Annotated in this window: 93 protein-coding genes and 3 pseudogenes (1 of these 96 only partly in view); 50 read left to right on the top strand and 46 right to left on the bottom strand. The window is 47.7% G+C overall.

The features are described from left to right. Nucleotides 1-1,147: 1,147 nt before the first annotated feature. Nucleotides 1,148-1,906, bottom strand: a complete 759-nt coding sequence (locus GK108_RS08900; RefSeq protein WP_163946081.1) for an HpcH/HpaI aldolase family protein — start codon at nucleotides 1,904-1,906, stop codon at nucleotides 1,148-1,150. A gap of 225 nt (nucleotides 1,907-2,131) precedes the next feature. On the opposite strand from GK108_RS08900, the gene GK108_RS08895 reads away from it, so the two are divergent. Continuing rightward, a complete protein-coding gene (locus GK108_RS08895) occupies nucleotides 2,132-5,236 on the top strand; it encodes a ligand-binding sensor domain-containing protein (RefSeq protein ID WP_163946078.1) in 3,105 nt (1,034 codons plus the stop codon). Further along, a complete protein-coding gene (locus tag GK108_RS08890; protein ID WP_163946075.1) occupies nucleotides 5,193-5,840 on the top strand; it encodes a response regulator in 648 nt (215 codons plus the stop codon). The genes GK108_RS08895 and GK108_RS08890 overlap by 44 nt, the downstream gene beginning before the upstream one ends. 137 nt (nucleotides 5,841-5,977) lie before the next feature. Here the strand turns inward: GK108_RS08890 and GK108_RS08885 are convergent, their stop codons facing one another. Beyond that, nucleotides 5,978-6,880, bottom strand: coding sequence for a histone deacetylase family protein (locus GK108_RS08885; RefSeq protein WP_163946072.1), 903 nt, complete (start codon nucleotides 6,878-6,880; stop codon nucleotides 5,978-5,980). Between the two features lie 110 nt (nucleotides 6,881-6,990). Here GK108_RS08885 and GK108_RS08880 point away from each other — a divergent pair, with 110 nt between their 5' ends. The 3 genes from GK108_RS08880 (at nucleotide 6,991) to GK108_RS08870 (ending at nucleotide 8,638) form a co-directional block, all read left to right on the top strand. Beyond that, nucleotides 6,991-7,740: an SDR family oxidoreductase gene (locus tag GK108_RS08880; protein ID WP_163946069.1), complete on the top strand. Its 750-nt coding sequence runs from the start codon at nucleotides 6,991-6,993 to the stop codon at nucleotides 7,738-7,740. Nucleotides 7,741-7,805: 65 nt separating this feature from the next. Beyond that, complete coding sequence (locus tag GK108_RS08875) at nucleotides 7,806-8,240, top strand: hypothetical protein (protein WP_163946066.1); 435 nt, start codon at nucleotides 7,806-7,808, stop codon at nucleotides 8,238-8,240. Nucleotides 8,241-8,257: 17 nt separating this feature from the next. After that, complete coding sequence (locus tag GK108_RS08870) at nucleotides 8,258-8,638, top strand: hypothetical protein (protein ID WP_246224768.1); 381 nt, start codon at nucleotides 8,258-8,260, stop codon at nucleotides 8,636-8,638. 77 nt (nucleotides 8,639-8,715) lie between these two features. Here the strand turns inward: GK108_RS08870 and GK108_RS08865 are convergent, their stop codons facing one another. From GK108_RS08865 to GK108_RS08850, 4 genes are all read right to left on the bottom strand, one after another. After that, a complete protein-coding gene (locus tag GK108_RS08865; RefSeq protein ID WP_163946063.1) occupies nucleotides 8,716-9,390 on the bottom strand; it encodes a YciE/YciF ferroxidase family protein in 675 nt (224 codons plus the stop codon). 219 nt (nucleotides 9,391-9,609) lie between these two features. Then, nucleotides 9,610-10,779 carry an alpha/beta hydrolase gene (locus GK108_RS08860; protein WP_163946060.1) on the bottom strand — a complete coding sequence of 390 codons (1,170 nt, stop codon included), beginning with the start codon at nucleotides 10,777-10,779 and terminating at the stop codon, nucleotides 9,610-9,612. Nucleotides 10,780-10,929: 150 nt separating this feature from the next. Beyond that, nucleotides 10,930-13,641 carry an ABC transporter permease gene (locus tag GK108_RS08855; RefSeq protein WP_246224767.1) on the bottom strand — a complete coding sequence of 904 codons (2,712 nt, stop codon included), beginning with the start codon at nucleotides 13,639-13,641 and terminating at the stop codon, nucleotides 10,930-10,932. Continuing rightward, nucleotides 13,638-13,964 carry a PadR family transcriptional regulator gene (locus GK108_RS08850; protein WP_163946057.1) on the bottom strand — a complete coding sequence of 109 codons (327 nt, stop codon included), beginning with the start codon at nucleotides 13,962-13,964 and terminating at the stop codon, nucleotides 13,638-13,640. Before GK108_RS08850 ends, GK108_RS08855 begins: the two co-directional genes overlap by 4 nt. Before the next feature lie 321 nt (nucleotides 13,965-14,285). On the opposite strand from GK108_RS08850, the gene GK108_RS08845 reads away from it, so the two are divergent. The 7 genes from GK108_RS08845 (at nucleotide 14,286) to GK108_RS31070 (ending at nucleotide 25,613) form a co-directional block, all read left to right on the top strand. Continuing rightward, nucleotides 14,286-14,897: an RNA polymerase sigma factor gene (locus GK108_RS08845; protein WP_163946054.1), complete on the top strand. Its 612-nt coding sequence runs from the start codon at nucleotides 14,286-14,288 to the stop codon at nucleotides 14,895-14,897. Nucleotides 14,898-15,005: 108 nt separating this feature from the next. Then, entirely contained in the window at nucleotides 15,006-16,121 is a 1,116-nt protein-coding gene (locus GK108_RS08840) for a FecR family protein (RefSeq protein WP_163946052.1), read from the top strand. Between the two features lie 198 nt (nucleotides 16,122-16,319). Next, nucleotides 16,320-19,769, top strand: a complete 3,450-nt coding sequence (locus GK108_RS08835) for a TonB-dependent receptor (RefSeq protein ID WP_246224766.1) — start codon at nucleotides 16,320-16,322, stop codon at nucleotides 19,767-19,769. 19 nt (nucleotides 19,770-19,788) lie between these two features. Continuing rightward, nucleotides 19,789-21,525: a RagB/SusD family nutrient uptake outer membrane protein gene (locus tag GK108_RS08830; RefSeq protein WP_163946048.1), complete on the top strand. Its 1,737-nt coding sequence runs from the start codon at nucleotides 19,789-19,791 to the stop codon at nucleotides 21,523-21,525. 134 nt (nucleotides 21,526-21,659) lie between these two features. Continuing rightward, entirely contained in the window at nucleotides 21,660-23,465 is a 1,806-nt protein-coding gene (locus tag GK108_RS08825) for an SGNH/GDSL hydrolase family protein (RefSeq protein ID WP_163946044.1), read from the top strand. 21 nt (nucleotides 23,466-23,486) lie between these two features. Next, complete coding sequence (locus GK108_RS08820; protein WP_246224765.1) at nucleotides 23,487-25,445, top strand: hypothetical protein; 1,959 nt, start codon at nucleotides 23,487-23,489, stop codon at nucleotides 25,443-25,445. Between the two features lie 18 nt (nucleotides 25,446-25,463). Beyond that, nucleotides 25,464-25,613 carry a DUF5989 family protein gene (locus GK108_RS31070; protein ID WP_170305385.1) on the top strand — a complete coding sequence of 50 codons (150 nt, stop codon included), beginning with the start codon at nucleotides 25,464-25,466 and terminating at the stop codon, nucleotides 25,611-25,613. Nucleotides 25,614-25,636: 23 nt separating this feature from the next. Here GK108_RS31070 and GK108_RS08815 read toward each other — a convergent pair whose 3' ends face one another. Both GK108_RS08815 and GK108_RS31245 read right to left on the bottom strand, forming a co-directional pair. Then, the gene (locus tag GK108_RS08815; RefSeq protein WP_163946042.1) at nucleotides 25,637-26,389 is read right to left on the bottom strand and encodes a LytR/AlgR family response regulator transcription factor; all 753 of its coding nucleotides are present in this window, start codon (nucleotides 26,387-26,389) and stop codon (nucleotides 25,637-25,639) included. A gap of 13 nt (nucleotides 26,390-26,402) precedes the next feature. Further along, entirely contained in the window at nucleotides 26,403-27,959 is a 1,557-nt protein-coding gene (locus tag GK108_RS31245; RefSeq protein WP_246224764.1) for a histidine kinase, read from the bottom strand. Between the two features lie 292 nt (nucleotides 27,960-28,251). On the opposite strand from GK108_RS31245, the gene GK108_RS08805 reads away from it, so the two are divergent. From GK108_RS08805 to GK108_RS08795, 3 genes are all read left to right on the top strand, one after another. Next, on the top strand, nucleotides 28,252-29,592 hold the full coding sequence (locus GK108_RS08805) for an OmpA family protein (RefSeq protein WP_163946038.1): 1,341 nt from the start codon (nucleotides 28,252-28,254) through the stop codon (nucleotides 29,590-29,592). A 34-nt stretch (nucleotides 29,593-29,626) separates the two neighbouring features. Beyond that, complete coding sequence (locus GK108_RS08800) at nucleotides 29,627-30,301, top strand: hypothetical protein (RefSeq protein WP_163946035.1); 675 nt, start codon at nucleotides 29,627-29,629, stop codon at nucleotides 30,299-30,301. A 92-nt stretch (nucleotides 30,302-30,393) separates the two neighbouring features. Then, complete coding sequence (locus tag GK108_RS08795) at nucleotides 30,394-30,975, top strand: hypothetical protein (RefSeq protein WP_163946031.1); 582 nt, start codon at nucleotides 30,394-30,396, stop codon at nucleotides 30,973-30,975. 39 nt (nucleotides 30,976-31,014) lie between these two features. Here the strand turns inward: GK108_RS08795 and fabF are convergent, their stop codons facing one another. Continuing rightward, nucleotides 31,015-32,259, bottom strand: a complete 1,245-nt coding sequence (gene fabF / locus GK108_RS08790) for a beta-ketoacyl-ACP synthase II (protein WP_163946028.1) — start codon at nucleotides 32,257-32,259, stop codon at nucleotides 31,015-31,017. Between the two features lie 253 nt (nucleotides 32,260-32,512). Here fabF and lpdA point away from each other — a divergent pair, with 253 nt between their 5' ends. Together lpdA and GK108_RS08780 are read left to right on the top strand one after the other, a co-directional pair. Then, nucleotides 32,513-33,916 (top strand): dihydrolipoyl dehydrogenase, encoded by a 1,404-nt coding sequence (lpdA, locus tag GK108_RS08785; RefSeq protein WP_163946025.1) that lies wholly within the window; start codon nucleotides 32,513-32,515, stop codon nucleotides 33,914-33,916. Nucleotides 33,917-33,925: 9 nt separating this feature from the next. Next, the gene (locus tag GK108_RS08780; RefSeq protein ID WP_246224763.1) at nucleotides 33,926-34,606 is read left to right on the top strand and encodes a TetR/AcrR family transcriptional regulator; all 681 of its coding nucleotides are present in this window, start codon (nucleotides 33,926-33,928) and stop codon (nucleotides 34,604-34,606) included. Nucleotides 34,607-34,608: 2 nt separating this feature from the next. Here GK108_RS08780 and GK108_RS08775 read toward each other — a convergent pair whose 3' ends face one another. Then, the gene (locus GK108_RS08775; protein ID WP_163946022.1) at nucleotides 34,609-35,298 is read right to left on the bottom strand and encodes a hypothetical protein; all 690 of its coding nucleotides are present in this window, start codon (nucleotides 35,296-35,298) and stop codon (nucleotides 34,609-34,611) included. A 235-nt stretch (nucleotides 35,299-35,533) separates the two neighbouring features. On the opposite strand from GK108_RS08775, the gene GK108_RS08770 reads away from it, so the two are divergent. The 3 genes from GK108_RS08770 (at nucleotide 35,534) to bla (ending at nucleotide 38,051) form a co-directional block, all read left to right on the top strand. After that, entirely contained in the window at nucleotides 35,534-36,676 is a 1,143-nt protein-coding gene (locus GK108_RS08770; RefSeq protein WP_163946019.1) for an aldose epimerase family protein, read from the top strand. Nucleotides 36,677-36,788: 112 nt separating this feature from the next. Further along, nucleotides 36,789-37,145, top strand: coding sequence for a VOC family protein (locus tag GK108_RS08765; RefSeq protein WP_163946017.1), 357 nt, complete (start codon nucleotides 36,789-36,791; stop codon nucleotides 37,143-37,145). A 153-nt stretch (nucleotides 37,146-37,298) separates the two neighbouring features. Then, a complete protein-coding gene (gene bla / locus GK108_RS08760; protein WP_163946015.1) occupies nucleotides 37,299-38,051 on the top strand; it encodes a subclass B1 metallo-beta-lactamase in 753 nt (250 codons plus the stop codon). Nucleotides 38,052-38,091: 40 nt separating this feature from the next. Here the strand turns inward: bla and GK108_RS08755 are convergent, their stop codons facing one another. Further along, nucleotides 38,092-38,745: a hypothetical protein gene (locus GK108_RS08755; protein WP_163946013.1), complete on the bottom strand. Its 654-nt coding sequence runs from the start codon at nucleotides 38,743-38,745 to the stop codon at nucleotides 38,092-38,094. 5 nt (nucleotides 38,746-38,750) lie between these two features. Beyond that, nucleotides 38,751-39,257 (bottom strand): RNA polymerase sigma factor, encoded by a 507-nt coding sequence (locus GK108_RS08750; RefSeq protein ID WP_163946011.1) that lies wholly within the window; start codon nucleotides 39,255-39,257, stop codon nucleotides 38,751-38,753. Between the two features lie 357 nt (nucleotides 39,258-39,614). On the opposite strand from GK108_RS08750, the gene GK108_RS08745 reads away from it, so the two are divergent. The 4 genes from GK108_RS08745 (at nucleotide 39,615) to treF (ending at nucleotide 47,681) form a co-directional block, all read left to right on the top strand. Beyond that, nucleotides 39,615-39,863, top strand: coding sequence for a hypothetical protein (locus GK108_RS08745; protein WP_163946009.1), 249 nt, complete (start codon nucleotides 39,615-39,617; stop codon nucleotides 39,861-39,863). Nucleotides 39,864-40,094: 231 nt separating this feature from the next. Next, nucleotides 40,095-42,440 (top strand): mechanosensitive ion channel family protein, encoded by a 2,346-nt coding sequence (locus GK108_RS08740; RefSeq protein ID WP_163946007.1) that lies wholly within the window; start codon nucleotides 40,095-40,097, stop codon nucleotides 42,438-42,440. Between the two features lie 171 nt (nucleotides 42,441-42,611). Continuing rightward, nucleotides 42,612-45,980 (top strand): maltose alpha-D-glucosyltransferase, encoded by a 3,369-nt coding sequence (gene treS, locus GK108_RS08735; RefSeq protein ID WP_163946004.1) that lies wholly within the window; start codon nucleotides 42,612-42,614, stop codon nucleotides 45,978-45,980. 84 nt (nucleotides 45,981-46,064) lie between these two features. Continuing rightward, complete coding sequence (gene treF / locus GK108_RS08730) at nucleotides 46,065-47,681, top strand: alpha,alpha-trehalase TreF (protein ID WP_163946001.1); 1,617 nt, start codon at nucleotides 46,065-46,067, stop codon at nucleotides 47,679-47,681. A gap of 70 nt (nucleotides 47,682-47,751) precedes the next feature. Here the strand turns inward: treF and GK108_RS08725 are convergent, their stop codons facing one another. The 3 genes from GK108_RS08725 to GK108_RS08715 form a co-directional block, all read right to left on the bottom strand. Then, on the bottom strand, nucleotides 47,752-49,500 hold the full coding sequence (locus GK108_RS08725; RefSeq protein WP_163945997.1) for an alpha-amylase family glycosyl hydrolase: 1,749 nt from the start codon (nucleotides 49,498-49,500) through the stop codon (nucleotides 47,752-47,754). Nucleotides 49,501-49,586: 86 nt separating this feature from the next. Next, nucleotides 49,587-49,724: a hypothetical protein gene (locus tag GK108_RS08720; RefSeq protein WP_163945994.1), complete on the bottom strand. Its 138-nt coding sequence runs from the start codon at nucleotides 49,722-49,724 to the stop codon at nucleotides 49,587-49,589. A 197-nt stretch (nucleotides 49,725-49,921) separates the two neighbouring features. Continuing rightward, entirely contained in the window at nucleotides 49,922-51,391 is a 1,470-nt protein-coding gene (locus GK108_RS08715; RefSeq protein ID WP_163945992.1) for a M48 family metalloprotease, read from the bottom strand. 491 nt (nucleotides 51,392-51,882) lie between these two features. Here GK108_RS08715 and GK108_RS08710 point away from each other — a divergent pair, with 491 nt between their 5' ends. The 3 genes from GK108_RS08710 (at nucleotide 51,883) to GK108_RS08700 (ending at nucleotide 54,480) form a co-directional block, all read left to right on the top strand. Next, nucleotides 51,883-52,572, top strand: coding sequence for a response regulator transcription factor (locus tag GK108_RS08710; RefSeq protein ID WP_163945989.1), 690 nt, complete (start codon nucleotides 51,883-51,885; stop codon nucleotides 52,570-52,572). Next, nucleotides 52,569-53,930: a sensor histidine kinase gene (locus tag GK108_RS08705; RefSeq protein WP_163945986.1), complete on the top strand. Its 1,362-nt coding sequence runs from the start codon at nucleotides 52,569-52,571 to the stop codon at nucleotides 53,928-53,930. Before GK108_RS08710 ends, GK108_RS08705 begins: the two co-directional genes overlap by 4 nt. Before the next feature lie 166 nt (nucleotides 53,931-54,096). Next, the gene (locus GK108_RS08700; protein WP_163945983.1) at nucleotides 54,097-54,480 is read left to right on the top strand and encodes a hypothetical protein; all 384 of its coding nucleotides are present in this window, start codon (nucleotides 54,097-54,099) and stop codon (nucleotides 54,478-54,480) included. A gap of 97 nt (nucleotides 54,481-54,577) precedes the next feature. Here GK108_RS08700 and GK108_RS08695 read toward each other — a convergent pair whose 3' ends face one another. Further along, nucleotides 54,578-55,285 (bottom strand): TerC family protein, encoded by a 708-nt coding sequence (locus tag GK108_RS08695; protein ID WP_163945980.1) that lies wholly within the window; start codon nucleotides 55,283-55,285, stop codon nucleotides 54,578-54,580. Nucleotides 55,286-55,383: 98 nt separating this feature from the next. Between GK108_RS08695 and GK108_RS08690 the strand changes: the two genes are divergently transcribed. Beyond that, nucleotides 55,384-56,244, top strand: a complete 861-nt coding sequence (locus GK108_RS08690) for an alpha/beta fold hydrolase (RefSeq protein WP_163945977.1) — start codon at nucleotides 55,384-55,386, stop codon at nucleotides 56,242-56,244. 81 nt (nucleotides 56,245-56,325) lie between these two features. Here GK108_RS08690 and GK108_RS08685 read toward each other — a convergent pair whose 3' ends face one another. From GK108_RS08685 to GK108_RS08675, 3 genes are all read right to left on the bottom strand, one after another. After that, a complete protein-coding gene (locus GK108_RS08685; RefSeq protein ID WP_163945974.1) occupies nucleotides 56,326-57,606 on the bottom strand; it encodes a metal-dependent hydrolase family protein in 1,281 nt (426 codons plus the stop codon). Nucleotides 57,607-57,687: 81 nt separating this feature from the next. After that, nucleotides 57,688-58,125, bottom strand: a complete 438-nt coding sequence (locus GK108_RS08680) for a hypothetical protein (protein WP_163945970.1) — start codon at nucleotides 58,123-58,125, stop codon at nucleotides 57,688-57,690. A gap of 57 nt (nucleotides 58,126-58,182) precedes the next feature. Further along, nucleotides 58,183-58,638, bottom strand: coding sequence for a DUF4920 domain-containing protein (locus tag GK108_RS08675; protein WP_163945966.1), 456 nt, complete (start codon nucleotides 58,636-58,638; stop codon nucleotides 58,183-58,185). A 257-nt stretch (nucleotides 58,639-58,895) separates the two neighbouring features. Here GK108_RS08675 and GK108_RS08670 point away from each other — a divergent pair, with 257 nt between their 5' ends. Beyond that, nucleotides 58,896-60,941 carry a M13 family metallopeptidase gene (locus GK108_RS08670; protein WP_163945961.1) on the top strand — a complete coding sequence of 682 codons (2,046 nt, stop codon included), beginning with the start codon at nucleotides 58,896-58,898 and terminating at the stop codon, nucleotides 60,939-60,941. A 74-nt stretch (nucleotides 60,942-61,015) separates the two neighbouring features. Here GK108_RS08670 and GK108_RS08665 read toward each other — a convergent pair. Next, nucleotides 61,016-61,570 (bottom strand): annotated as a pseudogene (locus GK108_RS08665) (Tn3 family transposase); the annotation flags it as partial. Nucleotides 61,571-61,965: 395 nt separating this feature from the next. On the opposite strand from GK108_RS08665, the gene GK108_RS08660 reads away from it, so the two are divergent. The 6 genes and pseudogenes from GK108_RS08660 (at nucleotide 61,966) to GK108_RS08635 (ending at nucleotide 67,644) form a co-directional block, all read left to right on the top strand. After that, nucleotides 61,966-62,868 carry a sensor histidine kinase gene (locus GK108_RS08660; protein ID WP_163945958.1) on the top strand — a complete coding sequence of 301 codons (903 nt, stop codon included), beginning with the start codon at nucleotides 61,966-61,968 and terminating at the stop codon, nucleotides 62,866-62,868. 5 nt (nucleotides 62,869-62,873) lie between these two features. Beyond that, nucleotides 62,874-63,965 carry a response regulator gene (locus GK108_RS08655; RefSeq protein WP_163945955.1) on the top strand — a complete coding sequence of 364 codons (1,092 nt, stop codon included), beginning with the start codon at nucleotides 62,874-62,876 and terminating at the stop codon, nucleotides 63,963-63,965. A 168-nt stretch (nucleotides 63,966-64,133) separates the two neighbouring features. After that, a complete protein-coding gene (locus tag GK108_RS08650) occupies nucleotides 64,134-64,964 on the top strand; it encodes a lysophospholipid acyltransferase family protein (RefSeq protein WP_246224761.1) in 831 nt (276 codons plus the stop codon). Between the two features lie 255 nt (nucleotides 64,965-65,219). Beyond that, nucleotides 65,220-66,124, top strand: a pseudogene (locus GK108_RS31530) (fatty acid desaturase family protein). A gap of 425 nt (nucleotides 66,125-66,549) precedes the next feature. After that, complete coding sequence (locus tag GK108_RS08640; RefSeq protein ID WP_163945948.1) at nucleotides 66,550-66,894, top strand: hypothetical protein; 345 nt, start codon at nucleotides 66,550-66,552, stop codon at nucleotides 66,892-66,894. Between the two features lie 276 nt (nucleotides 66,895-67,170). Beyond that, nucleotides 67,171-67,644 (top strand): response regulator, encoded by a 474-nt coding sequence (locus tag GK108_RS08635; protein ID WP_163945945.1) that lies wholly within the window; start codon nucleotides 67,171-67,173, stop codon nucleotides 67,642-67,644. 73 nt (nucleotides 67,645-67,717) lie between these two features. Here the strand turns inward: GK108_RS08635 and GK108_RS08630 are convergent, their stop codons facing one another. Genes GK108_RS08630 through GK108_RS08620 form a run of 3 tightly spaced genes read right to left on the bottom strand, consistent with a single transcriptional unit; the run spans nucleotide 67,718 to nucleotide 74,021 of the window. Then, nucleotides 67,718-68,437, bottom strand: a complete 720-nt coding sequence (locus GK108_RS08630; RefSeq protein WP_163945942.1) for a histidine kinase — start codon at nucleotides 68,435-68,437, stop codon at nucleotides 67,718-67,720. Nucleotides 68,438-68,471: 34 nt separating this feature from the next. Then, a complete protein-coding gene (locus GK108_RS08625; protein WP_163945939.1) occupies nucleotides 68,472-72,920 on the bottom strand; it encodes a CheR family methyltransferase in 4,449 nt (1,482 codons plus the stop codon). 48 nt (nucleotides 72,921-72,968) lie between these two features. Continuing rightward, the gene (locus GK108_RS08620) at nucleotides 72,969-74,021 is read right to left on the bottom strand and encodes a chemotaxis protein CheB (RefSeq protein ID WP_163945935.1); all 1,053 of its coding nucleotides are present in this window, start codon (nucleotides 74,019-74,021) and stop codon (nucleotides 72,969-72,971) included. Between the two features lie 838 nt (nucleotides 74,022-74,859). Between GK108_RS08620 and GK108_RS08615 the strand changes: the two genes are divergently transcribed. Together GK108_RS08615 and tal are read left to right on the top strand one after the other, a co-directional pair. Further along, the gene (locus GK108_RS08615) at nucleotides 74,860-75,903 is read left to right on the top strand and encodes a TIGR04086 family membrane protein (protein ID WP_163945932.1); all 1,044 of its coding nucleotides are present in this window, start codon (nucleotides 74,860-74,862) and stop codon (nucleotides 75,901-75,903) included. A 157-nt stretch (nucleotides 75,904-76,060) separates the two neighbouring features. Beyond that, nucleotides 76,061-77,167 carry a transaldolase gene (gene tal, locus GK108_RS08610; RefSeq protein ID WP_163945928.1) on the top strand — a complete coding sequence of 369 codons (1,107 nt, stop codon included), beginning with the start codon at nucleotides 76,061-76,063 and terminating at the stop codon, nucleotides 77,165-77,167. Nucleotides 77,168-77,695: 528 nt separating this feature from the next. Here the strand turns inward: tal and GK108_RS08605 are convergent. The 8 genes and pseudogenes from GK108_RS08605 to GK108_RS08570 all read right to left on the bottom strand — a co-directional run bounded on the left by GK108_RS08605 (nucleotide 77,696) and on the right by GK108_RS08570 (nucleotide 87,017). Next, nucleotides 77,696-78,811 (bottom strand): ISL3 family transposase, encoded by a 1,116-nt coding sequence (locus tag GK108_RS08605; RefSeq protein WP_262887404.1) that lies wholly within the window; start codon nucleotides 78,809-78,811, stop codon nucleotides 77,696-77,698. 1 nt (nucleotide 78,812) lies between these two features. Further along, a pseudogene (locus GK108_RS31525) lies at nucleotides 78,813-79,232 on the bottom strand (ISL3 family transposase); the annotation flags it as partial. A gap of 223 nt (nucleotides 79,233-79,455) precedes the next feature. Further along, complete coding sequence (locus GK108_RS08595; protein WP_163945919.1) at nucleotides 79,456-80,151, bottom strand: hypothetical protein; 696 nt, start codon at nucleotides 80,149-80,151, stop codon at nucleotides 79,456-79,458. A 162-nt stretch (nucleotides 80,152-80,313) separates the two neighbouring features. Continuing rightward, nucleotides 80,314-81,390, bottom strand: coding sequence for an aminotransferase class V-fold PLP-dependent enzyme (locus GK108_RS08590; RefSeq protein WP_163945915.1), 1,077 nt, complete (start codon nucleotides 81,388-81,390; stop codon nucleotides 80,314-80,316). Nucleotides 81,391-81,393: 3 nt separating this feature from the next. Next, nucleotides 81,394-81,834, bottom strand: a complete 441-nt coding sequence (locus tag GK108_RS08585; RefSeq protein ID WP_163945911.1) for a hypothetical protein — start codon at nucleotides 81,832-81,834, stop codon at nucleotides 81,394-81,396. Between the two features lie 8 nt (nucleotides 81,835-81,842). Beyond that, entirely contained in the window at nucleotides 81,843-83,747 is a 1,905-nt protein-coding gene (gene serA, locus GK108_RS08580; RefSeq protein WP_163945908.1) for a phosphoglycerate dehydrogenase, read from the bottom strand. Between the two features lie 39 nt (nucleotides 83,748-83,786). Further along, the gene (locus GK108_RS08575; protein WP_163945903.1) at nucleotides 83,787-84,833 is read right to left on the bottom strand and encodes a YheT family hydrolase; all 1,047 of its coding nucleotides are present in this window, start codon (nucleotides 84,831-84,833) and stop codon (nucleotides 83,787-83,789) included. Nucleotides 84,834-84,893: 60 nt separating this feature from the next. Further along, complete coding sequence (locus tag GK108_RS08570; RefSeq protein ID WP_163945900.1) at nucleotides 84,894-87,017, bottom strand: T9SS type A sorting domain-containing protein; 2,124 nt, start codon at nucleotides 87,015-87,017, stop codon at nucleotides 84,894-84,896. 351 nt (nucleotides 87,018-87,368) lie between these two features. Here GK108_RS08570 and GK108_RS08565 point away from each other — a divergent pair, with 351 nt between their 5' ends. The 7 genes from GK108_RS08565 (at nucleotide 87,369) to GK108_RS08535 (ending at nucleotide 94,578) form a co-directional block, all read left to right on the top strand. After that, the gene (locus GK108_RS08565) at nucleotides 87,369-87,896 is read left to right on the top strand and encodes a DUF2911 domain-containing protein (protein WP_163945895.1); all 528 of its coding nucleotides are present in this window, start codon (nucleotides 87,369-87,371) and stop codon (nucleotides 87,894-87,896) included. 208 nt (nucleotides 87,897-88,104) lie between these two features. Next, nucleotides 88,105-88,980: a hypothetical protein gene (locus tag GK108_RS08560; protein ID WP_163945891.1), complete on the top strand. Its 876-nt coding sequence runs from the start codon at nucleotides 88,105-88,107 to the stop codon at nucleotides 88,978-88,980. A gap of 461 nt (nucleotides 88,981-89,441) precedes the next feature. Then, nucleotides 89,442-90,167: a redoxin domain-containing protein gene (locus GK108_RS08555; RefSeq protein ID WP_163945887.1), complete on the top strand. Its 726-nt coding sequence runs from the start codon at nucleotides 89,442-89,444 to the stop codon at nucleotides 90,165-90,167. A gap of 35 nt (nucleotides 90,168-90,202) precedes the next feature. Beyond that, nucleotides 90,203-90,505 (top strand): hypothetical protein, encoded by a 303-nt coding sequence (locus tag GK108_RS08550; protein WP_163945882.1) that lies wholly within the window; start codon nucleotides 90,203-90,205, stop codon nucleotides 90,503-90,505. A gap of 137 nt (nucleotides 90,506-90,642) precedes the next feature. Next, nucleotides 90,643-91,545 carry a cyanophycinase gene (locus GK108_RS08545; protein ID WP_163945877.1) on the top strand — a complete coding sequence of 301 codons (903 nt, stop codon included), beginning with the start codon at nucleotides 90,643-90,645 and terminating at the stop codon, nucleotides 91,543-91,545. Nucleotides 91,546-91,710: 165 nt separating this feature from the next. Beyond that, nucleotides 91,711-92,997: an O-acetylhomoserine aminocarboxypropyltransferase/cysteine synthase family protein gene (locus tag GK108_RS08540; protein ID WP_163945874.1), complete on the top strand. Its 1,287-nt coding sequence runs from the start codon at nucleotides 91,711-91,713 to the stop codon at nucleotides 92,995-92,997. A gap of 108 nt (nucleotides 92,998-93,105) precedes the next feature. Then, entirely contained in the window at nucleotides 93,106-94,578 is a 1,473-nt protein-coding gene (locus tag GK108_RS08535) for a phytoene desaturase family protein (RefSeq protein ID WP_163945870.1), read from the top strand. 4 nt (nucleotides 94,579-94,582) lie between these two features. Here the strand turns inward: GK108_RS08535 and GK108_RS08530 are convergent, their stop codons facing one another. Continuing rightward, nucleotides 94,583-95,467, bottom strand: a complete 885-nt coding sequence (locus tag GK108_RS08530; RefSeq protein WP_163945868.1) for an SDR family oxidoreductase — start codon at nucleotides 95,465-95,467, stop codon at nucleotides 94,583-94,585. 148 nt (nucleotides 95,468-95,615) lie between these two features. On the opposite strand from GK108_RS08530, the gene GK108_RS08525 reads away from it, so the two are divergent. Next, complete coding sequence (locus GK108_RS08525; protein WP_163945866.1) at nucleotides 95,616-97,592, top strand: sialate O-acetylesterase; 1,977 nt, start codon at nucleotides 95,616-95,618, stop codon at nucleotides 97,590-97,592. Nucleotides 97,593-97,724: 132 nt separating this feature from the next. Here the strand turns inward: GK108_RS08525 and GK108_RS08520 are convergent, their stop codons facing one another. Together GK108_RS08520 and GK108_RS08515 are read right to left on the bottom strand one after the other, a co-directional pair. Further along, nucleotides 97,725-98,072 (bottom strand): DUF4174 domain-containing protein, encoded by a 348-nt coding sequence (locus GK108_RS08520; RefSeq protein WP_163945862.1) that lies wholly within the window; start codon nucleotides 98,070-98,072, stop codon nucleotides 97,725-97,727. Nucleotides 98,073-98,165: 93 nt separating this feature from the next. Beyond that, nucleotides 98,166-98,543: a co-chaperone GroES gene (locus GK108_RS08515; RefSeq protein WP_163945858.1), complete on the bottom strand. Its 378-nt coding sequence runs from the start codon at nucleotides 98,541-98,543 to the stop codon at nucleotides 98,166-98,168. A gap of 368 nt (nucleotides 98,544-98,911) precedes the next feature. Between GK108_RS08515 and GK108_RS08510 the strand changes: the two genes are divergently transcribed. From GK108_RS08510 to GK108_RS08500, 3 genes are read left to right on the top strand one after another with little or no spacing between them, the layout of a single operon-like run. Next, nucleotides 98,912-99,364 carry a hypothetical protein gene (locus GK108_RS08510; RefSeq protein ID WP_163945853.1) on the top strand — a complete coding sequence of 151 codons (453 nt, stop codon included), beginning with the start codon at nucleotides 98,912-98,914 and terminating at the stop codon, nucleotides 99,362-99,364. Between the two features lie 25 nt (nucleotides 99,365-99,389). After that, nucleotides 99,390-100,214: a hypothetical protein gene (locus GK108_RS08505; protein ID WP_163945849.1), complete on the top strand. Its 825-nt coding sequence runs from the start codon at nucleotides 99,390-99,392 to the stop codon at nucleotides 100,212-100,214. 32 nt (nucleotides 100,215-100,246) lie between these two features. Next, on the top strand, nucleotides 100,247-102,442 hold the full coding sequence (locus GK108_RS08500) for a M4 family metallopeptidase (RefSeq protein ID WP_163945846.1): 2,196 nt from the start codon (nucleotides 100,247-100,249) through the stop codon (nucleotides 102,440-102,442). A 76-nt stretch (nucleotides 102,443-102,518) separates the two neighbouring features. On the opposite strand, the gene yidD is transcribed toward GK108_RS08500, so the two are convergent. Further along, nucleotides 102,519-102,728, bottom strand: coding sequence for a membrane protein insertion efficiency factor YidD (gene yidD, locus GK108_RS08495; RefSeq protein WP_163946918.1), 210 nt, complete (start codon nucleotides 102,726-102,728; stop codon nucleotides 102,519-102,521). 97 nt (nucleotides 102,729-102,825) lie between these two features. Between yidD and lgt the strand changes: the two genes are divergently transcribed. Beyond that, on the top strand, nucleotides 102,826-103,674 hold the full coding sequence (gene lgt / locus GK108_RS08490) for a prolipoprotein diacylglyceryl transferase (RefSeq protein WP_163945827.1): 849 nt from the start codon (nucleotides 102,826-102,828) through the stop codon (nucleotides 103,672-103,674). A 243-nt stretch (nucleotides 103,675-103,917) separates the two neighbouring features. Then, nucleotides 103,918-104,538, top strand: a complete 621-nt coding sequence (locus GK108_RS08485) for a transposase (RefSeq protein ID WP_163945820.1) — start codon at nucleotides 103,918-103,920, stop codon at nucleotides 104,536-104,538. A gap of 103 nt (nucleotides 104,539-104,641) precedes the next feature. On the opposite strand, the gene GK108_RS08480 is transcribed toward GK108_RS08485, so the two are convergent. The 11 genes from GK108_RS08480 to GK108_RS08430 form a co-directional block, all read right to left on the bottom strand. Continuing rightward, nucleotides 104,642-104,974 (bottom strand): MGMT family protein, encoded by a 333-nt coding sequence (locus tag GK108_RS08480; RefSeq protein ID WP_163945816.1) that lies wholly within the window; start codon nucleotides 104,972-104,974, stop codon nucleotides 104,642-104,644. Between the two features lie 41 nt (nucleotides 104,975-105,015). Continuing rightward, nucleotides 105,016-105,582 (bottom strand): DUF3109 family protein, encoded by a 567-nt coding sequence (locus tag GK108_RS08475; protein WP_163945812.1) that lies wholly within the window; start codon nucleotides 105,580-105,582, stop codon nucleotides 105,016-105,018. 283 nt (nucleotides 105,583-105,865) lie between these two features. Beyond that, nucleotides 105,866-108,235, bottom strand: a complete 2,370-nt coding sequence (locus tag GK108_RS08470; protein WP_163945809.1) for a LysM peptidoglycan-binding domain-containing protein — start codon at nucleotides 108,233-108,235, stop codon at nucleotides 105,866-105,868. Between the two features lie 40 nt (nucleotides 108,236-108,275). Then, a complete protein-coding gene (locus tag GK108_RS08465) occupies nucleotides 108,276-108,917 on the bottom strand; it encodes an O-methyltransferase (protein WP_163945807.1) in 642 nt (213 codons plus the stop codon). A gap of 139 nt (nucleotides 108,918-109,056) precedes the next feature. Continuing rightward, nucleotides 109,057-109,509, bottom strand: coding sequence for a D-aminoacyl-tRNA deacylase (gene dtd / locus GK108_RS08460; protein WP_163945802.1), 453 nt, complete (start codon nucleotides 109,507-109,509; stop codon nucleotides 109,057-109,059). A 193-nt stretch (nucleotides 109,510-109,702) separates the two neighbouring features. Further along, complete coding sequence (locus tag GK108_RS08455; RefSeq protein ID WP_163945799.1) at nucleotides 109,703-110,443, bottom strand: hypothetical protein; 741 nt, start codon at nucleotides 110,441-110,443, stop codon at nucleotides 109,703-109,705. Nucleotides 110,444-110,582: 139 nt separating this feature from the next. Further along, complete coding sequence (locus tag GK108_RS08450) at nucleotides 110,583-111,791, bottom strand: endonuclease/exonuclease/phosphatase family protein (protein ID WP_246224758.1); 1,209 nt, start codon at nucleotides 111,789-111,791, stop codon at nucleotides 110,583-110,585. Nucleotides 111,792-111,812: 21 nt separating this feature from the next. Next, nucleotides 111,813-112,763 carry a hypothetical protein gene (locus GK108_RS08445; protein WP_163945796.1) on the bottom strand — a complete coding sequence of 317 codons (951 nt, stop codon included), beginning with the start codon at nucleotides 112,761-112,763 and terminating at the stop codon, nucleotides 111,813-111,815. Nucleotides 112,764-112,838: 75 nt separating this feature from the next. Next, nucleotides 112,839-114,230 (bottom strand): sensor histidine kinase, encoded by a 1,392-nt coding sequence (locus GK108_RS08440; RefSeq protein WP_163945793.1) that lies wholly within the window; start codon nucleotides 114,228-114,230, stop codon nucleotides 112,839-112,841. A 2-nt stretch (nucleotides 114,231-114,232) separates the two neighbouring features. Then, nucleotides 114,233-114,913, bottom strand: a complete 681-nt coding sequence (locus GK108_RS08435) for a response regulator transcription factor (protein WP_163945790.1) — start codon at nucleotides 114,911-114,913, stop codon at nucleotides 114,233-114,235. A 169-nt stretch (nucleotides 114,914-115,082) separates the two neighbouring features. After that, nucleotides 115,083-115,343, bottom strand: partial view of an IclR family transcriptional regulator gene (locus tag GK108_RS08430; RefSeq protein ID WP_163945787.1) — the final stretch only. The gene runs 480 nt beyond the window's last position; only the last 261 of its 741 coding nucleotides appear in the window; its start codon lies beyond the right edge, outside the window — the gene reads right to left on this strand; the stop codon is at nucleotides 115,083-115,085.

Genomic DNA, 115,343 nt, shown 5'->3' with positions numbered 1-115,343 from the left:
GTACGTAATTAATTTTGACGCAATGTTTCAAACTAAACTTCAATTCTACCAAAAGCCCTTAAAGAAAATTATGCAACGGTCTAATATCGTCTGAATCGCTTTTCTGGGTAACGATATCTGATTTGTTATATAATTTGTCAGAGCACTATTTGTTAAAAAATTTTGTAAATGGCTTTAAGACGTATCCACGTTCGGTTTGCCACACAAAATTATTATAACTTTTAGTTCTAAATTGTTTAATTCTACCCTAAAAAATCGTTTTTTTCTTAAAAGAGGTCGTTCCATTGATGACTTACTCTGTTCAAAAGTCTTTTATTCAGCTAGTTGCTTTAAGACTCCCTAGAGTGGTTATCCGTTGGAAAATTTATTATAAAGTGTGGATCACCTTATGAAAAGGCATAATTGACACTAAGTTTTAAGGCAACTTACTCAATTATGTTTTTGCGTGACGCCTTTCCGTTGTAACCTATAATGACAGGTCATATTTGAACAGTCAATAATAGGTATTAACTGTTAATTCGCCAACAAAAGATTTCACTTACTTTCAATTTCCTAACTTCATCCCAATTCTTCTAGGATTTCTCTCATATTTAGGTCTTTCCCGATCGATTGTTGGATAGGTTACAGTTCCTGTTGCACGATACGAAGGATTTGGCCTTATATGTTCTACCTATCATCAGACAGATGTTTTTCCATCTTTTCTAAAATAAAACCGACCTGCTTACTTTTAATTCTGGTTACCATTCTTATTTATCAATTGTTAAGAGGTAACAGTGAATTATGAATTCTAACTACTTGCTGATCTATTTTGATCAGCTAATTAAACCAGATTGCTGGAAGCTATGGCACAAAAACCCACTGATTCCATTCTGGTTTGAATACCCATTTTTTGCATAACTTCCCTAAAGAGCCAGTTGTTATGAAATACTTTTCAATTCTGTCAAATTATGCAAAAAATGGTCTATAAGTTGCACACAGGGGCATATACAACTGAAGACTTACCCCAGTCATAGCAAATACGTAGTAGATTGCCTGACGATAAGCCTACAAAGCTATAGATGACATTGGGATACCAATAACCAATCTTATTTGTTTGGGCCAAGCAGGGGTCCGTATCATTATATACGTAGTGCAAATCAGCACTGTCTCATCGGCCCTTCATAAAGTCGCTGGCGGCAGACTTCAACAGACCAGCAAATGAATTTAGGCAGAACAAAACCCCTCGGTCGATTAACGCCTTGGCCTGATCGCCGGTAGCCGCTGTCGTGCCAGCAATCAATCCCGCCTGCCGAATTTTCTCGACAACACCGGCAATGGTTCGTTTTACTTCATCGTGAGCCGGGCCATCATAATAACCCATCGACATAGCTAAATCCCGCGGCCCAATAACAAATCCGTCAATCCCTTCAACGGTTAACAACGAATCCAGGTTGTCAATAGCCTCTTTATCTTCTAGTTGCGGTAAAACCAATGTCTGTTCATTGGCGTATTGAACGTATTCACCCTGGTTCATAGCCCCCAGCAAGTAATCGGAAGATCGAGCGGGTCCAAATCCTCGTTTGCCTAGTGGCGGATATTTTACAGCCCGAACCAGGGCCTCAGCCTCGGCCACTGTTTTAACACCCGGCATCATAATCCCCACTACGCCAGCATCCAGAAACTGCAAAATCAATTTAGGATCATTACTACGTACCCGAGCTAATGGTGTTATGCCACTCACTTCACAAGCCCGTACAACCTCCTGAACCTGAGCCGTTGTTATCGGGCTATGCTCTCCGTCAATCATATAAAAATCTAGGCCGGAGAAGCCACAAATTTCGGCAACTGTAGGGTCGGTACTGTTCGAAAGAATGCCTAAAACAGGCTGGTTATTTTTTAGACGGGTTTTGACAATATTCTGTTTCATATGGGCTCAACAACGTAACAAACTTATACCTATGGCCTGCTACGTTATTTTCCTGATGAATAAAACGGGCGGGACATGCTGATCGGCTACTTAGTTAACGGAGCAAGATACGACCGAATTCTGTCAAACAAGCAGCCAGAAACAAACCGATACCGTTTTCCGGGTATTTCACAAACCAGCTTTCTACCTTAGTTTTATGGTCGTTCCTGTTATCATTATACGCTCATGCGCTGGTTATTTTTTGCATTATTCCTTTTAACGTATACTAGCCAGGCACAATCTCCTTTTTCTATCCGTCATCTGACAACTAGTCATGGCCTAACGCAAGGATCCTGCTATTACATTAAGAAAGACTCGCGTGGATTTGTCTGGATTAGTAGTCAAAATGGTTTGAACCGATTTGATGGAGCCCGCTTTACCAATTACCTGTTTGATGAGCAGGATTCTACAACGATTGGAAAAGGTGAAGTCCGTGGTATTGTCGAAGCTCCCTCCGGCGATCTGTGGGTCGGTACCGAAGAATGTCTCAATCAATACGTCCGACGTACTGATACGTTCCGTCGTATTTACGCCACTGATGCTCAGGGGAAACGCCTGCCAGCCCTCCAGGAACCTTTTTTTGCGGATGACTCAACGGTTTGGTACGCCAGCAATCAGGAAGGTATTATGCGACTCAACTACCTGACAGGCCAAAAAAAACGTATCAATCCATCCATAAAACCCAAATTCAGCATTACTACTGAATGGATTGACCTTCACCCCAACGAAACGTTTTTGGTTTACCTGTTACCTGCCGGTTTTGCTACGTACAACTACCAAACCCATCAGCTTAAAACCTTCCTGACGGGTCAGTCAACCGATCAGTCTTTTAGCAATCAGGCCATTGCTCCGGCCCGGAAGTCGCTCTTATTTCAATCACTGCATCGTTGCCAGAAACCGGGTCCGCATTATGGCAATTACTGTCTGGCAGGGCCAGATGGCATTCTTGAATTCGACGCTACGTTAACCCAATTGATTCGACACCATCCTATACGACCGAACATCACCAACTTTCGGCTTGTCAGTATGGATGAAGATAAGAACGGGAACTGGTGGATTGGGGCAGAAGGGCTAGGTATCTGGCTATATGATCCCAATAAAACGAGGTTGCTGCGGGAAATAACACCCGGCTCTACCAGCGCCAATTCATTATTGACCAATCAGGTTGCTGCCGTATACGTCGACAATCTGGGACTGGTCTGGACCAATAGTGATCCATTCGGGGTAGACGTTATTTATCCCAATGCGTATATGATTGAAACAATCCCGGATAATCCGATCGATATTACCGACCTTAATAATCACCCGATCAGAGGGCTATGCGAAGACAATGATGGCAAAATCTGGATCGGTACTGTAGATGGTGGCATCCGTTTATATAATCCTAAAAACGGAACCATACGCGCCTATACATTGGATCATGGCGTTACAACCGAAGATAATGTCCGCCATATTATCCGAACAAAAGACGACCGAATTCTGGTAGCCAGTTTGCGTGGCCTTCTTCAATACGATCGAAAGAGCGATCGTTTTATCTCCATTCAGAATTCGCTTTGTAACGATCCTGATTGCCATTTCTCCCGTGGCCTCTATGAGCTACTCGATAAACGATTCATTAATGCTACGTATGGGGGGCTATTCTTACTCAATCCTGATTTGAAGCCTATCAGCCGGACCGATCCGAACGGTACTTATTTTGGCTGTCTATATTTCGACCCATCCACGAAACTACTTTATGCAAGCCGTCGGGATCAGGACCTGGTTGTCTATATGTATGAACAAGGGCGCCTTATTTATCAATACACTACGTTGCCGGGCTACAACATCATGGCTATTCATCCTGATCCTGCTCGTGGTTGTTTATGGCTATGCACAGATCGGGGGCTGGTCCGTTTTGACCCGGCTTCGAAGCGGGCGGCTCGGACCTACACCATTCGGGATGGATTACCCGACGATGTCATTTATGAGCTACTTCCAGATCGAAAAGGGCGTTTTTGGCTTAGTACCAATAACGGTCTGGTTAAATTTTCGCCGGACAACCATTCATTCAGTCCCTTAATTTCGACGAAAGGTCGGGAATATAATAGCCATGCTGCCCTGATCGGTTCAGATGGAACATTCTATTTTGGGGGCGTTCATGGACTGGATCACTTTATACCAGATCAGCTGGAAGCATTCCGGGCAAATGTTCCTGTCCGAATTGTCAATTTTCAGGTTAACAATCAGCCCTACAAATCGCAGGGATTTATTGGCGAAACCCGAGAGGTACAGCTTTCTTACCGAGAGAATACCATTACAATTGGCCTGGCCGCTCTCGACTATTTCAGCAATGGTAAAAATCAGTTTTTTTATCGGTTGTTGGATATAGATCAGGATTGGATTCCGCTGACGGATGCCAATCAGGTGCGCTATACCGATCTCTCGCCCGGCAACTACGTCTTTCAGGCTAAAGCTATTGACGCCGGAGGCCGGTTTACCCCCATCACAGAACTACATATTCATATTCAACCCCCGTTCTGGAAACGCTGGTGGTTCTGGCTGGCCGGTTTACTCATCGGCCTTGGCATCATTTCCTTCGCAATCATATCCTACAATCAACGGAAACTTGCCCAGCAACGTCGACTGCTACGTAATACGCTGGCCACGCAGGAAGAAGAACGTCGACGTATTGCCCGCGATCTGCACGACGATCTGGGCAATACCTTAGCCACCATTAAAGGGTCGCTGGAATTAGCGAAAGAACGTATTGAGAACGTAGCCAGTATTCCGGAAGTGATACGTGCCTATGACCTGATTGATAAAGCCAGCAATGATCTCAGAACGATTACCCACGATCTGATGCCCATTGAATTTGAAAAGTACCCGTTGCCAGACGTAGTGGCTCAACTCGTTAAACGGGTCAACAGCTCATCCCGAATAAATTTCGAGTTTATCCTGTTCGGTACCGTTTGTCGTCTGAAACCCGAACGCGAGCTGGTTGTTTATCGAATCATTGCTGAGCTGGTACAGAACGCGCTTAAACACGGCGGAGAAGGTATGGCAATCGTTCAATTAGGCTACCATCCACAGCAGTTAAGTATACTAATCGAAACACCATTGGCTACTAATCCTGGAAGTACGTTTTTTTCTGATCAAATAAGGACAGGAATCGGGCAAAAAAACATAAATTATCGCGCCGAATACCTGCAGGCCGAGTTCATAACAGATAGTAACGAAGAGAGTTATATTGTTATGCTCGACGTTCCTTATGACTCAACCAGAATCCAATCGAACAACAATAGTAATCATTGATGATCATCGACTCTTCAGCGATGGTCTTGGTTTGATGCTGGCCGATGTACCTGACCTTTCGATTCTAAGCCATATTTATTACAGCCGTGAAGCCATTGATCAGGTCATTAAGCTGAAGCCCGACGTGCTGATCATTGACTTTAATATGCCCGAAATTGATGGTCTTGAATTAACCCGACAACTGACGACGCAGCTTGGCAAGCAACAGATTTTGATTCTGACTATGTATGGCGATAAACGCCACATCGATGACTTCCGAAAAGCCGGAGCTATGGGCTATATGCTCAAAACCTCTACCAAAGACGAACTTTTAACGGCCATCCGATCGGTTGCTACCGGAATCCCCTACTTCGACCCCAAGCTAGCCGACGAAAAGCAGTTTAGTAATCATTCCGGCGATATTTTTCTGAAGAAATACAAGCTGTCGCCCCGGGAGGTAGAGATCATTCGTTATATAAAGGAGGGTTTAAGCAGCCCGCAAATTGCCGACAGGATTCACCTAAGCCAGCATACAATAGAAACGCACCGCAAAAATATACATGCCAAACTCGGCGTAAGTACCGTTGTTGAGTTAGTTCGTTTCGCCGTCGATATGGGTTTGTAACCACAAAATACCCGGATTAGGGTATTGCCCACCAAACCGGAGCAAACTAGCTTTGTATAGCTTTTATCCACACCGTTACCAAGTGCCCATCTAACAAAACAGGTCGTTTTACTCAGGTAAGACGACCTGTTTTGTTATTAAAAGAATAAATCTGTTGCCACCCGATACGTATTGCAGTGCGCTTCGACAATATCCGTCAACCTGGGCGAATACCCCCCTCCCATTGACACTACAATCGGCAAACCAAACTGGAGAGCCTGTTCGAAAACAAACACATCACGCTCCCGGCACCCTGCCCGACTCACCTGTAATTTGCCTAACCGATCAGACTCCAGAATATCTACCCCTGAGATATAAAACAAAAAATCGGGGCGCTCCCGCTTGATTAGACCCGGTAACGTATCATACAGTGTCGTTAGATAAAGCTGGTCGTCGGTTCCTGTGGGCAGCTCAATATCCAGATCAGACTGCTCTTTCCGAAGCGGATAGTTGTCTTTTCCATGCATACTGAACGTAACAACGCGAGGCTCCTGCTGAAACATAACCGCTGTGCCATTGCCCTGATGCACATCTAAATCGATGACGAGTATTTTTTTTGCCTGCTTCGTCTCCAGCAGATAGTGAGCCGCAACCCCAACATCATTCAGAAGACAGAATCCCTCTCCCCGATCCGGAAAGGCATGGTGCGTTCCTCCCGCTACGTTCATAGCGATGCCGTCCCGATAAGCAATCTGCGTACAGTCAATTGTTCCCTGCGTAATAATCCATTCGCGTTCAATAAGCTCAGGCGTAAGCGGAAACCCAATCCGACGCATCATCGACGGTGATACGGTCTGTGTTTTTAGAGCCGTAACGTACTCCGCTGTATGTACGCCCAAGACCCAGCGATCGTCAACCGGAAGGGGCGCAAAAAAGTTAGCCTCCGTACAAGTACCCTCATACAGCAACTGCTCATGAATTAATTCATACTTAAGCATGGGAAAGCGATGGCCTTCAGGTAAACGGAGCCGATAAACCGGCGAAAAAGCAATTCGAAGCATGGAGCAAAAGTAGCCCGTTCGATAAGGATACGGCTTACTTAACCTAATATCATCAAATTGTGTTACCAATCTTATACGATTTGGACGTTTCTAGGGTTTATCCAACTTCTATGAAAACAGCTATCATCACCGGTGGCGGCCAGGGTATTGGTCGCGTAACCACACAGTATTTACTTACACATGGCTATCGAGTGGCAATCTGGGAATCGGATACCGAAGCGTTAGCCGAACTTAAAGAAGCGTTTAAAGCCTCATCGGCCCAGATTCTCTTCGTAAGCTGCGATGTTTCCAGCGAGGTAAATGTTCGTAAAGCAGCCGAGCAAACATTTTCGCATTTTGGCCAGATCGATGCGTTAATTAATAACGCGGCTATTATGATCGAAAAATCAATTGATCGATTAACACTTGATGAATGGAATCGGGTTATTGGTACCAACCTGACAGGGTCTTTTCTCTGTGCCAAGCATACGGCCCAATACCTGGCCTTGCAAAAAGGCAGTATCATCAATATGGGGTCAACACGGGCTTTTCAGTCTGAACCTGATACGTTACCCTACTCTGCCAGCAAAGGGGGCATTCTGGCTCTTACCCATTCACTCGCCGTTAGTCTTGGACCCGATATTCGGGTAAACGCTATTAGCCCCGGCTGGATCGACGTAACGGCCTTAAAGAAAAAATCCAAAGCCAAATCAGACGAACTTCGCCCCGAAGATCACGCCCAGCACCCAGCGGGACGAGTAGGTCTGGCCGACGATATTGCCCGGATGATTCTGTTTTTAATCGCGCCGGAAAATAATTTTATCACCGGTCAGAACTTCGTAGTGGACGGTGGCATGAGTCGGAAGATGATCTATGTGTAAAGAAGAGAAAACAAGCCATATCTTTGTTCGGTTTACTCTTCACACATTTTCCCTCATCTCTCCCTATGAATATTGAACTGGCTACTGCTTCCGAAACAGCCCCTCTGGAAATTCTCGACCTTCAGGTGCTGGCAGGAACATCGAGTGGCAAATCATCCTTATCCTTACGACTCCTCTTACGTAAGGACCGTAAAACAACGCAACTGCACGTACCAACGTTGTCGTGGTTCGATGCCAATCAACTACAACGCTTCGCTCAGGATTTGGCGCATTTCCCGGAGAATTGTCAGATCACGCTACTGGATGCGGGCGTGCGGTTAACAGCTTCCGTACGTGGCTTAGCCGAACGCTGGTCAGCCAGTCGCAGCATTCGGATTGAACCCCTTCCGTCGTCAACGAATCAGTTTGCTGCTTTTACAGTTCATACGTCCACCCAGGACATCAAAATGTCTATCGGCAAGCTGAACAACCGGCTTTGGGAAGTATTTACACGCGGTTAATACGTAACAATTAGCTCATGGCTCACCAATTATCGATCGCGTGGGCCATGAGCGCTACATTACTTCTTCTCAACTTTATGGAAAACACGAATCAGGATGCCATGCTCAATGGCCAGTCCCAAACCTACCGCCCTGATACAGATGGGCCGATGCAAACACCCGACGAAGCTGGCATGTTAAACGACGACTATAGTCCGACTGATCTGTCGGGCGATGCTCATTCGATGCCAACAACGCCAACCGACGAGCAGGATTCAGCCACGATCAACAAAGGAACAGGAGCCGCATCAGGTAGCCCTAACATGGAACCCGATGTCGATAATTATGGCAATGGCGACTCACTAGGTAATAACGACGGTACTGAAGACGATCCAGAAGATACTGATTATTCAAACTAAGGTTCTTTTCCAGAGTCAGTGACAAAAAAGTCCCTTCATTCACGAATGAAGGGACTTTTTTGTCACTGACTATCTGCTCAGATCGTAAATGAATCACCTCTTGTGGTTGAACTGCCCGTATCGTAGCGGGTACCATCTGGGTTAACAACACTACGCTGCTCCGTATAATCGGTCCGATCCCGATCATTCCGATACGTATCGTCGCTCTCAGAAGCGGCCCGATTGTTTATGAACGACTCCGCCAAGATGGTTAATTTTTTATCCGCATTTTTCTCTTCGTCCAGCGTTTGCTGTAGGAGTCGGGCAGCTTCCTGATAGCCAAGAACCTGCGCCAATGTAACAACTGACCCATAGGCCGCTATTTCGTGGTGCTCTATTTTCTGACCGGCAATGATCAGCCCGGCATCACGGGTTAGCGAGCCAGAATCCGTATTTGATACAATACGTTGTGCATCATCTACCAGTCCGTCGATGGCATCGCAGGAACCCTCTTCTACATCAATGCCAATACTGTTGAAAACCTGCTCAAGCCTCGATACCTGGTTGCGTGTCTCATTCTGATGCAGCAGGAAAGCGTTCCGTACTTCATCCGTTGTGGAGGCATCGGCCTGCTCGCCCAGTGCATCTATGGCCTGTTTCTCGGCATAATAAATGTCTTTCAGTTCATTAACAAACAAGCTTTGTAGCCCTTCCTGAGTTTCGGTATCTATGCCACCAAAAAAATTTGCGATTCGTTCTCCAAACGTTGCCATGATTTATTGTGGTTTTGCGTGTTAGTAATGTATTTGACTCCCTCCCACTGGGCCATTTTCATGCCATATACTGATAATCAACAAATTACACTTTTAACGCAATCAATCATGTCCACAATTTTCTACAAATTCCGTAGACTATCACTACAATTAATTTTGTGCCAGTTTACAGCTCACTAAATAGGATTACTGTCAACGTTCTGACCGTCACTACAAAACCTATTTTAGCAAAGCCATAACCGCATCGTCGCCCATGGCGGCACTGGCAGGCCGGGGATGGTCAGCGTTGAATACCTGTAACTCGTCTGGTTTTAACAACGTATTGATGGATTCATCAATTTTCCCATCTTTTAGAACGCGATTCAGATCTAGCTGCAGCTGCTTAGCCAGAAATGCATAGGCAGCAATGCGCTTGTTCGGGCCATAATCATGCCCTTCGGCCGGCAGATGTACGTTCTCCAACCGATATGTTGCATCGTAGTAGCCGTAAATGGTACGTATATAGGGGAACTCTACTTCAGGTGTATGCTTTGTCCAGTCTTTCCCATCCGACACCAACAACATAGGCCGTGGAGCGGCCAGTGCAGCTAGTTCTACATTGCTGGTCTGGTGCGTTGGTCGTTTATGGATCGGCATACCGCTCTCACAAACACAACCGCCGAAAAAGTACGACGACACCATAACCACTGGCACCGATACGTGGATACGCTGATCGAGTGCTGTCAGCAAAAACGTTTGCGTTCCCCCACCCGATTCACCCGACATACCAATTCGCTTCGTATCAACGTCTGGCAGACTAGTCAGAAAATCAAGGGCTCTCAGTCCATTCAGTGTTTGTAGCGTTAATGCCTTCGGAACTTTATGGGTACACTGTTTCGAATCGCCATAACCAAGCATGTCATAAACGAATACAACGGCTCCCATTCGTGCCATTGTTGCACATCGCTGCTGGGTTTGTTCAACAAAACGAGCATCCTGATTAGCCGTGTGCCCGTGTGGACAAAGGATAGCGGCCGACTTTCCAGTAGTCTTCAAGGGACGATACAGATTACCCGTAACCCAGAAGCCAGGAATGCTTTCAAACGCTACGTTCTCTACTGTATAGCCATTCAGTTTTCGTAGACTATGCCGAATGGGTTTGAGTGGCGCAAATGCGGGCTTTGCGGGCAGCTTCATTCCCTCGCGAATGCCTTGTCGAATCAGGCCAGCGCGTTTTTCCCAGGTCGCCTTATCGTGATACGTTCCGGCGAAGGTGCGCAAAGCCTCAGCTCCCTGTTCTTCGGTAAAATACGCCCCCTGGCAGAGATCTGGTCGCGCTGGATTTGGCTGGGCCTGTACGACCAGTGCGCCGAAAAAACAACTTAATGCAACGCCATAACGAATCAGCATAATAGGTAGAGATTGAGTTTTCGTTTGCTTGTAGTACTCCCGAGTGGAAAACAACTCGATGTAGTAAAAGAGCACACTACAAAACTCTTACTCCGATCTTACCAAATCAGGCTACGGCAGAAAGGCCATAGCCCTTTCTGCCGGCAAAAATTACTCAGAACGTAACGATTTCACAGGATTCATCAGAGCCGCTTTGATGCTGTGGAAACTTACGGTTGCCAGCGCTATAAGTATGGCAGAAGCGCCTACGCCCACAAAAACCCACAAACTTATCGTGATCCGATACGAATAACTATCCAGCCATTTCTGCATGAAAAACCAGGCCAACGGCGACGCAATAGCGAGTGCAATCAGAACCAGTTTAACAAAGTCCTGCGAGAGTAACAGAACAATACCGGGAATGCTGGCTCCCAGCACTTTCCGAACGCCAATTTCTTTGGTGCGTTGCTCAATCACCATTAAAGCTACAGCAAACAAACCCAGGCAGGACAACAAAATGGCAATCCCCGATGCGAAGCTGAAAACTCTGGAAATCGATTCTTCATTACGGTATAGCGCATCAATATTTTTATCCAGAAAGGACGCGATAAAATCGGCGCCGGGCGCAATCTCACTCCATATACCCTTCAGTTTATCCATGGAACTGTTCAGACTTTGTGGCGTTACCCGCACAAAGATGTAGCTAATCGATTCCGTGTTCGACAAGTGCATCGTGATGGGTGCTTTCTCGTTCTGCAACGAATAGAGATGATAATCTGGGATGAGGCCAATAATCTGGTATTTGGTTCCGGCTGAATCGGTCTGAAAAAACTGGCCAACCGGATCTTTTTCGCCAATCATTTTGGCCATACTTTCCGTGATAATGACGCGATCCAGTGAGTCAGATGGATAAGCAGGACTAAACTCCCGGCCAGCTAATAATTTGATATTGAGTGTTTTTAAGTAGTCGTAGTCGACGAGCAGCCAATCGGTCGAAATCTCTTTCTCTTTATATGTAAAGCCCATCGTGGAGCGCGATACGCTTCCGTCCTTACCTCGGCCCAGATTGACACCAGACCCCGAAATAGCCAGGATGGTAGGATCGTTGGCCAGCTTATTCCGCAGGCGTTGTAGTAACTGACGGCCATTGTATTTATTGCCAACCGGAATGCTGATGACCTGCTCTTTCTCAAAGCCCAATGGCATTGTTCGCAGGAAATTGACTTGCTGAATAGCAAAAATAGTACAGCACGTCAGCAAACAGGAAATCGTAAACTGTGTTACAATCAACGAGTTTCGCAGAAAACCTGGCCGTTTTATAGCTACCTTTCCCTTTAGAACCTCCACGGTATTGAACTTGGCCATCTGCCAGGAAGGATAACCACCAGCCACTAACGTAACGAGTATAAACATGGCTAGTATACCCACAATAACACCTGGCTTTAGCAGATAAATCAAATTGATTTTCGCATTGAACTGTGCATTGAAAACGGGAACCAGCAAATACGCCAGCAGCGAACCAACCAGAAAACCAACGAAGCAGATTAAGGTCGACTCGCCCCATATCTGCATAAATAATTGCTTTTTCAGGGCACCCAATGACTTACGAACGCCCACCTCACGAGCACGGGTAAACGAACGGGCTATGCTCAGATTTATGAAATTGATGCAGGCAATTAGGAGAATAAAAATACCAATCCCCGACAACGCATACACAATGGCCACGGGAGCGCCAGAACCTGCAATGTCGGTATCGAAGTGAACATTGGCTAGTTTTTGTAAACGAATCGCGTATAAATCGCCCCGCTCGTCTGGTTTGGCTCCTTTTTTCTTCAGACCATCAATATCAGACGTAAAATATTTCTGAGTAAATGTCTTTAGGCGATTTTCAAGCGATGTCTGGTCTACGCCAGGAGCCAGCTTCAAGAAAACGGGATGAGAAAAAGCGTCCCACTGATCCTTCGACTCCTTGTAGGTAGGTGAGTTTTCGATACGTATCAGCACATCAAAATCGATGGACGAATTATCGGGCGCATCGGCCATAATACCCGTTACGTTATACCGCTGCTGGTTGCCTTCGGTACCCAGTAACAATGTTTTACCGATTGGATTTTCAGTGCCGAATATGGCTTTAGCCGTGGTTTCGCTCAGCACAATACTGCTTAAGTCACGTAGCGCCACGGCCCGATCACCCCGAATCATGGGGAACGAAAATACGGTCAAAAAATCAGCGTCTGTATAACGTAGCGCCTTTTCGAATAACCGGCCTTTGTACTCTATCAAGCTTCCCGAGGATAATAATCTGGCTGCCGCTTCGATTTCGGGAAATTCTGTTTTTAAAGCCGGAGTAAAAGGCATCGGCATACCAGCTGTCCGTTTAGGCTTATCGGGATAATTCGAAAAACGGTAGGTCTGAAAAATACGCTCTCCATCCCGATGAAACGAGTCGAATGTTAATTGACGATAGACCATCAGGAACAGAAACGTACAGACACAAAAAGCAACGGAGAGTCCTACTACGTTGATGGCCGTGTAGCCTTTGCTTCTCCAGAGGGTTCGAAAGGCTATTTTTAGATAATTACGAAGCATATCAGGATGTAATAAAAAGAATGGCGGATATGATGTTGACTGATGATACGTGTCTTCGACTGGATGCGCAACCTGCCGGGTTAAGTCGGCAGCGCGCCGTTTCAAAAAATACGGTCGGCAGAATTTAAGTACTTCCAGAACGTAGCGTTGCCGGGCCTTTTGCTCACCTACGCGAACGACATCATCGGCAAATTGCTCGTGCAGATCACCGATCAATTCTTCCAGTAGCTGGGGTGGACATAACCAACCCAGCAAACGATCGGCCCAGGCAGGCGGTAGAGAATGATTGGTCATGTCAGCGAAGGGTTTGGTATTGACTCCCAGAGTTGATTACGTACCTCCCGCATTTCGCCTAACGTCTGCTTGCCTGCCGTTGTCATGGTGAATAATCGCTTTCGGCGTCCACCACGGGTTGTTGTAGCCCCACCCAGCTCAGATTGAACAAATCCTTTTTCTTCCAGTCGATACAAAGCAATGTGTACTCCGCTTAGGCTAATGGTACGGTTGGTCCGTTGCTTTAGTTCTGAGGCTATTGCCACACCATACGCGTCGCCCTCCAGTACCGCTACTGTTAACAAAACCAGTTCCTCAAACTCCCCCAGATAGGCTCTACCCATAGTTCGATTAGCATTAGATTATTATTTGCTAAACAAATGCCTTGCCAAACAGTAAGAATGGCTTTCTGGCTCGTAGAAGAGGTTATTTGAGAATAGATACGTAGCAGAAACTGTCCAGAAACGGACAGCCCCGTACGCTACTGGACAGCATTCCTACTAGCGACAATACGTCCGATTTGTGATAACCAGTTGAATACTCAACGTAGCTCCGTTTTCAACAAAACCGCCCTATTTGTTAAGATTTGCTCAATAAATTTTACATTCGATCAATATAAAATCATATTAGTAGCCTTTAGCGTCTGTAGACATAGACTATAGCACTTGGAACGTTTTACAACAGCTGGTTATCGAAATTTGCCGCCCGACGAATTATGGCGACGGTTCAAAGCCGGGGACGAACGGGCCTTGGGAGAACTGGCCAGGAAACATTATCCTGGGCTATATAACTATGGCTTACGGCTAACTACTGACTCAGAACTGGTTTGGGATACCATTCAGGATCTTTTTCTTGATTTATGGGATCATCGGGAAACAGTAGGCAATGCCGTTTTTGTAAAAACCTACCTGCTTAAAGCACTACGTTACAAGCTGTTAAAATGCCGGTCGCAGCACGCACCGATCCACCTCGACGACTCCGAAGAAAACGCCACCGAGCAAACCCTTTCCATTGAAGATCAGATTATTGATCAGGAAATTCATACAGAGCAGGAACAGCTACTACGTCGATTGATGGCCGGACTCAGCAAACGGCAGCAGGAAGTGCTTTACCTGCGATTTTATCAGAACCTCGACAACAGCGAAATCGCGCAGATTATGGGCATGGAGCGGCAGAGCGTGGCTAATCTGCTCCATCGTACGTTCAAAGAACTACGTAGCCATTGGTCGCCCGATTTGCTGCTTTCGCTCCTGTTGCTGTACTTCTCAAAGTCCTAGAAACAAGGAAATTAGATTCTAGGCAAAAAAAATTCTATTTTTTTGAGTATTGCCGGGTATAAAATAGCACTATAGAGTCAGAAGCAATCCTGTGCTATTGGCTCTCTTATGAAGTATAAGCTCTACAATGCCGAAGATTTTCTGTTCGACGAGTCATTTCGTCAATGGGTCAACGGTACCTCGCCCCAGGCCACTGCTTTTTGGGAACAGTGGCTACAGGAAAACCCCGACCGGGCCGACGTTGTCAGACAGGCCAAAGAACTTGCGCATACCTTAGAGAATTATTATCAGGACAACGCCACCGAAGCCCGCATTGACAGTGAGTTGCAGCGGTTGATGCACCAGGCGGCCGAACGGCGTGACGAAACAGCAGAAATACCCGTTATACCACTGCCTGCGTTTTCCAGATGGCGCTGGGCCATTGCCGCTTCTGTTCTTGTGATTCTCGGGTTAGGAATCGGGCTATTCATATATTCTTCCGACCAGATACAGGAAAAGTCATACGCTCATCTTACCCAAACCGCTGGCGATTCTTTACAGGAAAAAATCAATACGAGCGATCAGGCTATGACCGTTTTACTCTGCGATGGGAGTCTTGTAAAACTGCAGCCCAACAGCCGATTGAGTTATCCGAAACGGTTTTCGGCGACCAGCCGAACCGTTTATCTGGACGGTGAAGGCTTCTTTGACGTAACGAAGAACCCTGCCAGGCCTTTCCTCATTTACGCCAACCAGACTGTCACGAAAGTCCTGGGAACCAGCTTTCTGGTACGTGCTTTTGAGAAAGAAGAATCAGTTATGGTAATTGTGCAGACTGGGCGTGTATCGGTATACAAACAACAGGATTATGAACGGTCGACCAAAAACAAAGGGCAACAGGTTCAGGGAATTATTCTGACACCCAATCAGCAGATGACCTATAATCTGGCCGACAGGCAGTTGATGAAAGCGCTGGTAGAGAAGCCCAGGGCGATAGCCCCCGATAACGTTAATCGGGAACAGTTTTTTGAAGATACACCCGTCACCAAAATCTTTTCCCAAATCAGCAAAACCTATGGTATTAAAATCATCTTCGATGAAGAAAACCTGTCGGCTTGCCTGGTCAATCTGACGTTTTCCAACGAAAGTATGCACGAGCAGTTGGACGTAATCTGCCAGACCATTGGCGCCACGTATGAAATACTGGACGGCCAGGTTGTCATTCACAGCAAGGGCTGCCAGTAATTGCTCACCTATTCTAATTAACCACAACCGCTAACCGCTCCGCCTATGCACTAACCAGCCCACAATGTACAGAAAAAGCCAGTGATGATTCCGGCATCACTGGCTCCAGATTCCCCCTGTATGCACCTCATTTTTTGAATGAGTCAGGGTGTTTTTTGCCCATTCCTAAACGCAAAACAGCCAAAAACAAGTAAAAGTATGAAAGAACTTCGACAACCGCTTAGTCTGTTGTACCGCTTTATGAAATTTACGGTCTATCAGTTAATACTCGCTTCGCTCATCGCTGGACTGGCCATTGCCAGGCCCGTTGAAGCCCAGAAGATTTCGGAGCAGCGAGTTTCTTTGCAGGCAACCAATCAGACCGCCAGAACCATACTGAACCAGTTAGGGCGCCAGGCAAACGTACGCTTTGCCTATCGGTCGGCTCTGGTTCAGTTGAATACGCGTGTGTCGCTCAACGCCAGCAACCAATTGCTCACCGACGTACTGGCTCAACTGCTGGAGCCTCTCCAGCTAACGTATCAGATAAAAGGCCGCCATATTATTCTAAACCAGGAACTGATGTCCCGGATTAATACACTGGCCCTTGCCAGCACTGGTTCCTCGCTCGACCGTATCGTCACGGGTTCCGTTACCGACGACGCGGGCAAACCATTGCCGGGTGTTAGTATCGTCGTAAAGGGAACCAGCCGGGGCACTACGTCCGACTCCAACGGCCAGTTCCGCATGGCGCTCCTCACTGACGACAACGTACTGATTTTTAGCTTTATTGGTTACTCTAGCAAAGAAGTAACGGTTGGAAACCAATCGACAATTAACGTTAGCCTGGCAACTGACACTAAAAATCTGAGCGAAGTGGTAGTAGTAGGTTATGGTACGCAAAAGCGATCGGACCTGACCGGGTCTATCTCCTCCGTAAAGGCCGACGAAGTAAAAAACCTGCCCGTCCGAAGCATCAACGAAGCCCTACAGGGTCGCGCGGCCGGAGTGCAGGTAACCCGTAATGATGGCTCACCAGGGGCTAGCTCAGACATTGTTATCCGGGGGCTTGGCTCCATTGGCGGTATGTCGCCTTTATATATCGTAGATGGTATTCGGATGAGTTCGGGCAATAACTTTAACCTACAGGATGTTGAATCGATTGAAATTCTGAAAGATGCCAGTGCAGCTTCCATCTATGGGGCTCAGGCCGCCGGTGGGGTGGTGCTCGTCACCACCAAACGTGGTAAGGGTATCGACAAAATGAACATCAATTTCAATGCGTATTACGGCGTTCGGAAACCGCTCAATCTGTATAAGTTGCTGAATACTTCCGAATACTTTACGGCAAAAAAAGCATTTGGCGTAGCGACCAACAGTTGGGGCGATCCTAATAGCCTACCCGACGTCGACTGGGTCGACCAGATTTACACCAATGGCCTCGAACAAAGCTATTCGCTCTCTCTGTCAGGCGCGTCGGCCAAAACCAACTATTATCTATCGGCCAACTATCAGCGTGAAGGCGGTACGATGATCGATAACTGGTTCGATCGGATTGGTCTTCGTTCCAACGCCGATTTCCGGATCAATAAAAAGTTTCGGGTCGGCGAAACACTCTATGCCTGGACTACCCGCACCAACCCTACCGTCACAACCAGCTATCCGTTCAGATCAGCGCCCGTTGTTGGTGTCTACGACGATACCAATCCCTATGGCGGCTGGGCCAAAACAGGCAATTTTTTCGGCGGACCTAATCTGGTGGGGCAGGAATACCAGCAACACATCCTGAATCAGACTTTTGCGCTGGAAGGGAACCTGTATGCCGATTGGGAAATTATTCCCGGCTTAAACTTCCGATCAACCTTTGGCGCGTCTATCTATAATGCCGTCAATAAACGCTTCAATGAGGCCTACGATTATGGTATTGTAGCCAACCGTATTGCATCGCTCAGTCGTGAAAACAACAACACCAGAAACCTGACGGCCAACTTCGTACTGACCTACGGCAAAACGTTTGGTCAGCACGACATGAAAGCGATGGTAGGCTACGAATCGTATAAGTCGGACCTCAGTTCGCTGAATGCATCGGCGCAGGGCTTCCCATACGAAACCTATAATCTGGGCCTGACCACTACCCCCTCCAGCTACGTAGCAGCCGGAGGAGAATTTCCTCAGGTTCGGTTACTGTCGCAGTTTGGACGTATCAACTATACGTATGCCAACAAATACCTGTTTACGGCCAATATCCGGCGAGATGGTTCGGATCGGTTCGGCCCCAGCAATAAGTTCGGGGTTTTCCCCTCCGCATCCATCGGCTGGAAAATAAGCGAAGAGGCTTTCCTGCGCGACAATCTGATGGTGGTTTCGAACCTGAAACTGAGAGCTAGTTATGGTAAGCTGGGTAGTACGAGCAATATTCCTCAGTACACGTATCAAAACTCCTACGGCGGATCGGGCGGTACCAACGCAATGGGTCTGGCCGATGGCAGCACCCGGACCAAAGGCTATGCGCTCACCGCGCAGTTGGCGAATCAGAATATCCGATGGGAAGAAGTACTTCAGACCGACATTGGCCTGGACATAGGTTTGCTACGTAATGCCCTGAATATTACAGTCGATTGGTATAGCCGACAAACCCAGGGCATGATTTATCAGGTACCGGTAGCCAATTCCGCGGGTTTCGGCACCACCAACGTCTACACCAATATTGGTCAGATGAGCAATAAGGGGCTCGAACTGGCCATCGATTATCGGGGTAAAAAAGGAGCATTTACGTATGATATTTCAGCGAATGCGGCCTTCAACCGAAATCTGGTAAAACAACTGGATGGTACTAACAATAACCCCATTAACGACGGATCAGCAGGTGATTATCTGGAAAGCGTAGTGGCCCGTACGCAGGCGGGTCAAACCATGAGTCAGTTCTATGGCTATCAGGTGCTGGGTATTTTCCAGAACGATGCGGACGTAGCAGCACTCAACAAAAAAGCGCAGGAAATGGCCGCTGCTGCCGGAGGCTCTTCAAGCAATGTTTTTTATCAGGCAGCCGCTACCGGTGCTGGCGATTTGTATTTTAAAGACATCAACGGTGATGGCCGTATCACCACCGCCGACAAAACGTTCATTGGCAATCCATGGCCGAAAATGACGTATGGCCTGACGCTGAATCTGGGCTGGAAAGGGCTCGAATTATCGGCTCTATTTCAGGGAATTCAGGGCGTTGACGTGTACAATGGCAACAAGTATTATACGCAGTTTTTTGTTGGTGATTACAACACAACAGCCGATATTTTCAAAACCTCCTTTTTCAACGGCGGTGGCCTCACCGATCAGCCTCGGGTTGGCTACACCAATACAGACGGGACGTATTCCCGCGACCCAAACGGCAACTATACGCGTATCTCCAGCTTTTTCGTCGAAAGTGGATCGTTCCTGAAACTCAGGAATCTACAGCTTGGCTATAACCTGCCTACGTCAGTAACGAAAAAGCTGAAGATCAACAACGCCAAGATTTATGTTCAGGGCCAGAATCTGCTCACCATTACCGGCTATTCGGGTCTTGACCCGGAAGTGCTCGGACGTAACGCGACAACAGGAAGAGGAATCGATTCTTTCTACTCCTACCCGCGCACATCGCTTCTATCCGTTGGTGTTGACCTGAATCTTTAATCGAAAAGCGCTTATAATCATGAAGATATTCATCAAATTTTTACCCTTCGTACTGCTCATAAGCCTAACCGCCTGTAAAGAGAGCTTTGTGGATGTCAGTAACCCCACCGCTATCTCTACCGCCAATTACCCCAACACGGTAGCCGATCTGGAGCAACTACTCGCTGGCGTTTATGCCTCACAACACTCCGATGGCATCTACGGCCGCGCCATGGGTGGCTACAATACGTATCTGTGGGATCACACCAGTGACCTGAGCTGGCAGGGACTGCAAAACTGGATTCTGATGGGCCAGAACAATACGTTGCCCAGCGATAGCTATCTGGCTGTAACCTGGCCTCATTTGTGGCGGGGCGTTCAGCGCTGCAATACGTTACTGGCGGGTATTGATCGGGTTGGCAAAAATGCCTCGACGACCGATGCCGCCAACCTCAACCTGATTAAAGGACAAACTCTTTTTCTGAGGGCCTGGTATTATTTTTATCTGACTACGTTCTGGGGAGAGTCGTTTATCGTAAACGGCCAGGGTGGCGATAAACAGGGTATTCCTATTCTCACCACGGTAGCTAACTCGTTAAGTGATACACAGGTGAAGCGAGCCAGCGTTAAAGAAAGCTGGGATTTTATTGTCAGTGATCTGAAGAATGCCGAATCGCTGTTAGGGAAACAAACCTGGACCGCCAATGCCGATAAACACAAAGTGACGGGTTGGGGTGTCAAAGGTTTTCTGGGTAAGGTATATGTTTATACGCAGGACTGGAACAATGCCAAAACGTACCTGAGCGACGTAATCAACAACAGTGGTAAATCGCTGGTGTCGTTCGATGTCTACAAAACCATGTTCAATGGGCAGAACGAGTTCAACTCCGAATCACTTTTCGAGCTGAATCTCAACGTAGATATGTCGTACTCGGGTTCCAGCGATCTGTCGATGGGATCGATGATCGGCACGATCATTGCCCCCACCTACGTAAGCCCGACCAACGGATTACCGATCGCGTCTGCCTGGACAAACCTGTTCCCTCACGCCAAAAATCTGAGCCGATTCGGGTTCAATCTGGGACACTATTTCAAATCAGGCACTACGTCGGCCAATGTTGCCAACGTAGACCCTACCTACGTAACGAAATCGCAGCAGGCAAAAGCTAACAAAACCGTCGACCCTCGTTTGTGGGTAGCCTGCCTGCAACCGTATGTCGACTCGATGGTGGTTAGTGGCGTCAAACGGCCCATTGCTCATTATCTTGATATTACCGAGCTGGATATGGAGGCCTGGAGTTTTCGTAAATACATTAATCTGGCCGGAACGGAACTGGAAGTAAATCGTGCCAATGGCAATAATATCCTTTGGTTACGACTAGCTGATATTTATCTGCTTTACGCCGAAACACTCTCCAAAACCGGCGACAACGCCACAGCCCTCGAATATATCAACAAAGTCAAACGACGAGCTTACGGGTATGCGGTCAATACCCCGTCGCCCGTCGACTACAAGAGCCTGACCGACAAGACAATGGCATCTGATAACGTGCTGGGCAACGACCCGCTGAAATATGAACGCTGGGCCGAACTATTTGGCGAGTTTAACTGGTGGTTCGATGTATGTCGATGGAAAATCGGGGCCCAGGAAGCGGCCTATTACCAGAAAGTTCGGGGAGGAGCCATTGAATGGAACGATGCCAGCGATTATGCCCAGCCCATCCCGATCAATGAGCTGAATGCGAACGTCAACATGAAGCAAAACGTAGGCTACTAAACGTTCTATAATGATGCCAGCCGTTAGCTGGCATCATTATTAGCTTTATATGGCTCTCATTCTAGTATTGATTGCTATCTTCAGTTGGCTTATTGTATCGCTTAGCTTTCTCTTGCTTCGCCTTTTTTCCATTTATGCTACGAAATCTACTCCTCTTCTTCCTGTTTGCTGGGTATCAATCCCTCACCGTTTCTGCTCAGGACACGACCCAATACGCCTGGTGGAATCCCGTTCAGAACTCCTTTCCGGTTATTGAAGGCCAGGGGTGGTCCAAAGAGTTACAAAGCCCGTACGATCGACTGCCCGCCCGATCGGAAAAAGAGGTTCGAAAGCCCGTCTGGGATTTATCACATAATAGTGCCGGTTTGCTCATCCGATTTAAAGCCAGCACCGACCAAATAACGATTCGTTATGCCGTAACGAGTCGTCATGCGATGCCACATATGCCAGCAACGGGCGTTAGTGGAGTGGACTTATACGCCCTCGACAGCGATGGTAACTGGCGTTGGTGTACCGGAAAATATTCCTTTGGCGATACCATCCAGTATCGTTTCACAAACCTCGAACCGAACGACCAATACCATAAAAAAGGTCGTGAATATCGCTTGTATCTGCCCCTCTACAATTCAGTCAAATGGCTGGAGGTTGGCGTTCCTCAAGGCGCATCGTTCACACCCTTACCCACCCGTATTGAAAAACCCATTGTCGTTTACGGTACGTCTATTGCGCAGGGAGCCTGTGCGTCCCGTCCGGGCATGGCCTGGACAGCCATTCTGGGCCGCAAACTGGATCGCCCGTTGATTAATCTGGCCTTTTCGGGCAATGGGCGACTGGAGAAGGAAATTGTTCAGTTACTCCCCGACATTGATGCTAAACTATACGTACTGGATTGCCTGCCCAATCTGGTGGCTTCGGTTGGTCTTACGCCCGAAGAAATCAAAAATCGGATTCTTGAATCGGTCCGAACACTACGTCAAAAACGGCCCAGCACACCAATCCTGCTTGTCGAACACGCGGGCTATAGCGATGGTGCACTTAATCTTACCCGCCGTCGCTATTACACCGACGCCAATGAGCTGATGCGGCAGGCGTTTGCCCAACTCAAAACGGAAGGAGTCAATCAGCTTTATCTGCTACCCTACTCATCCATTAATCTGGGGATGGACGACATGGTGGACGGTACCCACCCGACCGATCTGGGTATGCAACATTACGCCGATGCCTACGAAACCATGATACGTAGCATTCTGAATGAACCTGTTGGCCCGTATACAACTACCAAACCCTGCACCCAATTCCGCGATGCAGCTATCTACGACTGGGAAACCCGTCATCGGGATATGATTGCGTTAGCGAAGACCAAAGCTCCTCGAATCGTGTTTTTAGGCAACTCCATCACTCACTATTGGGGTGGCCAGCCGCAGGCCCCCATCAGCCGGGGAAGCGATTCGTGGAATTCGGTTTTAGCACCTTTGGGCACCCAAAATTTTGGGTATGGCTGGGACCGAATCGAGAACGTATTGTGGCGCGTTTATCACGACGAACTGGATGGCTACGCAGCAGCTCAGGTCGTTATCATGATCGGCACCAATAATCTGCAATGGAACTCCGATACAGAGATTATTGAAGGCTTAAAATTTTTGGTTAATGCGATTAAAACCCGTCAACCTTCGGCCAGCATCTTGCTGTTGGGGATTCTTCCCCGTCGTCAGGGAGAACCGCGTATTCAGGAGCTTAATAAAGGAATTGCCCAAGCATCGGGGCAGCTGAACGTAACGTTTGCGAATCCGGGATCTGTTTTTCTGAAGGGAGATGGCAAGATTGACGAATCGTTTTTTACGGACGGTCTACACCCAAATGCAGAAGGGTATCAGAAACTGGCTAACCAGCTGGCACCTTTTCTGAAGCCCACCGAACAAACCAATAAAGCCAGACGATAGACCCAACGTAGCCGTAATCGTATGAAGAAAACAGCCGCCCCTCCTCCACCGCCGGTCGACCGGAAGCCAAGAAGCCAGAAGCAGTTGCGGCTTTTTAAGGGTATTGCCCTGCTGTTGCCTTTTCTTTTTCTGGCCCTGCTGGAAGGAGCATTACGTCTGTTTGGGTATGGGCATGACCTGCGCCTGTTCGTTGAGGATTCGCAGCATCCGGGCTTTCTGGTAATGAATCAATTTGCCTCACAGAAATACTTCACCGAAACGGCGAACGCTACGTTTGGCAATTTTGAACCGTTCCGTAAGCACAAAGCCGATGGAACGCTACGTATTTTCGTTCTGGGCGAATCAACTACGATTGGCTATCCGTATATGCACAATGGCTCGTTTCATCGCTGGCTTCAGTATCGACTCACGCGAACGTTTCCAGAGAAGGAATTCGAGATAATCAATCTGGCCTTAACGGCTGTCAATTCCTATACGGTGTTTGGTTTTGCGCAGGAATTAGCGGCCTATCAACCCGACGCGGTGCTTGTCTACACGGGTCACAACGAATATTACGGCGCACTGGGCGTAGGCTCGACAAGTTCGATTGCCCGCAGTCCAAAACTAGTCCGATTCGTGCTCAGACTTCGTGAGTATCGGGTAATGCAATTGATTGGAAACGTAGTGGCCAGCCTCAAACGAACAGTATCGGGTCAATCGCCCGATCTGCGGGAAAACCTGATGAAGCGGATGGCCGCCGACCAGCAGATTCCCTACCAGTCGGCGGTTTATCAGCAGGGAATCGATCAGTTCGCCACTAATATGAATGACTTTTTTCAGGTGTTGTCGGAGCAGAACATTCCGGTTTTTATCAGTAATCTGGTCAGCAACGAAAAAGATTTAAAACCATTTGTCAGTGCTTCGGGCAATCCAGCCCGTTCTGCTCAGGCACACTATCAACTGGCAAAAACCAACTATGCGAGCGGGCGGTTCAAGGAAGCCAAACAGGCTTACGTTCAGGCAAAAGAGCTGGATTTACTACGTTTCCGGGCTCCCGAAGCCATGAATCAGACCATTCAGGCACTGGCCAACCGCTACCCGCACGTTACGTTGGTTGATACGAAAGCCTATTTCGCGCAACATTCCCCGCATGGTATTCTGGGCCAGGAAACGTTGCTGGAACACGTACATCCGAATCTGTTCGGCTACGCCTTACTATCCGATGCTTTTTATGAATCGCTCAAGAAACGACGGATCATTACGACAGACGGGCGGCCGGAGTTGAGCTTTGCTCAGTTACGTCAGCAGATGCCTATTACCGACGTCGATTCACTTCAGGGCGCTTATGAAATGATGATTCTGAGGGAAGGGTGGCCTTTTAATGAACCGATGCCGCCCGAAGAAAAACGGCCTAAAACTATTGAGGAGCAACTTGCTGGCGGATTGGTAGTCAAACAGATAAGCTGGCACGATGCAATGAACCAGCTGGCAGCTCATTACGCCAACGCAAACAATCCAGCTAAAACGCTACAGGTAACCGAAGCGTTGTTACTGGAATACCCGCACGATGCAGGCTTGTACACCCAGGCCGGAAAACTGGCCGTTACGTTAGACCGTAACGATCAGGCCGTTACGTATCTAAAAAAAGCCTTTCAGTTAGAAAACTCGTTTGAGCGAGCGCAGCAGCTCTTTATTACGTTACTGAAGCAAGATCGGCCCGACGAAGCATTGCCTTATTTGCAGTATGCATCGAGCCATAATCCATCTGGGTTTAATTTAAACGAACTACAATCGTTTGTCAAGCAACTGGTACGTATCAAACAGCAGTACAGTAAAGACACCACCAACGTTGACCTTAGTAATCAGTTGGCGGCTGGCTATCTGAAGTTTGCCAATGCCAGGGCGGCTACCAAATACGTTCAAAAAACGTTACGTCAGGATCGTCAGAACCCTATTGCTCTGAAATTGAACCAGCAAATCCAGTCCCTCAAAAATCAGTGATCGATAAATCCTTTATCTATGGAATTTCTGAAAGATTTCTGGCTATTTGTGCGGGAACGCAAGCGGTATTGGCTTCTACCACTTTTTGTTGTTTTACTCCTACTGGGTTTACTTACCGTATTCACCACCGGGTCAGCGCTGGCTCCATTTATCTACTCGCTTTTCTGAAAATAAGCAATCCAGGAACAGTTTTATAATCGCTCAATAGTAGTAAACTGTTCGATCAGCCAGTCTCGTTTGGGTTTACCAACAGGCACCTGCGCTTGATCGGCCATCACCAGATACCCTCCCTCCTGCCGAACAATCTTGTGAATATAAGTGGGGTTCACCAAATGCGACTGATGAACCCGAACAAATCCATGTCCGGCCAGTGAGGCTTCCACCTCTTTGAGCGTACGACAGATCAGACTCATTTGCCCATCGTTCAAATAAAACCGCGTATAGCTGGCATCAGCCATGCAACGCACAATGGCTGTTACGTCCAGCAACTCGTATCCTTCCTGAACCGGGAGGGCTATTCGGGTTTTTTGGACGCCTACTCCAGCCTGCGATTTTTCTGTTGTCTGAGTTTGCTGCAAACGCTGCCTGTATTTGGCCTGCTGCTGTTGCCACGTCCAGAGAGCCTGCCGCAATTCATCTTCCTGAATCGGCTTCAATAAATAATTCAGCGCACTCACCTGAAAAGCCTGAATCGCAAATTGATCGTATGCTGTTGTAAAGATCACGTCGAACTGAAAGCCAGGAAATTGCTCCAAAAGTTGAAAACCATTCATCCGTGGCATCTCGATATCCAGAAAGAGAATGTCGAACGTAACTAGCCGTATATAGTCAATCGCCATTTCAGGCTGGTTAAACTTTGCCAACACCTCAACGCCCAGATTCTGTAGTTTTAATTCCAGTAGTTCAGTTGCATAGATTTCGTCGTCAACAAGAATGGCTTTCATAGACAGAAAAGGTTTAAGAAACAACGGTTGTCGTCAACTCATCAGGCTGGTAGGTGATTCGGACAAGTGTGCCCGTACGCGAATCGGCTTTAATATCGACAATCTGAATGGAAATACGGGAAGGATAATGCTGGTTGAATAATGTAACACGCTGCTGGGTAATATCCAGGCCCAGCGATTTTTGCCGGTTTATAGACCGGTTTTGCTGAGCTTTCTCCCGCCCAATTCCATTGTCTTCAATATCAAACTGTATCTGCCCTTGTGTATTGGGCAAAATCCGAATAAACAACCATTTATCGATTTGGTAGCTAGGCATCAATCCGTGCCAAATAGCATTTTCGGCAAATGGCTGAAGTAGCATCGGCGGTATCACCAGATTGGCCGTATCAACGCGGGTATCCACCTCGATTACGTAACGAAATTTTCCATCAAACCGCGTCGATTCAATATCCAGATACAATTGTAGCGCTTTCAGTTCATCGGCCAACGTTATCGTTTCTTCTCGTGAATGGTTCAGGATAAGACGTAGCAATCGTGAAAAGCGCGACAGATAGAGCGAGGCTTCTTTCTCCTTGCCTTTCATAACGAGGTATTCGATCGCGTTCAGGCTGTTGAAGAGAAAATGAGGGTTCATCTGACTACGTAACGCTAACATCTCCAGCTCTGCAATACGTTTTTCAAAACTAATTCGCAACTGGCTTTCCCGCTGCATTTCCAGAAGGCGCTGGTTTTCAATCACCTCCTCAGTCTTCTCGGCAACTTTTCTCTCCAACTCAATATTAGCCCGCCGAATAAGCTGGCGGTTTTCTTCGAGTTGCGCAATATAAGCCAGCTGGCTGGTTTCGCGCTCACGATCCAGTAAGTGAATCCGATAGGCGAGTGCCAGTGCAAAGACCAGAATTTCAAGCAAAACCCCGAATGATATCCGCATCAGATCGTCGACAGACCCCGGTAATTTCACTCCCTTTAGAATCACCTCACCAGCCCGTAGCCAGGCCAAAATACTCACTACCAGCAGAATACCATTCCCCACCAGCACAAAAGATTTGAGTGACGATTGCACCCGAAAACCAATCCAGACCAACAGACCAATATGCAGTGGTATCAAAATCAAACGCGATACCCAGAAAGAGAGTGTCCTGAGCGGAGAAACGTCTACCCATACAGATATACCAACATATACAACACCATACCCAATACAAACCCACGCTACACGTCTTAACTGCCGGGCCACTCCTGAATGGGTTTGCGATAGGTCGAGCAATTCGTGCAGAAACAACAGATAGACACCCATACCACACCAGATAACAGCTTCTGACAGTTGATACTGCCAAAAAGGATACTGACCCAGCCAACTCCCCAATGGCGTATAGGCCCTCATTTTCAGCACCGTATAGATGGTAGCGGCCAATACGTACAAAAAATAATAGCGATAAATAAGGGCGCGGTACCGGCTATACAGAAGTCCGACAAAAATGGTAAAGAAAAACAGCCCACCCTGTATCCAGGTACGGTACTGGAATTCAACCAGATCGATTGACGTAATGGCCATCTCGTCTGGCTTAAACATACCTGACCAGTGATCCGTACTACCCCTCAGAGCTAGCAGCCGTAAGCACCATCCCATCATAGAAAACTGATTTCCATCAATGCTACACAAATTGAGCAAGTATTGAAAACAACGTTACGTGAAACACCCATTTGAGTCGTTCAGACCGACATCTGAGTCAATAAGTTAACCTGTCAATTCACTCAAACAGCCTTCTGACAAATTCATACTGCCCATTGGTTAACAAATCAGAAATCATACGTATGGCGCTACGCATATTTATCGTCGACAATCTTTTCGTTTCGTACAAATCATGAAAAACCAAGCTATCGGATTAGTTGGCTTTATGCTGATTGCCACCTCAGCTCTAGCTCAGGTTCGGGTCGAAAATCCTCAGCGAACGGTCGAACGTAACGTCGAATGGCGTACCAATCAGAAAATTGATCAGGGCATTAATCGAGGACTCGATAAAATAGAAGAAGGGGTCGGTAATATTTTCAAAAAGAAGCCGAAAAAAGATCCGGCTCAAACCACCAAAGAATCGGGTTCTGATACGTCTACTCCCGACAATACAGCGTCTAACGATGATACTGCTGAAAAGAAGAAAACGGGAACCACTACCGATGGAACAACCGGTACTCCTAAATCGCTGAAAACCTACAGCAAATTCGATTTCATACCGGGCGAAAAGGTTATTGCCATTGAGGACTTCAGCCAGGATGCAGTCGGCGACTTTCCGGCTAAGTGGAATACAAACGCCAGCGGTGAGATCGTAACCATTGATGGACGGCCAGGTAAATGGCTGCAATTTGCCAACAACGGCATTTTTTATCCGGAGTTCGTCAAGCAACTACCGGAAAACTTCACCCTGGAGTTTGATATGATCACATCGGATAATTTTAGTGAGATGCAATCTGGCTTAAAAGTTTTCTTTCCAATCATCACCGAACGGACACTCAAATTTGATCAGCACTTTGCTTCGCACCCCCTGGCAGCTATAGACATCCACCCAACAAACGGCAACAGTACAACCGATGTGTGGGTAATCGATAAAAGCAATGAGCGCATTCTGGAGAACAGCCTGGCCTTACCCTGGCAAACCGGCCTGATCAATCATATTTCGATCTGGAAGCAGAAGACCCGGCTCCGTGTGTATGTCAACGAAAGTAAAGTATGGGATATTCCGAAAGCGTTTCTACCCGACCTAACCTACTCGTTATTGTTTGCTACGCACATTTTTGACGGAACTGCCTACGCGGGCAACCTACGCGTAGCGGTTGGCACGCCCGACACACGTTCCAAGCTTATCACTGACGGTAAATTCAGTACCAACGGGATTCTGTTCGACGTTAATTCGGATAAAATAAAGCCCGAATCATATGGTGTTCTAAAAGACATTAGCAACGTACTTAAAGACAATCCAACTGTCAATGTTAAAATAGTTGGCCATACCGACTCCGATGGTGATGAAGTCAGTAATCTGTCCCTATCGAAACGCCGGGCGGCCTCTGTTAAGATAGCATTAAATAAAGAATTTGGTATTGCCGAAAGCCGTATGGATACGACTGGCAAAGGAGAATCAGAACCTACCTCTCCCAATACAACTCAGGAAGGCAAGGCCAACAACCGTCGGGTTGAATTTATCAAACTCTAAAGCCACCGATACGTTCTGTATCAGCACTTTTGCCATGCAAAAACGATCCCTTTTGTGTAGCCTGATTGGCTGTTTGTCTACACTGTCGGCATATAGCCAAACCTGTCTGCTAAGCTACCAAACCCGGCTGGATGAACTTCTTCCCAAAGCTATCCTGGAGAAACATTATACGGCAAACCTCTCTACCGCTCAGCTACGTTATCGTAAATCGGCATCCAACTATGCCAAATACGATACCTATGAATATGTGTGGCCTAGCGGACGAACGATGCCACAAAAAATTGGAAAACAAACCCTCGATATCCCTGATAATAACCGTATTGGCATAGGCTGGATCAACGAAATCAACCCAAAGTATCACCCAGACCCACTGAACTACTTCAAAAATTTCTATCGCACTGCCACTGATGCAGAAAAGAAGAAAGCGGCCGAACTGATCGACAAAAAACTAGCTGAAAAAGGTGGTACGCCTATTGACAAAGCAGCCGGAAAGGCCGTATCGGGTATTGTTGTGAACCATGCAGGCTACGAACCCATAGCAGGTATTGGCGATGCCGCTACGTGGGATTTTACCAGCAATCAACTTATTGTGCTGAAAGGCCGAGTAACCTTTCAGGTAATTTCCCGAATCGGAACCGACGTAAAGGCCAATCAGGCATTAGCCAAAAAACTAGCGGCTGAGGTGCTGGCCAAATGCCCAAAATCCTGACTTAGCAGGCTACTACTGTTCAGCACCGGCATTAGCCGATACAGTAACTTGTCTACAAGACGTATCTTTACCTCGATACCGATACGTACCCGATGAAAACGCTCCTCTCTTTTTTCGTTCTGCTGATTTTACTCAATTGCTCAACCCGGGAAGAACGCAAGCATACTACCATAAAAGAAGCAACAAAGCCCCAAAGCACATCGCCTGCTCCAAACCAACCGATTCGTGCTGAGTCGAAGAAAGGTCTGCCAGCGAATGCCGGGAAGTGGACGTATGAGAAGAAAGTGCAGGCAGACGGTAGTACCGTTTCGAAAGCAACCATCACGGCTTCCAACATCCTTGAGTTTACGTTTCCTTATAATGGTGGATCAACGGCAACCCTGACCCTGCGAAAACGGGAAAGCGGTACCACCGTTTATCTGGAAGTTTCGAAAGGGCACTTCAATCGGAGTTTTCAGAACGGAACTGCCAAGGTTCGTTTTGACCGCCAATCGCCAGTAACGTACGCATTAGTAGCGGCCGAAAACGGACGAGCCAACATCGTATTTTTTGATGATGAACAAAAGCTGATTCGCCAGATAAAAGCCGCCCAAACCATGACCATCGACGTTGGTTTTGCTGGTCAGGGAACACAGCAAATCCGGTTCAGCATAGCAGGTCTACGCTGGAACTGAATCGATCCACAGATTCAGTTCCAGCGCCTGGTACGTTGCTTATACTTTCCGGAAAACAACAGTTGCATTATGCCCACCGAAGCCAAACGCGTTGCTCATCGCAACATCTACGGTTGCCGAAATGGCGTCTTTTGTCACAATGGTCAGATTGTCGGGGATAGCCGGGTCCAGCGTGGTCGTATTGATCGTCGGCGCAATAACGTTATCGCGCATGGATAACAGACAGATAATGGCCTCTACCGCACCAGCAGCCCCCATCAAATGGCCCGTAATGGACTTAGTTGCGCTGATTTTCAGCTTCGTTTCTTTACCACCCGTAATGCTACGTACCGCCTTCAGTTCCGACAGATCCCCGACGGGTGTTGACGTAGCGTGTGCATTCAGGTAATCGACATCGTCAATGGTCAGATTAGCCTCTGCCAACGCGAGTTGCATCGCTTTCGCTGCGCCGATTCCTTCGGGATGCGTAGCCGTCATATGGTAGGCATCGGCAGTCATGGCAGCGCCAACCAGTTCGCCATAAATAGTCGCTCCCCGCTTAACGGCATGTTCGTATTCTTCCAGCACCAATGCCCCGGCACCTTCGCCCATAACAAAACCATCGCGCTCTACGTCGAAAGGCCGGGAAGCGGATTTAGGATCGTGGTTCTGCGTCGACATGGCCTTTATGGCACTAAAGCCGCCAAAGGAAGCCGGTGTGATAGGCGCTTCGGAACCACCGCTAACGATGATTTTTGCTTTCCCCAACCGGATATAATTGAACGCATCCATCAGAGCCGTATTGGACGTAGCGCAGGCTGAAATGGTCGTGTAATTGATTCCCATATACCCGTTACGTATCGAAATCATCCCGGAGGCCATGTTAGGAATCAGCTTCGGAATGAAAAACGGACTAAAGCGTGGCTGACCGTTGCCAAGCGTATACTCTTTAACCTGTTCCTCAAATGTATCCATACCACCCTGACCTGTTCCCCAAATAACGCCCACATCAAATGGGTCCATTTTATCCAGCTCAAAACCCGAGTCTTTTATGGCCTGATCTGAGGCAATCAGCGCATATTGAGTAAATAAATCGGTCCGTTTGATATCCGAATGACTCAGATAAGCAGACGGATTATAGTCTTTAAGCTCGGCAGCAAACTGGGTGCGAAACAAAGAAGCATCGAAACCCCTAATGGTTGCGGCTCCACTTTGCCCCTGTAAAACACTATGCCAGAACGTCGGAACGTCATGACCAACCGGGGTTAAGGCCCCAACACCTGTAATTACAACTCGGCGTAACATTGTCTATGTCTAATTTATGATACGCTCGTCTGGCTTTACAGACGAGCAGCTTCTCGACGAAGCAAAAATGGCAAAAACTTTGTTTTTATACCATTCAGTATTTAGCAAACATTATTATACAGCTATTAAGTTCTTCAATTGACGGCGATAAACTTTTGATTTTATTTACAATTAACGAGACAAAATCGATTCGCGCTACGTTATACCAATAACCACGCATTCACCATTAAATACCAATCGTTATTTTATCACAATGAAATCAACCTACGATATCGTCGTTATAGGCTCCGGCCCTGGGGGTTACACAGCTGCTATTCGTGCCGCTCAACTCGGCTACCAGGTGGCCATTATCGAAAAATATGCGACATTAGGCGGCACCTGCACCAACGTAGGCTGCATACCCGCTAAAGCCTTACTGGACAGTTCTGAACACTACCACCAGGCTCAGCAACAATTCAGTACGCATGGTATTCAGGTAAACGGGCTCAGTCTGGATTTTACGCAGTTTATAAAACGGAAAACTCAGGTAGTCGGCCAGAACACCTCCGGCCTGAATTTCCTGATGAAGAAAAACAAGATTGATGTTTATCAGGGAGTTGGCAGCTTCATCAACGCAACGAGCCTTCGCGTCAAAACGGCGGATAGCGAAACTGTTCTCGAATCGACGTACTACATTATTGCTACCGGTTCAAAACCCTCCTCCATACCAGGCGTTGTGATCGACAAACAACGTATCATTACGTCGACCGAAGCCCTCTCGCTCAGTCAACTACCTAAATCGCTGGTCATCATCGGCGGTGGTGTTATCGGCGTTGAACTCGCTTCTGTATACGCCCGTCTGGGAACCGAAGTCACCATCATTGAATACACCAACTCGCTGATTCCAACAATGGATAGAGAGCTGGGCAAAACGCTGGCCCGATCGCTGGCCAAATTAGGGATCAACATACTGGTCAGCAGCCGTGTTCAGTCAGCCGTCAATCAGGGCGATCAGGCTTTGATAACGTATCAGGATCAGGCCGGTGTCCAACAGGAAATCAAATCCGATTATTGCATGGTTGCCGTTGGACGTAGCGCCTATACCAAAGATCTGAATCTGGAAGCGGTCGGTATCGAAACAGAACGCAATGGAAAAATCAAGGTCAATGATCACTTGCAGACGGCTGTTCCAACGATCTATGCCATTGGCGACGTAATTGCCGGACCGATGCTGGCGCATAAAGCCGAAGATGAAGGTACATTTGTAGCTGAAGTCATTAACGGACAGAAGCCCCATATCAAATACGGTTTAATTCCGGGCGTGGTCTACACCTGGCCCGAAGTAGCTTCTGTCGGTCGCACCGAAGAAGAACTAAAACAGGAAGGCACTACGTACCGGGTTGGTAAATTTCCGTATTCGGCCAGTGCCCGCGCTCGGGCTTCGATGGATACCGAAGGTTTCGTAAAAGTTCTTTCTGATCCGAAATACGGCGAAATACTGGGTGTTCATGTGATTGGCCCTCGTGCAGCAGACGTCATTGCTCAGGCAGTGGTCGCTATGGAGTATGAAGTAACCGACCTGGAGATGGGAAAGATCAGTTATGCGCATCCTACCTATGCCGAAGCGCTAAAAGATGCTTATTTGCAGGCTTCTGGACAGGGAGCTATCAATATCTAACTTTACAGAATGAATCGAAAAACGAATCATGACTTTGTTGTGTTGGCTACCCACAGAGTCATGATTCGCGGTTTAACAGACAACAAGATGACAACCAAACTCTCAAAAGCCGAGCGCACTCGTCAGTTTATTATTGAGACGACCGCTGGCATCTTCAATACAAAGGGCTACGCAGGTACGTCGCTTAACGACCTGACCGATGCCACGGGCTTAACGAAAGGTAGCATTTACGGCAATTTCGAGAACAAAGAGGAAGTGGCCCTGGCCGCTTTTGACTATAATCTGTCGAAAGTTAAAGGTCGGATTCAGCAGCATCTGGATCAGGCAAACACCTACAGCCAGAAGCTGCTCGTGTATTCGGATGTGTATCGTACTTTTTTCCGGATACCCTTCATACAGGGCGGCTGTCCTATTCTGAACACCGCCGTTGAGGCCGACGACACCAATAACTTATTGAAAGACCGAGCAGCGAAAGCGCTCCAGCAGTGGAAAAAGGGGATTATTGACCTGATCAAAGCAGGAGTCGCCAGCGGTGAATTTAAGGAGGATGTCGAGCCCGAACGTATTGCCCTATCAATGATTGCTCTGATTGAAGGCGGCATCATGATTGCGCAGGCGACCAATATGCCTACGAGTCTGGATAAGGTCCTGAAAACGGTGGAGCTATTGATCGAGCAATTAAAAAAATAGCCTCAATTCAGGTTCAGGCCAAACAATACCCCAAACCAGGGTCTGTGCTGGTAGACCCAGAGCTGGCGGTTCTTATCAATCAGATGATCAACGCCCAGTGCCAGGCCAACGTTAAAGATTCGCGCATCGTAAATAACAGCGGCACCGCCGTTGAGCACAACCCCCTCGTATTCAAACCCTAATTGATTACGCGTAACAACATCATTGATAGTTGCTGAGCCCAATCCCGCAAAAATACCGTAGCCAAAACCCCGGCTATAGAGTTGCCGAACCTCCATCGTTGGCGTTACCTGCTGCCAGCGATACCGATGAAAATCCAGCCGCTTGCCCAGATACACGGCGGCATTGAAATTAGAATTCAGCTGGGGAGGCAAATTACCCTGCGCTGGTCTTACTTTGAAAGGCAACGTAAACACATCAACATCTACTTCAGCACTGTAAAAGCTCCAGGGGCGGTACGTTTCGGAGGCAACATTCTCCCGGCTATCTGTTTCAGGATTAATCAGTTGCAACGTATCCCCTTTGTCGACAACATACACACGTTTGCGTTGAAGATCCGGGCGACCAGAATAGAGAGCCCGATAAAAATCAGGTTCCAGATTTGTCGATTGTTGATTGATCCGGCATCCAGCACAAAGCCAGGCCAGGCCGATCAGGCAACAAACAAGAGAAGCAAATCGATAGCAAGTCATTTAATCAATCCATTAATCATCCGCTGCGGAACCGTTCGCAATCGTACCATTGTCCGTAATGATCAGTCGTCAAATATAGGCTTGCAATTCGTAGGTTACCTATATTTCGCGTTAGTGGTTAATAGATCAAGGAACGTAGCACATGGGCTGACCAATGGGGTAAATTTGTGCAGGAAGGTGCTTATTGCAGGGCGCAGGGCCTGCCCAATCGTCTGACAAAACATTCTCATCCCATATGAAACTCGTTGCTCTTCTTGTAGCCAGCACCTTTCTAGTACGTAGCATGACACACGAACTTCCCCAATCGAGTCAGGCCCCCAAAGCAGGCATTGAAAAAACCGTATTTGGCAAACTCCCCGACGGCCGCGAAGCCGATCTGTTTACGATGACCAATGCAGCCGGAATGGTCGTAAAAATCACCAACTATGGCGGTTATATCGTTTCGATAACGACTCCAGATAAAGCAGGCAAACAGGAAGACGTTACGTTAGGCGTACCGACTTTTGCTGATTACGCCAAGGGAACACCCAGCCTGGGGCCCATTATTGGCCGCTATGGCAACCGTATCGCTAACGGAAGATTTACCCTCGATGGCCAGGAATATACGCTCGCTCAGAACAATAATGGAAATCATATTCACGGCGGCCCAACCGGCTTCGACAAACGAATCTGGACGGCGAAGGCCATTGACGGAAAGGAACCAGCGGTCCAGCTCAGCTACCTCTCGAAAGATGGCGAAGAAGGGTATCCGGGCAATTTGTCAGTAACCGTTACGTATACGCTCCAGAAAGACAATGCGCTACGTATCGATTATAAGGCAACGACCGATAAAGCCACGGTGTTTAACCCCACGAACCATGCTTATTTCAATTTAAGTGGTTTAAAACAAGATGTGATGAATCACGAACTGATGGTTGCAGCCGACAAGGTTCTGGCTACTGACCCTAAACAGATTCCAACGGGCGAACTTCTGTCGGTTGCCGGAACTCCTTTTGATTTTAGAAAACCAACCACCATTGGCACACGTATCAACGACACCACGAATACCCAGATCCGCTACGGCAAAGGGTATGACCATTGCTGGGTCTTTACGGATCAGTCGAAAAAATTAAAATTGGGTGCTACGGTCTACGAACCGACTAGTGGCCGACTGATGGAAGTGTTTACGACCGAGCCAGCGGTACAGGTCTATACGGCTAATAACCTGAACGGCAACCTGAAAAACAAAGAGGGTATTCCCCTCAGTCGCCGGTTTGGTGTTTGTCTGGAAACGCAGCATTTCCCCGACTCACCCAACCACGCCAATTTTCCCAGCACCGTGCTACGTCCCAACGAAACCTTTCAAAGCACAACGATTTACAAGTTTTCGGTTAAGTAAATCAATTCCGGCTCGTTTTGACTAGCTAACCGTTCTATCGTAGTTTGCACGTTTATTCGCTGCCTGCCAGATTTCAACGAAAACTTGACAGGCAGCGCCTTTTTATAGCCAGATGATCCAATTTAAGCGACTAGACCATATTTTGGTTTGTATACCAGAAGGCACCACTGCTCAGGCAAGACATTTTTACGGCTCTCAATTAGAGCTGGAAGAAATTCCCGGTAATCATCCGGCTGGTGCCATCTGGTTTCAGATGGGTGATATTCAGCTGCATCTTCGCGAAGAAGCGGGCGGCAACTATTCGAAACGCCACCCCGCCTTCGAAGTCGTTGACCTCCAATCAGCCAAACAGGAGCTGGAATCAAAAGGCATAACGCTTGAGTATTCCTCAGAAATTGATGGTCGCGACCGTTTTTTCTTTCGTGATCCATTCGACAACCGGATCGAATTGCTGGAATTCTGCCCATAATAACCTCTGAATAAAAGGTCAATGGTAAGATTAGCGTAGTGAATTCAGTCTGTTCTTTCGTTCATATCTTTACGCACGATAACCGTAGCCTGACGTACTACTGCTCTCACGCCAATCTGCTCTAGTAGTCAACTCAATACCATTGACTTCACCATGCGTTTTTTTTCGCTGCTTATAATTGCTCAGCTGTTGTCTGGTCTGGCTTATGCCCAGACGATACAAAAACCCAAACTGTCGGTTACTCAACTTACCGATCAGGTTTACGTCCACGTTACGTACGGCATTTACCAGAATAGCGCCGTCCAGTCTAATGGACTGATCATCAAAACAAATGATGGCATTGTCCTGGTTGACACGGGTTGGGATACCGAAAAAGATACCGACAACACACGGCAGATCCTCCAATGGGTTACCGACAATCTGCACCAGCCAGTCCGACTCTGCATTGTTACGCATTTCCACGACGATCGGGTTGGCGGAATCAGTGAACTCCATAAAGCCAATGTTCGGGTAATCAGTACACCGTTAACGGCCCAAAAATCCGTAAAAGAAGGCTATGAATCGCCCGACGCTATTCTGCCTAATGATACTACGTTCACAATTGGCGATGTTCCTATTCGCTGTTATTTTCCCGGAGAAGGCCACACCAGCGACAACATTGTGGTCTGGCTACCCAATCAGAAAATTCTGCACGGTGGCTGTTTCGTTAAAAGTGTGGGCGCTTTCGGTATGGGAAACGTTGCTGATGCCAACTTAAACGAATGGAGTAACTCGATGCGACGCGTGCTTGATCGATTTGGAAGCGCTACCGTTGTTGTTCCCGGTCATGACGAATGGGGAGACACAACTGCCTTACACCATACGTTACGTTTGCTGGAAAAACACGCTGCTTCTAAGAAGCGATAAAGACAGCCAGCCCCGTAACCAGCAATCGATAGAACGGCAATTAATGGTATTCCTCTATCTGCCTCAACATCTCCATCGATTTGATCACCGGCGTCCATTCCCTGCCATCAAAGAGTAGGCGAAACCATTTTTTATCGCTGTTGCCGTAATTGATATTGACAAAGAGCCAGAATGCCGCGTATGTGAACGACAACGTAACAAATCCCTGAAGCAGATAAAAAGCCAGATTGGCATTTTTAAACAAGCTCTCACTTAGGTAGAACGTAGTCCAGAGGGGGAGTTGCAGAAAAAGAATACGCGTTACCCAAAGCGTCGACGACTGCAACTGAGCTACTTTTTTCTGTGTTTCCAGAATAGGTTCGCTGCTATCAACCTGCTGAATAAGCACAAACTGGTACAGGTAAACTATAATTGCCAGCAACGTAATAAACAATTGAGCAGTTGCCGAAAACAGGAAGAATTTGCTAACTTCCTCAAACGAAAACCGCAGCAGATTAACGACCAGTACGCTGCCAGCACTCACCCAGGCAATTCCAACCAACAGAATAACTAGTTTGACTGGTTTCATTGAACCTATACTGTTCTGCACGTTTATTCGAGTTATCTCTTCCGTGTTTTTCCGGTTTAGTATCAGGCTCTCTTCCAGGCGTTTGTCGTATGATTTCCAGAGATTGATCATGTCTTTGTCGTCCATAGGTACTACGTAGTTAGGGTTGAAAATTTTCGTTTCAGTTGTTCTTTAATTCGGCCAATTTTAGTGGATACGTTTGTGGTTGATATACCCAGAATTTCGGCGATCTGCTGATGGCTCTTTTCTTCCAGATAAAGGAACATTAAGGCTCGGTCCAGCTCTTTCAGCTCCGCCAGAAATTGATGAAGCTGATTAATATTATTTTCTGTTTCGGTGGGTTCATCGTTACCGATTGTCAACAGTCGGTCATCCGTTATCGGGAGCGATATGGACTTCCGGCGGGTATCCTTCCGATAGAAAGAAATCGCTACGTTCAGCGCTATCCGATAAATCCAGGTCGATTGTTTAAACTGGTCGTTGTACTGATCAAACGATTGCCACAGCTGTATGATGACTTCCTGGATTAAGTCCTGACGGTTTTCCGCATCGCTACAATAAGCTCTGGCCACCTTATAGATAAGGCCTTTGTTGGCATTGATTAGGAGTAGGAACTGCTCCTGCCTGGTCGAAGTCATTGGCTTTGCATTTCGTTTCGGAATCGATAGGCCGACTCCCGTCAACCTTTGTAACAATTATTCGCACAGAGGTCCCGAATATCACAACCTAAACAATTATTTTTTCAGCAAACGACCTTCTCTCCTATTATCTGTTACTACCTGCGTCAGTCTTTTCGACTAAGTGCTACGTTAGACCAAAAACTAAGTAACCAGTCAGTCAAGAATCTGTAGCACGCTTCTTGCATTATCGCTTTATCCAGGATTTTGAACAACTTATGTATGGTTTACAGCCGCTGATCCATAAGTTGTTTACAAAAAAGACGATCAGCACTTACTTTCGACTTAGTAAACAACGATCACCCTTACTGAAAAGCTATGAGCGTTCGCATCAAACCAACCGTTAACAACATCATCAATCTGTGGTTCAGCGTTGATACGCCTATTCGCCAATACAAAATCAAGCTAAATCCAGAAATATGGGGCGCCTGCCAGACCATTAATCAGACGTTTTATCCTCCTTCTAAACGGCCCTCTGTTGAGCGCTATCGAAAAATGGATAAAGTAGCGTTTGCGAGGGCTGTTCAGGAACAATTAGCGCAAAACTCACCTGGCAGGTCGAACTGAAAATATCTTTATTGCTGATTAAACGATATCAATCGCTCCACTACGTATTGACTCTACGTAGTGGAGCGATTTTCTATATAAAAAGGTACTAATTTACCCTTTCCTTCGGCGAGCCTTTCGTTTATTAAGCGGCACATAAATCGTATTTATTACAACAGGCATCCACATTGGCGAGTTAACTAATAATATGTTTTCTTGCTTTATCTGTGAATCTAGTCCTGTCTTTAGTGCATGCTTAGTATAAGATCTTTCTTCAATCTACTGATACTCATTTTATTAACAACGGCTTCCTGGTCATTATCGGCGCAGGATACGGCTAGAGTTACGACTACGCCATCTGGTCAGTCGATTCCTGATACGTTATTATTTAAAATCCAGAAAGCTCAGTCGATCATTACGGAGATTAAAGCAACCGAAAAAAAAAGTTACGGTATTACTCGTATTCGATCAGGACTAAACAGCATAAAATCGAAGGTAGCACCTGTTATTGCGGATGTTCAAACCCATCGAAAAACAACCAGCGCTCAAAATCTTTCCAACTATAGCCTGATTCTGAACGACGCGCTGGAAAAACTGGCTGGCTGGCGAACCTCCCTGGCCAAAGCCAATAATGAGCTACAAACTCAGCTTAATCAGGTATTGGCGTTGAGCAATGATACGTTGCTTAACGTAGTCAGTACGGACACGACGGGCAAAAAGCTGTATGCCGAACAGTTAGTTGATCTAAAATTTCAGCTACAGAATGCCGGAACGCGTACGAGCGTCCGGCTCGACACCGTAAGCCGATTGCTGGCCGACGTATCTGGTACGTTCCTGACAATCAGCAATCTGCAAACAACGATTAATGAACAGGTCAGCCAGTCGAAAGCGAACGTACTACGACGCGAATCGCCTTATTTATGGGATGCCCCCGCTACGTTCAAGCCCGATAACGTACAGACGATTCTGCAATCGAGCTATCAGGGTCAGGATAAGATACTTAAATACTTTTTCAGCTCTACCTGGGACAATCGCTTTCTGCTGATCATCATGGCCGGGCTGTTCTTTTTCTGGGTGTTCTCTAACTTCAAAAAAGCCAGCCAGCCACCACTGAAGGAAAAAATCGGCCCTCTCGATTTTAAGCACATACGGCCCATGCCGATTGTTGCTTCGCTGATCTTTTTATTCAACGTGGCCCCGCTCTTCGAGCCGCAATCGCCTTCGGTATACATAGAAATTACCCAGTTTCTGCTGCTGGTAGTCCTGACCGTACATTTGTGGAAACGCTTCTCCAAGCAGGAATTGCGGCTATGGCTTCTGAATGCGGTGCTGTATATTGTATTGATTATCACCAATGCCGTTGTCGGCGATTCCGTATTTATTCGCATCTGGCTGATTGTCCTGAATGTTTGTTTCATCTACATTGGTTTTTCCTTCGCCAAACAATTACATCGGAAATACACCAGCGACCGCATTATCAGGCCCGTTATTCGCATCTATCTGATTCTGCAATTACTGGCTATTCTGCTCAATGTGTTCGGGCGAATCAGTCTGGCAAAAACCTTCGGCATTACGGCAACTGTTGGTCTGGTACAGATTACGGGTCTGGGCCTATTTATCGACATATTTCTGGAAGCCCTGGAGTTGCAGATTAAAGTCAGTGCCAGCTCAAACGGTATCTTTTCCCGCATCAATAGCAATCAAACCCGGCAATCGTTCAAAAAGGGCTTGGTCTTTATTGCCATCGCGCTCTGGCTACTTGTGTTCTTTATCAACCTGGGCATTGCCGATACTATCTATTCCTTTATTTATCAGATTCTGACCCGGCCACGCTCCTTTGGCAGCATTACGTTTACGCTCAGTAATATTCTGTCGTTCTCGGCGATTGTCTACTTATCGAGTCTGCTGCAAAAAAATATCGGCCTCCTGTTTGGTGAAAGTCATTTGCCGACAACCACCGGCAACGAGGTTGTAAAAGTAAGTTCGGTATTGGCGCTGGTGCGGTTAGCCATTATTGTGCTGGGTGTTTTGCTGGCCGTTGCCGCATCGGGTATTTCGGTCGATAAGTTTACGGTTGTGCTGGGCGCCCTTAGCGTTGGGATTGGCTTAGGGATGCAAAACATCGTCAATAATTTTATTTCCGGTATTATCCTGCTTTTTGAAAAACCCTTCCGAATCGGTGATTACATCGAGTTGGCCGACCGGAAAGGACGTATTCGGGATATTGGTATTCGCTCCAGCAAGATGATTACGGGACAAGGTTCCGAAGTGATTATTCCGAATGCCGATCTGCTATCGAACCGATTGGTAAACTGGTCGTCGAGCGATACGTATCTAAAAACAGAATTGCTACTAAAAGTCGGTGCCGACACCGATCTGGAAGCTCTCCAGGACATCATCCGTCAGGAAGTCCAGGAAGTAGACGGCACGCAGCAAACCATGCCGCCCGACATCATTATCAACGCGATCGGGGCCGATAGTGTGGAGTTAAAAGTAGTGATCTGGATCAACAGCATTTATAGCGAACCGACCATTAAAAGTCAGCTATTCCGAAAGCTGTTACCGCGCATTAAGGAGGCATCCATACGACTGGTGTAACGCATTTCTAAGAAAATTCTAAGCCCATTGTAAGCACTTTCTTAAGTAGAAAGTCCAGGTTTATCGAATGGATCAAACCCTTCCCGGTCCAGCTGGTTGGTTATAGACGAAAGAGGTCTGAAAAACAGATCCTTCAATCGACAGTAGTGCGTGCGATTAACTCATACGATTATGACAACGATAAAAGGAAATCAGGACAATCTGTATTGGTATAAAGATGCAGTCATTTATGAACTTCACATCAAAGCCTTCTGCGATGGTAACGGCGATGGCATTGGCGATTTTCAGGGACTGTTGAGCAAATTGGATTACCTTCAGGAACTGGGCGTTACAGCTATCTGGCTACTGCCTTTCTACCCATCTCCCCTACGTGACGATGGTTACGACATTGCCGATTATTATGCCATAAACCCGTCCTACGGCACCATCGAACAATTCAAGGCTTTTCTGGAGGAAGCCCATCGCCGAAATCTGAAGGTGATTACGGAGCTCGTCATTAACCATACCTCCGATCAGCATCCGTGGTTTCAGCGGGCCAGAAAAGCGCCGAAAGGATCGCCCGAACGCGACTACTACGTCTGGACCGACGATCCCACGCAATACAAAGACGTACGTATCATTTTCCAGGATTTCGAAACCTCCAACTGGACCTGGGATTCGGAGGCTCAACAATACTACTGGCACCGTTTTTTTCATCACCAGCCCGATCTCAACTACGATAGCCCACTGGTTCAGAGCGAAATTTTTAAGATGATCGACTATTGGTGCGAGCTCGGCGTCGACGGGTTCCGGCTCGACGCGGTCCCCTATCTCTTTGAACGGGAAGGTACCAATGGCGAGAATCTGCCCGAAACGCATGCATTCCTGAAAAAGCTGCGCAAACATATCGATGATCATTTTCCGGGCGTAGCGTTTCTGGCCGAAGCCAACATGTGGCCCGAAGATTCAGCGTCTTATTTTGGCGACGGCGACGAATGCCACATGAATTATCATTTTCCCGTAATGCCGCGCCTGTTCATGGCCATGCAGATGGAAGACCGATATCCGATCACGGATATTTTCGACCAGACACCAGCCATACCCGAAACCTGCCAGTGGGCCATTTTCTTACGTAACCACGATGAGTTAACGCTCGAAATGGTCACTGACGAAGAACGGGACTACATGTATAAGACCTACGCGCAAAACCCCAGAGCACGTATCAATCTGGGTATCAGGCATCGGCTGGCACCGCTCATGGGTAATAATCGCAAAAAGATTGAACTCCTGAACAGCCTGCTGTTTTCCTTACCCGGTACGCCCGTTATTTATTACGGCGACGAAATCGGTATGGGCGACAACGTTTACCTGGGCGATCGCGATGGAGTTCGTACGCCAATGCAATGGTCGCCGGACCGGAACGCTGGCTTTTCGAACGCCAATCCACATAGCCTCTACTTACCGATCATTCTTGATCCGGAATATCATTATGAGTCAATTAATGTGGAAACGCAACGGCGCAATACGTCCTCGTTATTCTGGTTCACGAAACGTATGACGCATCTGCGTCGAAAACATAAAGCGCTGGGCTGGGGAACCATGACTTTTTTATCGGTCGAAAACCCGAAGGTGCTGGCCTTTACGCGTACGTACGAAGACGAAACGTTATTGATCATCATCAATCTGTCGAAGTTCGCTCAGCCCGCCGAAATTAGTCTTCCCGGCTTCAAAGGCTACGTGCCTGTTGAAGCGTTCAGTCAGGGCCGTTTCCCGGCGGTGCCAGACAATGAGTCCTACTTTTTTACACTGGCACCGCACGACTACCAGTGGTTCGTGCTAGAAAAAACAGCCACCGCCGGAGCGTCGTCACCGCAGTTACCAACACTTCAGCTCAATTCGCTGGATCAATTACTGGACGATGCTGCGCTGGAAGAACTGGAAACCACGATACTGCCCGATTATTTCCTACGGGCCCCCTGGTTCGGTAAGCCGAAAGAAACGATACAAAGCATCAGCGTTCTGAATCACACAACGCTGACACTGCCAGATAATGAAGCCTATGTGCTCCTGATCGATGTGTCTTATGAGCGTGGATTACCCGAAATCTATCAGTTGGTGCTCGCCTTTACGCCCGATAGCCAGGCCGGAACGATGGCGCAGACTTGCCCACAGGCTATTTTAGCTAATCTGGAAGTCGATCAACAATCGGGGCTGCTTTGCGATGGCCTCTATCTAGCGGAGGTTCAGCAGGCGTTGCTTCAGAAAATAGCGCAGGACACCGGACGAGCAGACGATAAACTGATTTTCCACAGCAATCCGAAACTGCGTCAATACGTTCAGGAACACAGCGACGTAAAAGCAAAGCTCACAACGTCGACCCGCGACTACGTAGCTATCAGTTACGACCAATGCTTCGACCTGAAACTGTATCGAAAAGTAGATTTAGCCATCAATCCCGATACGGAACTAACCCGCTTTCTGTCCGAAAAAGCCGGATACGATTACGTCCCTCCGCTCTCAGGGTCTATTGAGATGATTGTTACGTCGGGCGAGCCCGTCCTGCTGGCTGTGATGCAGGAACAGATTGCCCGTCATGGCGATGGCAAAAGCTACGTACTGGAACGGATCAACAATTACATCGAGCGGATTCTGGCCCGTAACACAACGGAGCTTACGCTGGCAACAAACGCAGTACGTGGTACGCTGGGCAAGCCGGTAGCCTTCACCGATCTGCCCCTCGAAACGCAAATACTGCTGGGCGAACGAGCCGCTGAACAAACGCGGCTCCTGGGAACCCGAATCGGTGAAATGCACCTGGCGCTGGCCGCCGACCAATCGAATAAAGACTTTGCGCCAGAAGCGTTTTCGCTTCATTATCAGCGTTCTTTATTTTCAGGTCTGCAATCGCTGGTTCGGGAAAGTTACCAAACCCAACGCCGAAATCTACAGCGCCTTCCCGACGATATACGGAACGATGTTGAGCAACTGCTTAGTCGGCAGGAAGAGGTGCTGACGGTACTGAAGCGTATCTACAGCAAAAAGCTGGAAACGTCTAAGACCCGCATTCACGGCAATTTGCAGCTCGATAAAATTCTGCTTACCGGCAAAGACATTGCCATTCAGGATTTTGGGGGCGACTCGACCAAAAGTTATAGCGAACGACGATTGAAACGGTCACCTTTGCGCGACGTAGCGGCCATGATCCGGTCTTTTTACTACGTTGGTTACGAAGGTTTTTTGCGTACGAATCAGGTTACCAGCCAGGAAGCCATTCAGTTACTGCCTTATGCCAACATGTGGGCACACTACATGAGCGGCTTTTTCCTGGTGGCGTACCTGGAGACGGTACAGGGTGCGTCGTTTATTCCTCCGCATCCCGAGGATCATCAAATGATGCTGGAAACGTATCTGCTGGAACGAGCCATTGCTGACTTAAACGACGAACTGAATCACCGACCCGATTGGGTCCGCGTTCCCCTGCAGATCATTACGTCCATTATTGATCCGTATGCCGGACGGCTTCAGGAGGCTGGCCAGGAAAAAGAGTTGATCAGTCAGTAGATAAACAGAATAATCAGGCCGTTTTAGTACTATCCATTCCTGCCCAGACGATCGCCTGGGCAGGAATGCAGACGATCGTTCGCTATGTTGCAACCAATCAAACTTCTTTTATTACTTACATTTCACCTTTTTACGGCAAATCTGGCTCTAAGCCAGCGCGCCGTAAAAAAAACCACACCAGTAGCCGAAAAGAAACCGCTTCTAAGCCCCGACGAGCAATTTGGCAAGTTGTTTAAAGCCGTTCAGCTTAGCAACGTTTTTCCCGATTCGAAAACGTTTGCCGATTGTACACCTACCTTTCCACCAGCTACTATTTTAGCCAACTATGAAACAGCCCGGCAACGGCCTGGTTTTAACCTGAAAAATTTTGTTAGTCAGCACTTTACGTTGCCGCCTAAGCCAGCGTCAGGCTATACCAGCAAACCGGGCCAGTCAGCTCAACAGCATATTCAGAGTTTATGGCCGATTTTAACCCGGCCAGCCAGCCCACCGCTCAAAGAGGGCCAGCAGATCGGCTCCCTGATTGCGTTACCCAAGCCCTACGTAGTACCCGGCGGACGCTTCGTCGAGATTTACTATTGGGATAGTTATTTTACCATGCTAGGCTTAAGAGCCTCCGGTAAAACAGTCCAGATTCAGAACATGGTAGACAATTTTGCGTACCTGATCCGAACCTTTGGTTTCATTCCCAATGGCAACCGGACATACTTTCTGGGTCGGTCGCAACCGCCGTTTTTCTCTTACATGGTTAATCTGCTCAGCGAAATGCAGGGCCGTCGGGTCTTGCTACGTTACCTGCCTGAATTGCAACGGGAGTATGACTTCTGGATGGACGGGAAAGCGCAGTTAACGGCACAGCAACCCGCCTACCGACGTATCGTCCGGCTGGACGATGGTGTTTTCCTCAATCGCTATTACGATGACAAGACTACGCCACGCCCGGAATCGTATCGGGAAGACGTAAAGCTTGCCCGGAATGCGAAAGACCCGCAGGTGCTTTACCGGCACCTGCGCGCAGCGGCCGAATCGGGCTGGGATTTCAGTAGCCGCTGGTTTCGTAATGGCAAAAACCTACGTACTATTCATACGACAGATTTTATTCCGGTTGACCTCAACTCACTACTCGTTAATCTGGAACAGACACTAGCTGATACGTACCGGCTAAAAGGAGATCGTACCAAAGCGGAACAATACGCCAAACTGGCTCAACAGCGCCGGTCGGCTATTCAGCGATACTGCTGGAGCGCTAAAAACCAGTTTTATGTCGATTACGACTTCGTAGCCAGAAAACAGTCATCGATTTATTCATTGGCCGGGGTTTTTCCGCTTTTCGTAAAAATGGCAACGGGCCCACAAAGCGTTGCGGTGGCCCGCAAGCTGAAACAGTCGTTTCTGAAACCCGGCGGCCTGGTTACTACGTTGTCGTCGACAGGCGAACAGTGGGATGCGCCCAACGGCTGGGCTCCCCTACAATGGATCGCTATTCAGGGATTACGCAATTATCAGCAACTACCACTGGCCAATCGGATTAAAAAGAATTGGGTAACCGAAAATTTGCGGGTCTATAAATCGTCTGGTAAGATGGTGGAAAAATATGACGTTGTTCATACCGAAGCCGCCAAAGGAGGAGAATACCCAAATCAGGATGGTTTCGGCTGGACAAACGGCGTGTTGCTACGTTTACTGACCGAACCCAAGTAGTATAAGGCGTCAATACGTACCTCTTTTATCGATTGATACGTATTGACGCCCGTTACGTTTCAGGCAGCAACTAGACTGCTTTATAAATAACAATGGATTCGGGTTGCAGCGTGATGGTATCCGCATCAGCCAGTCGATCGGGGGATGCCTGAAGCCCCTGCCAGACGGGATCGCCCGAGTCGAGCAACTTCTGCCATTCTTTCGAGAGATCAGGCACTTTCATAGTCTGCTTCTCGGGCGAAAAATTCATCAGACACAGTACGTGGTTGTTTTTATACCAACGATGCAAAATCATGGTTTGCTGCTCTTCGTCGTGAATAGTCTCCGTTTGCCGACGATTCAGATGATAAAGTGCCGGTTGTTGTCGACGTAGGCGGGTAAGCGCCTGATAATAGCTAAACAATGTCTTATCGGCGCACTGACTTAGGTTCTCCCAGGGCAACGCGGCTACAGCGGCCGTTTTTTCCACCTGCGCAACTGTGCTTTCGGAGCAGCCGCTCCCTACAAGTGCACTTTCCATTACCTCCCGAAAGGGATTCGCCATGCCCCATTCTTCGCCCATAAATACGGTGGGGATACATGGACTCACCATAATGTAGCCCGCCATCAACTTTAGCGATTCACGATCGATATATTCATCTGAGTACGTTTGGAAGAGATAATTATTAGAGCGATTACAATTTTGCGAAATCGAAATCATCGGCTCGCCCTGACTCATGTCATCTTCCCGATCAAAAAACGACTTCAGAACCGACGAAAACTGCTGATCATAGATGTAATTCTCCTGAAACGCTCTGGACTGATGCCTGGCATTCTTGCAGTCATCATAATAGCCCAACGTATTAGATTCGTCGATGGACTTTACCGATACGCTACGTTCACTATCGTCGCAACCCGATACGATCTTACCAGGGGTTTCGTGCTCAATCAGTAGGTAATAATGGCGTCCTGTCTGGTTCGTCAGTGCGTTCGTGTGGCTACGGATCGACTGAAGTAGTTCTTCCCAATCGGCCTGCGCGTGAAAATCTTCCAGCCGGAGCGCATCGACATGAAAATCGCGAAACCACATGAGCGCGTTTTCAATCAGATACCGCTGATCGGCTTCGCGCTGAGTCTCCTGATCAAGAATAGCTCTGTGCTGTTGGGCACTCTGTTTACGGCCACTACGTCCTGTATCAATGACCATGTTTCTGCGCTGAGAGGGTCCGTTATAAGCCAGATCCAGTATAACGGCAATGCCTTCAAAATGGCAGGCATTGACTAACTGCTGCAGGTGAGCCGGAGTACCATACGAAGCCTGAACGGCGTATAAAAAACCACCACTACGTTCGCGCGATTCCGGGAAAGGCACAACAGGCCGGATCAACATTGCATTGACCCCCAGTTTTTTCAGATACGACAGCTTTTTGATAATGGCCTTAATGGTTCCTTCGGGGGTAAAGCCATTAATATCAAGTTCGTAAATGATGTATTCGTCAACGGGGGGATTGATCCAGTGTTCGTCCTCCCAGTAAAAACTACTTGTATCAAACGCCTGCGACGAACCAAATATGCCATGCGGCAACATAAGCGCTGCAGGATCAGCGTACTCGATCTCATTGTTAATTACGAACTTATACAGGTCGCCGGGTTTAATTTGCTCAGTATTGGTGTGCCAATACCCTTCTTCATCCTTCGCTAGCGGTATTGTTTGAGGATCGCTATTGACAGCAACGGCAATACTTTTGGCCAGAGGAGCCCATACAACCACATGAGCGGTTTGTTCGGCCGTAAACGTTACGCCCAGCGTCCGTCTGCCTGGATCTGGTTGACTCATCATAAGATACGGAATTAAGATGGCTACCAGTTAAACTGATTTATCAGCCATATAGATTACTAATTCTTGGTTATGAGGCAATCGTACTTCTAGTGCAACAAAAATTCTTTCAGATTCAGTCGATTTCGCAGGTCTTCGCCGAGCTTCCAAACCTGAATCATTGACATAGATAAGGCAAAAAATACGAGTGCGAAGACTGACCGGGTAAGTAGCGCTAGAATGTTCATGTGGAGACGTAGTTTGGGATTCTATCCAACAAATCTCGTTTCAACACCTTAGGATGAGCTTAAACAATGCTTAGAAAATTCTTAGAAATAAAGTCTGATGCTACGTATCAAGTGCTTAATACGTAGCATCAGACTTCACAGGTGGCTTTGCTGAAAAGCGAAGGATTATAACCGGATTTATTTACTGCAGGCGTTATCTATTGGCTGATAATCTTAATCAAAGTGCCTCTTGCTACGCGGTCATCAGCTTTAAGACCATTTAGTATACCGGCCTCATCTACCCGACTGGCTGGCATTCCCAACGCACTTACCACTTCGCGGAATGAACCATCGCGGGGAGACGTTTTTACGAGTACGCGCGATGGCTTTCGATTGAGTTTGTCTGGATCAGTCAGCGAGCGGAAATTTTCGGCTACCTGCTTAAACGTACCAAAACTAGCATTGAAATCAGCAGAAGCAGCTAGGCCATGTAGTGCATAAACGGCGTTGTTATACTGAATCAGCCAGGTTCCAATCTGGAGTGCCGTTTTAGGATCTTGTTGCTGCCCCTGTTGCTGCTGCTGTTGTTGCCGCGAAATCAGTACATAGGCGGGATTGCCATTGATTGTAGTTTTATTGCTCTCCAGTACATTCAGGCTCAGCTCTTTTACTAAATTTTGGGCGGCTTCGTCCAGCGAGCTTCCTTTGGCCAGCATGAGAATCATTGCGGATTTACCGTCTTTAGCGACCATCTGAAACTGGCTTGGTGAGTTTTGAGACTGCCAGCTATTGGGAACCGGAAATTGAAACCGCAGTTCAGGATGATAGAAATAACCATTTTCAACAAAGCCCTGCTTAGGGTCTTCTCCGTAGATAATGCCATTAATCAGTTGTAGATATCGATCGCGATTTACCTGATAAGAAGCGGGGTTTTTAGCTTGGTAGTCTTTTGCCAATTCATGTACGCGCGTGAAGCGATTTCCCGGATCGGGATGAGTCGACATGAACTGAGGTATGGCCTGCCCTGATTTGTCAGAGATGCGCTTAAGCGTGCCAAAAAAATCAGCCATCTGACTAGCGTCATAACCGATCTTACTGGAATATTCTACGCCGAGCTTGTCGGACTCTGACTCGTGATCACGGCTGTACTTTAGCGATAAAAGTCCCAGTCCCTGCTGAAGCGCTTCGATGTTCTGACCAACAACCTGAGGAGCCAGGACCGCCCCTCCCAGTAGAGCCAGAGTGCTGAGTAACTGACTCTTCTGGGAGCGGGCTGCGTGTTTGGCCGTGATATGGCCAATTTCGTGACCAAGCACGCCAGCAAACTCAGCTTCATTATTGAAATGAGCTAAAATACCACGCGTAAAATAAACGTAGCCCCCTGGTACCGCAAAAGCATTGACAATAGGCGAATCAACGATGTAAAACTGGTAGGGAAGATCAGGGCGATGCGAAATCTTAGCCATTGCTTTTCCTTTTTCGTCCATAAAGGCCTGCAGTGCCTTGTCTTCATAAAGGCCCATAGTAGCAATAACAGACGGATGTGATTCTTTCCCTATCGCAATTTCCTGCTCAGTAGACATCAGGTTTATTTCCCGTTTTCCGGTAACTGGATTACGGGCGCAGGCCCAAACCAGCAGTAGCGCTATGGTAACAGTGAGTAATTTGTGGTATGATAGTCTATACATGGTAGAATGTGCATAAAGCCCCATGTGACTTTCCGAAGTCAAAAGGCACATGGACTATTTTATATCCAGCATAAACTCGGAACCACCCAGTATTTGTTTGACAGGATTTCAATCGTGACGTTGTTAAGTATATACCCTTATCCACGTTAAGAAAAATTCCCGGTTTTAAATGAAATCGAACCCTAATTAGTGAGTTTTGACTAAACTTTCATACAATACATCCTATATAACAATCGCTAACCTCCTGAATTTCTGATCGATGAAAAGGCCTCTCTAACCGCTTTTCACCGATCAGAAAAACGCTCGTTGATTTCTGGATAAGACTTTAAGCCCATCAAGTAATATTTCTTTTACTAGTACCTTATTATACACTGATGAAACCAATGCTTCCTTTCCTGATGCATTGTTTATTAGCTAAATTTAGCAGTTAAACCTACTTTGTTGACAGTTGCAGTGGTTTTGAAAGCCGTTTATACACCTGATTGATCATTATGAACGTAAAACCTCGACTTTTACTAGTTGAAGACGAGCTTAAAGTGGCCACTTTTATTAAGAAAGGCCTGGAAACACAATCGTATGAGGCCGAAATAGCGCTCACTGGTCAGGCCGGAAAGCTTTTGTTAGCCCAGCAGTCGTTCGACCTGGCCATTCTGGACGTTAACCTGCCCGATATCAGTGGCTTAGAACTGGCGCAGTATATCCGAAGTCGGCACAAACAATTACCAATTCTGATGCTAACGGCTATGGATACGACGGCCGATAAATTGCTGGGTTTTGAGGCCGGTGCCGATGATTATCTGGTAAAACCTTTCGACTTTCTGGAACTACTGGCGCGCATCAAAGCGCTGCTACGTCGGTCCGAAAACAACACCGATTCGGATCGGATGCTACGTGTTGCGGATCTGGAACTCGATCTACACGAACGGGTAGCCCGCCGGATGGGAAAAACAATCGATCTGACGGCCAGGGAGTATACTTTGCTGGAATACCTGATGAAAAATGCCGGTCGGGTTGTTTCCCGCGTCGATATTGCCGAACAGGTCTGGGAAGTTGGCTTCGATACAGGAACGAACGTCATCGACGTCTATATCAGTTATTTACGCGCCAAAATCGATAAAGACTCGCCCGTAAAACTCATCCATACACTGGTTGGTATGGGATACGTACTGAAAGAAAAATGAGCATTCGCCATCGCCTGGCCTTTCTGTTCACGGGCATAGTGTCTGTGCTACTGGCTATTTTCTGCGTACTGATTTACTTGTTTGCGGAACAACATCGACAGACGATTTTTCGGAATCGGTTGCGATCTGAAGCCATGACGGCGGGGCATCTGCTATACGGACTGGATCGCGTAAGCCCGGCGTTGTATAAGCTGATGGACAAAAATCAGTTGACGGTCCTACCGCAGGAAGAAATTGTTATTTACGATAGTACCGACCAGCTTGTATACGAAAGCGGCACCGACCACCTGACCTTCTCCGCGGCCACGCTGAAACGCGTTCGGCAGAACAAAGAAGTGTATGAACAAAATGCGGAACGGGAGGTGGTCGGCGTTTTTTTTATCGAAAACCCAACGCACTACGTCATTTTCGCTTCAGCCGTCGATACGTTTGGCCGCGAATCGAATCATAACCTGGCTGTGCTTTTAGGCATGGGCTGGTTTGTGATGACCTTGCTGATGCTTCTGGCCGGAGGTTTTCTGGCTGGAAAGGTATTACAACCTATCAATCAGATCAATAAACGTATTGATGAGATCAATGCGCTTCATTTATCCGTCCGGCTGCCGGAAGGACCTAATATTGATGAATTTACGCAGCTAGCCCAGCGATTCAATCGGATGCTCAACCGCCTGGAAGAATCATTTCGGGTGCAACGGGCTTTTATCTCCCATGCCTCCCATGAGCTACGTACCCCCCTGACTGCCATTACGGGACAGCTGGAAGTGTCGCTGCTGGCCAACGACGATCCCGACGAAATGCGGGCAACTCACCGCTCGGTGCTCGACGATGTACGTGGCCTGAACCGATTGACAAACGGACTACTGGCGCTGGCAAAAGCCAGTATGGATGCCTCTGCCGTTCCGATGGGGGCCATTCAACTGGATGTATTGTTAAAGCAGGTCCATCTTGAAGTAGAGCGTTTAAATCCGCAATACACGATCTACGTAACGATAGAAAACGACAGTAATTCAGCGAATGGCTGGTGGATCAGAGGAAGCGAGGAGCTACTACGTATTGCTTTTCTAAATCTTATGGAAAACGGCGGTAAATTTTCCGATACTCATTCCGCTAACGTACGCTTAATGAAGCAGGGAAAGCAGATCGAGCTTACGGTCCACAATACAGGCCCCGCCATTCCAGCCGAACAACTGGCTGATATTTTTATTCCTTTTCAGCGAGGACGCAATTCAAGTGGCAAGCCCGGTCATGGCATTGGCCTATCGCTCACCGATCGTATCATTCAACTTCACCAGGGTACTATTCAGGTAGATTCCGGTTCGGAAAAAGGAACAACGTTTACCATAACCCTTCCTCAATAAGTCAATATGATTCTATTATTTCACCAATAATCACAAAAAATCTAATTTCTAATCTCGTTCTAATGTCACTCTAACACGAGGCTAACACCGGCTTCTGACCTTTGTAGTGTCAATCAGCGATAAACAAAATCAGCTGGCATTGACCAACTAAAATTCGTCATAAGTCATGAAACCATATTTGTTCACATTAGCCCTTATTGGCCTTGCAGGCTTAACCACATTTGCTCAGGATAACAACAAGTTACGTAAAGACGTAACGTATTCTGTTCACAACTACAAACATGGCAACAAAGCAGCCGTAGCGCGCACCTGGTCTGATCAGAAAGCAGTATCGGTACCCGCTCCGGGAACAGTAGCAGGTCCGCTGGCCAACTATAAACACCCAATGCCAGGTACGCAGCCCAGCGCCGGTGTTACGGTAGACCACACGCCCGATATGGACGTAGCGGTACGTAACTACAAAATGCAGGGAGCCAGCACGTCGGCACAGCCAAAATCAGAAATGGCCACCAAAGACAAGAAAACGACGGTGACCACTGGTAACGACTAATACTGTTTTTCTTATAGCTGTCTGGAATCAAATTAGCCTCCAATACTGGAGGCTAATTTTGTTTATACACCCGCTGATACGCTCACACCGAAACGGCTCATTTCCCGCTGGCCGGACGAACCGTTTTCATTTGAATGATATCGACTAAGAAAGCAAAAGCCATCGAGAAATAAATGTAGCCTTTCGGTATTTCAAAATGCAGCCCTTCGGCCACCAGCGACATGCCAATAATTAACAGAAAACACAACGCCAGTATTTTAAACGATGGATGTTTGCTGATAAAGGCACTGATCGGCTTGGAGGCTATCAGCATAATGGCGACTGTAACGACAACAGCCGTATACATGATCCAAAGTTCGCTGACCATGCCCACGGCCGTAATAATGGAATCGATAGAGAACACCATATCCAGAATCAATACCTGAATCAATAAATCGCGAAAAGTCGACTTGGTGGTGTTGGGCTCGTCGGCGGTTTCGTCCAGTTCAGCTTTGTGGTAGATTTCTTTCGTGCTTTTATAGATCAGAAATAAACCACCCGCCATCAGAATCAGCCCTTTTCCCGTCATGTCAATACCAGCGATGGTGAACAATGTTTTATCCAGTTGCATGATCCAGGCAATCAGCGCCAGCAATCCCAGACGCATAACCATAGCCAGACCGAGCCCCCAATAACGTAGTTTATCGCGTTGATCGACGGGTAGTTTATCTGCCAGAATGGAAATGAAAATAATGTTGTCGATTCCTAAAATAATTTCAAGAACAATCAGAGTAAGTAGCGGAACAATACTATCAAGAAATGTCATTGTATGTGTGAAGGAGATGAGAATGACTTGGTTCCTCTACTAACTCTAAACCCTACCTGCCGGTTTGTAAAGTTTCTGCTCATTAATTCATTAAAGCCATGCAAGATTCCTGGCAACGTGTTTATGTCGCCACAAATGGTATTCGGCTTCATGTTGTTCAGGCGGGTCCTGCCGATGGTCCGTTGCTGATTTTGCTTCATGGTTTCCCAGAGTTCTGGTATGGCTGGCGACACCAGATCGATGCGCTGGCCGAAGCGGGTTACTACGTTTGGGCACCCGATCAGCGGGGCTATAATCTCAGTGATAAACCTTCGGGAATCTCAGCCTATTCGCTGGATACGTTAGTAGCCGACATAATCGGCCTGATTGACGCAGCAGGCCGGCAAAATGCCGTAATTGTTGGGCATGACTGGGGAGCGGCCGTAGCCTGGTGGGCGGCCGTTACGTATCCTGACCGTATCGAACGGCTGACTGTTCTGAACGTACCGCATCCGGTTGTGATGAAGCAATTTGCCAGCAGGAATCTGGGCCAGATGCTACGTAGCTGGTATATTGGTTTCTTTCAATTACCTAAATTACCCGAATTCCTGGTACAGCTTAACAACTGGCGTTTCCTTAAACAGGCGCTACGTAGCAGCCGACGAGGAACGTTTTCGCGTGAGGACATTCAGCACTATCAGCAAGCCTGGGCACAGACGGGCGCTAGTACAGCTATGATTAACTGGTACCGGGCCGTACTTAGAAGCCCCATGAAACGCCAGCCTTCTGTTCGGGTTACGGTTCCAACATTGATCATCTGGGGCGCTAAAGACGCGTTTTTAAAGGTAGAAATGGCCCAGCTCAGTCTTACTCTGTGCGATAATGGCCGATTGGTTTATCTGGAAAATGCCACGCACTGGGTGCAACACGAAGAACCCGACCGCGTTACGGCGTTGATCATGGAAAGCGAGAGTAACTGATCTTTAACCCAATTGCTGCTTATTATAAAACCACTTCGGCGGTTCGAAGTGGTTTTATAAATTGAACTGATTATGGATTGGTTACGGCTTTTTATAGACTTTGCCGTCTTTCATTACAAACTGAACGGCTTGTAATGTTTTGATATTCTGAACAGGGTTCTCCCCCACCGCAATAATATCTGCCAGTTTACCGGTTTCTATAGAGCCAATCTGCGCATCCATACCCAGCAATTTGGCATTGGTCATCAACGCCGATTGAACGGCTTCAACGGCTGGCATACCGGCTTCCACCATATATTCAAACTCTTTGGCATTGTAGCCATGAATAAACACGCCCGCATCTGTTCCAAACGCAATTTTTACACCGGCTTTATAAGCCTTGCTAAACGTAGCCTGAATTTTAGGTCCGGTAGCCAGCGCCTTCGGAACAACCAAGGGCGGATAATACCCAAAATGCCTTGCTGAGTCGGCTACCGTTTTTCCGGCAATAATCGTAGGGACGTAGTACGTACCGTATTTTTTGAACAGTTCAATGGCTTCATCGTCCATATACGTACCGTGTTCAATCGTCTGTACACCCGCCCGAATGGCTCGTTTCATTCCTTCAGCTCCGTGCGCATGAGCCGCAACGGCAAAGCCATAATCTTTGGCGGCTTCCACAACGGCTTTTACTTCTTCTTCCGTAAACTGCGGACCTGATCCATCTTTCGCATTGCTCAACACGCCACCAGTGGCCGTAATTTTAATCAGGTCTGAGCCATCTTTGTAACGCTGACGTACGGCTTTTCGAGCATCTTCCGGCGAGTTGATTACCCCTTCGAATGGACCAGGATCGCCCATCAGGTCTTTCCGGTATCCATTCGTCGGATCAGCATGGCCGCCGGTGGTAGCAATGGCTTTTCCGACCGTTAAAATGCGGGGGCCTTCCACTAAACCGGCATTGATGGCGTTACGTAGCGATACATTGACACCCGAACCACCCAGATCGCGAACAGTCGTAAAACCAGCCAGCAAGGTTGCTTTGGCATATTGCGCCGACTGAAACGCTACGTCGGGCACGTTCTTGGTGAAGCCATCGATAGCCCCGCCCCGACGCGTCTGACTTTCCAAATGAACGTGCATATCGATCAAACCGGGTAGCACCGTCTTCGATTTTAAATCCACTACTACGTCCTTTCCGGCAGGGTTTGTATAGCCCTTTTGTACGGCGGTGATTTTATTCCCTTCTACCACAACGGTCATTTGTGGCTGAAGCGAATTTCCGACGCCATCAAACAGATTTCCGCAGTGAATAAGGGTGCGCTGGGCAAACAGAGGAGCCGCCAGCAGCGACAGCCCCGCCAGCAAGTATACTTTTCTCATAAATGATTGTTGGTTGGGTACAAAAAAGGCCGCAACAGTACGTTGCAGCCCTCAATCTACAAAAAAGACACCGAACAACTTTTATAATTTGGTAACCTGCACAACAGCCGTTTGCGGTTGGCCTTCAGTGGCTCGGCTTGGGTACGGAGTCACCTCGCGCAAAATCACTTTATAGGCCGATCCAGCTAACGTAACATTGGTCGAATCTTTGCGTTTAGCGGGATCTTTACTCGCACCAGGTTCCAGAATCAGCCCAACCGATGTTGAATCCGTATCTTTCGACAGATGTAATTTCACTTTTGCCTGACCCGCCCAAATGCAATTAGCATCCAGTGGGCACCGGCTATCCTGAATAGAATCAGCCCGAACCGCTACGTCTGCGCCGACCCGAGCCGACTGATGTAGCCCAAGCGACACCTGATCGGACGGCATTTTCCCTGAATCAGATGACCGGCAAGCAGCAAAAAGCACCGATCCAATAATACATACACCTGCAATCTGTTTTGTGAAACTCAGCATATCCTTTAGCATTTTTGATAAGGATTCGTCTGCTCGCAAAACGGTTGGATTATGTGCTTATCTTTTTACGATAACGCCGTCGGCAACAAACGTAACTGCCTTTTCCGGCTCCGTAATTTTTTCGATTTCTTCTTTCGATTTACCAGCGTCCTGGGCAAAGTGCTTCAGATCAGCTACGGGCGTAAGGGTACTTTCGGCAATCCCTTCAAAAACAACGGTTTTGCCAACGATATCTTTCGGTACAAAAAAACCATAGTCCTTGAACGTAACGCGCATAGTTTGGCCGTCTGTAGTTTTCACTTTCATCCAGCATCCTTTCACCTTACAGACCGACTCTACTGTCCCTTCAACTTTAGCGGGCATTTCTTTTTTATCGCCCATTTTAGTTGTTAGTTGCGTGGCATGGATAGCGTTATTATCCGTAATTTTTTTCCCGTGGTAACTAATTTCACCTTGTGCAAATGCCCCCATAGAGGCAGTCACGAGTAAACCGACAATGAACAGTTTTTTCATGGTAATAGATTGTTGTCAAACGTATAGACAAAGATAAAACAAAGATTCGGGCTTCTGCGCCAAGGCTTTCTATCCGGCTTTCGTTGTCAGCACCAGACGGGCCCAGTAGATTAGTAAGTTTTTTATGATTCAGCTTTATGCTAGGTAGATCAATAAAAAATATAGGCAGTTATTTTTGGCTTGCGTTCAAAAAAATACGCCAAACTAGTTGCTTTTCAACACATACCGACCAATACTTTCACTTACAACGAACACAGATGTTACGAATTAATCCGGTTTTTATTATTGGTATCTGCCTGCTAACCACTACTGCCTGCCAGAAGAAAGAAAGTGATGAAACGCCAGCCCACACCTCTTTCTTTGATAAATCTGGGATGGATACTACGGTAGCCCCCGGCAACGATTTCTTTACGTATGCGAATGGCAATTGGGTCCGCAAAACCAAAATACCCGACGATCAAACTGGTTGGGGATCGTTCTATCAGATTTATGAAGACAATCAGAAAAAGACACGCTCCATTCTGGAAGAAGCGGCCAAATCGGATGCTAAATCAGGTAGCGTAGAGCAGAAAGTCGGGGATTTCTATGCCAGCGGTATGGATACGGCTACCATTCAAAAGTTAGGCTACGAACCAGTCAAGACCGAGCTTGCCAAAATCGCGGCACTGACCAACTACAAACAATTCCTGCAGTATATCGCTGCCGACGAGTCGGGACCAGGCGGAGATTTTATTGGTTTCTATGTGGGAGCCGATGATCGTCAAAGCTCCATTAACCGCATCAATTTCAGCCAGGCTGGGTTGTCGCTTCCCGAAAAAGACTATTATACCCGCACCGACGAAGCGACAAAAAAAATTCGATCCGCTTTTGTTGCCTACGTAGCAAAGCTGTTTACGATGGTTGGCGTTGACTCTGTTTCTGCCCGTACCAAAGCCGATGCCATTCTGGAGTTTGAGACTCAGCTGGCTAAAGCACACAAAGCGCCAGTCGAACTACGCGACCCGGTTGCTAACTATAATAAGTTTGCCGTCGCCGATTTAACGAAGCAGATGCCCAATCTGAACTGGCGAACGCTGCTAAACATCATGCAGCTGGAACGTATCGATACGGTTCTGATTGGTCAGCCGGGCTACTATCGGGCACTGGACAAAATACTACCCACCGTTCCTATCAGCCTGTTAAAAGACAGACTGGTGTTCGATTTATTGGATCGTAACGCAAGTCTACTCAGCAAAGAGTTTGAACAAGCCAGCTTCGATTTCAACGCAAAAACGCTGTACGGACAGCCACAGCTTCCCGAACGCTGGAAACGTATTGCCGACCGGACGGACGGAGCGTTAGGAGAAGCGCTGGGGCAATTGTGGGTAAAGAAATATTTCCCGGCAGAAGCGAAAGAACGCATGTTAACCCTGGTCGATAACCTCCAGAAGGTGTACCGGGAACGTATCGAAAAGCTCGACTGGATGGCCCCTGAAACTAAAACAGTAGCCCTTACGAAGCTGGATAAGTTTGTTAAGAAGATCGGCTACCCCGATAAGTGGAAAGATTATTCTGACGTAGATATTAAGCGTGACGATTTTTACGGTAATGTTCAGCGCGCCCGCAAACACCATTACAAAGAGGATTTCGCAAAAATCAATCGCCCTGTTGACCGTACCGAGTGGGGCATGACTCCGCCCACTGTCAATGCGTATGCCAACCCCACCAATAATGAAGTGGTTTTCCCAGCCGGTATTCTGCAATTTCCCTTCTTCGATAAAGATGCCGATGATGCCATCAACTATGGCGGTATTGGCATGGTAATTGGCCACGAAATGACGCATTTATTCGATGATCAGGGCCGACAATACGATGCCAACGGCAATCTGCGAGACTGGTGGACCAAACAGGATGCGGAACGGTTTAAGACCAAAACACAGGCCGTTGTTAATCAGTACAATAACTACACAGTTCTGGACAATCTGCACCTGAACGGTCAACTGACACTGGGCGAAAACCTGGCCGACCTGGGCGGGATCACCCTTGCTTATCAGGCATTTAAGCTGACCAAAGAAGGCCAGAGCACCGAAAAAATCGATGGATTCACACCCGATCAGCGATTTTTTCTTGGTTTTGCGCAGGTATGGCGAATTAAGGTTCGTGACGAAACGGAGCGGGCAGGCATTTCAACGGACCCACACTCTCCTGCCAAATTCCGGGTCAATGGCCCGCTCACCAATTTCGAACCATTCTACCGGGCTTTTGACGTAAAACCAGGTCAGAAATTATACAAACCAGAAATCGATCAGGCAAAAATCTGGTAGTTTCCCCTCACCCCCAACCCCTCTCGGGTAAATCTAAAAAAAGGAAGCAAATTCGTCACGTTCATTTTACGGATCTATTTTACTGTTCTGGCACTGAGTATCTCATGCAATTTAAAGATAGTCGATAGGGGGCTATCGTCGCTGAAATCATACTCGCCTTGCAGATTGGCATGATGCCAGGTGTGGGTGTTGGTTTGCAGAATGGCTTCCAATAAAACCTTACGTTCCGCCGAATTCGCACAACGTTTAAGCTGTTCACTTAAGTACAAGAGATTCCAATAATTGATGGCGTTCATGATTAAACGCTTACAGCCCTCGGCAATTAATTGTTCCTGATACGTAGCACAGTCAAACTCGTCATTATTGCCCAGATTGACAGCTTTGGCAAACCGATTGGCATGTTCCACGCGGGTTAGAATTCCCTCAACGGTTTCCCTCAACTGGGGATCGTTGATATAACGCAGAATATACTCCGTCTTGAACAAACGCCCTAAATCCCGTAATGCCCGGTAAAGTGGATGCTGTCGGTCGTACGAATTAAGCCGCTTAAAAAGCAGTGATGCTTTAGCGTAGCCTAGTTTGATCGTGGCCACCAAACGCAAAATCTCATCCCATTGACTGGCAATATGCAGCCAGGACGAGCTGACGAGGTTGCTTGCAAAAACCTCTTTTTCAGCGAGATAGCTACTAGTTGTATAGAAATATTGACCCGAGAGGCTATTCGTGCAAAGCTCATCACGTTGATGAATGGGCAGACACAATAAGGATCAATCCTAAGCCAAATGTGTTAAGTGTATCACACTTGAGGTTAACTGATGCCAACTAGTGGCTACCGTTTATATAGCCTTTTTGTTTAACTTGTATACCATTAAATTTAGTTACGTTAATCGCTTTATGCTTACCTGCGCGGATTAAGTAATGTCGGTTTGCCTCAAACAAAAGTACCCCTTCTCTCCGTTTACCATTCGTGTCACAGTCGATTGGATTCGCTTCGCCTGAAAAGCCTCCTATATTAATAGCAACGATGAACGACCTAAACACAGAACAAATCGGGGGTGATAACGAAGAGAATCAGCACCTATCTCAACTCGAACAGACTTATCAGCAACTGCTTCAGCAGGTAGCCGACTGCAGGCAGGAACTGGATCTTGTCCAATCCGCCCTGCAGCAAGCGCAGGATGTGGTTGCAAGGCATCGTCATGTCGAAGCAGAACAAAGCAAGCTGCTCGTTCGGGAGCGCGAGCTGAATGAATTGAAATCAAACTTTATTACACTGGCCTCCCATGAGTTTCGCACCCCGATGATGACCATTTTGTCTTCAGCTTCGCTTATTAGCCAGTATAGCGCTCCTGAGGAGGGCGCTAATCGGGAGCGTCATATACAACGCATTAAAGCTGCAGTGAATAGTTTAACCAGTATGCTCAATGATTTTCTGAGCATCAGTCAGATCGATCAGAATGCCGTAGGGTCTAATGACCTGCCGTTGGAGATTACCGCTCTTTGTCAGAAAGCGATCACCAGTGTGGAGACCATGGCAAAACCCAGGCAGCGGTTTCATTACCTTCCGCAAACAGGGCCTTTATGGCTTAATCTGGATGGTCAGCTTCTCAAAAATATCCTGATTAATCTACTAATCAATGCGAGCAAGTATTCTTCTGAGGATACAGATATTCGGTTGGTTAGCGCTACTCAACACAACCACGCTATCTTTACGGTCTCCGATCAGGGTATTGGTATTCCTGATGCGGATAAAGACAAGCTATTTAGTCATTTTTTTCGTGCTCGTAACGCCGTGCCCATTCAGGGTACAGGCCTGGGACTATACTTGGCTAAACGCTATGCGGAATTGCTAGGGGGATCAATAACCTTTACGAGCCAGGTAGGCCAGGGAACTACCTTCACGGTTCAACTGCCTTTAACAAACTAGCTAGCATGAAAACCATTTTGGTCATCGAAGACAAACAGGAAGTCCGTGAAAACATTGCCGAGATGTTGCAAATGGCCCGGTACCATGTTGTTCAGGCTACTGATGGCAGGCAAGGCGTTGAGTTTGCCCGATCTGCCAGACCTGATTTGATTTTATGCGATATCCTGATGCCCGGGCTGGATGGTTATGGCGTCTTACATATTCTGACCAAAGATCCAGCTACCGCCCGGATACCTTTTATTTTTCTGACGGCAAAAGTTGACCCTGCCCACATCCGTAATGGCATGAACCTAGGTGCCGACGACTATCTGACCAAGCCAATCGACGACATTGACCTGCTAGCGGCTGTCGAACTTCGACTGAAAAAAGCTGAGCAAACAGGACAGGATGTCGATCAGCCAGGGCTAGCCGATTTTCTGGACGCGTTTCGGCATTCGGATGGAATTCCTTATTCTTCCCTTCGCTACACGAAGAAACAAGTTCTGTTCACAGAGGGGGATGCCCCGATAAATCTTTTTTATATTCGAAGTGGCCAGGTAAAGCATTTTAAAACCGATGTTTCCGGCAATGCCTTCATCACCGCTTTATCAGGTGAGGGCGATTTTGTCGGCTTGTCGGGTTTAATACTAAGCACCCCTCATGGCGAATCGGCCGAAGTGCTACTGGATGCGGAAATCTGTACCCTTCCCAAAGCCGAATTTCTGGCATTCGTAGCTAATCACCTCGATATAGGCGCTTACTTCATGCGTCTGCTAGCGACTGAATTGAATCAACGCGACGAACGCTTGCTTAAACTGGCTTACCAACCCGTTCGGAAACGGGTTGCGGAGGCCTTGCTACTAGTTCACCGTACCTTTTATTCCGTGGCCGATGAATCGAAGCGTATGCCCACAAAGCTGCCCCCCAACGAACCGTCGAGTGGTAAGCGCTCCTTATCCATGACGTTATCGCGGGAGAACTGGTCTCAATTAGTAGGGGCTTCTTCCGAAACCGTGATCCGGGTATTGAGTGATTTACGGGCCGAAGGGATGCTGGAGCTTTCAGGCAGTCAGATTACATTACTGGATATTGATCGGCTTACCCGGCTAAAACACTGACATCCTGATCCCTATCAGCTTATGAGCTGACATCGGTCAGTACGTTAGCTGATACCCATCATGGCTATCAGGTTTTCAATCATAGGTGAGGGAAGTTGAATGGTCGAACTTTGGAATATGATCAGCTCAACATCAACGGCCATTAAATCCCTTGTTATTACTTGGAATTTGCTTCTCTTCATCGCGAAAGGTCTGTCTTTTGTCTTATTTGTGATCCTGCGTTATGGGCTCCGGTATCGCTACAGGATGATCATTACGAACCTGACCAGGGCTTTTCCTGGCCGATCAACTCTGGAATACCAAGAACTGTTAAATGGCTATTACCGACACATTAGCGATTTATGCGTAGAGCCGTTCTTATTTTTCTGTGCTTCGGACGCGCATCGGGAGCAACTAGCTCGTTTTACGAACCTTGGTCTGCTGTCTACTTTACACCAGGCGCACCGCCCTGTTGTTTTACTCGCTTCGCATTACGGCAATTGGGAGTATTTGGCCAAACTTCCTCAACTTACCGACTACCCGGTTTATACCGCCTACAGCCCTATCAAAAACCACTGGCTCAATCGATTATTGATTTACCTACGGTCGCGTTTAGGCATGAGCCTGATTCCCAAGCAAAATTTCTACCGTCAGGCATTAATGGTTCTGCGAGACCCTCATAATCTTCCCTTGCTGTTACTGATTGCCGATCAGCGTCCCGGCCCTGGAAGCACCAAACATCATCTGCCGTTTTTGCATCAGGATACGGCGGTACAGATTGGAGCAGAACGCATGGCAATGCTATCTAATGCGACTGTTCTGAGTATTGAGGCTAGGCAAACGGATCGATTTCAATATCAATTCACCTTTCGATTACTGAGTGAACAGGCGGCTAAAACGGTACCCCTGGCTATCACACGACAGTACTATCAGGCTCTTGAGCGGGTTATAACCCATGCGCCTGTGTTCTGGTTATGGTCGCACAACCGCTGGAAAGGCATGGCTGCCGAACCCGCGTAATGCACCTGGCTATACACGATGTATACTTGGCCAAACATATTTGTTAGCAACGGCCGCTGGTGGCTGGTCTTCCCCAATTGATTTAGTTGAAATGAAGCAATTAGGCCTTATTCATGATCCGGTATTCACTGGAAAGAATTATACGCGGACCGATGAGTTTTTTCTGCGCTTTATTAGAATGAACGCGATCTGCCTTTTATTTATTTGATAATCTGCATCAGTGGTAGCCTGATCCCGTTGAGTATTTTGTTGTTTATGCCCTTTATAACGGGCTGGACCTGGTGGGGCCTGGCCGCTCTTCATTTCGGGGTAAGCAATTTTGGGATTAAAGGCCCTTTTGGGCTTATGCTTCACTGTACGAGCCATCGGCAATTATTTAAGTCGGAGTATGGCTGGATGAATTACTACCTTCCCTGGGTTCTGGCCCCTTTTTTTGGCCACACCCCCGAAACTTATTATAGTCACCACATCGGTATGCATCATGCTGAAAATAATCTAGAAGATGATGACAGCAGTACCATGGGCTTCCAGCGGGATAGCTGGCGAAGTTTCCGAGCTTATTTCGGTCGTTTTTTTGCTATTGGCGTCCGAAACCTGCTGTCGTATCTGCACCGAAAAAATCGATCTAAGCTGGCCAGACGGGCGTTAACAGGCGAAATTGCTTTCGGTGCCCTATGCTTGCTAATCTGTTTTGTAAACTGGCCAGCTACGGTGATGGTCTTTTGTTGCTTCTGGTTATTTATCGCCTAGTGGCCATGCTTGGCAACTGGACGCAACATGCATTTGTGGATGCTGACGATCCTGGTAATGCTTATAAAAACAGTATTACCTGCATTAATGTGGGGTATAATTATAATAAAGCGTGCTGGAATGATGGGTATCACATTAGTCACCACGTCAGACCTGCCATGCACTGGACTGAACACCCGACGTTTTTTCTTAAAACACTGGATCAGTATGCCAGTCACCAGGCTATTATTTTTGATGGACTGGACTTTGGCCAAGTTTTCTTTCTTCTGATGCATAAACGCTACAGCACGTTGGCCAGACATATGGTCAACCTGAATGGGGCTTTCTCCAGCGATACTGAAGCCATTGCATTGTTACGACGCCGAACGATACGAATTACAACGCCAAATACGGCTGAGCTGGTGTACTGAATCTTAGCTGGTCTAACTATTGGGCAATATTGAAGCGTTAGGCAATCCAGTCCACTTTTAAAGAATCTACACAGGTATTTGCTTTGAAAAATACTGATAACCATCATGTTACCTACCGATAATGGTCATAGATCAGTTTGTAAACAGCTTTTATTTTTGCTTACCAGGTAGGCATTCCCCCGGTTTACTCATTACCCACATCAGCTACTTATTCACCTTTATCAGGTTTACGATCGCTCCATCAACAAACAATTGTTCCGGCTGTAAATGATGGTAGAGCCAGATCAGGAGAGAAAATTGATTCTGATCTGGCTCATAGGCAATAAGGCGAATCCGTGGTTCTCAATGGCCTTCCTGACGTTACATTTAAAAATGCTACTTCCCTCACCTGACCTTAATCACCTTATAAAGGCAAATATTTACCGATGAATCCAACTATTGATGAATTAAATGCATTAGGTCGAATTATTCAGGCAATCAAATGCTTCAGGCAATTGTCCCCTAATGCGCAAACGGCTAGTAAGCGTTCTGAAAACGCTTACCTCAAAAAACATCTGTCAAGCCAGGACTGGCTATTCTGGAAATATCTACAGACAGAATCTAATGGCATGAAGACATTTATCAACACGCAGGTTTTATTGCCTGATCGAGTCTTTTCAGCCCAGCAATTCTCTCTCTTACTGCATCAATACAGACGGGCCGGTTTTGAATTATATCAAAGCTGGTATCAAACGGCAAAGCCAGCTAATTTTAATAAAGCGGACTTTTAGGCGTCTCCTATTAATTAGCCAATCAAATAGGCTGATTGACTAATTAATAGGAGAGCAACCCGTATTAGCCGTCATAATCATTGACTACCATACTTCACAGGAGTCTTGGTACCTGTTGGTTGACTACTTGATTTTCAAAAATTGCAGCAGACGTATAATTTGGTTTTACGTTTTTCTGCGCTTTCCGCTAGCATCTAGTCGCTGTTAGGTTTATTATTAAAAAACACTTCCTACTCGGCGAACCGTCAGCGAAACCAGTTACTAACCCCAAAAGCAATGCATAATTTGTATGGACCAGAAACTACCATCCGACGAAGTTTCCGGGGAGCCAGCATTCTTCTAATCGACGACAATCCAGATCAATGTGATCTAATTCGGACAGTACTGAAAGGATGTATACCTGAAATAGGGTTTCAAGTCGCTGTGTCGGGCGAGGAAGCCTTTCGACAGCTTCGCCACTGTCAGGCACTTAAACAGCAATTACCCAGTTTGATTTTGTTAGATCTGTATTTACCTTTCGCTGAGGATGGGTTACGTTTCGTTGAGCAGATAAAAAGAAAGGATTCGCCTTATCGCTTAATTCCCCTTACCCTACTTTCTTATTCTGCTAAGCATCAGGATGTTCTGCGGGGCTACGAACTTGGGGCCAATTCCTACATAGTGAAGCCTACCGATCATGCTCAGTGGCTGCAATCCATTCAGTCGTTGCGAGCCTACTGGTGGAATACAGTTACCCTACCCCTTGGCTAATCTAATTTCTGAGTATCCGTATACCACTCGCCCTTAATCGGACCGTTTACTCATTATCGGATGCCAATCGGGCTTACTCTTCCTCACCGTCTGCCAGCAATTTAGAAAATAGGAGATTGGCAGTTTTCGAGGTTCGCGTTACCATATCCCTGAATTTTGCCCGTTCATCGTCGGCAAGCGGCCCTTGTAGTAAAGTAGTAGCCGTGGAGATGATACCAAACTGACTTCGTAAATCATGTACGGTATGCTGTAGGAGGCCAACCCGTTGACGGGTTGATTGGTGAAGGCTATTAATCTCTGTCTGCAGTTTTTGTATCTGTTCGTTGGATGTTGCCTGCTGTAGTTGATCAAACTGTATCGTAATATCATTATTGACTGCCTTCGACAGCCGGAATAATTGCTTATAAAACTGGATACTTACCCCAGGCTCTGTTTGAGGATAGTGTTCAACAAACTGCTGAATTTCCAGATCAAGGCTATCGTAAAAGTAATCTAATTTAGTCAATACGTTTGCCAGCGGGTAGCTGTATTGCCAGCGCTTAACCCAGTATTGGCTGGCTATTTTAAGATGGCCACTTTCATAGGACTCACCGGTGACGCTCTGTGTAAACATAGACAGCAGGAGCGGGAATTGATCGGTAAAGTCTTCCTTTGAAATGCTGGAACATGCCTGAATATCTTCATTTTGTGAGCATCTGGCCCACCACTGGTTTATGATCGTCTCCTGACGGTACACTAAGTAGTCGGCTAACTGTCTAAGTTGTGCGTTGCGGTCATTGGTTGGTGTGGCCATGAGAGGATCGGATTAAGGAGAGTTATACTAAAGGTTAGGCCGGGTTTCCGGGAGGTGGTAGCGAAGCAAATAGTTGGATCAATGACTCCAGTTCAACTGGTTTGACCAGATGTCCATTGAAACCAGCTTCCTGGCTCCGCCGTTTGTCCTCAGCCTGTCCATACCCTGTCATGGCAATTAAGATCAGGCTACGGCCCCATTTCTGTTGCCGTATCTTACGGGCTGTTTCAAAGCCATCCAGCCCAGGCATACCGATGTCGAGCAATACTACCTCTGGTTTCACTTGCTGCACGGCCTCAATAGCCTGCTCACCACTGTAGCGTACATCAACCGGATAACCACTTAATTCCAATAGCATGGCGAACGAATCGGCTGCGTCCTGATTATCATCCACGATTAGAATTCGTTGTTTAACCGCAACTGCGGAAACAGAGTTAGAAGGCGCTTGAATAGGCTCGGGTAAGACAGATAGAACGGGTAAGTAAACCACGAATTCACTGCCTAACCCCAACCCACCACTCCGGGCTTGCACGCGCCCTCCATGCCGCTCAACCAGCCGTTTGACTAATGTCAGGCCCAGCCCCAATCCGCCCTGGGTGCGGGCCCGTGAATTGTCTACCTGAGCAAACAACTCAAAAATTCGCTCTAACTGGTCGGCTGCCAGGCCGATACCATTGTCCCTTACCCGTAGGCAGGCCATCGACTGGTTCGATTCCTGATTTACTAATTCCAGACTCACCCAAACCTGACCTCCCTCGGGGGTATAGCGAACGGCGTTTGTCAGCAGATTAGTCATTACCTGCGTCAGCCGGATGGCATCGCCCGACAGGTAGATGGGTTCGTTCGGCCCGGACACTGACAACTCAATCCGGCGCTCTTCGAAGTGGTGACGCATGACAGCGGAGGCCTCCTGCAACAGAGCGTTCAGATCGAGCGGTTCCAGGTGTAAGGTAATCTTCTCACGGTTGATCCGGCTTACATCCAGTAAATCATCTACCAGTCGAACTAAATGTGCCACCTGACGATTCATCAACGCCAGGGCGGCACTCATTGTCTCGGTCTGATTCGCACCTAATCCTAGCGTCTGCAGTGTAGTCCGAACGGGGGCCAGCGGATTGCGTAACTCGTGAGCCAGCATAGCCAGAAACTCGTCTTTCCGCTGGTCCGACTCGCGCAGGGTTTCTTCGGCTCGTTTGCGCGTATCAATGTCCAGCATTACACCACTCATGTGGGTTGCCTTTCCGTCAATTTCCTCTACTACGCGTCCATAACCGCTCATCCACCGCTGGGAACCGTCCTTCAGCACGGCGCGGAACTCGGCATCGAAAACGGTCCGGCGGTCAATAGCCTCTTGCAACTGGCGACTTATCCGCTCACGGTCACTAGCATGCACGTGGGCAAAATAATCGCTCGAACTGAGGGGGCCAGGTTGAGGATTCATACCAAACAGTCGGAAGTGCTGCTCGTTCCAAATCACCTGGCCTGTTACTAAATTCCAATCCCAGGTGCCCATACGGGCGGCTTCGATGGTGAGCCTGAACCTTTTTTCTGACTCGCGCAGGGCTTGCTCGGCCTTCTTACGCTGGGTAATATCGCGAGCCACGCTCGACACTCCGATGACCTGCCCAGCCGTATCCTTTACGGGTGAAAGTACAACTTCCAGTATGAGGGATTTGCCATCTTTGGTAACCCGGACGGTCTCGTAGGTTTCAACCCGTTGGAATTGCTTGATTTTTTCGGTTAGTCTCAGCACCTCGCTCAAATCCTGAGGCAGCGTCAGCATCCCTAGTGACTGACCGATGGCTTCTACAGCCGAGTACCCGTAGAGTGTTTCGGAAGCTTTATTCCAACTGGTGATGATCCCATCAAAATTGACCGTAATCACGGAATCCTGCGATGATTCGACAATCGAGGCCAGAAAATAGTTGGCTTCTTCGGCAACCTTGCGCTGGGTAATGTTGACGAACGTCACCACCAGGCCATTGATGCGGTCGTCGGCCGTTCGGTAAGGGAGCATCCGCATCATATATACGCGTCCGTCGGTAGTTCTTACTTCCTGCTCTACCGGCTGGAGCGTTGCCAATACCCGTTCGGCATCCTCCTGTAGGTGCGTATAGTCTAATCGGTTGGTGATATCAGTTACGGGCCGTCCGAAATCCGTTGGGATCAAATTGAAAATATCTCGTGCCGCTGGTGTAAACAGGTTAATCCGCAAACTACGATCCAGAAACAGAGTGGCAATGTCGGTCGAGTTAATCAGGTTTTGCAGGTTGTTTCCGACCAGTGAAATCTCTTCCACTTTTAGTTTCAACTCCTGATTGACTGTTGTCAGTTCTTCATTGATCGACTGAAGTTCTTCCTTACTGGTTTCAACTTCTTCGGCCGACGAGCGCAGTTCTTCGTTTATGGCCTGCAACTCTTCGTTAGTCGCTTTGAGTTCTTCGGCCTGTAGTTCGTGCTGCTCATTGGCCAGCCGTAACTGTGCCTTGGCTCGAATCAATTCTTCCTCCAGGTGGTGGGCGGCTGGTCCAACCGAAGTCAGCGCCCGTTCGGCATCACCTGCCTCCTCGGGCGTAGGCTCAAAAAGGACCAGCATAAAACCGCGCGCCGAATCGTATTCCCCTAGCACCGGACGTACGTGGAGGGTCAGGGTTTGGATTTGATCGTCTAAACGAAGTTTAAGCTGGCGCACCGCCACATTGGTCCGCTGCTGGCTGGCCTGGTAGAAGGCGGTGCGCAGGTCCAGGCGCAATTCAGGTCGGATAAGTTTCAGCAGGTTTTTGGAAGGTTCTCCCCCGGCAATTTGCAGGTAGCGCCCCGCCCGCTCCGATATGTGCAGGATATCGTATTCGTCATTAACGATAATGGATGGGGGCGCATACTGTTCCAGTAATCGTTGGTGCAACTCGCCGTAACTGGCCCGCTCGTTCGAGCGTTCGTCTCTCTTCGGCAATGGCTCATGCAAAGGCTTGATCTGGTAGGCCTGCCACTGGTTCATGTCGGGTACGGGAAAGGAGCGCATCGGCACAGAGCGACTTTGAAACAGGTGCCGTTCCCGATTCACGGTAGCAAACAAATCGCTAACTCCATCTATGCTTTCAGCCAAACCCAGCAACAGATAGCTGTCGGGATTCAGCGCGAAATGGAATGTCTCCAGTACCCGCTGCTGAGCCGTCTGATTCAGATAGATGAGCAGGTTGCGGCAGCTCACCAGGTTCAGCCGGGAAAAAGGGGGATCTTTGAGCACATTGTGGTAGGCAAACAGGACCATCTCCCGAATCTCCCGACGAATGCGGTACTGCTCACCTTCCTGCGTAAAAAATCGACGCAGACGCTCGGGCGATACGTCGGCGGCATCATTGATGGTATAAAGTCCTTCGCGGGCGATAGCAATGGCGGCCTGATCAATATCGGTGGCAAAGATCTGCACGCGGGGCGCATCAAGTACATCCAGTGTACGTTCAGCGCACAGTATGGCCAGCGAGTAAGCTTCTTCGCCCGTAGCACAACCGGCCACCCAGATCCGAATGATATCGTCTTCTCTTTTTTCGTGGGTCAATAGGGGGATAATCTGATTCTCCAGGGTAGCGAAGACAGGACTATCCCGGAAAAAATTGGTGACTGAGATCAACAGATCGTTGAGCAGCGATTGGGTTTCTTCGGGATGCTCGCGCAGAAAAGTTACGTACTCGGGCAGTCCCGACAGGTTGCGAACGTTTATCCGGCGCTCCAGCCGACGCAGTAGGGTTGGGCGCTTATAATTGGAAAAGTCATGACCAGTACGCTGGCGTAGTTGGGCAAATAACTCGCCCAAGGCCTGCTGCTGGCTTTCTGTCTCTGGTTTAGGGCCCAGGTCTATGACGACAGTAGCCCGGTTTTGTAGGTAAGCCAGTAACTTAGCGGGAATCTGGGTCACAGGCAGAATGTCATCGACCAGCCCCGTAGCAATGGAATGGCGCGGCATTTCATTGAATGCAGCCTCGCGGGGATTTTGTACAAAAACCGCCCCGCCCCCTTCCTTGATGCGCTTAATACCCATCGAACCATTGGCACCAGTTCCTGAGAGAATAACTGCTATGGCCTGGGAGCCCTGGGACTCGGCCAGGGTGCGAAAGAAAATATCTACTGGTGCCCGCCGATCTTCTATGCGCGCATTCGGCAATACAAGTATATCGCCATCGGCCATTTGCAGGTGCCTATCAGGCGGTACGACGTACACGTGATTAGCAACGACTCTTACCCGCTCTTCCACCTTTGTGACGGGGATGCTGGTCACACTCTGCAGTATCTGGGTAAGCTGACTATCATAATCGGGGGAGAGATGTAAAATAACGACGTAGGCTAAGCCTGAGTCAGGGGTTACCTGCTCAAAAAATTGGGTTAGCGCTTCCACTCCGCCTGCTGAGCAGCCAATGCCAACGATCAGGGTCTGGCCGGGGCTGGGCTTACCGGGTGTTGCCGGGGTTAATTTCTTTTTACTCACTGGTTATCGTGTGGCTGGTTAAGAATGGTTTTAGGAAGTTAATAACATCTAATGTAAGTTGTTGAGGATTATATCGGTATCTGGATGCGTCAGCTTTTCGAGACTTAATGGCTCGTGCGTACGAATAGCTTGTCGAATGTGTTCTCCTCGTAGGTGAGCCTCTTGTGCTTTCTGGAAATAAATAGCTGCCTGCCTGGGCTGATTTGCTTCGGCCAGCTGATCGCCCAATTGGTTAAGCAGAACAATACTTTCGTCCACTCCACGAAGGGCACCATAGAGGTTTTCCTCAATTTTTTCCGTTATAGTTGCCAGCAGTGTATCAGACGAGTAAGCGTGTCCGGTATGGCAACGAAAGCGGGATAGCGAACCTTCTCTGATTTGGGTTAGTACGCCATGACACTCCGGGCACGCATAGCGACTGGATTGACCGTGCTCCATTATGGTTAGGCCTTGTGCCGTCTCGTCAGCCGCAATACGAATCTCGGTTTTCGTTTTTTCATCTTCTTCCATAGAAATCTGTGGAAAATCGGAAACGTCCTGTCCAGCTAGTTGGACTAACTTGGCCGCTAATTCGGCTACGGGAAGAATGTAATCGACGGCTACCAGACGAATGGCATTTTCTGGCATTGCCGCTACGTGGGCTTCCTGGGGGTCTTGTACCAGGGCCAGGCCACCGTAATGTTTGATGGTCCAAAGGCCAGCACTACCGTCGTCGAGCGCGCCGGATAAGACTACGCCGATTACCCGATTGCCATACGCACAAGCGGCTGAGCGAAAGAGCGGGTCAATGGCAGGTCGGAAACGGTTTTCTTTGGGACCGTGTGTGATACGGATGTTTCCATTTTCAACCAGCATATGATGGTCGGGGGGCGCTACATAAATGCGGTTGGTCTGAAGTGGCTCATTGTTGTAGGCATGCGCAATGGGAATGGTTGTGAATTTACTGAGTAGCTGGGGTAACACCCCACGAAGCGTGGGAGCCATATGCCAGACGATAAAGATGGCTGCGTCCAGATGGTCGGGTAAGCGATCAATGAGCTGTTGAAATGCCTCAACGCCACCGGTCGATGCGCCAATGACAATAATGTTGCGTTTTGCCATGATGGAAAGGTTGTTAACCCGACTAGTGATAGCCGGGTATAGCGGATTACAATCCGTCCTTAATCCATGTGCCCGATCCGAAGGGATCTTCTATTCAGGAATATACCGAAACCGTATAGGACTGACAGCGTTCAACATCTATTAAACGGATAGATTTCTAAAAAAGTTAAATCTATAGTTTTCGGCTACTAGTTTACCGTTGTCTCCAGCTACCTGAGGAGGGTACAGTGGCTCCGGTACCATTTCCTTTTTATTCTATTTTTTATTTTGCCTAAATCTGGCTGGTCCTGAACTAACCACTCAGTTAGGAGGCTAGTTCGCTGCAAGGTTTTACGAAAGGGCAATCCATCCATAAATAATAATGACCAGCGAGAGCAGGACGCAGACCAGCCTGGCCACATAGGGCTTGGTGGCGGAAAAGGTTTGTTTAAGCATTTGTGCGAAGAAGAAAGCGAAGGCTAACGATCAGTCTGGACTCTTTCGAACGAGTGTAACGTAGTGTTTACAGGAATGTTCAAGGCTGATTTCTAAGCCTGGACCGTTCCCTGGAAACAAATACATAAAAAGGGTGGAGAATCCCTCAATTGAGATCACATTGGTGTAGTAAGGCTCCAAAGCGCCTGTTTAAATAAGTGTCATAAGGGTGTATGATAACCATCATAGATAGCCTTGCCCGAAAGAAATACCTTTGATATTAATGAAATTTACCTATAGGCTCAATAGGCTAATTATCTACCCATAGGGTTTAGATTATACGTTGCAGGCCGAGCCGAAATCATTAGGTCCAGTCAGGTTGATCGGAAAGCTTTATTTTACTCGACAACTTTAATAAAACGTTATGGAACACACAATCCCCTATGAGGATCGCCCCAGGTTGGGACGAATGGATTTTCTGAGTCGAATCTCCTGGAGTGCCGTATTCGCCGGTGTCCTGGTCGCTATTGTCACCCAAATGCTTCTGACCCTAATGGGATTAGGCATAGGATTGGGGACAATTGATCCGATGGAAGAACAAAATCCAATGGCAGGATTAGGTATAGGCAGCGCCATCTGGTACATCATCAGCAGTCTGATTTCTTTATTTCTGGGCGGCTGGGTAGCCGGTCGACTGGCCAGTGCCCCCCGGCTGTTTGATGGAATCATTCATGGCGTGCTAACCTGGTGCCTGGTAACCCTTTTGACCATCTATTTTCTGACAACGACATTAGGCAGCCTTATTGGCGGAGCAGGCCGATTGGTCGGCGGCATCGTGAAAACAGCCGGATCGGCAGCTAGTGCAGCGGGCCCAGGATTGGGCAACATCGTGCAGGATCAGCTCAAAGCCAATGGAGTCGATACGGATAAGCTGGATTTAGGCAATTTGAAGAATGAGGTCACTACCTTGCTTCGCCAGACGGGCGACCCGAATCTGAATCCAGATGACCTTGAACGGAAAACTGACCAGGCTGGTGATCAGACCCAAACGGCAGCGAGCCGAGCGGCTTCTAACCCACAGGAGTCCGATGCTATTGCTAGAAGTTTGTTTAGCCGGTTGTTTAAACAGGGGCAGTCAACCGTCAACGGCGTTGATCGGGAAGATGCCGTGAACGTCGTCATGAAGCGGACGGGTAAAAGCCGGGCTGAGTCGGAACAGACGGTTGATAACTGGATTAGCAGCTATAAACAGGCGGCCGTCAAACTTGAACAAACGAAGCAGGAAGCCAAAGTAAAGGCTCGTCAGGCAGGTGATGCCGCGGCTTCAGCCGGTTCGAAAGCGGCCATCTTCGGCTTCATCGGATTACTGATCGGTGTGGTAGCATCAGGATACGGAGCCAAAATGGGAACCGATTCTAAAGACGATTCCAACACGTACGACCGTCCCGTTCGGGAAGTAGTTCGCTAGATAACACAGTATGGGGTGTGTAAAGTGGTTTACTGGTAAGCCTGTGCGATTTTGTGCATAAGAAAAAAGGCTGAGCCATCGCCTGGCCTTTTTTCGGGCTTCCTGTCAGTATTGAAGAGCTTATAGAGTTTTCGAAGCGTTAGTACTCAACAACTATATGAACCGAGTTAAACAAATTCATGAACTGGGCCAGAGCATTTGGCTTGATTTTATTGACCGTCAATTAATGAACACGGGCGCACTGCAAAGTCTGATTGATGAAGATGGGGTTCGGGGTTTAACCTCTAATCCGGCCATTTTCGAGAAAGCGATCAGCAGTAGCCAGGACTATGATGAGGACATTAAACGCCTGGCCGGGACGGATCATTCGAACGAAGCTATTTTTTACGAAGTCGCCGTAACCGACATTCAGCGGGCTGCAGACTTGTTTGCCCCCGTTTACGAGGACAAAATAAGTGGTGCCGATGGCTTCGTGAGTCTGGAAGTATCGCCCCATTTTGCCCTTGATTCGGAAAAAACTATCCAGCAGGCGCGGTCTTTATGGAAAGCTGTGGACCGGCCCAACGTGATGATTAAAATACCGGGAACACAACCCTGCTTACCCGCCATTCGGCAGGCGATAAGCGAAGGGATCAATATCAATGTAACGCTGCTGTTTGGCCTGGACCGCTATATGGCCGTTGCGGAAGCCTACATCGCTGGTTTGGAAGATCGCTTACAGGCGGGTCAACCCATTGATCAGTTAGCCTCTGTAGCCAGTTTCTTCATCAGCCGCATTGACACCCTGGTTGATCCCATGCTGAAGGAACGGAATTTGTCTGAATTGAAGGGGGAAGTCGCCATCGCACTAGCCAAACAAGCCTATACCAGTTACGTTCAGGTATTCGCCAGCGAACGGTTCAAAAAATTAGCCGATGCCGGGGCGGTACCGCAGCGGTTGCTCTGGGCCAGTACAGGTACCAAAGATCCCGCCTTTTCCGATGTAAAATACGTAGAAACCCTGATTGGTCCTAAAACGGTCAATACCGTGCCCATGGATACCCTGAATGCGTTTCGGGATCATGGTCAGGCAACCCTCCGGTTGACAGATCATGACGAAGATGCCAAACGGGTGCTGGAGCAGGTTCAACAAGTAGGAATCGACTTGAGTGCGATAGCCCAGCAATTAGAAGAGGAGGGTATTCAGAAATTTAATGAGCCCTATAACAAGTTAATCCAAGCCATTGACCAGCAGCGAAGCGCAGTGACTACTGTCTTACACTAAAATCGCTCGATGGTGCTTGCACTATCGGATGATTTTAGGACGATACATTGCAAAGAATCTCCATTCCAAATGGGACGTTTTTCTGAACGGTGGGTATAAAGTTGGGCGATCGTCAACAGTGGTTTTTTGCGTCCAATAAATCCGTTCAATTTAGTAGTTCATAAATGTTTCTGAATTTTTGACTTATATGAACGATTGGAAGCCTATCCATATTTTTACCAATCAGTCATGCCTACTAAGGCAACTCGTAATTGAAATGACGAATTTGACGGTCGGCCGTTGCCGTACCTTTTTTTTAGATTTACCCCTATTGCTCAGATTCTCCGTTTATTTGATTATCTGCATTTAGCGACGAGTCCATTGAGGGGCCATCCCCTTTGGTTCGCTTATAAAAATCTTCCAGCTCCGCAAGCTTATTGAGCATAGCTATTGGCACTAAAGCTGCCACTTTCTTTTGTCCTTTGGTTAATACAAAGGCCTTACCTATGGCGCTCCCCCTAAACTTGGCTCTTACGCACTTTGTGTGGTTCAGCATCGGTAAATGACTCGTTGACGTAATAAGTCCAGTTTGGCTCGTCCATACATCTGCCGCTTGATCAGTTTAAGCCTAGTTACCTGCCCTTTGGTTTGGCCATTGCTCCATGGGGTAGCCAAGGCCGCTCGCACGGCCGCATAGTCCTGCTGAAGCCGAACCCCAAACTGCTGGAGTAACACGGCTGGACAAATTTGGCAACGCACCAGCCAATCGTCTAATAATTCTGCCTGACGAGTTCGTATCATAGCGCCAAAGTCCCTCACCAGTCCATAGACCTGATCAATAATCGAATCTTGACAAACATAACTCAAGATTTGTCGATCAGCCTCTTCCAATAAAGACACAGGACGTACCATCAGCCAGGCAAGCTGCTGAGTAGTGGGTAAATCAAAAGATGGTTGATGAGGGGCGGGCGAGTTGGTTACTGCCTGTTTTTGAGTCATTGGCGCATCCTCATTGCGACGTCTGCTCAGCCATTTGGCTATCTGATTATGAGCTCCCGGATAGCCCTGCTGGCCAAGCTCTCGCCACAATTGTTGGGCGTTACGACAACCCTGCTGATAGCGATTTTCTAAGTAGGCTAGATAAGGAGTCAGCATACTACGCCCAGTTGGACGCTGGACTCGTTCGGGAAATGATTCAGCGTAGGCATACCGACGAACCGTACTCCGATTCATGGCCAATTTTCGACTAATCGTAGAAATAGACATGCCTGCTTGGTGCAATTGCTGTACTGTATTAAAGTAGCCTACGCGTTTTTCCCGGCCAGCCAAACGGGCCTCAAGTTCATTTTTTGAGTAATCTCGCATGACATACGCAAGCCGTTCTGTGGTTGACTGAGTCGTTGGAACTGCCTGGGATACTGGCAGTTTTCGCAGTCGTTGGTAGCATACTGCTAGTATTCGCTCCAAGACTTGTTCCAGGTTCTGCAGCAAATGCCATCGGTCGGCAACTTGTTGAGCTTGTGGGGCTCCCTCACGAGCACCCCGTGAATATTCCCCAGAACGATCTCTGGTGATGACCTCCACACTCGGATGGACTTTTAGCCAATCTCGTAGACCTTCGGCAGTACGGCCTTCCAACAAATCAACGGGTTGATGTCGATCCAGATCAACGCCAGCAGGCGACCGTTAAAATCGTACCATAAGTCTTGGCTTTGCGTATCGCCCAGTCATCAACTCCTAAAACAGAAGGAGTCGGGGTGATAACCGACTGCCATTTTCGAATGAGCCGTAGCAAAGTATCATGGCTAGTTGGCATGCATAAATGATTTAGTAAGCGGCTACCCGCTTTGCCACCCAACATCATGGCTACGCTCTGTTGAGCGTGAGCTAACCGACTGGTCCGACGTGCGTAAGCAGGTAGCCAATCGGGGCAAGGCTGGCTGAAGGTCCGCTTAGGAAAAGCTGGGTTAAGGCAGTGAAATCGTCGCAGCCTAAGCTTGAGTTGGACTGCTTTGTTACTGATGGGCAAATCGGTAGGTTTACGATAATAGAATCCATTTGATGGGCTTGAAACATGTCGACAAAGTGGACAGTTAGCCTGTGTCGATTGAGTAGGCGGTTAGGATGTAGCCTTCTTGTTGAGGCTGACAGTGAATAATTTGGCAGTTGGGAAGATAAACAGGAACCGGGTCGCCGGAGCGATGGAAGCTCAGTGCTCATTTAGATAGAACAACAAAAGCTAAAAATCAGGTCACCTAGTCAACCACACAAAGTGCGTAAGAGCCAAACAATGGGGAGCACTATAGGGTTTATCGTTCTAGCCGCAGACCCCGCTGGCCAACCTGACCAAAGTAATAGTTGACTCCAAATTTTAACCGGCCCCCTTTTCCTCGGCCAACGGCCGGATCGAATTTGTTATAGTAGCTTCCTTCGTAGCTGACCTCAGCTCCCAAACGATGTAATATCCAGAACATGGCTCCCAACTCCAGCCCTACACTGGTGTAGGTGGCTTTGGCCCCCGCCGGAATATTTTCCGAAAACTCCCGGCCGCTGTTGAGACTGGCTCCAACAAAACTACTCACACGGGTGCGGAATGGGTAATAACGCGTAAAGATACCGGCTTGCCGGGCATGATACGCGTTACCCACCATACGGTCATAATCATAACGTAGACCAGCCGCGAAACCTGGCTGAAAAAAGTAGCCCAGGCGGGCGTTTATGTCCGTGTATACTTTCGAGTTCGTAACCCCAAAACCAACGCCCCCCCCTACAAATACGTTGCCCGGCTGAAACCAGCTTAGCTGATTATCCTGCATGTAGTTACGCGACCGTTCAATTTCATCAGTAAGCTTTCCCTCTACCTGCCGGGCTTTCTGACGAGCCTCCTGTCGGGTATCTTCGTCGATCAACGGTTTCGACCGACCCGTAGAATCTGCGTTGTTCTGAGCGTAAGAAGCTAACGACAAACTAGTCATTAGCATAATAGTAGTTAGTAAATGTTTCATTGCCGCTGAGTTAATGCATTGTGTTAAAGAAACGTTGATAAGTAAACTGTAAACAAGAAATAAGGTTTGTTTTATTTAAATGGCCTTCTTGGCTTTATATAAAAAGAAAGCCGCTCATCGTTAAGATGAGTGGCCTCTACTTGAAATAAGACTAAAGAACTTTTATTTCTGCAGTTGAGTAATCAACGCATCGATTTGCTCGGCCGACGTAGCGGGGAAGTTCGCAATCCGGATCTGTGAATCCTTAAATTTACCATATCCACTTCCGATAACCATTCCCTCACTTTTCGCAGCTGCGATTACTTCAGCCGATGGCTTTTTCGTGGACGTAACAACGACCGTCTGCGAGCGATGTCGCTCCTGCTGAACAAACGGCTCATAGGCATCGGACCCATCCAGAAACTTATAGAGCATCCGGGCTTTTTCTTCCGTCTGCTTCCGTACCGTATCGATCCCGATTTTATTGAAGTCTTCGGCTAGTTTACCCAGTATGTAGATAAACAGAACATTGGGGGTAGCTGGCGTCTCAAACTTCTTATAGTTTACCCAGAGCGTCGGTAAGGTATGATGAGCACCAATTGTCAGGTTTTCGTACTTTTTCAACCGCTCGGCTTTTTCGAGACAACCCTGACTGGCAATCCATACGCCTAAACCAGCGGGCATCCCAAACGCTTTCTGAACCGAAAAAAACGCTGAATCGACCAGGCTAAAGTCAAGGTCAGGATAAGGTGCCGACGATACCATATCCACCACAACCAGCTTCTTGGGGTACTTACGCTTCAGCTTATGAATATCGGCCGGACGTAGCTGCACCCCGGACGACGTTTCGTTATGCGTTACACAAATCATTTCGGCATATTCCGGTACGTCGATTTCCGTGTAGTCGAATCCTTCTCCGAACGGTTTTTCCAGAATATGGGCGAACTTATGCAATGAGTTGGCGTAGTCGTAAAACTTCCTGGAGAACGATCCATTAACCAGATGGAAGCTTTCGTGCTCAACACAGTTGAACAACAGCCGCTCCCAAACTTCCGACGCCGAGCCTGTGAAGAAAATTCCGTGTGTATCCGGAATGTTGAGTAATGTTCTCAGTTGGGCGTCAGTGAATTTATAGATATCCCGAAACTTCTGGCTACGGTGCGAAATTGAGCCAATCTGCTCATCCAGCGCCGTTTGCAGATGTTGATAAAAAGTCGGATATAACTCAGCCGGTCCGGGGGTGAAATAAATCTGTTTCATTACTTACTCTAAAAAATACGCCTTAGTCCAGGCTAAACTATCGGGAAAACTCAGATTGAATCGGTCAAACTGACGCTCACTAAATAATAATTCGCCATTCGCCGGATTTTCTTTTTCGTAAATAACGGGCAGTTGTGCGCCTAGTAACGTACTACGCTGGGGATGGGATAGTGTATATGATGCTCTGCCGGTACAGGTAAATGTAGCCTTGCCGACCTGATACGTTGCCAACGTTCGGTACCATGATTTAGCCTTGTTTCGCTGATAAGTCAACGCCGTAATGCGGGCCGTTGCAAAGGCCTGATTCTTCCGAATAGCTCTTCGTTCCTTATTGCGATATAATTGATACAGAAAAAACGGAGTCATGGCAATAAGAAAAGAAAAGGAAATCAGAAACATTTTCCAGGTGAATTTTACGTTTCTGATTTCCTTTCCCTCACTCATAGCTAGTGTTAATAAAGAAGTCTGAACTTGATAGTCTGATCAAGTTTTTTGAGTTCTTCAACTACTTCGTCGGCATATTCTTTAGCCACGTCCGTAATCACATACCCAATCTGCTCATTTGTTTTCAGAATCTGGTTATGAATATTGATGTGGTATTTAGCAAATATACTATTCATTTTGGCCAAAATACCCGGTACGTTCGCGTGAATATGTAACAGTCGGTGCGAATCCTTCAGCAAGGCCAGCTGTACTTCTGGGAAGTTAACGCTGCCATACGTACTACCATTGTTGATGTATTCCAGCAACTTGGCCGGTACGAAGTTGCCAATATTTTCCTGCGCTTCTTCCGTACTGCCACCAATATGCGGAGTCAGAATAACGTTCGGCTGATTCCGCAACGCATTGATAAACTCTTCGTTATTGGTTTTTGGCTCATATGGGAATACGTCGATGCCTACTCCGGCCACTTTACCCCGTTCGATAGCATCCACCAACGCCGGTATGTCAACGATATGACCACGCGAGAGATTGAGGAAAATAACGCCGTTTTTCATCAGTCCAAACTCCCGGTAACTGATCAGATCTTTGTTTTCCTTCCGACCATCGGTATGCAAACTGATAATATCAGCAATGGCCAGCAACTCGTCCAGCGATTTGCATTTGCGCGCATTACCGAGTGCGAGTTTATCCACCACATCGTAGAAGTAAACTTCCATGCCCAGGGCTTCTGCTACCACCGACAACTGCGTACCGATATTTCCGTATCCAACCAGACCGAGTTTTTTACCCCGTACTTCGAAACTGTTCTTCGCCGATTTGTCCCACACGCCCTGGTGCATTGAATTACTCTTGGGCACTACGTTCCGGATCAGCATAATTATCTCGCCAATAGCCAGTTCAACCACCGAACGTGTATTGCTGTATGGAGCATTGAAAACGGCAATCCCCCGCTCGGTACAGGCCGTCAGATCAATCTGGTTCGTACCAATACAAAAAGCGCCAACTGTCATCAGCTTGTTGGCATGTTCCAGTACCCGGCGCGTTACGTTGGTTTTTGACCGGATACCCAGAATAGATACGTCCCGGATTGCTTCAATCAGTTCCTCTTCGTCCAGCGCTCCTTTACGAATCTCAACGTTAAAGCCCTCCTGTTCGAAGAGTTTCACCGCAACCGGATGCACGTTCTCCAACAGCAGAACTTTGATCCGGCTTTTTGGATAAGACTGGCTCCGGCTTAAGTTATTATGGTACAAAAACTCGTCCAGTGAAGGCGCAATATGATCGGCTTTTTCGACGACACGCGGACGCATTACGTTCTCCGTAAAGGCGTAGAAACGATTTGCCAGACCAGCCGCCCGAATCTCATAATCGGTGTAGCCATCGCCAATGACGTACACTTCACCATCGAGTTTAAGATCGCGGATCACCTGCGATTTGCCACCGTTGGCCGACAGCGGATTTTCCCGGTCAAAGCCAATGATGCTACCCGATTCATCGAATACGAACGTATTGGCAAATACATTCTCAGCCAGCACACCCAACGACGTAACAATCGGCACAATGAACTCCTTGAAGCCATTGGAGACCACATAAATTGAGTCGGCGTTATCGGCCAGGAAGCGCTTGTTCCGCGTGAACGAATCCGAAATTTTGCCCATCAGGGTTTCAATCAGAGCAGGGAGCTGATCGCGATGGGCTTTCAGCAGATTCAGCCGCAGTTCGAGCGATTCGGTAAACGAAATCTCGCCGGACATACCCCGGTCTGTTATCGCCTTAATCTGGTTGAGTACATCATCGCGGTCGGGCCGGCCAATCAGCGAAATTTCACCTAGTACGTCCAACGCTTCAACTTTCGTGAACGTGCTGTCGAAATCAATGATGTAATACGTTTGTTCGAGTGGTTTGGTGAGCATGACTAAGAAAACCGCTATCGCAGCGATCTGTTGATCTACTTATGGTTGTATCGAATTAGATGCAGTTAAAAACGCTACGGCTCGCTTTTCCGACCAGTAGGTACCATTAATACCATTCGTCAGAGAAGGAAACCCGCAGTGGCCACCTTGCTCAGGAAACTCCATCCAGACGTTTGGTAGTTCCCGGGCCAGCTGTTCCGGATAACATTCGGGCGATAAAAAGGGATCATTTTTGGCGTTAACAATGAGCGTAGGAATAGCAATGCCGGGCAAAAATTGCAGCGCACTACTCTGCGTATAATAATCCGTTACGTCCCGAAAACCATTCTGCGGGGCCGTAAACAGGTTATCGAACTCGCGAACACTACGTGTTTTGAGCACCTGCTCAATTGGAAAAACACCCGGCATGACCGAAGCCTTCTGCTGGACTTTTCGTTTGAGTGTTCGGCTAAATCGATAATTATACACGAGACTATCCCATTGTTCGAGCCGACGGGCAGATCCCATCAGATCGAGTGGTACTGAAAACACAACAGCCCGACGAATGGCCGGAGCCAGCGCGTTCTTCTGTTCGCCTAAATACTTGAGGGTTACGCTGCCTCCCGCACTAAATCCCATCAGACAAATGTTCTGATAGCCTTTGGAGAGGGCGTATTGAGTGATGAAGTGAAGATCGCCCGTTTCACCAATGTGGTAAAAGCGTTGCTGACGATTCAGTTCGCCACTGCATGACCGGTAATGCCACGCCATACAGTCGAAACCGTTTTCCGTCAGGTGCCGCGCCATACCGACCAGATATGGACTCGTTGAGCTACCTTCCAGACCATGAGACAAAATAACGAGTGGCTTTGATGGCGAATAATTCGTGATGGCCGACTTATTCAAGTCTACTTCATCATTCGTTATTCTTGATTCATCATTCCCAAACGCCCAATCCACATCCAGAAAATCATCGTCATGCGTTTCGACTCGTTCGCGCACGTAGGAAACCGTGACCTTGCGAAAAAGCGAAGGGACGATGGTTTGCAGGTGGCCATTCCACAAACGGGCGGGTGGCCGGTAACTCGACTGAGCAATCAGCGGCATTACAACACGCGGGTGATTGAAGCCGCAAAGGTAAGGAAAACGTTGATGTAGAACTTGTTTTTATTTGGAAACGATCATTTTTCGGGAAAGCGTACCATAATCGGTCTCAAGTCGGTAGACATACAGCCCCGCCGGAAGGTCGTGCATCGTTGTCTTTATGGTGTGCTGACCGGCTGAAAAGAGCTTATCGGCCAACACTTTAACCATTGCGCCAGCCAAGTTAATCAGTCGTAACGTAGCAAACGACGATTTAGGTAGACTAAACGTAATGTCCGTTGATTCATGAACGGGGTTCGGCGCATGGCTCAGCGTAAACGTAGCCATCAGCGAGGGATCTTCGGCAGCCGTAATCACGAATGGATCAGACATACTGGAACAGCCATTGATAGTAACCCGAACCACATAAATACCCGCTCCCGGTGCTATAGTCTGACTGGTTGCATTGGTAATCAGACTCCCATTCAAAAACCACTGATTGCCCGATGGGCTACTGGAAACCAGCCCATTTGTACTTAACGTAATGGCCGGTTTGGGCGGATTAACACCGGCTATTACGGCTGTTCCAGCCGATTGATCACTACTACAGCCGCTGGCGTTACGTACCGCAACGGTATACGTGCCGCTCTGGGTTGTGGAAATGCTGGCCGTTGTTTGCGGCAATAACGTACCGTCTTTATACCAGGCGTATTGACTATTACCTGCCGGAGCGGTTAACGTCAAAGACGCACCTGGGCAAACTGTCAAACTGCCGCTTGCGGTGATGGTTGGCGTGGGCGGAAACGTAAAACAGTTCGTATTTAACGCGGCCTTTATGGAAGCCCGATTACCACTTGCTACGGCAAAAGGCTTGCCCATATAGGTGGCTAACCCTTCCCGTACCGCTACTGGCGCATCGCCTTCGGCTCGCTTGGCCATGTAATCGTAATAGGACATTTCTTCAGCGGACAATAGCGTTTCAGACAATACAATAGTCGCCGATTTGAACTGTTTCTGGCTTTGGGAAACCGTGGGTGTACGCGAACCGGCTGCCGCCACTAAATTGGTAATAGAATACGTATTAAACGACGTTTTCGGGAAAACAGTACCGCTGGCAATAGCCGTGTTTATAGTCTGATCCTTAAAGATGATGGCGGGCGTGGTTACGTCGGATGCCGGTATCAATCCCATCAGATACAACTCCCATTGATTATAAGCCGGTGCTTCTGCGGCTGAAGCCCGATCGAGCCGATAGCCCGTTGCGGTTTCGGTGAAATTGTACGGGAACTGTCCTCCAGCTCCTGAGCCCTGAATACTGAGCCCCATTACGCCTGCCGCCAGGTTCGACACGGGCCAGTGCGGAACCCCATCTTTCAGGAACGTAGCCGATAGCTGGTTAATCCATTGATGCCCAATTTCATGAATATAGCCATTACTGGCTCCATCAAACAAGCTGGGTACTGGAAACACATTGTAGCCCAACAGCCGTCCTTTGCTACCATATTGCGCTGTATTGTTGAACAATGTCAGACCTATTCCCTGCACCGAATTGGCAATGTTACCATGAAATCGGTTGCCTACGTAACCAGGAACCAGTACATAATTAATGAAGTCGAAATCGTCGGGATGATATTTATAGAACTGTTGATTTAACGTTAACTTCTGATTATCGGGTGGCGTCGTCAGCGTTGACGGCACTACGATGTTGAATACATAATCGGTGTACTGTGTCGAATTATCAATCTTTTTAGGCTGAAGCAACGGCATGGAGCCAGTCAGTAGATTGATAAACGTATTGATCTGAACCACTTGGGTATTATTTTCCAACACGCGCGTATACCCCACAAAAGGCTCCGTCCAGCTACCCTTTGGCGGAGCAACAACGGCGGAATAAATACCATCATTGGCCTGTTTGTCGCCGTTGGTTCCTTTGTCATTGAGGGGTTGGGTGGCCTGCGTGGCATCCAGATATAAATTAACAGCCGATGGCGTTCCACTGACGGTTACTTCCACAAGTACATTCTGCGTACTGTTCTGCGCCACTACCGATGGGGTAAATGCGTAGCGAAGTGCATCCGTGGCCGTTGGCTTACCATGCTTCTGAACCATCGTTCCCAGATCGTTAAAACAAGCTGGTGGCGTTGCCTGGCCGAAGCCAAGGTGAACAACCAAACTGAATCCGGTAAAAAAAAGTAGCGATTTTACCATAAGCGAGAAAACGATCTATTAATGATCAATTGAACAGTAGCGAAATAAAACGTAAACCTTTTTTTGAAACACTCTACTTTCCAACACCAGTTCACTCTAAATCAACTGACTACGTACCAACTCCATGCCAAAAATGAAGAAACTATGCTGGTTGTTTTATGATTTACGCAGACAAATTAATTCGTATTGAGAAAGCAAATGCAGATGCCAGCCAAACAATGCTACGTTTGGCTAGCTGGCCAATCAGTCAAAATACTGTTTTTACGGGTAATCTTTACATCAATCTCATAAAACTATCTTTTACTTTGTGGCGTATATGATACAGACAATCAACCAAACCAACTTTTAGTCATGAAAAATCTGATTGCCGTTTTCAGTCTCTTGTTTGCCATGGTTTCGCTAGTGCAGGCACAGGACAAAAAGCCCGCAAGTCCAAAAGTAACCGTAGAAAGTCCAGACAAAAATATTAAAGTTGTCTATGGTCAGCCTTCTAAAAAAGGTCGGGTAATATTTGGACCGGACGGTTCATCAAGCCTGGAAAAATATGGTAAAGTATGGCGCACAGGTGCCAATGAAGCCACTGAAGTTACGTTCAAAACAGACGTAATGTTCGGCGGAAAAATGGTAAAAGCCGGCACGTATACGCTCTTTACCATTCCAGGTGAAAAAGAGTGGAGCGTACTGCTGAACAGCACATTAGGCCAGTGGGGTGCTTACGAGTATGACAAAATCAAAGGTAGCGACGTAGCGATGGTGAAAGTGCCCGTTTCAATGAATAAAACGCCTATTGAAAAACTGACCATTACGCCAGCCAATAATAGCATTGCCATTGCCTGGGATAACATGACGGTATCCGTTCCTGTGATGAAACACGGCTGATAATTATCCCTTTTTAGTAAAAAAACAGACTTGGTAACTAACCCGGCCCCGAAAAGGTTGGGTTAGTTTTTGATAAATTATTCAGGCATTTGCATCTTTTTTAGCGATAAAAGGGTCTTTCCTGCAACGAACAAATTAAAATTTTCGTAAAAAGTTAACAGACAACCATTTAAGTGTGTTAACTTGAAAAAAAATCCAGCTGTATTGAATGATGAAACGCTACCTTTCTTTTTTATTGCTAGGGCTGGTCGCCTTACCTGTTCTTGGGCAGGAAATGGCTGATTATTACCGGCTCCCTGATAAGCAGCAGCAACATCATCAATACGAACGATTGCTCGCCCGATACGGTGGCGCTTACACGCGCGACCGCTGGTATTTTTCGGTCAGTGGTTTTCTACGTACCGATCGCGCCCAGCTCGATAATTCGTTCAATGGTCTCATAGGAAGCGAATCCGTAACAAAACCCGGCTGGAGCGCCATGATTGGCTGGGCTTATCGCGAGCGTTGGGCCGTAGAAGCAGGCTATACGCGCTCCCCGATCCATTCAGAAATACTCGTTAATAGTGGATATCCTTATACATTTCGTTACAGCAACGATAAACAAGCGCTTGTTCTTCGCGGGAAACACATGATTTTATCGACGAGCGGCCCCTGGCGCCGATCAGGTTTCTGGCTAACGGGTGGCGTTTGGCTGGTACCAAACAGCGGTCAGGATAAGGGCAACTTCTCGCTGGCAGGATATGGTTTTCGTGACTGGCGTCGTGAGAAAGTTGATACATTGCGTCTGTCTGGTCAGACTGTTACCAATCGCCAACCTACTGCCATACTGGAAGCAGGAGTTGAATATAATGTCCGCCTTACCGACCGAATCGATATGGGTTTCTCAGTTCGTAAACTGTGGGGACTCGGCAATTCACTGACCAGCAACGTATCATACGTGATTAACGGCCGCGAAGCTCAGCAGGCTCAATTCCAGGGAATGGGTAGTGGGGTGAGTTATGGTGTTACGTTCCGATACACCTACGCAGCCCGCCGAATAATGCCTAATGTGCTTGATATTCAGGGCAAACACCGAATCCGGTAGGACTTATTAATTCGATTATCTAGGGTTAAGACTATACTAGTCTATCGAGATTAGGGATTGATCTTCAGGTAGTTGCCAGAAATTTTTTCATCTTTTTTGCACAAAAAATTTGCTTCGTACAAAAATACTTTTCACCTTTGCCCATGAACTTAGTAGACTGATCAATTGATCAGCCATTTATCATCATGACTATCACAACATCTCAACCGGCTGTTTCTTCCGCAACGCTAGCTTTCCGGTTACGAATGTGTCCCATGTCAATGCGGATGCAGGGTTGTTGTTGATCTACTACGTTTCCTTCCTGAAAGTCTAATCGCTACGTAGCGTTAGCATAATCCTTACTAAGCTCAACAACAAACGGCTCTACTGATGCCGACTCTACTTATCGATTTTTCATTTACACATTTATCCTATTAAGTATATAGGTTAAATATAATTAAAAACTTTAAACATCAATACTCATGACACTCGAATTTCAGAACGAACTAGGCGATTACCGGACAATAGTTAGCAAGCCCCGTAAAGCGAACGCTGATATACAACCACTTAAAACGGGCGATAAAGCTCCTTTTTTCAGTTTATCGGGTGGAGCTGGCGACTGGAAAGCATCGATCTTCAACTATCCAAAATCAGGGCCGAGTCAATCGTTGTCCTTACTCGATCTGGTTGCTGAAAAACCTGTGGTGATCAGCTTCTACTGCCCTTGCTGGGGTCGGTATGCTTCGCCTTATCTGGACTCTCTCATCCGGCTCAATGATGCCCTACAGCAGGTTGGCGCTGAGTTAGTCGTTTTGTCTATCGAATCGCCGAAAGCACTCGCCAAACAGGGCCGTAATCTGGATTTTCTGTTTGCACACGATGCTAATAGGGAAGTATCGCGTCAGTTTGGCGTTTACAATGAAGATAGTCCGGTATGGGATCGGGTATCTGGTATTTCGGACGAGGCATTTATTCCTGCTGTCTATGTTGTTGGGCCGGATCGTCAGATTGAGTACCACTTTCTGGATGAAAATTTCGATACACCTATCAACATAGACGAGATTGTATCGCACGTTTGGTCGCTGAATGAAACCGACCCAGGCTATATCAGCAAACCGATCGGCCAACTAAATGTGTATGCTCAGAGCTTCGTTGCCCTCTGGATACTAGGATTCCTGGCATCGAGCCTGCCTTTTATCAATTTCTAATAGTTCCTGATTCGACGTAATGAATTTGATGCGTAATGATTAACAGTAGACCAACCCTCAAAGTAACCGAATTTGAAAAGCTGCCCTTTGCCGAACAAGCGGCAATTATCTGGAAGAAAGGACAGCCAGTAGCCACACGCTACTTACCTGAATTTCGAATTCACCTGTATGCAGTAGGCAGACAATATATAGAAATGTGGGTATGTCGGCGTCGATTTATTGTTACGTTATTCCGAATCGTTTCCGATACAGAAGATCTGCTCGATTATGTAAGGGCCGACATGGCCAACAAAATCCCGGCAGGCAAGTCAAAATCGCCATCGAATAGCTATCGATAAGGCTGTTTTTGGGCATTATAACTGGAAAATATCAGCCAGGAACGTAGTCTGCATGAAACTACAGAAGACGTAAACCTTATTTTTGAGGACTTTATCCTCGTTCTACTGACTTTCCAAAAATCAACGACCAAAAACACATGAAAAATCTTGTTTGGTTGGCTATCACAGGGGCATACCTTGTCTGCTTCTGTAGCCACGCCCTGGCTCAGTCTGCTACGTCTGCCAGAACTATTGGCCCAGAAAAAGGTGCCTTGATAATTGTTGGTGGCGGTGCTATGGCCCCCGAACTCTGGAGCCGTTTTATTGAACTGGCCGGTGGCCCATCGAACGCCAATATTGTGATTATTCCAACGGCCGGTGAAGATTCGGCTGCCAGCAAAGCCCCCCGCGAAACTGAACGCCTGCAAAGTTTAGGTGTAAAGACTATAACCGTTCTCCACACCCGCGACCCTAAAGTTGCCAACCAGGAATCGTTTGTGTCCCCATTGAAAAAAGCAACGGGAATCTGGTTTGTTGGCGGGCGCCACTGGCGTTTGGCCGATTCGTATCTGAATACACTGGCCCACAAGGAATTCAACGCCTTACTGGAACGTGGTGGTGTCATTGGCGGTACGTCGGCCGGGGCAACGATTCAGGGGTCATTTATGGTTCGGGGCGACACAAAGGGTAATTCCATTATGATTGGTGATCATACGCAAGGCCTCGATTTTATCCACAACGTAACCATCGATCAGCACGTGCTACGTCGAAATCGGCAGTTCGATATGATCGACGTTATTAAATCCCATCCAGACTTATTAGGACTCGGCATTGACGAAGGAACTGCGATTGTGGTTCAGAAAAATACATTTGACGTAATCGGCGCTTCTTACGTAGCTGTTTATACAGCCGACCAGATCAACAATAATACCAAATATCCATCGGGCCAGAATAGTACTGGAGGTCCTTTTTATTTCCTTGGGAAAGGGCAAAAATTTGACTTACAAACACGCACTGTCATCAATCAGCCAGCAGCCCGTTCCAACGAACCCGCCAAGTAGGTTAAAGGGTGTTTGGGGTTTAGGGTTTATAGTCTCTTGTTTTTGGTTTATGAGTCAACAACGGCCGGGTTTCGGATTTGTAAGCAAGTCAGCCTGTCCGCGACTGTAAACCAGATTCAATGAGACGTATAACTAATTCATTTACCTAACAAAACCAGTCACAACATGAAATTTGAAACGCTTCAATTGCACGGCGGTCAGCAGATTGATCCAACTACCAATTCGCGTGCAGTACCGATTTATCAGACAACGTCTTATGCGTTCAACAATACCGAGCATGGCGCTAATCTGTTTGCGCTGAAAGAGTTCGGCAATATCTATACACGAATCATGAACCCAACCAGCGATGTGTTTGAGAAGCGTATCGCAGCGTTGGAAGGGGGAGTTGCCGCGCTGGCCGTTGCTTCTGGACATGCCGCTCAGTTTATTGCGATCAATAACATTACGACCGTCGGCGATAACTTCGTAACCACTACGTATCTATATGGAGGGTCGTACAACCAATTTAAAAATTCATTCAAAAACATTGGCGTTGAAGCCCGTTTTGCAGATGGCGACGACGTCAGCAGCTTCGAACGTCTGATCGATGACCGTACCAAATTCCTGTATCTGGAAACGATTGGTAATCCAGGTTTCAACGTTCCCGATTTTGACGCGTTTGCCCGACTCGCCGAAAAATATGACCTGCCGCTCATCGTCGATAATACGTTCGGTGCGGCTGGTGCGATCTGCCGCCCTTTCGATTACGGTGCTCACATCATCGTTGAGTCAGCGACTAAATGGATCGGCGGTCATGGTACGAGTATTGGCGGTGTCATTGTTGATTCCGGGAAATTTAACTGGGGTAATGGCAAGTACCCTCAATTTACGGACCCATCGCCCAGCTATCACGGTCTGGTCCTGAACGACGTATTCGGGGTTGGTGGACCATTCGGCAATATTCAGTTTATTATCCGGGCCCGTGTAGAAGGCCTGCGCGACTGGGGTCCATCGGCTAGCCCTTTCAATTCGTTCCTGCTGCTGCAAGGTTTGGAAACCCTGACGCTACGTATCGAACGGACAGCCGAAAATTCGCTGGCCCTGGCCCAGTGGCTTCAACAGCATCCAGAAGTGGCGTCGGTCAACTATTTAGGTTTAGAAAGCAGCCCGCACCACGAACTAGCCAAGAAATACCTAAAACGCGGATTCGGTGGTGTTCTCTCGTTTGAACTGAAAGGCGACAAAGCCCGCGCCGAAAAATTTGTCAACAGCCTCAAACTGGTGAGCCATCTGGCGAACGTAGGGGATTCGAAAACCCTGATTATCCATCCAGCCTCAACGACACACTCACAACTCAATGAGGAAGAACAATCGGGTGCTGGCGTAGCGCCAACAGCGTTACGTGTCTCGCTCGGCATTGAACATATCGACGATATTAAAGAAGACTTTGAGCAGGCGTTTGCTCAGTTGTAATAGTAGGTTTTGGGTTTATAGTTTATGGTCTAAGGTTTATGGTTATCACTACGTCAAAACGTACAGCCACCAGCCATAAACTGTAAACCTAAAACTATAAACCATTTTATGTTGAGCCGAACAGAGTACGATGCAGTTGTAATTGGGTCAGGCCCAAACGGATTAAGTGCTGCCATTACGTTACGCAGAGCGGGTTTATCGGTTTTAGTAGTCGAAGCTAAATCAACGATTGGCGGAGGTTTACGGTCGGCGGAGTTGACGCTGCCGGGCTTTGTGCATGATGTTTGTTCGGCAGTTCATCCATTAGCAGCCGGTTCTCCTTTTTTCAATAGTCTACCGCTGGCCGATCACGGTCTTGACTTTATTTACCCGCCACTGTCGGCAGCTCACCCATTCGATGGAGGTACTGCAGCGGCTCTGCGACACTCAATTGATGAAACGGCCCGCTCGGTTGGCGCCGATGAACAGGTCTATCGTCAGATTATGGAACCGCTGGTTCGCCACTGGCCTGCCATGGCAACCGACGTATTGGGCCCACTACGTATCCCAAAACACCCGCTGGACCTTGCTCAGTTTGGGTTAAACGCACTTCCGTCGGCCCAGCAGTTAGCCAAACGATTTACCACAAAGGAGGCTCGGGGATTGTTTGCCGGCATGGCTGCTCATTCCATACAGCCCCTGTCGAATCTGACCACATCGGCCATTGCTCTGGTTTTGATGGCAACCGGTCATCTACGCGGCTGGCCTGTTCCTAAAGGCGGCTCTCAGTCTATTGCCAATGCGTTGGCCTCGTATTTCCGATCAATCGGCGGTATCATCGAAACCGACAGGCCGATACAATCCATGCAACAGTTACCTTCTGCGAAAGTGGCAATCTTCGACGTAACGCCAAGGCAACTACTGGACATAGCCGGTGATCAATTTTCTTCGGGTATCGCCAATCGTTTCTATCGCTGGCAGTTGGAAAAGTATCGGTACGGCATGGGCGTGTTCAAAATCGACTGGGCTTTAGACGGCCCTATTCCGTTTACAGCGCCTGAATGTCGCTCGGCGGGTACTATCCATATCGGTGGTACGTTTGAGGAAATCGCCGAAGCAGAACAACGAACCTCAGCCGGTCAGCATCCCGACCGGCCCTTTGTTCTGGTCGCGCAACAGAGTCTTTTCGATGCCAGCCGTGCACCGGCGGGGAAACATACGGCCTGGGCTTATTGTCATGTACCGAATGGCTCCACCGTCGACAGAACAGAGGCCATCGAACGCCAGATTGAGCGCTTTGCTCCTGGTTTCCGGGATCTGATTCTGGCCCGGCACACTATGAATACGCAGCAGATGGAGGCTTACAATCCCAATTACATTGGGGGCGATATTAACGGAGGGATCATTGATATTGGTCAACTCTACACCCGTCCCGTCGTTACGTTATCACCCTATCAAACGTCGGCCCCCGGTATCTACCTCTGCTCCTCTTCTACCCCACCCGGCGGTGGTGTTCATGGTATGTGTGGTTATCACGCGGCCCGTGTTGCGCTGCGGGAAGGATTCGGGCTACCAACACCAATTTCGCTGGCCGGCGGTTAACCCACTAATGCCACACCTCACAGTAGTCGGCTGCAAACTGCCTGAACGGAATAGGCGGTCGGGCGAGTAAATGCTCTATATCACTGCTGGTTTCGGCGGCTTTCCCTAGTCGGACAGAGGAATACAAGGCCGATATGATCAGTACGTAATTAAGCGGGCGATGCTCAACCCGCCATTTCTGCCAGATAAATCGCAGCACAGACGGATTACGGTACTGAATAGGACGGCCCAAAATTGTTGTTAGCGTTTTGGCTATGTCGGTATAGGTCAACGCTTCGCCACCCGTCAACTCATAGCCTCGGTTAAAATACTCCGCGTTCTGGCTCGTCAGCGCCTGCGCTGCTACGGCTGCTACGTCGCGCACGTCCACAAAATTGATACGTCCTTTACCAGCCGGAACGAACAGCTCGTTCCGGAGTCGGATTTCGTCACGATGAAAACTACACAGGTTCTGCATGTAAAAACTGGGCCGCAGAAACGTAAACTCTAAACCAGCTTCCACAATCAGCTTTTCAATTTTGTAGTGCGGTGTAGTGGGCAGGTGCTCTACGCCCTGCATCGACAAAAACACAACGCGTCGAACATTAGCCTTTTTCATGGCGCTAACAAACGGTTTCATAAATCGATCTGCATCCGACAAATTGGGCGGACGTACCAACAGCACCCGATTTACGCCGGCCAGCGCCCTGTCGAACGTAGCGCTATCGGTAAAATCCAGCGGTACAACCTGGTCGGCTGCCGTAACGGGTAGCTCGCCAGTATGGGAGAGGTTACGAACACCAGCCACAATCTCGAAATGAGACTTATCCGGGTGTTTCGTCAGCTCGAGTAACGTTGCCGAACCCACATTGCCCGTTGCACCGGTAATTAGAATTCGTTCGTCTGCCACGTTTGTTCAGTAGATTTGTTGGATAAATAAGGAAATTCAACCGTTTTTAGCTTTTAGAACTACCAGCCATATCGGTTTGGCATCCAGGTGTAGAGCTATTAGTTTCTGTCCGACTATCAACGTTTAATCAACTAAATCCTGAATTCGAATGAAAGGTTTTAAGAGAAGTGCTTTCCTGATCAGCTTGCTGGCTATACAAACAGCTTTTGCCGATGTTCGGGTGTCTCACGTTTTCGGATCGCACATGGTTCTACAACGCCGAAAGCCCGTTCCGGTTTGGGGTTGGGCCGATGCGGGCGAAAAAGTGACGGTTACATTTAACAACCAGACCAAAACCGCAAAGGCCGGCAAAGATGGTAAATGGAAAGTGGTTCTCGATCCAATGGAAGCCGGAGGGCCTTATCAGTTATCAGTGGCGGGCAAAAAGAATACGGTTGCCTTTAATGACGTACTACTGGGCGAAGTCTGGGTATGTTCCGGTCAGTCGAATATGGAATGGCAGCTTCAGTCTTCGACCAACGCCAAAGAAGAAATCAAAGCTGCCAATTACCCTCAAATCCGGCATTTGCTGGTGAAGAAGGCCATCAGCTTAACCCCACAGGATGACATCGAAGGGAACTGGACGGTCTGTAGTCCAGAAACAGCGCCCTACTTTACGGCTGTTGGCTATTTTTTTGCACGTCAGCTTCAGAAAGAGCTTAACGTACCCATTGGCCTGATTAATTCGAGCTGGGGCGGTACGCATTCGGAAACCTGGACAAGCCGCGACGCGTTCAACCAGAACGACGAGTTTAAGCCCGCCATTAGCAAAATACCCGCTACGTACGAGGAAGTCATTGAAAAAGGCAAAGAACGTACCCGACTTCTACTGGAAAAACAACAGGGTGGTTTACCGACCACCGCTACCGAAGAATGGACCTGGTCGGATCCGTCGATCAATACGGATCAATGGAAGTACATGAACCAACCCGGCGACTGGGAATGGGGTGGTTTACCGACCCTCGACGGTGTTGTCTGGTTTCGTCGCGACATAACTATTCCCGAAGGAACCAACCTCAAGAAAATGACGCTGAATTTCGGTTCCGTTGACGATAGAGATTCAACCTTTGTTAACGGGCAATTTGTCGGTTCAGCCAAAGGGATGGCTGTTCGCTCCTACCCGATTCCGGAAGGTCTCTTAAAACCAGGACGTAACGTGATTGCGGTACGTGTTGTCGACGATGCGGGAGCGGGCGGCATCGTTGGTAAGCCTGAGCAGTTTAACTTATCAAACGATGGTACTACGATTCCGCTGGCCGGAAAATGGCAGTATCGGGTAGCTTCCGTTTTTCCGGGCTCCTTTAAACCAGGCCCCAATACGTATGCTACGCAGTTGTTCAATGCCATGATCTATCCGCTGATTCCGTATGCGATTGAAGGTGTAATCTGGTACCAGGGCGAATCGAATGCGGGCCGGGCTTATCAGTACAGAAAAGCATTTCCCATTATGATTCAGGATTGGCGGCAACGCTGGGGCACCGCTTTTCCTTTCTTATTTGTTCAGTTGGCCAGCTACAATTCGGCCAATGGCGATAGTCGGCGCGGCAGCAGTTGGGCCGAATTACGAGAAGCACAGACCATGACGCTGCAGCTCCCCAATACGGGCATGGCTGTTACGTCCGACATTGGTGAATCGAACGATATCCACCCAAAAAATAAGCTGGACGTTGGAAAACGGCTGGCTGCTGAAGCTATGCGGGTGGCTTATTCTGAATCGGCGAAAGGCGACGCATCGCTTGGGAATGCCTCGCGCGGGCCAATGTTTGAGAAGATGACGATCGATGGAAATCGGGCTATTATCAGCTTCCAGAATGCGGGTAGCGGCCTGATGGCAAAAGATAAGTATGGCTATCTGAAAGGCTTCGAAATTGCCGGATCAGATCAGAAATTCTATTACGCGAAAGCCGAGATTCAGGGCAATTCGGTCGTTGTCCATGCCGATTCCGTAGCCACGCCCGTAGCTGTACGCTATGGATGGGCCGACGATAACGGCGAGGTGAATTTGTATAATAAAGAATCATTCCCAGCCGTCCCCTTCCGAACCGATACGTGGAAAGGAATCACTGAAGCCGCAAAGTTTGATTGATAATCAGAACCGGGATTAAACGGATTAGGGGATCAAACAGATTTTGTTTTTGCTTCGAAGAAGCGCTCATAATTGAAACAAAATCTGTTTGATCCCCTAATCCGTTTAATCATGCGGGGCCGCCCGGCGACTCTAGTGCAGTTGATTGAATAATTCCTCTGAAGAAACGGGCTTCTGATAGGTTTGCTTAACTTCTCCATCTTTGCCGATGAGCCAACCGCTAAACTCGTCTGAAGGAATCAATTTATAATCGTGCATCAGAAACTGACGGTCTGGTTCCTGTAACTCAGAAGCTACAATGACAATAACATCCAGATCATGTTTAGCCAGGTCATCTTTTACTTCGATGAGCGCTTCCTGCTGCTCGATCAGATAATGCTGCGCATCATCACGACCATACAGAAGCAATACGTTCCGATGATCTTTTTTGTCGGCTAATATCGCTTTCAGCGACTTTTGTTGATTCGCTACGCTTTCCATAAAACGGGTGATTCCAAATTATAAAACAATTCGAAGTATCAACTAATGGCAACCTAGAGTGTTTAGAGGATAGATAGCAAACCTCTACTTGACCTACAACAAATCCTCTGACCGTTCCAGCATGAGAATCGATGCCTGTGGTACAATGACGTACTGCTCACCTTCGTATTGCAGCTCGATGGCGTTACGTTGTAAGTACAACGCTACGTCGCCCTCCTGCGCCTGCAGCGGCATGTATTTCACTTTTTCTTCCGTTTCCTTCCAAGGTTCATCATCCATCGGCGACGGAATTGGATAACCCGGCCCCACTTTTATGACGTAGCCCGATTGAACCTGTTCTTTTTCCTGCACAGTAGGCGGCAGATATAACCCGCTAACCGTACGGTCGGTAGGATCTTTCGGCTTAATCAGTACGCGATCGCCCACGACGATCAGGCGTGTCAGTTTGTTATCGGCGGTAATATTAACCATATCAGTTCGTAGTCAAGAATCTTTACTCATAAGAACGTATTGGCAAAAATCGGGCAGGAACGACAAAGCACGTCAAAATGACAGAATGACTACGTATGCCAAACGAGCCATCTCATGGAAAGATATACAGAACAAAATTAACATTCATCAGCCATCGATAAACTATCAGCTTTACGATAACACTCGCCAGTTAATACCAGATTGACGTATTAGACCAATAATTACTATCATTTATAGAATTAATATACTCCACTAATAAATATGAATAATTATTTACATATAATCCAATAAAAAATATTTTTAGTTATATATTGACAAATTCATTTCCTGTTTTTTACTTTCGCCTAATTCACCAAACCTTTCATTGTATGTACTTAAGACAAGCAAAAAAACTGCTCGCCGTGAGCGTGCTTTGGCTAGCCGTGGGCGTCAGTTGTAAAAGAGACGAGCCCTATGCCTGCCCTGATGGAAACTGCTGTTGGCCAGGGCTGGACTTTGAATTTGTCAAACGAGTCGAGGGGGGGCTCGCTGGTATAAGTGGGGATGGCTTTCTGTTTAAGGAAATTATAAGTGATGAACCTCCAGGGTGGGGGCCTTTCAGGGCAGCCATGATGTGCCCTGTTCAGGCTAGTGAAATAAGCAGCAACTATAAACCCAATTTGATCTATGTTATAGACGGTGCAAAATCCCGTTTAGCGGACTCGACCAATATGTATTCGTACCGGGTTTGGGGGACGATTTATGAAATGGTAAATGTGGATAAACTCGCTCCCGGTCCTATTTATACATTTCGACTGGATAGAGCCCAAAAAGTAAACTAAGTACACAAAAAACACCATTTGCACCATGAAACCATCGTTAGTTCACCTACTAGTTTATTACTTTATATTGGGGGGGGGGGTAACTAATTTAGTTGCTCAGCCCTATCAACCTAAATACCTTCGCGAGCAGAACAAAACATTCTTAGCCCTCACCACCAACGCTACGTCAGACGGCTGGCTCGATTTCAGGCCCGACGGTGAGGTCATCGATGCGGCCTCTTTCGCCACTCGCTTTGCCAAGGCCATCGGCATGGGCGAAGGCTACTCGCTTCAATTAGTGCGGGACCGAACCGATGTCAAAGAGACCCGTCACCAACATTACCAGCTTTACTACAAAAGCCTGCTGGTTGAGGGAGGTCACCTTACGCTCCACTCATGTAACGGACGACTTAGAGCGGCACATAGTCGTATTATCGACGGTTTAGATTTAGCCGTCGACAAAGCCATACCCGAGCAGAAAGCTTTGGAAATAGCTTTGACTGATAGAAAATTAACGCTTTCTGATGTACGAGAGCACCTGCCTAAAGGTGTACTGGTATTGGCCAATGTTGCTGGCGACTATGCCAAAGAAAATTATCGTCTAACCTACTATTTCGATATTTACGCGAACGGGAAAGACGTTGATCTTAAACAAATTCAGGAGCCAAGTCGTGTTTATGTCGATGCAACCACGGGGCAACTGCTGGCAAAAGTTCCATTGTTACAAAAGTGCTTTAACCCTGCTCACCACCATGAAAGCACTGAAACTAACACAAAAATGTCTTCTACAAGGACGCAGCCCAATTGGTTCCAGCCCGCTACCTTCAATTTGTTATATCCACGCAGTAACCTGTACCTACATTCGAAGTAGAACCAGCGCCTACTGGTGGCTTCCGATTAACCATGAGTACAAACATTCCGCAGGGATTAGAAACCCGTTTTGATCAAAACAATAATGCTGCTTTCGTATTAGCAAACACAGACCCCAATAATCCAAATGTGAATCCGGCCTGGGATGATCCGGAAATAACTAACCCTACACTTAATTGGGGAAACACCGCACAGGCGGCTACTACTGCTCATTGGGCCACCTGGCGAGCCTATCTATACTTCAAGAATCGGTTTAACATGAATGGCGTTAACGGAGCAGGCACCGTAGCGCGCGTTTTAATAAGTAACTCAATAGAACGAAATGCTGTATGGGCTTACAATTCCTCCGCTGCCAATAACAACATTATGGTAATTGGCCAAAATAACGGCAACTTTCTCTCGTCTGTCGACATTGTTGCGCACGAATACGGGCATGGAGTTTCCAACTATTTAATAGCGGGCTGGACACCTTCAGCTACAAATCCTGAACCGAGAGCGCTAAACGAAGGCTTTTCGGATATAATCGGTACAACCATCGAGCGAGAACTGTATCCAACTGGAGGCCCCAATGATATCTGGAATTATCGTATTGGTGAAGATGTCATGCTGCTGAGAGATATGGCAAATCCGCACAGTATTACAAATTTTGGTATATTTCCCAATCGCCCCTATCCACAAATTTATCAAGAGCCAAGCTTTTGGGATTTTAATAATCAGCAACATCACAATAGCACTGTTCTTTCGAAATGGTTTCATACCCTTACAACAGGCAACGGTCCCAATGGCAATATCACACCCATAAGCTTTGAGGATGCGATGAGCGTGGTGTATTGGGGGCTTGAAAACTATATCTACGGTGATTACAATTATCCTAATGCTGCCAACGCCCTTCGTATGGCAGCGGGAGCCTTGTTCGGCGAGTGCTCCCCGCAACAACGGGCCGTTGCTGCAGCCTGGGGTGCCGTGGGCCTACCAACAACCTATGTATGTAGCCCTGACTGCAACTTTGCCGCTACGTCGTTCACGCCCACTAGCGTAGCCTGCAATCAGGCCATCACACTCAATACAGGCTGTACAGTCGGAAGCTCAGGTTATTCAAACGGCTGGACCTGTCAGGGTGTCACGTATTCCTATAGTGGTCCTAATGTTCCCTATAATTCGAGCTATAGCACGAGTTTGAACGTAACGGCTCCTTCTACCTCAGGAAATTATCAGTATTCGCTGGCAATGTCGAAACCCAGTTCAGGCTGTTATACCCCAACGTATACATTCAACGTAAACGTAAACTGTGGCTCTACAGCCAATTGCAATTTCAGCAGCGGTCCACGCTACGTTGGTACCTGGAATGGGTTAAACGTACAAATCCGTCAGATTTCGGGCAAAAATGTATTGGTGACGGCCATTATTGGTGCATCGAACGATAAATACTATCCACGGGGCGATAACTTCTGGGGTAGCTTCAACCTTGATCCGGGTGCGGCTGGCTTGCAAAGCTGCCTCAATGCGGGAAGCACCGGTTGGGGTGGACTGAGCGCTCCGGGTACGATTGCTCCACCGGCTGGCTATTATCAGGGCACTGAGCCCGATGGCGCTGTTTTCTACGCCCAGAATGGCTCCAATCCGCCTAATCCCTGCGATATGAGCACCCCTCGTCATGTAGGTACCTGGAACGGCCTGAATGTTCAGATTCGTCAATTCCCCAACAATAAGCGAGGCCTGGTAACGGCTATTCCTGGCGCGTCAAACGACAAGTTTTATCCACGGGGCGATAATTTCTGGGATAATTTCACCAAAGTTGCTGGTGCCGACCAATACCGCCCCTGTCTAAACGCTGGCGATACGGGCTGGTGGGGCTTATCGTTCCCGAGTGGTATAACCCCTTCATCTGGTTATCAACAGGGAACCGAACCCGATGGGGCCGTATTCTTCTCAACCAACGGATTGAGAGTCGGCGTTGCAGAGCCAACCCTCGAAGACGTTTCGTTGGTAAAAATACGCCCCAACCCAGTGCAGCATGAGCTAACGGTGACGTTTTTACTTAAAGAAGCCGGTGACGTTCAGATTCGATTACTGGATTTACAAGGGCGCATCCAGCAGAATCACACCTACCAAGGAAATGCGGGCCAGAATGAGCGCGTGCTCAACGTAGCGTCTCTGCCTACGGGTACGTATGTGCTCGACGTGCTGCTGGAGCAGCAACGTATCGTACATAAAGTTCTGAAACAGTAAACGTAGATACGTTACGTTCGAAAGGTCTTTCTCTAACAGGGAAGACCTTTTTCATGAAAAACTACCAACCCACCATCTAAGGCACCGGGTCGTAGCCGTGTCCGCCCCACGGATGGCAGCGGCTTATTCGTTTGATACCGAGCCAACCGCCCCGAATAGGCCCGTGTTTCTGAATGGCTTCGATAGCGTATTGCGAACAAGTTGGCGTATAACGGCACGCATTCGGGAAATAAGGCGATATAGCGCCCTGATAAACCTTGACCAATCCAATCAGAAATGATTTCATCATGCGCCTATAACACGAAAAGGGTTAAAAACTTTCCCGCAATCTGTATCTTTGCCAGCCGTCGCTCGTTATTCATCGACGTTGATACTAATTCGTTATGCTGCAATACGTGATTTGGGATATCAATCCCGAAATTTTTCACATCGGTTCGTTCTCAGTACGTTGGTACGGACTGCTCTTCGCGATGGGTTTTTTGATCGGTATGCAGATCATGACCTACATTTTCAAGAAAGAAAACAAACCTGTTGCCGATACGGACACCCTGCTGATTTACATGGTTGTGGCTACCATTCTGGGGGCTAGAATCGGGCATTTCCTTTTCTATGAACCCGAAGTACTGCTCCATCGGCCACTGGACGTTATTATTCCGCCCTATAGTGGATTAGCCAGTCACGGTGCCACGATCGGTATTCTGACTGCACTCTGGCTGTATTCCCGCCGGAAAGGCAGTCAATTAACAAATCAAACCTTTCTTTGGGTCACCGACCGGATTGTTATTGCGGTGGCGCTCGGCGGTGCCAGTATCCGACTCGGCAATCTGATGAACTCCGAAATTGTGGGACGGCCCTCCGATGTACCCTGGGCTTTCATTTTCATGAATAATACCGAATACGCCAAAATTCCCCGTCATCCTGCTCAGTTGTATGAATCCCTTTCCTGTCTGGTTCTGTTCTTTTTCCTACTCTGGTTCTGGAATCGGCACAAAGAGCGTACCCCACGAGGCAGTATGCTGGGCATTTTCCTGATCTGGGTATTTACACTACGTTTCTTTTACGAATACCTGAAAGAAAATCAGGTGGCTTTTGAGGACAGCCTCCCCCTAAATGTTGGCCAGCTTCTGAGTATTCCCGCTGTTTTGCTCGGTATTTATTTCCTCGTTCGCAGCTATCGTATACCCATTCCACAAGCCGATTTTGAGGATAACCCGAAAGAACTAAAGTCGTAACGTAGCATTGTTTTATACACGTCAGAAGGGGCTCAACGGCCCCTTCTCCGTTTTTTTACCTATTTCAATTACGTTTACTCAAAAGATTGACGCTTGGTTTTCGAGAACACCGTTATTTGATAGCTGATACCAGAACCTAAGCGTTCAGTTGTCCATGCCAGATTTCAGTTCATGTGGTAAATGTGGTAAGGTCGGCCGAATGGCGACCGTTCTGGTATCCTTATCACCAAACTCTCACCAAGAATGTTAGCAAAAAAATACCTACTCTGCACTGGCCTGATCTGCGCCCTACTGTTCAGTAGCTGCGGCAGTAAAGAAGAGGAAGAGCAAAAAGATGAATCTTCCGTTTCCGCCCTTGGCGCCATGAAGGCAATGAAAGAAATGGCAGACCAGGCCGAAGAGCTGGAGAAAAATGGTCCTGTTGAAGCCGTTGATTTCCGAACACTGAAAGACATGCTACCCGCCGATGCCGGTGGACTTCCCCGTAAAGAGGCATCGGGTGAGAAAAACGGCACAGCGGGCCTGGTCATTTCTACAGCCACAGGCAACTATGCCAATACCGACAACAGCGAAACCATTGACTTAACCATTGTTGATGCGGGCGGCACTACTATGCTGATGGGTCTGGCAGCCTGGTCGGTGGTTGAGGTAGACAAGGAGACGGAAAACGGCTATGAGAAAACCGGGAAAATGGGCGACTATAAATCCTTCGAAAAGTACGACAACACCAGTAAAGATGGGGAACTGGCACTCCTTGTCAACAAGCGCTTCATTGTTACGGCCAAAGGACGAGGAGTGAGCATGGACAAATTGAAAGCGACGGTCGAAGATGTCGATTTACCGAAACTGGCCGGTTTGAAGTGATCGCTTATTTCTCCGTTCGTTCAGAAATATGCGGTGATACGTAATACGGATGCCATATCTCCAAGATATGGCATCCGTATTACGTATCACCGCATATAGATTGCTACACGGCTAACTCTACAGAAGGGTCCCAGTAACGTGTTTTAAAATCAACAACTTTGTCGTTTTTGACGGCAACCCCTTCATTTTCCAGGAGCCGCTGCATTACATCAGGCTCACCGAAAAAATGCTTTCCTGTCAGAACACCAATGCTGTTCACAACCCGATGCGCCGGTACATCGGGGCGATTATGACAACCGTTCATGGCCCAGCCAACCATCCGAGCGCCCGCTCGAAGGCTCAAATAACGGGCAATAGAACCATACGTAGTGACGCGTCCCGGCGGAATCAGGCGGACAACTTCGTATACTTCCTCAAAATAGTTACGTTGTTCCATACAGACGCCAGCCGAACGTAGCGTTAGGTTCAGAGAACTTACTATTCTTTCTCTTCAATGGCTTTGGTTAGTTTGGCGTACCATTCTTCGCCATAAGCCCGGATTAGTGCTTCCCGAACAAACTTATAGATTGGTACATTAAGCTGTTCGCCAAAATTGCAGGCCGGACTGCAAATAGGCCAACGATCGTAGTTGAGGGCATGGAACGATTCGTATTTCGTGACACGTATCGGATACAAATGGCAGGAAATTGGTTTCTTCCAATCTACTTTTCCGTCGTTATAGGCTTCCTCAATACCGCATTTCAGAACGCCTTTATCGTCCCAGATAGCATACACGCACTCGCGCCCGCCAACGGTTGTGGTTACGTACCCACCGTCGCCATCCGATTCGTAACCACCTTTTTGTTCAATAACCCGAATACCTTCGGGAGAAAGATACGGTTTGATATCGCCAAAAATCCGATCCAGAATAGCCGGTTCATCACCTTCGAGCGGGGCACCCATATCGCCCTCAACACAGCAGGCACCTTTGCACTTATCCAGATTACAGACGAAAAACTTTTCAGCAACATCATCGCTGATGCACGTATTGTCAATCAATATCATAGTTTTAGAAGCGGTTCTGTACCGCTATATCATATATCAACGCTATACCTATCGCGCAATGACGACTCGTCCCTTCATAGGCTTATCGTTAGGCGATAGTTTCAATACGTAAAGATACACGCCTGCCGGCAAAGGTTCGCCATTCTATCGGTCATCAAACGGACTGTCGTTTTAGCTGCGTATTCCAGCTTGACATAATTGCCCAATTTTTTACCCGTACGTCTTCAAAAGCAAAAGCCGACCCACGTGTGCGGATCGGCTTTTTAGAAATAATATAGAGCGTTTATTTCAGAATTTTGATCTTCTGACCTTCTTTAACCCCCACATCACTGAGGTTATTCCACTCCTGAATTTGCTCGACAGTGACACCGTATTGCTTCGAAATTCGGAACATGGTTTCTCCTTTCGCTACCGTATGATACGTTGCTGTACCCTGATTCGATGTTGATGCGCTGCCGGTACGGGTCGGCGCACTAGATGCCCCCGTTGCGGGCTTCACAATCAGTTGCTGTCCCGATTCCAATACGTTGCTGGTTGTCAAGTTGTTTAATGCCAGTAACTGGTCCACCGACAAGCCGTACATTTTTGAAATGCTGTAATACGTCTGACCCGGCTCGACCGTATGCGTTGAGCCAGAGTTCTTCGCTGAAGAACCCGACGTACTTTTCAGAGCGGCACCTTTGCTCACAGCTTCTGCCGACGGTTTAACCGGCTCAGGCAGTGGCTTCTCGGACGTAGCGGCAGGGCGGTTTTCACTTTTCACCACCGCCGGTTTTGCCGACGTAGTTGGTGGAGTCGATGGAATCGTCAATGAGCCGTCAGCTTGTTGTTCACGAGGGCCTTCGTAACCAGGGTCCGACTGAACAGACGGGCTCTTTTTAACGGGACGGCTGCTGGCATACGTATCGGCTGGCTTCGCTGCTTTCGTTGGCGTTACGTCCGACGAGCGTTCGGGAGTGGTAGCCACGGGCACGGTACGTGGTGCTTCCGACGCATCGGGCGTCCGAACGATAACAACCCGTTGTGAGCCTTCAGAAGAAGCCGGACGATTTGTGGTCGATGGAGTGCTTGGCGCCGGTATGTCAATCGACGGGCTGGTTGTTGTGCGTGTAGGTTCGGGAGCCGGGGCGGTGGCGGGTTCCGATGTGCCATCGTTAGGCGTAACGCCACCATCAACTAATTTAGGCTGGTATTTTTTCCGCTCTGATGCATTACGAGGAACATTGTCCATGCCAGTAACGGTACGATTTTGTCCATTCGAACCACGATCGGCAACCGTTGTTTCGGCGCGGGTTGATGGTGGTGTTGGCGTCTGGTCATACACGGGAGGGGTTGGCGAGTTAATGATCTCAACGGGTTTGTTGGCCGGACGACGTTCGCGCAGCCACATGACACGCCCAACCGTTAGCTTCTGCAAGCGATCCAAACGGTTATACCGCATCAGCTTTTTGAGTCGAATACCGTATCGCTGCGAAATGCTACGAGCCGTTTCATCCTGACGAACCGTATGAAAGGGCACCAGCGCTTTTTTCATTTTCTTGGCCAGATAATAAATGTCGCCGGTAATGACCGGGTCCCGTTCATTCATATCATTATACCGCAGAAAGCTCGACAGACTAATTTTAGCCTTACGCGCCAGGGAAGCACTGTTATCCCCCGCCTGCGCCTGAATACCCGGCAAACCGTTTATTTCGTATAGGACTGGTTCATTCTTACTGCTCAAGCCCGTTGTTACCCGACGTAGCACCGGAAATCCGACATCATTCTGAGCAAAATCAGGAGCCTTTTTGGGCGTACTTGTCGAGATTCTCTGACGAACATCATTGATCTGGTTATTCGCCACCGGAACGGCCATTACGTATGCCTTATCCGTCGGAACAGCCTCGCCTAATATCCAGCGGTTGTACTTCCGCAGTTCAAACTCATCGACTCCCAACTCTTCGGCAATATTTTTTACGCTTTTTCCACCACCATTGGCGTACTCGATCAAGGCAAACTGATTGTTGGTCTGGTGAAATTTCAGCGCACTTTCGATAGCTACTTTATGCGCAAAGAACCGGAGTATGTACCGGTCTGTCCGACCATCCAGGGCTACTTCCCGCGCGTATGACCAATCGGGTGGAATTAGCTTGGCGATGCCACCAGCGCCCAGATAATACGAATACAGCGAAGCAACCCAGTTATTAAACTGGCTATTACTCTTTTTCAGGTATTTGGCAGCGCCATGCGTTGACGCCGAAATACTTTTGCGTTCGTCAATTTCATTATCGACCCGTAGACCATGCCCCAGCGCCGTTTCCTGCTTAAACTGCCAATAACCCACTGCTGCCGACGACGACACGGCATCGGGCGTTAACGAGCTTTCCTGTACGGCCAGATATTTAAAATCCGTTGGCACATCTTCATCAATAAGAATGGCTTCAATCATCGGGAAATACAACACAACCCGATCTAATTTAGCCACCCAATACTGTCGGTTAGCCAGCAACGCATTTACATCCTGTTGAACAAGACGCCGGGCATCCGGATCTAAACGAACCGATATATCAGCAAACGTTAACTGTTCCGGAACGACCGGCACCGACGTTTGCGCCGACGCCACGAGGCTGAATAAGGTAATTAATAAGGTTAGAGAGTACGTCAATCTTTTCATAAATCGTACCGCTACGGCGGCCCGTTTTGTCAATCGTCATTCAGCGTTTACGTATCATCATAATTCCGTCTCGGACGGGCAACAGCACATTCTCTACGCGCGGATCATCCTGGACTTTCTGATTAAAAGCCAATACAGCAGGCGTATCGTGGTCCGATGGCTTCACGTGTTCAATAACCTTGCCACTCCACAACACATTATCGGCCAGTATAAAACCGCCCGGCCGGATCTTGTCAATGATCAAATCAAAATACAGCGAATTGTTCCGTTTATCGGCGTCTATAAATACCAGATCGAAGGTTTCATCGAAGGTCGGAATAATATCGGCGGCCAGTCCAAGCCGAAAATCGATTTTGGTTTTCAGGGGCGACTGATTCCAGTATGAACGGGCAAAACCTTCCAGTTCTTCGTTCTGGTCGATGGTAATGAGCAAACCATCGTCGGTGAGACCTTCTGCCAGACACAAAGCCGAGTAACCTGTATACGTACCAATTTCAAGAATACGCCGGGGGCGGACCATCCACGACAGCATCGATAGAAAACGGCCCTGCATATGCCCCGACAACATTCGGGGCGCCATAATGTGAGCGCGGGTGTTTCGATTGAGACCACGTAGCAAATCGCTCTCTGGCGACGTATGAGCTTCTGCGTAGGCGGTAAGATCAGGGGGCAAAAAATCCATTCGACAGACTCAGCTATGTTTTTTCGATTAGCGATGTAACATAACCAATGGGCTGGTTTAAGTAAAAGTAGTATTTATTAGGTAACAAACGTTAAAAAACCGATTCCTAGTGCGAAAAATATAGCCTGAGGACAGCCGCTTATTGTCTGTTCTTTGAATCGATCAGGATCGTTACCGGCCCATCGTTGAGCAGGGCCACTTTCATGTCAGCGCCAAACTCACCCGTCTGGATTGGTTTTCCCAGATCGGTTTCCAGCTGACTGATCATAGCCTGGTATAAGGGAATAGCAACGTCGGGCCGGGCAGCCTCAATAAAACTGGGCCGATTTCCTTTTTTTGTGCTCGCATGCAATGTAAACTGGCTAATGAGTAAAATATTGCCATTCACCGATGCCAAATCCAGATTCATCTTCCCCTCCTCATCGCTAAAAATACGCATCCCAACAATTTTTTTGCTGAGCCAGTCAACATCCTCGCGCGTATCCGAATGCGTAATGCCCAGCAGAATTAAAAATCCGACGTCAATCTGACCTTTAACCTGATTTTCGATCGTAACAGAAGCCTGAGAAACTCGTTGAATAACAGCAAGCATAAACTAATCGGAATAAACAAAAAGCCTGGCCAGTGTGTACTAACCAGGCTTAAAAGTAATCACGAATGCCCGGAAGTTGAAATTAATCATCATCACCCCACCCTAAATCCCTCCCTACGGGGGAGGGATTTAGGGTGGGGTAACCACATAATTACATTCTGCTACATTTTGTCGTAATGGACTTCAGGTCGGCTCAATCAGGCTGTTTACGACTGATGTAAATACTCTCGAAAACATAGGCTGGTGTTGACGTAAAACTTTCGTTCTGGTACCGGAAATTGATCGACGGTTTGGCCGAATTGAACACGGGACCCATCGGATTGGGCTCCGCAATAACGGCAACATTTTTGCGATTCGAATCGCTTCCTTCTCTCGTGCCAAACACCGTAATGTTATACCGGCGGGCAGCGGGCTGCAGCGAAATAACAATAGTATGGGCCTGATCGGTAGTAAATTGACCCAGTACCTCCCCTGCGCCGGTCGCTACGTTCGTGATGCGAATCAACCGACCATCAGGCATAATCTTCAATCGTGTTACCCATAACCCTTGAACTCCCTGAATATCAATCAGCAACTCACCAATGGCGTTACGTTGCTTTCCGGTCCAGTAAAACCAGATGGGCTGTTGATAGTCCGACACAATTCCTTTGAATGAGAGCCACTGATTGAAAGCCGTTTCTCCCGAAATAGACGCTTCTGAATACACGAGTGCTTTCCGGCCCGACGATACAGTAGAAGCCTGAATAGCCAGTCTTGGATTAATAACGGACGTATAAGCAACCGAATCGCCAGCCGGATCGCCGGGAATATTTTTTAGGGGGCGGTTGCCGATTACATCACTGGAAAAATTTTCTTTAAGCAAATACGTTGTCCGACAGGCCGAAAACAACGTAGCAAACACCAACGCTATGGTAATTAACAACACTCGATTCATGGCAATGCTTGTTTAGATGTTGCCTATGAGTCGGAACGTAACAAAACAAGGCTAACGGAGCGAACTCGGTTAGCCTTTGCTTTTGAGTAAACGGTGTATTGAAAAGGTAGATAAACTGTATTTACAGGTAGATAAAAGATTAGTTTTTGATGGTTGACTGGCTTACTAGTTTCTGTTGGGTGAGTATGCTAGCCGGAACATTCAGCGACTTTTTCAAGACGTATTGCGCCATAACCGGGAAGTGATCAGAGAAGGATATGCCCGATAAAGTCTGGCAGGTTTTAATGTGCCAGTCCTGGCTGGCAAACTGCTGATCGATACGTACACAATACGGATGTCGATTTAGCGTAAACCCTAATCCTTTACCAGCCTTTTCGAACGCATTACTGAAATTCTGGCTAAGCTTTCCGTATGAATACCCGATTGGGGTTTCGTTGAAATCGCCACAGATAATGACCGGATAGCGGCTGCCGGCCGTGAACGATTCTACTTCCAGAAGCTGTGCATTCCGATTTTCGAACCCTTCTTTCAGCCGACGAAACGTATCGACTAACTCAGCCGAAAATCGACCAACCTCACCGGCTTTCAGCGCATCGACCATCTGACTGGTACGTACTCCCATTGACCACAGATGTACATTCACTACCCGAATCGTATCAGCGCCGTAAGCGATATCAGCGCACACGAACCCATTAATATCTGGTCCGTTTGAGCGATTCCAGATACGACCATATTGATTCACAATCGGATAGTTAGAAAATAATGCCAGGCCTATTTCGCGATCTTTATCGAAACAGGTCAGTTTTTTCACATGAGCAGCATACTGACCTTCAATTTGTGGGTTGGGTGAATACTCCTGAAAACAGGCAATATCAGCTTTCAGCGCCGACGCATTAAACTTCGAACCTGCTCCTACCGAAAAGGTTTCGCTGTTAAAACTCAGCACGTTTAATGTTTCAGCTTCGCTAACGTCTGTATCATTGGCCTGAATTCCAACCAGTCGTTTAACCACCAGAAAAGAAAATAAAACCCATATCAGGCCAGCGGTGGCAATCATCTGCTGCTTTTTCAGCATCAGATAAACACAGGCTACAAATCCACCAAGAATGGCTAGCGGCAAGGTCATCATCACAAAGCCTGTCAGCCAATGCCCAACTATAGGATAGTAACAAAGGGCCATCGTAAAAAACAGGTAACCAAGCGCAGTATAGGCAATCGGAAATTGCTGATAACGTCTGAATAATTGCTGGTAGCGTCTGGCAATAAGCTGGCTCATATCGGCTATGGCTGGCCCCAGAGAACGTAGCGCAGGTGATAAGAGATCCAGAATTCGTTTATAAACTATCATAGGCTGAACGTTGAGTTAGGCTTACTTTACTTCGAAACGACCATCGCCGATTTTAAATCCTTCAGAATAGAGCTCCACCGTATAGTCACCCGATTTATACGTAGCGTCGCGCCGATAAACCATGTCTACCCGCTGATCATTACTCTCAAAAGGTACGGTTTGCCGGGCGCTATAGCCAAGTTCACGTCCCTCAAACCACATTACGCCCCCAATACCACTTTCGCTGATGACGGCGCCGTTCGTATCGAGTATGCGTAGATAAATATCTTTGTTATTTCGGGTTGCCACCGGATTCGATGGCAAAATGAACGTTACTTTGAGCCGATCAATCCGGGATGCTTTGTAGTTTCCGCCTTTCCGCTCTTTCCCGTTCGATGCCAGAGCGTTAACCTCAATATTGACGGCTTTCATGGCCGAAGCCAGCGTTACTTTGTTCTGGAGGTCAGCATTCTGGAGCGAGTAATCAAAAACCGCCTGCGCCAGGGCTGCTTTCTCATTTTTCAGACCTTCATTCTCCTGAATGATCGTCTGTTTCTCCTGCTCGAGCGTTTGTGCCCGACTCGCCAACGTACCGTTTTCGTTTTTCAGCTTCCGAATATTCGCTTCACTACTCGTCAGAAAATTCTGATAATCCCTGATTTTTAAGGAATACTGCTGGCTCGAAAAGGTAAGGTCTGATTTGAGCTTCTTTTTATCGTTTTCCAGCTGACGCTTGATCCGTTCTAGTTCAACAACGCTCCCGCCTAATTGACGAACCTCCACGATTTTTTCGTCCAGCACTTTCGAAATGGAGTCGAGCTTCAGCTGAGTCGTAGCGAATTGCTCTACTTTTGAGGTCAGTAATTTTTGTACTTCCAGCGTTTCATTGCGGGACCCCACGAACAAATAAGCCAATAAAGCCAATACGCCCACCAATGCTCCGATGGTCATATTCAAGGCTCCCTGTTTATAATTTGTTGCGTTGGCTTCCATATCCTGCTTCAGTAGATGTGCTACAAAACAACTACCTCAAACTTAAACAGGACTTAAGCTGACTTTAAAATTACCTTAAAATGACTCGGATGAAGGCTGAGATGAACTAATAGTGAAGGTAAACGTAGTGCCTTCGGGCGTAGAGCGTACCGCTATGTCGCCCTGATGGATTTGCGCAATTTGTGCTACAACCGCCAGCCCTACACCATGTCCTTTACTCGACTGAGCGGTGGCATTGCTGCGAAAAAAGGGTTGAAAAATATGCGGTAAATCGGCAGCAGCAATTTTTGGCCCCTCGTTAAACACAGCAATGATGATCTTACCCCGCCTGGCTCGAAAATCAATTTTGGCCGTATTTTCGGGCGAAAATTTGCAGGCATTATCCATAAGATTCATCAGCAGAACTTTGAGCGACGCTTTATTTCCCTGAGCGATCAAGGCTTCTTCATCCTCCGGAAACTCCGTAAAGTTGAGCTGAATTACATAATCGTCATGCCAGTCCTGCAGTTGAATTTTCGATTCCCACAGTAGTTCATCCATCCGAACTGGCTCAAAAGGCATATCGTTGGCCCGAATCGACGTATTCGCCAGTTCCAGCAACGTATTGGTCAACTGAGTTAGCGTACGTGCATCTTCCTGAAGCGATTGAAGGGTGCGTTCATAGGCTTCCGGATTACGCTTTTGAATCAGCGCTACGTCTATTTGTGAATTTATTTTAGTCAGCGGATTTTTCAGCTCATGCGATATATTGGCAATGAACATTTTCTGCGTTTTCAGGGCCTGCTCGATCCGATCAAGCAACTGATTGAACGTATCGACTAACAAACCGATTTCATCGGAGCGATTCGGATGCTCAACCCGCATCGCTACGTTTGTTGGAAAAATCCTATTTACCTGCTGTATAATGCCAGACATAGGAGCCAGCGCACGGTCGGCGAAAATCCAGCCCGAAATGCCCAACAACAGGATGGCGGCCAGGATCATTATTGTCAGAATTTTCTTCAGATCGCTCAAGGCATCCTGCCCTGTTTGATCAATTCCGCTGACAATAACCCAGTTATTGCTTCCCCCTCTGGTCAGATGAATAGCAACAATCTGGTATTCATCTTTCTTTAGATACAACGTTTGGGCAGTCGTGGTGAGCAGGGTAATAAACTGCTCATGAAATTGAGAATTGGCCGGATTGGTTGAAAACAGAATCGTTTTCGACTGCTCGTTGTAAACCGAAATATTCTCGTTCAGTAGAGGCTCTTTTTCGGAAGCATCGATTAACCTCAACACCGTACTGTCGGTTTGTTGTAGGTCAAAAAGTAACGTAGTCGTCGTAATAGCCCGATCCTGAAGGCGCTTGTAAAAGCGTTTTTCCAGATAGAGCTTGCTAAAGAAATAAACGCCTATCGAAAAAAAAAGCAGAATGAGCGTTACTAAAAAGGCAAACTGATAGGTCAGCCGGGTGCGTATATTCATCGTTAAGACGGCAGTTTTACAACATACCCCATCCCAATCTGCGTATGTAATAATTTAGGTTCAAAATCCCTGTCGATCTTCTTACGCAGGAAATTGATATATACTTCTATTACGTTCGTACCGGTATCGAACGTAATATCCCACAGCCGTTCAGCCAGTTCAACTTTAGAAATAACGCGTCCCTGATTCCGCAAAAAGTATTCGAGCAACTGGAATTCCTTCGCGGTCAGCGTGATTTCTTTTCCAGCGCGAACCACCTGCTTTGTGTCAGGATTTAATTCCAAATCAGCAAACTTCAGCAAGTTGGCCGTTTGAATAGTGCCACTATTTCGCCGGGTCAGTGCTCTGATCCGCGCCATAAGTTCCCGAAACTCAAACGGTTTAACCAGATAGTCATCGGCCCCGGCATCCAACCCAACGATTTTATCGTCTGTAGTACTCAAGGCGGTCAGCATTAAAATAGGCGTCGAAATATTGGCTTCCCGCAGTTTTCGGCAGAGGTCAAGCCCATTCAATCCCGGCAGAATAACATCGGAGATAATGAGGTCATAGGGCGATCGGGTAGCCAGGTGTAAACCTATCGCGCCGTCATACGCTATGTCAACTTCCCACTGGTGCTCTTCCAGCCCCTGCTTGATACTCTGAACCGTTTTAATTTCATCTTCAATAATCAGAATTTTCATGGTAGCGGCATTTCCCCAGTCGAATTTATGGAAATAATGCAATAAACCAGCATCTTCGCCCGAATCGCATGTGTTTATTAGTTAACACATTCAGTAACCCTCCCTGTAAAGTCTGCGACCAATCGAAATGAATTAGCTCGCTATGCCCGGAACAAGCTTAATCATTACGTTATCCCATCGAAAGGCGCCGACTGATCAGCTGAGCAGCCGCCCGCAGTTCAATCTCTATTTCCTGCTTGCGGCTCTCGCTACACCGAATTTCTGGCAGGAATATGCTTAGGCTGGCAATCACGACCGTGTGTCGACGAATAGGCACAGCTAAACCGATTATGTGTGTTTTTGACAACGTAACCGATAATTCACTGGCCTGAATAAGGTCTAATTCCTGCGATAACCCATCTGGGGTGCCCGCTCCCGGCCATATATCTTC

The organism is Spirosoma terrae (genome assembly GCF_010435915.1).
GTDB classification, from domain to species: domain Bacteria; phylum Bacteroidota; class Bacteroidia; order Cytophagales; family Spirosomataceae; genus Spirosoma; species Spirosoma terrae.
Note: the sequence above shows the minus strand (reverse complement) of the source record. Positions and strands in the feature narration are given on the sequence as shown.

Coding starts and splice junctions, on each gene's coding strand:
- GK108_RS08825 (WP_163946044.1), top strand. CDS start 21,660: ATGCTACGAAATCTACTCCTCTTCTTCCTGTTTGCTGGGTATCAATCC.
- GK108_RS08630 (WP_163945942.1), bottom strand. CDS start 68,437: ATGGCCACACCAACCAATGACCGCAACGCACAACTTAGACAGTTAGCC.
- GK108_RS08560 (WP_163945891.1), top strand. CDS start 88,105: ATGATGAAACGCTACCTTTCTTTTTTATTGCTAGGGCTGGTCGCCTTA.
- GK108_RS08680 (WP_163945970.1), bottom strand. CDS start 58,125: ATGCTGAGTTTCACAAAACAGATTGCAGGTGTATGTATTATTGGATCG.
- treF (WP_163946001.1), top strand. CDS start 46,065: ATGTTGCAACCAATCAAACTTCTTTTATTACTTACATTTCACCTTTTT.
- GK108_RS08795 (WP_163946031.1), top strand. CDS start 30,394: ATGAAAACGCTCCTCTCTTTTTTCGTTCTGCTGATTTTACTCAATTGC.
- GK108_RS08535 (WP_163945870.1), top strand. CDS start 93,106: ATGTTGAGCCGAACAGAGTACGATGCAGTTGTAATTGGGTCAGGCCCA.
- GK108_RS08755 (WP_163946013.1), bottom strand. CDS start 38,745: ATGGACGACAAAGACATGATCAATCTCTGGAAATCATACGACAAACGC.
- GK108_RS08470 (WP_163945809.1), bottom strand. CDS start 108,235: ATGAAAAGATTGACGTACTCTCTAACCTTATTAATTACCTTATTCAGC.
- lpdA (WP_163946025.1), top strand. CDS start 32,513: ATGAAATCAACCTACGATATCGTCGTTATAGGCTCCGGCCCTGGGGGT.
- GK108_RS08540 (WP_163945874.1), top strand. CDS start 91,711: ATGAAATTTGAAACGCTTCAATTGCACGGCGGTCAGCAGATTGATCCA.
- GK108_RS31245 (WP_246224764.1), bottom strand. CDS start 27,959: ATGTTTAAGCCAGACGAGATGGCCATTACGTCAATCGATCTGGTTGAA.
- GK108_RS08895 (WP_163946078.1), top strand. CDS start 2,132: ATGCGCTGGTTATTTTTTGCATTATTCCTTTTAACGTATACTAGCCAG.
- GK108_RS08455 (WP_163945799.1), bottom strand. CDS start 110,443: ATGAATCGAGTGTTGTTAATTACCATAGCGTTGGTGTTTGCTACGTTG.
- GK108_RS08555 (WP_163945887.1), top strand. CDS start 89,442: ATGACACTCGAATTTCAGAACGAACTAGGCGATTACCGGACAATAGTT.
- GK108_RS08765 (WP_163946017.1), top strand. CDS start 36,789: ATGATCCAATTTAAGCGACTAGACCATATTTTGGTTTGTATACCAGAA.
- lgt (WP_163945827.1), top strand. CDS start 102,826: ATGCTGCAATACGTGATTTGGGATATCAATCCCGAAATTTTTCACATC.
- GK108_RS08875 (WP_163946066.1), top strand. CDS start 7,806: ATGAATATTGAACTGGCTACTGCTTCCGAAACAGCCCCTCTGGAAATT.
- GK108_RS08595 (WP_163945919.1), bottom strand. CDS start 80,151: ATGAAACATTTACTAACTACTATTATGCTAATGACTAGTTTGTCGTTA.
- GK108_RS08770 (WP_163946019.1), top strand. CDS start 35,534: ATGAAACTCGTTGCTCTTCTTGTAGCCAGCACCTTTCTAGTACGTAGC.
- GK108_RS08850 (WP_163946057.1), bottom strand. CDS start 13,964: ATGGGTAGAGCCTATCTGGGGGAGTTTGAGGAACTGGTTTTGTTAACA.
- GK108_RS08720 (WP_163945994.1), bottom strand. CDS start 49,724: ATGAACATTCTAGCGCTACTTACCCGGTCAGTCTTCGCACTCGTATTT.
- GK108_RS08435 (WP_163945790.1), bottom strand. CDS start 114,913: ATGAAAATTCTGATTATTGAAGATGAAATTAAAACGGTTCAGAGTATC.
- GK108_RS08465 (WP_163945807.1), bottom strand. CDS start 108,917: ATGGATTTTTTGCCCCCTGATCTTACCGCCTACGCAGAAGCTCATACG.
- GK108_RS08485 (WP_163945820.1), top strand. CDS start 103,918: ATGTTAGCAAAAAAATACCTACTCTGCACTGGCCTGATCTGCGCCCTA.
- GK108_RS08860 (WP_163946060.1), bottom strand. CDS start 10,779: ATGCTGATTCGTTATGGCGTTGCATTAAGTTGTTTTTTCGGCGCACTG.
- GK108_RS08450 (WP_246224758.1), bottom strand. CDS start 111,791: ATGATAGTTTATAAACGAATTCTGGATCTCTTATCACCTGCGCTACGT.
- GK108_RS08685 (WP_163945974.1), bottom strand. CDS start 57,606: ATGAGAAAAGTATACTTGCTGGCGGGGCTGTCGCTGCTGGCGGCTCCT.
- serA (WP_163945908.1), bottom strand. CDS start 83,747: ATGCTCACCAAACCACTCGAACAAACGTATTACATCATTGATTTCGAC.
- GK108_RS08480 (WP_163945816.1), bottom strand. CDS start 104,974: ATGGAACAACGTAACTATTTTGAGGAAGTATACGAAGTTGTCCGCCTG.
- fabF (WP_163946028.1), bottom strand. CDS start 32,259: ATGTTACGCCGAGTTGTAATTACAGGTGTTGGGGCCTTAACCCCGGTT.
- GK108_RS08725 (WP_163945997.1), bottom strand. CDS start 49,500: ATGATGAGTCAACCAGATCCAGGCAGACGGACGCTGGGCGTAACGTTT.
- GK108_RS08855 (WP_246224767.1), bottom strand. CDS start 13,641: ATGACCAATCATTCTCTACCGCCTGCCTGGGCCGATCGTTTGCTGGGT.
- GK108_RS08570 (WP_163945900.1), bottom strand. CDS start 87,017: ATGGTAAAATCGCTACTTTTTTTTACCGGATTCAGTTTGGTTGTTCAC.
- GK108_RS08775 (WP_163946022.1), bottom strand. CDS start 35,298: ATGACTTGCTATCGATTTGCTTCTCTTGTTTGTTGCCTGATCGGCCTG.
- treS (WP_163946004.1), top strand. CDS start 42,612: ATGACAACGATAAAAGGAAATCAGGACAATCTGTATTGGTATAAAGAT.
- GK108_RS08520 (WP_163945862.1), bottom strand. CDS start 98,072: ATGGAAAGCGTAGCGAATCAACAAAAGTCGCTGAAAGCGATATTAGCC.
- GK108_RS08475 (WP_163945812.1), bottom strand. CDS start 105,582: ATGATATTGATTGACAATACGTGCATCAGCGATGATGTTGCTGAAAAG.
- GK108_RS08565 (WP_163945895.1), top strand. CDS start 87,369: ATGAAAAATCTGATTGCCGTTTTCAGTCTCTTGTTTGCCATGGTTTCG.
- GK108_RS08575 (WP_163945903.1), bottom strand. CDS start 84,833: ATGCCGCTGATTGCTCAGTCGAGTTACCGGCCACCCGCCCGTTTGTGG.
- GK108_RS08525 (WP_163945866.1), top strand. CDS start 95,616: ATGAAAGGTTTTAAGAGAAGTGCTTTCCTGATCAGCTTGCTGGCTATA.
- GK108_RS08865 (WP_163946063.1), bottom strand. CDS start 9,390: ATGGCAACGTTTGGAGAACGAATCGCAAATTTTTTTGGTGGCATAGAT.
- GK108_RS08900 (WP_163946081.1), bottom strand. CDS start 1,906: ATGAAACAGAATATTGTCAAAACCCGTCTAAAAAATAACCAGCCTGTT.
- GK108_RS08510 (WP_163945853.1), top strand. CDS start 98,912: ATGTACTTAAGACAAGCAAAAAAACTGCTCGCCGTGAGCGTGCTTTGG.
- GK108_RS08655 (WP_163945955.1), top strand. CDS start 62,874: ATGAAAACCATTTTGGTCATCGAAGACAAACAGGAAGTCCGTGAAAAC.
- GK108_RS08870 (WP_246224768.1), top strand. CDS start 8,258: ATGGCTCACCAATTATCGATCGCGTGGGCCATGAGCGCTACATTACTT.
- GK108_RS08505 (WP_163945849.1), top strand. CDS start 99,390: ATGAAACCATCGTTAGTTCACCTACTAGTTTATTACTTTATATTGGGG.
- GK108_RS08750 (WP_163946011.1), bottom strand. CDS start 39,257: ATGACTTCGACCAGGCAGGAGCAGTTCCTACTCCTAATCAATGCCAAC.
- GK108_RS08885 (WP_163946072.1), bottom strand. CDS start 6,880: ATGCTTCGAATTGCTTTTTCGCCGGTTTATCGGCTCCGTTTACCTGAA.
- GK108_RS08710 (WP_163945989.1), top strand. CDS start 51,883: ATGAACGTAAAACCTCGACTTTTACTAGTTGAAGACGAGCTTAAAGTG.
- GK108_RS08780 (WP_246224763.1), top strand. CDS start 33,926: ATGAATCGAAAAACGAATCATGACTTTGTTGTGTTGGCTACCCACAGA.
- bla (WP_163946015.1), top strand. CDS start 37,299: ATGCGTTTTTTTTCGCTGCTTATAATTGCTCAGCTGTTGTCTGGTCTG.
- GK108_RS08635 (WP_163945945.1), top strand. CDS start 67,171: ATGCATAATTTGTATGGACCAGAAACTACCATCCGACGAAGTTTCCGG.
- GK108_RS08550 (WP_163945882.1), top strand. CDS start 90,203: ATGATTAACAGTAGACCAACCCTCAAAGTAACCGAATTTGAAAAGCTG.
- GK108_RS08880 (WP_163946069.1), top strand. CDS start 6,991: ATGAAAACAGCTATCATCACCGGTGGCGGCCAGGGTATTGGTCGCGTA.
- GK108_RS08800 (WP_163946035.1), top strand. CDS start 29,627: ATGCAAAAACGATCCCTTTTGTGTAGCCTGATTGGCTGTTTGTCTACA.
- GK108_RS08805 (WP_163946038.1), top strand. CDS start 28,252: ATGAAAAACCAAGCTATCGGATTAGTTGGCTTTATGCTGATTGCCACC.
- yidD (WP_163946918.1), bottom strand. CDS start 102,728: ATGAAATCATTTCTGATTGGATTGGTCAAGGTTTATCAGGGCGCTATA.
- GK108_RS08745 (WP_163946009.1), top strand. CDS start 39,615: ATGAGCGTTCGCATCAAACCAACCGTTAACAACATCATCAATCTGTGG.
- GK108_RS08515 (WP_163945858.1), bottom strand. CDS start 98,543: ATGGTTAATATTACCGCCGATAACAAACTGACACGCCTGATCGTCGTG.
- GK108_RS08590 (WP_163945915.1), bottom strand. CDS start 81,390: ATGAAACAGATTTATTTCACCCCCGGACCGGCTGAGTTATATCCGACT.
- GK108_RS08715 (WP_163945992.1), bottom strand. CDS start 51,391: ATGTATAGACTATCATACCACAAATTACTCACTGTTACCATAGCGCTA.
- GK108_RS08740 (WP_163946007.1), top strand. CDS start 40,095: ATGCTTAGTATAAGATCTTTCTTCAATCTACTGATACTCATTTTATTA.
- GK108_RS08690 (WP_163945977.1), top strand. CDS start 55,384: ATGCAAGATTCCTGGCAACGTGTTTATGTCGCCACAAATGGTATTCGG.
- dtd (WP_163945802.1), bottom strand. CDS start 109,509: ATGCTTGCTGTTATTCAACGAGTTTCTCAGGCTTCTGTTACGATCGAA.
- GK108_RS08620 (WP_163945935.1), bottom strand. CDS start 74,021: ATGGCAAAACGCAACATTATTGTCATTGGCGCATCGACCGGTGGCGTT.
- GK108_RS08445 (WP_163945796.1), bottom strand. CDS start 112,763: ATGGAAGCCAACGCAACAAATTATAAACAGGGAGCCTTGAATATGACC.
- GK108_RS08545 (WP_163945877.1), top strand. CDS start 90,643: ATGAAAAATCTTGTTTGGTTGGCTATCACAGGGGCATACCTTGTCTGC.
- GK108_RS08585 (WP_163945911.1), bottom strand. CDS start 81,834: ATGAGTGAGGGAAAGGAAATCAGAAACGTAAAATTCACCTGGAAAATG.
- GK108_RS31070 (WP_170305385.1), top strand. CDS start 25,464: ATGGAATTTCTGAAAGATTTCTGGCTATTTGTGCGGGAACGCAAGCGG.
- GK108_RS08820 (WP_246224765.1), top strand. CDS start 23,487: ATGAAGAAAACAGCCGCCCCTCCTCCACCGCCGGTCGACCGGAAGCCA.
- GK108_RS08640 (WP_163945948.1), top strand. CDS start 66,550: ATGAATCCAACTATTGATGAATTAAATGCATTAGGTCGAATTATTCAG.
- GK108_RS08675 (WP_163945966.1), bottom strand. CDS start 58,638: ATGAAAAAACTGTTCATTGTCGGTTTACTCGTGACTGCCTCTATGGGG.
- GK108_RS08700 (WP_163945983.1), top strand. CDS start 54,097: ATGAAACCATATTTGTTCACATTAGCCCTTATTGGCCTTGCAGGCTTA.
- GK108_RS08840 (WP_163946052.1), top strand. CDS start 15,006: ATGAAGTATAAGCTCTACAATGCCGAAGATTTTCTGTTCGACGAGTCA.
- GK108_RS08440 (WP_163945793.1), bottom strand. CDS start 114,230: ATGAATATACGCACCCGGCTGACCTATCAGTTTGCCTTTTTAGTAACG.
- GK108_RS08830 (WP_163946048.1), top strand. CDS start 19,789: ATGAAGATATTCATCAAATTTTTACCCTTCGTACTGCTCATAAGCCTA.
- tal (WP_163945928.1), top strand. CDS start 76,061: ATGAACCGAGTTAAACAAATTCATGAACTGGGCCAGAGCATTTGGCTT.
- GK108_RS08660 (WP_163945958.1), top strand. CDS start 61,966: ATGAACGACCTAAACACAGAACAAATCGGGGGTGATAACGAAGAGAAT.
- GK108_RS08835 (WP_246224766.1), top strand. CDS start 16,320: ATGAAAGAACTTCGACAACCGCTTAGTCTGTTGTACCGCTTTATGAAA.
- GK108_RS08695 (WP_163945980.1), bottom strand. CDS start 55,285: ATGACATTTCTTGATAGTATTGTTCCGCTACTTACTCTGATTGTTCTT.
- GK108_RS08615 (WP_163945932.1), top strand. CDS start 74,860: ATGGAACACACAATCCCCTATGAGGATCGCCCCAGGTTGGGACGAATG.
- GK108_RS08890 (WP_163946075.1), top strand. CDS start 5,193: ATGACTCAACCAGAATCCAATCGAACAACAATAGTAATCATTGATGAT.
- GK108_RS08815 (WP_163946042.1), bottom strand. CDS start 26,389: ATGAAAGCCATTCTTGTTGACGACGAAATCTATGCAACTGAACTACTG.
- GK108_RS08500 (WP_163945846.1), top strand. CDS start 100,247: ATGAGTACAAACATTCCGCAGGGATTAGAAACCCGTTTTGATCAAAAC.
- GK108_RS08670 (WP_163945961.1), top strand. CDS start 58,896: ATGTTACGAATTAATCCGGTTTTTATTATTGGTATCTGCCTGCTAACC.
- GK108_RS08705 (WP_163945986.1), top strand. CDS start 52,569: ATGAGCATTCGCCATCGCCTGGCCTTTCTGTTCACGGGCATAGTGTCT.